Below are 115343 nucleotides of genomic sequence, written 5' to 3'. Positions count from 1 at the left end.
TAGCCGGGAAAGCCCATCTGCTCGATGATGCCGAGTTCAAACCGCAGCCGCTCTTCGTATTCCTCGACCGGCACGGCATGGGGGATGATGGCAAGGCGCGCGCGCAGCCCGTCCCATGCCTGACGGCGCAGCTCCTCGACCTCGTCATCGGCAAAGCGCGGCAGGATCGGCTTGTGCTTTTTCACCGCAAAGGCGCAGCGGCGGGCGATCTCGACGGTATTGGCGATCGCCTCGGGCAGATCGGCGAACAGCGCTGCCATCTCGGCCGGCGACTTGAAGTAATGCTGCGGTGTCAGCCGGCGGCGCGGCGCGGTCTGATCGACATAGGCACGTTCGGAAATGCAGATCAGCGCGTCATGCGCGGCATAAAGATCGGTGGTCGGGAAATAGACGTCATTGGTCGCGACCAGTGGCAGGTCCAGCGCATAGGCCAGATCGATCAGCCCGCCCTCGGCTGCCTGTTCTTCGGGCAAAGGCCGGCCTTCGGCATCGTGATGGCGCTGCAATTCGACGTAAAGCCGGTTCGGAAAGGCCGCGGCCAGATGCTCGGCCAGCGCGCGGGCCTCGGGCAGACGGCCCTGCGCGATCATCAGCCCCAACGGCCCCAGCGGCCCGCCGGTCAGGCAAATCAGCCCCTCGGCATGCGATGCCAGCTCGTCGGGGGTGACATGGGGCAGCGCGCCGCCCTCGCGCAGATAGAGGCAGGTCGACAGCGCCATCAGATTGAGCCAGCCTGCCTCATTCTGCGTCAGCAGGACCACAGGTGCCGTTACGTCGGCCGCCAGCGTCACCTGACAGCCGATGATCGGCTGCACCCCGTATTCCTGTGCCTTGATCGAGAATTCCAGCGCCGCGAACAGCGCGTTCGTATCGGTCAGCGCCACGGCGGGCATGCCATTTTTTGCTGCGAGATCAGCAAGTTTCTTGACGGGGATGGCGCCTTCCAGCAACGAGTGTTCGGAATGCGTGCGCAGATGGATGAATCGGGGGGATGTCTCGGCCATGGCGGTCAATCTAGGCTCCACCTGCCGAACTGTGCAATTGCCCACCAGCGGAAATCCGCTAAGACTGGGTGGAAAATCGACAGGGGCGCGACAGTGACCGATGTTTTCCGGGCCGAGGGTCTGGGCAAAACCTATCCCGGCGTGCGCGCCAATGACGATATCGGCTTTTCGGTCGGACGGGGCGAAATCCACGCTCTGCTGGGCGAAAATGGCGCCGGCAAGTCCACGCTGGTCAAGATGATCTACGGGCTGGTGCGCCCCGACGAGGGGCGGATGGTGCTGAACGGCCAGCCGCATGCCCCCGCCGATCCCCGCGCCGCCCGTGCCGCCGGCGTCGCCATGGTGTTTCAGCACTTCAGCCTGTTCGACGCGTTGACCGTGGCCGAAAACGTCGCGCTGGGGATGGAGAACCCGCCGCCCCGCGCTGATCTCTCGCGCCGCATCAGTGAGGTCTCGACCGCCTATGGCCTGCCCCTGAACCCGGCACGCCGCATTGCCAGCCTGTCGGCCGGCGAGCGTCAGCGGGTCGAGATCATCCGCTGCCTGCTGCAAGACCCGCGCCTGCTGATCATGGACGAGCCGACCAGCGTCCTGACCCCGCAAGAGGCCGAGATCCTGTTTGCGACCCTGCGCCAGCTGGCCGCGCAGGGCACGGCGATCCTTTACATCAGCCACAAGCTCGACGAGATCCGCAGCCATTGCGACCGCGCCACCATCCTGCGCCACGGCAAGGTGGTGGGCACCGTCGACCCCCGCGCCCATTCGGCGCGCGAACTGGCCGCGATGATGGTCGGGGCCGAAATGCGGATCATCGACCGCTCGGGCCGGGTGCCGGGGGCCGAGATCCTGCAAGTTCAGGACCTGTCGAGCAGCGGCGAGATGGCGCTGAAGGATGTGGCCCTGACGCTGCGTGCGGGCGAGATCCTTGGCATCGGCGGCGTCGCCGGCAACGGACAAGAGGAATTGCTGGCCGCGCTGTCGGGCGAGGATCCGACCGCGCCGGGCACCGTCATCATGGATGGCACCGATCTTTCGGCCATGGGTCCCGAGGCGCGGCGCAGGCTGGGCCTGCTGTCGGCCCCCGAGGACCGGCTGGGCCATGCCGCCGTGCCCGAGTTTTCGCTGAGCGAGAACACCTTGCTGACCGCCGGCGCACGCCAGAACCTCGTGCGCCACGGGCTGGTCGATCATAGCGCGGCCCGGCGCTTTGCCGAAGCCGTCATCAATGCCTTTGACGTGCGCACCCCCGGTCCCGGCACCGCGGCAGGCGCGCTTTCGGGTGGCAATCTGCAGAAATTCGTCATCGGCCGCGAGGTCTTGGGCAAGCCGCGCGTTCTGGTCGTGAACCAGCCCACATGGGGCGTCGATGCCGGGGCCGCCGCCGCGATCCGGCAAGCGCTGCTGGATCTGGCCGGCAACGAGGCCGGGGTGATCGTGATTTCGCAGGATCTGGATGAGCTTTTGGAACTTTCCGACCGTTTTTGCGCGCTGAACCAAGGGCGGCTTTCCGCGCCCCGCCCGACCGAAGGCCTGACCATCGAGGAAATCGGCCTGATGCTGGGCGGCGGCCATGGCATGGAGGTCGGCCATGTTCCGGCTTGAACCCCGCGCCAGCGCGCCGCTGGGCTGGCAGATCGCGACGCCGATCCTTGCCGTGCTGGCGACCATGTTCGTCGGCGGGCTGTTGTTCGCGGCCATGGGCTTTGACCCGGTGGCAGCGATCCGCACCATCTTTTGGGATCCGCTGTTCGGGCCCGCCGCCGGCTATTCGCGCCCGCAACTGCTGGTCAAGGCCGGGCCGCTGATCCTGATCGCCTGCGGGCTGGCGCTGGGGTTCCGCGCCGGCATCTGGAACATCGGCGCCGAGGGGCAATATATCATCGGCGCGATCTGCGGTGCCGCCGTGGCGCTGGCCGCCTATCCGGCCGAGGCCTTCTGGATCTTTCCGGCGATGATCCTGGCCGGGGCGCTTGGTGGCTGGGCCTGGGGCATGATCCCGGCGCTGCTCAGGAACTGGTTCGGCGCGTCGGAAATCCTCGTCTCGCTGATGCTGGTCTATGTCGCGCAAAAGATCGCCGCATGGATGGCCTTTGGTCCGATGAAGAACCCCGAAGGCTTCAACTTTCCCGGCTCGCGCAACCTGCAACAATATCCCGCCGCCGCGAACCCGGAACTGATCGCCAATTCCGGCCTGCATTGGGGCGGCATCGCGGCCATCGTCGCGCTGGCCGCAACCTGGTTCATCATGTCGCGCCATGTGCTGGGCTTTCAGGTCCGCACCGCCGGCGCAGCCCCGCGCGCGGCGCGTTTCGCCGGCGTCCGCCCCGAGCGGCTGGTGGCTTTGTGTCTGGGCGTCTCGGGCGCGCTGGCCGGTCTCGCCGGCCTTTTCGAGGTCGCGGGGCCTGCGGGCCAGATCACTGAAAGCTTTGGCTCGGGCTACGGCTTTACCGCGATCATCGTGGCCTTTCTGGGCCGGCTGCACCCCTTGGGCATCCTGCTGGCGGGGCTCTTGATGGCGCTGACCTATATCGGCGGCGAACTAGCGCAGATGATGCTGAATCTGCCCGCTGCCACCGTGCAGGTGTTTCAGGGCATGCTCTTGTTCTTCCTGCTGGGTTTCGACCTTCTGACCCGCTACCGCATTCGGAGGCGCACATGATTTCCGTGTTCATCCTGCTTTTGGGCGCCGCCACCCCGATCCTGTTCGCCGCCTTGGGCGAGCTGGTCGCCGAACGCGCGGGCGTTCTAAACCTCGGCGTCGAGGGCATGATGGTCGGCGGCGCGCTGGCCGGTTTCGCTGCCGCCCATGCCACCGGCAGCCCGGCGCTGGGCTTTGCCGTCGCAGCCTTGGCCGGGGCGGCGCTGTCGATGCTGTTTGCGATGATGACGCAATATCTGCTGTCGAACCAGGTCGCGACCGGGCTGGCGCTGACGCTGTTCGGGCTGGGCCTGACTGCGATGTTCGGCAAGCCCTACGAAGGCGTCAAGGCGCCCGCGATGATGGCCGGCCCGCTGGGGCTGAACTGGATGATCTGGCTGGGACTGGCCATGGTGCCGGTGGTCTGGTGGTTTCTGGTCCGCACCCGCCCCGGACTGATCCTGCGCGCGGTCGGCGAAAACCATGATGCGGCGCATGGCCTTGGCTATCCGGTGCGCGCCATGCGCATCGCCGCACTGGCCTTTGGCGGCGCCATGGCGGGCATGGGCGGGGCCTATATTTCCATCGCGACCGTGCTGCAATGGACCGAGGGCATGACCGCCGGTGCCGGCTGGATCGCATTGGCCATCGTGGTCTTTGCGCAATGGAATCCTTGGGGCGTGCTGGCCGGGGCCTGGCTTTTCGGCGGTGTCACCGTCTTGCAGCTGCGCCTGCAGGCGGCGGGCGTGGCGGTGCCGGTGCAGTTTCTGGCCATGGCGCCCTATCTTGCCACGATCCTTGTGCTGGTGCTGATCTCGGCCCGGCAGAAATTCGGCCGTTCAGGCGGGGGGGCTGCCCCCGGATCTCTGGGCCGGCCCTTCCACGCGCTGCGCTGAGGCAGCCAAACACCAGGAGAGCACTATGAACCGCAGAACCCTTCTTGGCAGCGCCGCAGCGCTGGTCGCCGCCTCGGCCCTGCCGTCCTTTGCCGCCGAGGACAAGCTGAAGGTCGGCTTCATCTATGTCGGCCCGGTGGGCGATGGCGGCTGGAGCTTCCAGCACGATCTGGCCCGCAAGGCCGTGGTCGAAAAATACGGCGACAAGGTCGAGACCACCTTCATCGAATCCGTCCCCGAAGGTGCCGATGCCGAACGCGCGCTGACGCAGCTGGCGCTGGCCGGCAACAAGCTGATCTTCGCGACCAGCTTTGGCTTCATGGACGCCACCATCAACGTCGCCAAGAAATTCCCCGATGTGAAGTTCGAGCACGCCACCGGCTACAAGACCGCCGAGAACGTCTCGACCTATGACGCCCGCTTCTACGAAGGCCGCGCCGTCATGGGCACCATCGCCGGCCGGATGACCAAGTCGAACAAGATCGGCTATATCGGTTCCTTCCCGATCCCCGAGGTCATTCAGGGCATCAACAGCTCGTTCATCCATGCCCGCAAGGTGAACCCGAATGTCGAGATGAAGGTGGTCTGGGCCTATACCTGGTTCGACCCCGCGAAAGAGGCCGACGCCGCCGCCGCCCTGATCGCCGAGGGCGTCGACGTGATCCTGCAACACACCGACTCGACCGCACCGCTGGCCAAGGCGCAAGAGGCCGGCGCCATCGGCTTTGGTCAGGCCAGCGACATGGCGGCCTTCAAACCCACGCCGCGCGTCTCGGCCATCATCGACAACTGGGCGCCCTATTACATCAAGCGCGTCGGCGAGGCGCTGGACGGATCGTGGAAATCGCATTCGGTCTGGCTGGGCATCGGCGATGGCGAGGTCGAGATCGGCGAGATCACCGATGCCGTCCCCGCCGAAGTCAAGGCCGAGGCCGAGGCGCTGAAGGCCAAGATCGCTTCGGGCGAATACCACCCCTTCACCGGCCCGCTGAAGAAACAGGACGGCAGCGACTGGCTGGCCGAGGGCCAGAAGGCCGAGGACAAGGATCTCTCCTCGATGAACTTCTATGTCGAGGGCATCGCGGCGCCGATGCCGAAATAACCCCGCACGACGCAGACCGGGGCCCAGACGGGCCCCGGCACGCCAGCCGGATACGGCCGGCGCCTATTCCAGATGGCTCTCCATGAACCACAGGTCCTTGTCCGCCGCGCGCGAGGCTGCGGTCAGCAGGTCCGCCGTATCGGCATCGCCCGCCTCGCCGGTCACATCGATCGCCGCGCGCAGCTTCTCGCCATAGTCCCGCATCCGCGCGCAAATCGCCTTCAGATGGTCCTCGGCCTTGGTCAGGTCGGTCGGATATTCCTTGAGGCTGCTGGTCTTGGCCACCTTCTCGACCGTGCCGATGGCGGTGCCATCCAGCTGCTGCACCCGTTCGGCCATCTCGTCGACATGCAGCTGCAGATTGGCAAAAACACTGTCGAACAGCTCATGCACAGCGATAAAGTTGCGCCCCTTGACGTTCCAATGCGCCTGTTTGACGGCGGACGACAACGCCAGCGCATCGGCCAGCCGGGCGTTCAGCTCGGCCACGGCGGTCTTGCGGGCATTGTCGGTCAGGCCTTGCAGATTGACGGGCATGGCGGGTCTCCTTTGCGATGGGTCGTGAAAAAACCCGGCATCAGGCGACCGGTTCCAGCGACGGGATGCCACAGCGCAAAAGAAAAGGGGCGATGCCTCCCCCTGGAAAGCATCGCCCCAAAAGCGTTGGAAACGCCTGATCCGATCAGACGGCGCCCTGGATGAATTTCACCGCATCGCCGAAAGTCTGGATGGTTTCGGCGGCGTCATCCGGGATCTCGATGCCGAATTCTTCTTCGAAGGCCATGACCAGCTCGACGGTGTCGAGGGAATCGGCGCCCAGATCGTCGATGAACGAGGCGCTTTCGGTCACCTTGTCCTCGTCAACGCCCAGGTGTTCGACGACGATTTTCTTCACGCGATCAGCGATATCGCTCATGTCTTTTCCTCATGTTCACGGGCATCCGCCCAAAAGATTGCCGACACCAGCCGACAGTCAGCCCAGGGCGGTTCCCCTGCAGCCTTGTTCGCGGGATATAGCACGGAGGTGTGATCTTGCAACCGCATAAACCACGATCAGACCATCGCCATCCCGCCGTTCACATGCAGCGTTGTGCCAGTGACATAGCCCGCCTCGACACTGGACAGATACAGCGCGGCAGCGGCGATTTCCTGGGCACTGCCCATCCGGCCCGCCGGGATCTGGGTCAGGATCCGGCCCTTCTGCTCATCGTTCAGCTTGTCGGTCATCGCCGTCTCGATGAAACCCGGCGCGACGCAGTTGACGGTGATCCCGCGCGAGGCGACCTCATAGGCTAGGCTCTTCGACATGCCCACCAGACCCGCTTTGGCAGCGGCGTAATTGCCCTGCCCCGGATTGCCGGTGGCGCCGACGACCGAGCTGATGTTGACGATCCGGCCCCAGCGCGCCTTCATCATGCCGCGCAGCACCGCCCGGCACAGCCGAAAGCTCGAGGTCAGGTTCACCTCGATCACCTGCGCCCATTCCTCATCGGACATGCGCATGAACAGGTTGTCGCGGGTGATGCCGGCATTGTTGACCAGAATATCGACCGAGCCCATGGCCTCGGCAGCCGCCTTCGGCAGCGCCTCGACGGCAGCGGCATCGCCAAGGTTCGCGGTCACGACATGCGCCCGCGAACCCAGCTTTTCGGCCAGTTCGCGCAGCGGCGCCTCACGCGTGCCCGACAGCACGACGCTGGCGCCCGCCGCATGCAACGCCTCGGCGATGGCGCCGCCGATCCCGCCCGAGGCGCCGGTCACCAGCGCGTTCTTGCCCGTCAGATCGAACATCCCAAACCTCTTCTTTCGTGTCCCAATATCCCGGGGGTCCGGGGGCTGGCCCCCGGTCCCGCCCTCAGCCCTTCAGCGCCGCGATATCCGCCGGCGCGCCGATATTCTTCACCACCGCATCCTTGGCGATGCGCTTGATCATCCCCGACAGCGCCTTGCCGGCACCGATCTCCCAGAACTCGGTCACGCCCGCGCCCGCCAGGAACTCGACCGACTCGCGCCAGCGGACCGAGCCGGTGACCTGCTCGACCAGCAACCGCCGGATCTCGGCCGGGTCGCTCACCGCCGAGGCGCTGACATTGGCGACCAGCTGCACGGCGGGGGCGACGATCTCGACCCCGGCCAGGGCCTCGGCCATCACCGCTGCCGCCGGCTGCATCAGCGCCGAATGGAACGGCGCCGAAACCGGCAGCATCAGCGCACGCTTGGCGCCGCGTTCCTTGGCCAGCGCCGCCGCACGTTCGACCGCAGCCTTCTGCCCCGAGATCACCACCTGCCCCGGATCGTTGTCATTGGCAGCCTGACAGACCTCGCCCTCGGCCGCGTCATGGGCCAGCTGCGCCACGGTGGCGAAATCCAGCCCCAGAATGGCAGCCATGGCGCCCTGCCCGACCGGCACCGCCTCTTGCATCGCCTGCCCGCGCAGGCGCAGCAGCCGCGCGGTATCGGCAAGGCTCAGCGAACCCGCCGCACACAGCGCCGAATACTCACCCAGCGAATGCCCGGCGACAAAGGCCGCATCCTTGATGCCATAGCCCTCGGCCTCCAGCGCCCGCAGCGCGGCAATCGAGGTCGCCATCAGCGCCGGCTGCGCGTTCTGCGTCAGGGTCAGCGTCTCGATATCGCCGTCCCAGACCAGCGCCGAGAGCTTTTCGCCCAAGGCCTCGTCCACCTCGGAAAACACCGCAGCGGCGGCCGGATAGGCTTCGGCCAATGCCCGCCCCATGCCGACGACCTGGGCACCCTGACCCGGAAATACGAAAGCCCGCATCCTGCATGTCCTTCTTGCTTTTCTTTGTACCAGCCTTAGCGGCTCCGCCCCGGCTCGGCTAGCGTGGAATCACGATCTCGGCGCGCAGCCCGCCCAGCCGTTCGCCCTTGACCAGCCGCAATTGCCCGCCATGGGCGCGGGCGATGTCGGTGGCAATCGACAGGCCCAACCCCACGCCCTGCCCCCGGTTCTGGTTGCGCGCCGCGTCCAGCCGGGTAAAGGGCTTCAGCGCCTCTTCGCGGCTTTCGGGCGGGATGCCCGGCCCGTCATCCTCGACCGAGATGCGGAAATAGCTCGGCCCCAGTGCGGCCTCGACCTCGGCGCGCTCGCCATAGCGCACGGCATTGCCGATCAGGTTTTCGACCGCGCGGCGCAGACTGTCCTGCCGGAACGTGGCCTTACCGCCCAGATCGCCCTGCAGCGGGCCCAGCACCACTGCCTGTCCGCCGCGCCGGGCGTCGGCGACGATGCCGCGCACGAAATTCAACGCCAGCACCGTCTCGGGCGGCGCATCCTGCGCCGCATCGCGGGCATGGTCCAGAAAGGCGTCGACCATCCGCCCCATCGCCGCGACATCACCCTCCAGCGCCGCGATCTCATCGGGTTCGGGCGGCAGGTCGGGTGACAGCATCGACAGGCCCAGCCGCAGCCGGGTCAAGGGCGTGCGCAGGTCGTGGCTGACACCCGACAGCATCTGCTTGCGCTGCTCGTTCTGGCGCTCGATCCGGGCGCGCATCTCCAGAAAGGCGGTGCCGGCGCTCCGGATCTCGCTGGCGCCGGCGGGACGATAGGGGATGATCCGGCCCTTGCCATATTCCTCGGCGGCGCGCGCCAGACGCTTGATCGGGCGCAGCTGGTTGCGCAGAAAGATCGTGGCGATGGCGGTCATCAAAAGCGAGGTGCCGATCATCAGCACCAGCAATTGATGCGGGTTCGAGGCGCTGACCCGCTCGCGCGGGAACACCAGCTCATAGGGCCCAAAACGGCCCGCCAGCGTGGCCCGCACCTCGCGCCGCTGGGTCAGATCGACGCCGATCACCTGCGGGATCGCGGCATGCAGCGTGCGGATCACCACCCGGCCGGACAGATCGAAAGTGCCGACCCAATCCTGCCCCGGGGCGCGCGCCGGCATGTGCAGCTCCAGCCCCAAAGGGCCGGCGTCGTCCAGCGCGGCACGGCGGGCGCTTTCCAGATCCGGCGCCGCGTCGATGCGGGTTGCGACCAGCGCGATCTCGCGCGCCATGCCGCCGGTCATCTGCAGCGTCACATCCTCGAAATGCCGCTGCAGGAACACCACCGTCACCACGACCGTGACCACCACCACCGGCAGGAACAGGATCAGCGCCGCCCTGCCGTAAAGACCGCGAGGCATCACCCGCTTCAGCCAGTCGAATTCCATCGCCCCACCCCTTGCGCCCCTTTCGCAAGGGGGCTGTCGCAGGCTAGCTTAGCGCCATGACCCAAGCCCCGGAAGCCCTGCGAGTCCTGACTGCCGCCAACCCCTCGCCCCTGACCGGGCCGGGCACGAATACGTTTCTGGTCGGGCGCCGGCAGATCGCGGTGATCGATCCCGGCCCGGACCTGCCCAAACACCGTCAGGCGATCCTGAATGCCGTAGCGGGGGCCGAAATCAGCCATATCCTGATCACCCATGCGCATCTGGACCATTCCGGCGGGGCGCGGGCGCTGGCGCAGGCGACCGGGGCGCCGATCCTTGGCTTTGGCCCGGCTGAGGCCGGGCGCTCGGCCCTGATGCAGCGGCTGGCAGCGCAAGGCGGCATCGCCGGTGGCGAGGGGCTGGACCGCGATTTCCTGCCCGATCAGCTGCTGGGTGACGGGGCACGGATCGAAAGCGACGAATGGGCGCTGACCGCGCTGCACACGCCCGGCCATTTCGCCGGCCATCTCAGCTTTCGGTTGGGGGATGCGATCCTGTGCGGCGATGTGGTGATGGGCTGGTCATCGACGCTGATCTCGCCGCCCGACGGCGATCTGGCCGATTATTTCCGCAGCCTGACCCGGCTTGAGGCCGAGGATGCGCGCCAGCTTTGGCCCGCGCATGGCGCGCCGATCGATGCCCCGGCGGCGCGTCTGGCCGAGCTGGCGCGGCACCGGCGTGACCGCACCGGCCAGATTCTGGCCGCGCTGCGACAGGCGCCGGATGATGCCGAGGGGCTGGCGCGTCGGATCTATGACGTGCCGGCGCAATTGCAGCGCGCCGCCAGCCGCAACGTCCTGGCGCATCTGCTGGCCCTGGCCGAGATCGGCGCGGTCGAAACCGAGGGGCCAGTCACAGCCGCCTCGTGCTTTCGCGCTCTTTGACCCGGCGGCCGATGCCGGCCGCCGGAGCTGGCGTTTCCGCCCTTACCTGACCTGACCCAGACGCCCGGCGGCGATGGCCGCCATGTTCAGGATGTCGTTCACCGTCGAGCCGGTCGAACAGATCTGGATCGGATGCGGCACGCCGGTCAGGATCGGACCGACCACGGTCGCCCCCGCCATCTCTTGCAGCAGCTTGACCGAGATCGAGGCCGAATGCCGCGCCGGCACCACCAGCACGTTCGCCGGGCCGGTCAGGCGCGAGAACGGGTATTTCGCTGCCTGCGCCGGGTTCAGCGCCACGTCGACGGTCATCTCGCCCTCATATTCGAAATCGACCTTGCGGGCGTCGAGGACATCGGTGGCATGGGCCATCTTGACCGCGCGTTCGCTGACCGGATAGCCGAAGTTCGAGAAGGACAGGAAGGCCACGCGCGGATCAAGCCCAAGCCCGCGCGCCACATGCGCGCCCCGGGTGGCAATATCGGCCAGATCCTCGGCCTCGGGCCATTCATGCACCAGCGTATCGCCGATCAGGATAACGCGCCCATTGTGCAGCACGGTGGTGATGCCGACCGCGCCGGCAGCGGGGGTCACGTCAAAGACATTTCCGATCTGTGCCAGAACATGGGCGTTCTTGCGCGTCGCCCCCGTCACCAGCCCGTCGCCATGGCCATGCGCCAGCATCAACGAGGCAAAGACATGCCGGTCGCGGTTCGCCAGTTTGTAGGCATCCTCGCGATCAACACCCTTGCGTTGCAGGCGGGCGTAAAGCGTCTCGTGATATTGTTCCAGATGGCGCGAATTCGAGGCGTTCACCACCATCAGTTCCCGCGCGGCATCGGCCAGACCGGCAGCCTCCAGCTTGTCCTTCACATCGGCTTCGCGGCCAATGACGATGGACTGGCCCATGCCGCCCCGCTGCCAGGCCACGGCGGCACGCAGCACGCGCGGATCGTCGCCTTCGGCAAAGATCATCCGGGCTTGCGCCTGACGGGCGCGGGCATGGATGCCTTGCAGGATGGCTGCGGTCGGATCCATGCGCGCCTTGAGCGACTGCGTGTAGCCGTCCATGTCGATGATGGGCCGGCGGGCGACGCCCGTGTCCATGCCCGCCTGCGCCACCGCCGGCGGCACGACATGGATCAGGCGCGGGTCGAACGGCGTCGGGATGATATAGTCGCGGCCGAATTGCAGCTTGCGACCGTAAGCCACCGCCACCTCGTCCGGCACGTCCTCGCGCGCGAGTTCGGCCAGCGCGCGGGCGCAGGCGATCTTCATCTCGTCATTGATGGCGCGGGCATGGATGTCCAGCGCGCCCCGGAACAGATAGGGAAAGCCAAGGACGTTGTTGACCTGGTTCGGATAGTCGCTGCGCCCGGTCGCGACGATGGCGTCGGGACGCACGGCATGCGCCTCTTCGGGGGTGATTTCCGGGTCGGGGTTGGCCATGGCAAAGATGACCGGATTGTCGGCCATCGCCTGCACCATCTCTGGCGTCACCGCGCCCTTGGCCGAAACGCCCAGGAAAACGTCGGCGCCGCGCATCGCATCCTCCAGCGTGCGGGCGTCGGTATTGGCGGCATGGGCCGATTTCCACTGGTTCATGCCCTCGGTGCGGCCCTGGTAGATCACGCCCTTGGTGTCGCACATGATGCAATTGTCATGCCGCGCGCCCATGGATTTCAGCAGTTCCAGACAGGCGATCCCGGCCGCGCCGGCACCGTTCAGCACGATGCGCACGTCCTCGATCTTCTTGCCGCTGATTTCCAGCGCGTTGATGAGCCCGGCCGCGCAGATCACGGCGGTGCCGTGCTGGTCATCGTGGAACACCGGAATGTCCATCAGCTCTTTCAGGCGCTGCTCGATGATGAAGCATTCCGGCGCCTTGATGTCCTCAAGGTTGATGCCGCCAAAGGTCGGCCCCATCAGCTTGACGGCGTTGATGATCTCTTCGGGGTCTTCGGTGTCCAGCTCGATGTCGATGGCGTTCACATCGGCAAAGCGCTTGAAGAGCACCGCCTTACCCTCCATCACCGGCTTCGAGGCCAGCGCACCAAGGTTGCCCATCCCGAGGATCGCGGTGCCGTTCGAGATGACGGCGACCATATTGCCCTTGACGGTATAGTCATAGGCGGTTTCGGGCCGGTCGGCGATGGCCTGCACCGGGACCGCCACGCCAGGGGAATAGGCCAGCGACAGATCCCGCTGCGTGGCCATCGGCGTCGAGGCGACAATGTCGTATTTCCCCGGTCGCGGCTCCATATGGTAGGCAAGCGCCTCCTCGGGGGTGATCCGGGACCGGCGGGGCGTATTGTCGTCGCTCATTATGTTCCTCCTGGCTTTCAGCCTCATTAGCGGAGGCTGACGCCGGGAAGAAGTGCAGAAAATGCACGCTATGCCTGCAGCTAGTGCAGCAATGCCGCCGCAACGACCTCGCCATGCAATCCGAGCGCGATTGCCGCGCCGATGACCGCAACCGCGCCGGCGACGACATCATGGCGCGGATCCCAGGCGCGTTGCCGCCGCGCCATCCAGACCGACACCGGATAGCAGAAAACCTGCGCCAGCGCCTGTCCCACCAAAAGGCCGGTCAGCCCGCCCCACCATGCGCCGATCAGCACCAGCGCCAGATAGATCATCGCCCGGCTGCATTGCATGACAAAGAACCCGCGCGAGTCGCCCCCGGCCAGCGCCGCCGTCTCATAGCTGAGCGGGATCACCAGCAGCATCTGGATGCAGGCGATGGCGACCAGAATGCCGCCGGCGCGGTGATAGCGCGGGTCGTAAAGGTGATCGACCATCCACGGCCCGATCAGCGCCAGCGTGATGCCCACAAACAGCAATAGCCCGGTAAAGCCGGCGCGGGTGCGGGCCATGGTGCGGAAATTCCCGGCACTCTCGCCCGGGGGATGTTCGCGATACATCGGGATGAACAGCCGCCCGGCGATCGCGGTGCCCAGCATGCCCGGCACCGTGGCCAGAAACTGGCCGATGTTGTAGATGCCCAGATGGTCCAGCGTCAGCACCCGGCCCAGAATGATCCGGTCGCCCTGAAACAGCAGGAAGCCGCAGATCGTGCTGAAAAAGATCCATTTGCCGAATTTGACGATTTCCTCGCGCGCGGCCTTTTCCATGCGGAAACGGTCGATATGGCCGGGCAGCAGGTAATGGAACATCAACAGCTGGGCAAAGGCGCCCAGCACCTGCCCCCAGACCAGCGCCCAGACGTTGCGCAGGATCAGCGCCGCCGCCACCGTCAGCAGGATGCCGATCAGCTGGTTGCACAGCTCGATCATGGTCAGGCGGCCGATCTGCAGATGCCGGCCGGCGCTGTCGATCCGGGTCGGGAAGAACCCGCCGACCAGCATCGAGCTGGCCGCCGCCGGGAACACCCAGGCAAACGCCGGGGCGTTGTAGAACAGCGCCAGCGGATAGGCGAGCAGACAAGCCGTGCCAAAGATGAAGAAGCCGCGGATGACCTTGATCGTCCAGGCCGTGTCCAGAAAAGCCGGATCGTCTCCGCGCTTGCTTTGCATGATCGACGGGCCCAGCCCCATGTCGCTGAACATGCTGAGCCCGATCATGAAGCTGGACACCAGCGCCATCAGCCCGAAATCGTCCGGGCTGAGAATGCGCGTCAGCACCAGATTCGACGCCAGACGCATCAGCTGTCCGCCGCCGAAATTCGCCATCGTCCAGACGCCGCTGCCCAAGGCGCGCGACGCAAAACTCTTGCCCGGTGGTTTCGGCTCGGCCCCGGCGGGATCCACAGCTGTATCCTGCATCAGCCCAGACCCGCAGTCGGCGCCGGCACGACGCCCGGCGAGGCGACGCCCGGCAGGCCGCCGATCAGCCACAGCATGGCGATGGCGCCAGCGATCAGCAGCACGACAACATAGGTCAGGCTCAGCCGTTTCAGGCGGATGTCGCGCGCATTGGGGCGATAGGGCAAGGAGATCACCGGCCGCGTGCCGGTCGCGCGGGCAAATTGCTCGGTCCGGCGCAGCACCGGGTGCAGCATCTCAAGGATAAAGGCCAGGCCAAAGCTTAGCCCGATGCTGGCAAACAGGCCCAGCGCCGCGCGTTTCTTGCGGTTCGAGGCGGCGGGATATTCCGGCGCCAGCGCCCGTTCCAGAATCACGAAACGCTCGGTCTGGTCGTTGTCCATCAGCTTTTGCTGCGTCTCGACCTGCGCAAGCTGGCGCGAGATCTCGGCATAGCGGTCCTGCAGCCGGCGTTGCTGGCGCACCATATTGTCGAGATCGCGCGACACCTGCGGCGCCTTGGCGCGCGCCCGCTCGATCTCTTTGCGGCGGTCCTGCATCTGCGCCTTTTGCTGGCGGAACTGTTCAAGCTGGCTGTCGTAAAGTTCGCCCTGACGCTCGACCACATCCGAAACACTCTCGCCGCCCGAGTTCAGCCGCTTGAGCTGATCTTCGAGCCGCTTGATCTCGGGATGGTCGGGGGCCAGCGTGCGCCGCGCCTGCGCCAGCTCGATCTCGGCGGTGCGGATCTGCTGGACCAGCGTGGCCGAGGGACGGGCATCGGCGGCGGTGCTGCCCGCCTCCAGCGCCAGCCGACCGCGTTGCAGGCCCATGATCTCGCGGTCCAGCGCCGCCTCCGAGGCGTTCAGCTGCGCCAGCTCGGTCTGCAGATATTCCTGCGACGAGGGCAGCGCATCCTCATTGGCCGAGCTGAATTCGGCGATCTGACGGTCCTGCCGTGACAGCTGGTCGCTCAGCCGGTCCTCTTCGTCGGTCAGATATTGACGCGCCTCGGCGATCCGGGCCTCGCGGTTCTCGCGGTCGCGGTTGACGACGCTGTTGGTGAAATAGTTGGCCAGGGCTGCGGCCGTGTCGGGGGTCTCGGCCTGCGAGGTGATGACGATGGCCGCCAGCGACATGCCGGATTCGGTCGCGACGCCGGGGGCCTGGATGCTGTCGATCCGGGTCGATTTGCGCACGGCGGCGATCTTGTCGGTCTCGCTCAGCCCGGGGGTGTCCGTGAACAAGCCCAGTTCGGTGATGACCTCGCGGATGTTGCCGCGCGCCATCAGACGCTGTTCGATCAGCTGCACCCGGCGCGAAGCCGGCAGCGCCGAATCGCTGCCCGCCTCGGTCACCGCCGGGGTATCGACCTGAATCACCGCGCTGGATTCATAGACCCGCGGCGACGAAACGATGAAGTAAAACGAAATCAGCGTGCCCAGGATCATGACCGTCAGCACCAGCGGCAAACGCCGCCACAGCATCGAAATCAAGTCCTGCAATGTCTGTAATGGACCCAAAACCCTTAAATCCCGTCTCGCCCGTCAATCATCGGACTTGTTCAGAATGATACCCATGACCGGCGGCATGCCGACCAGCAACCGTTCGGCCTGCACCATGTCGGCAGCAGTGCCGCGCCGCCCGTCGGCCACCAGCAGCAGCGCATCGGCCAGCGGCAGGGCGGCCAGCGCCTCGTCCTCGCCCAAGAGTGGCGCCATGTCCATCAGCACCAGCGCATGGGTCGCGCTGTTGCGCGCCAGCCGAGCCATGCCGGCGGCCAACGCCTCGTCCTGCAGAATCTCGGCCGCCTCGTCCTCGGCCTGCGCCGGGGCGATCACCCGCAGGTTCGGCACCTCTTCGATCACCGGGGCAAGCTCGTCGAGCGCGCGGCCTGCGGCCAGTGCCGCCGAAATCGGGTCGCAACCGGGGATTCCCAGCTGGCCGGCAATGCTCGGCCGCGCCAGATCCATGTCGGCCAGCACCACATGCGTATGCGGCTGGCGCGCCAAGGCCAGCGCCAGATTGACCGAGACGAAGCTGCCGCCCGCCCCCAGCGTCAGCGGCACCACGGCCAGCGTCTTCCAGTCCCGGTTGCGCATCTCGCGCAGGACACGGGTCCGCAGCAGCGCGAACCGCTTTGCCACAACCCTTGCGTGTTCCGCATCCTCGGCGGCGCGCGCCGCCTCGCGCCGGATGAATGGGCTGGACAGCACCTGGCGTGCATCCTGCGGCGCAATCGTGCCTGCCGGCTTCCTGTCGGGTTCCTGTCCTGTGTCGGCCTGCAAACCTGTGGCCCCTCTGCCTCTGGTGGTACATCACCAGCCAAGTCGCCGCAGCGGGGCGATGACTTTGCCAGCGGGGCCATGGTAACGTCCCGGCCATGAACACGACAACCGAAAATAGCCCTGATCGCGAGAATGCTTGGCAAAATGCCGTGACCCTGTCACCGGCAGACGTCACCGCCATCGTCATCGGCCGCAATGAGGGTGAAAGGCTGATCCGCTGCCTGCGCTCGTTGCTGCCGCAGGTGGGACAGGTGATCTATGTCGATTCTGGTTCAACCGATGGTAGTGCCATTCGTGCAACAGAACTGGGCGCGCAGGTGGTGCAGTTGGACATGTCGGGCCCCTTTACCGCCGCCCGCGCCCGCAACGCCGGGCTCGCCCGCCTGACCGAGGCCGAGTTCGTGCAATTCGTCGATGGCGATTGCGAGGTCGAGCCGGGCTGGATCGCCACCGCGCTAACGGCGCTGGCGGGGGATTCGCAGCTGGCGGTGGTGGCGGGGCGACGGCGGGAACGGCATCCCGAGGCTTCGATCTATAACCGGCTGTGCGATGCGGAATGGAACACGCCGGTCGGCCCGGCCCGCGCCGTCGGCGGCGACCTGCTGGCACGGCGCGCGGCGCTCGAGTCGGTCGGCGGCTATGATCCCGGCCTGATCGCCGGCGAAGAGCCTGAGATGTGCCTGCGGCTGGCCCGCGCCGGCTGGAGCATTCGCCGGCTGGACGCACCGATGACGCTGCATGACGCGGCCATGACCCGGCTTGGGCAATGGTCGCGCCGCACCCGCCGCGCGGGCCATGCCTTTGCCGAGGTCTCGTGGCGCCATCGCACCGGCCCCGAAGGCTTTTGGCAGCGCGAAACCCGGCGGGCGCTGATCTGGGCGGTGGCCTTGCCGCTGGCGATCCTGTTGGGCCTGCTGGTCACGCCCTGGACCGGGGCGCTGCTGCTGGCCTATCCGCTGCAGGTGGCGCGCATGGCGCTGCGCGATCCCGATCCCAAGGACCGCTGGCCCCGCGCCTTTTACACCATGCTGGGAAAATTCCCCGAAGCGCGCGGCGTGCTGGAGTTCCACCTGCGCCGCCTGCTGGGCCGCCGTTCGGAGCTGATCGAATACAAATGACCCCCTGCACGATCATCATTCCGGCCCATGACGAGGCCGGCTATATCCATGCCTGTCTGGACAGCTTGCTGGCGCAGGACTTTGCCGGCCCGGCCGAGGTGATCGTGGTCGCCAATGGCTGCAGCGACGACACCGCCGCGCAAGCCCGCAGCCGCGCGGACGAATTCGCGGCGCGCGGCTGGCAGCTGCGGGTCGAGGAACTGGCGCAGGGCGGCAAGATCGGCGCGCTGAACCACGGCGACGCCTGCGCGCGGCCGGGCATCCGGATGTATATGGACGCCGATCTGCGGTTGGCGCCGCGCCTGATCGGCAAGATGGTGGCCGCGCTTGACAGCGACAGGCCGCTTTATGCCGGCGGTCGGCTGGTGGTGGCACCGGCGCGCAGCCGCATCTCGCGGCTCTACGCCCGGTTCTGGCAGAAACTGCCCTTCGTCGCCGGCAATGTCACCGGCGCCGGGCAATGGGGCGTCAACGCCGCCGGTCGGGCGCGCTGGGGCCAGTTCCCGCAGATCATCTCGGACGACACATTCGCCCGGCTGCAATTCGACGAATCCGAGCGGATTCTAGTCGATGAGCCCTTCGAATGGCCCATCGTCGAGGGATTCGGCCCGCTGGTCCGGGTGCGGCGGCGTCAGGATCGCGGCGTGGCCGAGATCGCCGAGCGCTTTCCCCAGCTCTTGGCCCGCCAAGGCCATGTCCGGCCGGACAAGGCCGAACTGCTACGCCTTGCCGCCGCCGATCCGCTGGGCTTTGCCACCTATGTCGCGGTATCGCTGGCGGTGCGGATGGGGCGCAATTCGCAGGACTGGGCGCGCGGCCGCTAAACGGCGCAACTTAGGGTCGCGGCGGCAGTTTTCCCGCCCGGAAATCGGTCACCACCTGCTGTGCCAGCTCTTGCAGGGCCTTGGCCTGATCCGCCGGCACTGCCGGGTAAGGTCCCCATTCCCCGTCCAGCTGTCGCGGCAGCCCCACCGGGCTTTCTCCGGTCAGCATCGCGTAATGGATCATCGCCACATAGTAGAAACCGGCATCGGTCGGATGCACATTGTCGCGAAAGAAATCGCGGATGGTGCTGGCGCCGGGCACCCGGTCCTGCGCGATGGCGTCATAAAGGCTGACCATGCCCAGCCCGGCCGGAATCAACTGCATCGGCTTGGCCTCCGCCGGCAGGCCGGCATTCACATGATCGACGATTCCCTGCCACAGCGGCAGATCGGTCAGGATGCGATCGCGCCACGCCTGCGCGCTGCCGGTCCCGGCATCGTCGATGTCGTCCCAGGTCTGGTAAAGATAGCTCTGCAGGTCAGGGCTGGTCTTGCGCGCCAGCTCGACCCAGTCCAGCGCATAGGTGCCGCTGTCGTGATATTCGATGGTCGAGGCGATCGGCACGCGTTCGGTCAACACCAGCGCATCCAGCCGGTGCTCGGGCAGCCAGCGCCGCCCGTCCTGCCCCTGCGCTTCGGCGCTGTGCTCCCATTGCCATTGCAGGGGGGCGCCGTTGATGACCTGATATTCGACCGGCGCGTGCAACAGATCCTGCATCATCGTCGGCAGGGTCGGGCTGACCAGGCTGTGCCCCATATAGAACACAGACAACCCATCGGCGAGTAGGCTCAGCATGGACATCGAATCCTCGCGGATGTGAAAAGCTGAGGCCAGCCTAGGTTTATGGTTAATCACATGCCAGCAGAAACAACTTCAGATTGCCATAAATGCGACTTCTCACCCGAATGATTGTGCCCAACATAACATCGGGTCACAAACAGGTTATCTCGCCCCCTCGCACCGGCCATGAAGCTCGGAGCAAGCCATTGAAAAAAAAAGAACCTGTCCTTTTGGTCAGGCCTGCATTTCGTTCTAGTTTTATTAAAACTGGGGGCTATACTCGCAGTCGTACCGATTACAGTAGGTTTTCTCAAATGCAGCGCACCCCGGACATTTTTTCCGCCGAATTGAACCCAGTAGTTTCGCTGCTCCAGCCTGCCGAAACCAGCACTAGCCCCGTGGGCGTGAGCTCGGCCTATGCGCGCTTTGTCAAGCGCCCGCTGGACATTCTGATTGTTCTGCTCGCTTCGCCCATCGTGCTGACGCTCGTCGGGTTCGTTGCTTTGCTGATCGCCATTCAGGGCGGCAAGCCCTTTTATTCGCAGCTTCGGGTCGGCCGCTCGGGCCGCAGCTTCCGTCTGTGGAAACTGCGCACCATGGTCGTCGATGCGGACCAGCGCCTGGCAAACTACCTCGAGAGCGACCCGGCCGCCAAAGCCGAATGGGAGCTGACGCAAAAGCTGAAACAGGATCCGCGTATCACGCCGGTCGGCCGCTTCCTGCGCAAATCCTCGCTGGATGAGCTGCCGCAGCTGCTGAACGTCCTGCGCGGCGACATGAGCATCGTCGGCCCGCGTCCGATGATGCTGGACCAAACTCTGCTTTATCCGGGCGCCGACTACTACCACCTGCGCCCCGGCGTCACCGGCCTGTGGCAGATCTCGGACCGCAACGACAGCACCTTTGCGGCGCGCGCCAGCTTTGACGCGGAATATGCGGCCCACCTCAGCTTCAAGGGAGACGTCAGCATCATCGCCAAGACCGTCGGCGTCGTGCTGCGCTGCACCGGCTACTGATCACTTCATCCGATAGCGGGGCTGTCACAGGCCCCGCTTTTGCATGTCAGGCCGCTGCCCGGCAGTGCGTCTTGGCCCAAGCCAGCATCAGCACCGCGCCTGCCCCGCTGAGGGCATAAATTCCCAAACACGACAGCAGGGACAGTTCCAGCAGGAACAACCCCGCAGCCCCGCAGGTCATGGCCAGTGCGACACCCATGGCGAGCAAACCGATCAGCGCAGCCTCCTTAACACATCCTCTGGTTGCTGTTTTACTATACGCTCGAACAGTAAAGGAATCGTCAACGATTTCTTCACGACCGGATCGTTAGGAATCATCCTGCCAATTCCGCATAGCGGGCAGGCGCAAATCGGCCAAATGGGTAGCTGGATACCTGCACCCACCCGGCCACCATACCAAAGAAAGGCTTTCGCGGTGCGAATCGGCTATCTCGTCAACACCTACCCCCGGCCGTCGCACAGCTTCATCCGACGCGAGATCGCGGCACTGGAGCAGAGGGGTTACCAGATCCATCGCTTTGCCATGCGCGGCGATGCCGCCGCCCTGACCGACCCTGCCGACCAACGCGAACATGCCCAGACCGAGCGTATCCTTGAGGCCGGCGGCGCCCGCCTGCTGGCCGACCTGCCGCGCAAGGGGCTTGGCGCAGCCATGGCCACGGCGCGGCGCCGGGCGCGGGCCGGCGAATCCAGCCTTGCGCTGCAGATGATCTATCTGGCCGAGGGCGCAAGGATCGCCGCGCGGTCGCAGGCCTTGGGGCTAAGCCATATCCACGCGCATTTCGGCACCAATTCTACCCGGGTCGCGGCCTATTCCCGGCTTTTGGGCGGTCCCCGCTTCAGCTTTACGGTGCATGGCCCCGAGGAATTCGACAAGCCGCAGCCGCTGGATCTGGCTGGCAAGCTGGCGCTGTCGGAATTCTGCGTCACGGTCAGTAGCTTTGGCCGTTCGCAGATGTATCGCTGGGCCGAAACGGCGGATCTGGCCAAGGTCAAGGTGGTGCATTGCGGGCTGGACCTCAGCCGCTGGACCGATCCGCAGCCCCTGCCCGCCGGCCCGCCGCATCTGGTCGCAGTCGGCCGCTTTGCCGAGCAAAAGGGCTTTGGCCTGCTGATCCGCGCCTTTGCCCAAGCCTGGCGCCAGAATCCGGCGCTGCGCCTGTCCCTTGTCGGCGATGGCGAGCTGCGCCCGGCGATCGAGGCGGTGATCGCCGCCGAGGGCATGGCCGAGGCGGTCAAGCTGCTGGGCTGGCAGGACGAATCCGGCGTGCGCGCGGCGATGGACGCGGCGCATGTGCTGGTCACCCCCAGCTTTGCCGAGGGCCTGCCGGTGGTCATCATGGAGGCCATGGCCCGCGCGCGCCCGGTCATCGCCACCTATATCGCCGGCATTCCCGAATTGCTGCGTCAGGATCAGGAAGGCTGGCTGGTTCCCGCCGGCGATGCCGATGCGCTGACCGGCGCAATGCTGGCTGCGGCGGCAACCCCGGCCGAGCGGCTGCAGGCGATGGGCACCGCCGCCCGCGCCCGCGTCCTGCGCCGGCATGACATCGCCGAATCGGCGCGGCTGCTGGACGAACTGATCCGCAGCTCGCAAGGCTGAGCCGGTCAGGACAGCCGGTCAACAGATCGGCTTCGCCCGCAAGATCACCCCGATATCGAAAAAAGGCTGCCGCGATCATCCGCGGCAGCCTTTGTTTTCAACGCCCGCCGCGCAATTGGGCGCGCAGGGCGCGGCGACGCGCCATGGCATCATCCGCAGCGGCCGGCGGCTCGGCCGCAACCGGGGCGACCGGCGCCGCCGGGGAAGGCTCGGCTGCGCGGGGCGGCGTCACCACGCCGCCGGGAACGGCGGCCCGGTTTGCAGCCACACCCGCCGCACCCGCCAAACCAGCGATATGCTTGACGAAATCGGCCATGACCGGGAAGCGGAAGATATCCGTCACCCCCAGCCGAGGCACGGCCAGCCTGTCGCGCATGGTGCGATGCAGCTGGATCGCCAGCAACGAATGCCCGCCCAGAGCAAAGAAATTGTCGCGCGGCCCGATCTGCGCCACGCCCAGCACCTCGGCCCAAAGCGCATGCACCGCCGCCGCCAGATCCTCGGTCACGGTGACGCTGGCCGGGACCGGCCCCGCTCCCGCCGCCACAGGCGCCGCGCCCACCGGCGCAGCAGCCCCCGCGCCGGGAACCGGCAATTGCTTGCGGTCGATCTTGCGGTTCGGCGTCAGCGGCATCTTGTCCAGCCGGATGATTCGCCCCGGCACCATATGCGTCGGCAGATGCGCAACCAGCGCCTCGCGCAGCGCCTGTTCCGACAGGCTGCTGTCGCCGGTGACATAGGCCACCAGCCGCTTGTCGCCCGGCACATCCTCACGCACCAAGGCCACCGCCTCGCGCACGCCGGGTTGCGCGCCCAAGGCGGCCTCGATCTCGCCCAGTTCGATGCGGAAACCGCGCAGCTTGACCTGATGATCGGCGCGGCCGATGTAATCCAACCCGCCGTCATCGCGCCAGCGCACCAGATCGCCGGTGCGATACATCTGTGCCCCCCAAGGCGCGGCGCGATCGGCCGGCACGAAGGGATCGGGACGGAAGGCTGCCTCGGTCAGATCCTCGCGCTGCCAATAGCCGCGCGTGACGCCATGACCGCCGATCCACAGCTCTCCCTGCGCCCCCGGCGCGACCGGCGCGCCTTCGGGGTCCAGAATATACAGCTGGGTGTTGGCGATCGGCCGACCCAAGGTGACCTCGGCCGCCGTTGTGACATCGGCAGTGGTGGACCAGATCGTGGTCTCGGTCGGGCCATACATGTTCAGCACCCGCGCCGACGTCAGCTGGCGCAGTTCGGCCAGCAGCGCCGGCGGCAGCGCCTCGCCGCCCAGCATCACGCATTTCAGCCCGGCCAGCGCCTCGGCCACCTGCGGGTCCGACACCAGAATCCGGCCCATGCTGGGCGTGCATTGCAGATGCGTCACCTTCCATCGCCGGATCTGCGCGGCAATCGAGAAATCGCCATCGGCGGGCACATCGGAATGCGGGTTCACCTCGGCGCGCAGCCGCGCCAGCAGCGGAAAACCGGCCACCACCTGTTCGGGGGCGATGCCGTAATCGATCAGGCAGGCGACCTCGCCCACGCCGATGGTCTTGAGATGCTCGACCCGCGCAATGGCATCGTCGAGCGAGCCGAACAGGCCCGAATCCTCAAAATAGCGCAGGAAGGCGAACTCCAGGATGCCGTCCAGTTCCTCTTCGGACAGCGAGCCAAGGTCGATGGCCATGGGGTTGGTCATGCCCTCGGGCTTGCGGAAGGCCGGGAAGTCCCAGGCATATTGCTTGACCAGCGCCGCCGCGCTGCGCAGGTAGTTCTTCATCGGCTCGCGGGCGATCTCGCGCGCGGTTTCGCGATCCTCGGCCAGACAGGTGTGCAGCATCAGCGTCACGGTGAAATTCGCCGGGTCATGCCCGACCGAACGCAGCGCGGCGTGATATTCCTTGATCCGGCTGGCCACCACATCGATGCTTTGGCCCAGAAGGTGGGTCAGCACGTTCATGCCCAGCCGCCCGGCCTCGGCCCATGTCTCGGGATTGCCGGCGACGGTCATCCACAGCGGCAGTTCCTTTTGCACGGGACGCGGCTGCGTCACGACACCAAAGGGCGAACCATCCTTGCGCGGGAAATCGACCGCCTCGCCGCGCCACAGCCGGCGCAGCTGATCAATGCCCTGAATCATCGCCGATTTGTTGTTCGGCGGCGCGTTTTCCGGGCGCAGCACGAAATCATCCGGCTGCCAGCCCGAGGCAATGGCGATCCCGGCGCGACCGCCGGTCAGGTTGTCGATCACCGCCCATTCCTCGGCCACGCGGGCCGGGTGATGCAGCGGCAGCACGCAGCTGCCTGCGCGCACGGCGATGTTTTTCGTGACCGCAGCCACCGCCGCGCCCGAAACCGAGGGGTTCGGATAGGGGCCGCCAAAGGCATGGAAATGCCGCTCGGGCGTCCAGAGCGCGACGAACCCATTCTGATCGGCAAAGCGCGCGCCATCCAGCAACAGCTGATATTTGCGCGGCCCCGGCCCGTCATCGTTGCCCCAGTAGAACAGGCTGAAATCCATCCCGCCCTGCACGTCCCGCACCGCCGGCTTGACCGCCGGCGCGCTGGACACCGCCAGCCGCGATTCCTCGCCCGCGATCACCAGCCGCAGCCCGCGCGCCAGCGACCAGAAGATTTCGAGCACCGAAATATCAAAAGACAGGCTGGTCACCGCCAGCCACGCGTCGCCCTCGGCATGCGGAATCACCGCATCCATACCGGCAAAGAAGTTCGCGACGTTGCGATGTTCGACCATCACCCCTTTGGGCCGGCCGGTCGAGCCCGAGGTATAGATCAGATAGGCCAGATTCTGCGGCCCCACCCCGGTCACCGGCGCGGCCACCACGCCATGCGGCAGATCGGCCGGGATCGTCACCACCTGCGCCTGATGCGCCGGCAGCCGGTCGGCGATCCCGTCCTGAACCAGCACGACCCGGGCGCCGCTGTCCTGAATGTAAAGCTCGATCCGGTCCGAGGGATAATCCGGGTCCAGAGGCACATAGGCGCCGCCCGCCTTCCAGATCGCCAGCGCACCGATCACCAGCTCGGGCGAGCGTTTGGCAAACAGCCCCACCGGCTGATCCGGGCCGACGCCCATCGCCACCAGCCGCGCAGCCAAGGCATTGGCGGCACGGTCAAGCTGGCCGCGCGTCAGGCTGCGATCCTCGAACGCCAAGGCGATCTGATCGGGATTGGCTGCTGCGGTTTCCGCGATCAGCTCATGGATACAGGCCAGCCGCAGGTCCAGCGCGGTATCGTTGCGCGCCACCAGCAGATCGCGCAGCTCATCGGGATCGAGCAGCGAGATATCGCGCACCGGGGTCGAGCCCGGCAGCACCAGCCCGGCATCCAGCGCCCGCGCCATGCGCTGCGCCTGAATCGCCGTGATCCGCGCCGGATCATGCAGCAGCGCCGCGCCCTGATCGGTCAGCGCAATGGTCAGCGCCGCGCCCGCAACCGGCGCCAGATCGCGCAGGTTGATCGCCAGATCTGGCAAGGCCGCGTCCCGCAGCTCGGGCGCGCGATGCAGCAGATCGGCCATGAACCAGCCGCGCTTGGCCACCTCCTGCCGCGTCTCGGCGATCTGTGTGGCCAGCGCGCGCAGCGTCATCGCCGGCTCGATCGTCAGTGCCAGCGGCTGCCAGCCGTTGACCAGCGCATCGCGCGGCAGATCGGCCGGCACCAGCGCCAGATCAAAGGCGGGCTGCGCCGCCAGCCGGGCCAGCAAGGCCGCCGCCAGCGCCAGCCGCTCGGCCGAGGCGCCCGGCATCAGTTCGATCCGCTGAACCTGCCCCGAGCTTTCGCCCGAGATCACCGCCGGGCTCATCCGGCCCAGTCGCTTGCGCCACCAGCCGTCATGGCGCGCCGCCGCGTCGGCAAGCGCAGTGAACGCCGCCCGGTCCGGGTCCGAAAGCAGCGGCAGCACCGTGCCAAGACCCGGCAGCTCGCCCCGGCACACCAGCCGAATGGCCGCGCCACCCGCCGCGATGGTGGCGATATCGCCATGATGGGCCAGAACGGTGCCCGGCGTCGCATCGCTGGGCTCGGTCCCGGCCGAACCGGTCACGGCCAGAAACCGGCCATCGGCCAGCCGCACCTTGGCCTCGGTCAGCGGGTTCCAGTAGCCGCCATGATCAAGCCCGCGCACCAAGGCGCAGATCCGCCCGGCAGGCTGGGAAAAGTCGATCACCCCCGCCGCCTCGGGGCGCTTGTCCTTGCCGACATAGCTGCGCTGCGACAGGTCCTGCGGCTGGCGCTGCAGCCCCGCCCCCTCAAGCTGGGCGACCACATCGGCAAAGCTTTCGGCGGCGCGGGCAAAGCAGCGGGCGTTCAGCGTCAGCGCGGTATCGTCCGGGCGCAGGTCGAACAGGGTCTGGGACAGGATGTCGCCTTCGTCCACGCCCCCCTCGATCATGTGCCAGGTGACGCCATGCTGCATCTCGCCGCCGATGATCGCCCAGACCGGAGCATTCAGCCCGGCCAGACGCGGCAAGGGGCCGTCGTGGAAATTGATCGCGCCGCGCTGGCCGCGGGCCAGCATCTGCGGCGACAGGATCGACAGGTTCGCCACGCTGAACAGCCAATCGGCCGAGGGCGCATCGGCGGGGATCGGTGCATCCTGATCCTCGACCCGCAGGCCCGCCGACTGCGCCCATGACTGCAGTTCGGGGTTGCGGGTGACGATGGCGGCGATGCGGTGCCCGCGCGCAAGCAGCGTTTCCGCCGCATGACGCAGGAGCAGTTCATTCCCAACCAGAATCGCAGAAAATTGCGTCATGGCTTGCCCTTTTCAATATGAACAGGGGTCGGCTGGCGGCGCAAGGCGTGGCGCGTCAACTGGCCCAAATGACCTTCAGGAACACCCGTTTCGCGGCGCTGGACCAGACAACGCAGGCGCCACAGCACCTCGCCACCCAGCGCGGCCACGGTCGCGGCCAGCGCACCTGCGCGGCCGTGATGTTTTTCGAAATAGCGGCGGCGGGATTCATACCAATATTGCGGCACCCGCTTCCAGGTCTTCATCCCGGTGCTGACCGAGCCGATATGCAGGACCAGACTTTCGGTGACGTAATGCGTCTGAAAGCCGGCATCGGCCGCGCGACGGCACAGATCCGTCTCTTCGAAATAGAGAAAGAAACCTTCGTCGAACAGGCCGATGCGATCCAGCACATCGCTGCGGATCATCATCGAGGCGCCTGCCGTCCAGTCCACCGGACCCGACACCGTCGGCGACGGCATGGCCACGACCTTGTTGCGAAACAGCCGGGTCACCGGGCCGCTGCGGCTGCCGGATTCGAATTCCGAAGCCGCCGAGGGAAAGCGAAAGGCCGAGCGATGCGGCACGCCATCGGTGCCGCGCAGGCGCGAGCCGATGATCCCCGCTTCGGGATGCGCGCGCATATAGTCCACCAGCACCCGGAGCGAACCTGGCTGCGGAATCGCGTCCGAATTCAGCAGATAGACCAGATCCGGCCGCCGGCCATCGGGCAGTCCCTGACGGATGCCGTGGTTGTTGCCCGCGCCAAAGCCGCCGTTCCAGCCCGATTGCACCACCGCCACGCGGTCGGCGGACCAACCCCGCGCCTGCGCCGCATCCTGCATCCGCTCGAACGAGCCATCGCCGGAATCATTGTCCACGATGGTCACGCCACCATCGAGGCCCTCAAGCTCGCGCAATGCGGCCTCGACCGCATCTAGCGACATTTCGGCCGTGCGCCAGTTCAGCACGACCACCTGAACCGTCGGGTTCACGATAGCACTCATCAACTCTACTCCGCAGCCTTGGCGCGCGCCGGGGCATCGCCATCGGCCTCGCGCAGCAGATCCCGCAGCACGCTGGCCATGCGGCGGACATTGGGTTCCAGCACCATGGAATCATGGTCGCCGGGCACTTCGATCACTTGCAGCCGGGGCATGAAGGGCGTCCAGCCATTATCCTCCAGCAGGTATTCGCGCCCGGTGGTCACATGGCGACCGCCCGACACTTTCCAGCGCCGGTCCAGCGGCGGCCGGAACATGGCCACCGGCCCGTCCCAAGGCGTAACCTGCATGCCGGGTAGCCAGCTGATGAAGGCCGCCTCGATCGCCAGATCGTGGAACGCCCCCTCGCTGGCCGGGGCGCCGGCCTCAAGGGCCTGCGCCTTTTTGCGGCGCCCGACCTCATAGGCCAGACGGTCGCGCAGCCATTTGCGGAAAAAGCCAAAGCCTCCTTCGCGCATTTCGCCCAGACGGATCAGCAGCCGGTCCTGGCGGTTCAGCGGCTCGCGCAGCGGCAGCGGCGTGTCCAGCATGACCAGCATCGCCACCTCTTGCCCCGCCTCGCGCAGCTGGCGCGCCATTTCATAGGCGGTCAGCCCACCACCCGAAAACCCGCCCAAGAGGTAGGGGCCCTGCGGCTGCACCTCGCGCAGCTCGGCGATATAGTCGCGCGCGGCTTCGGCGAAACTGCCATGCGGCTGATCATCGCCCAGCAGTCCCCGCGCCTGCAGACCATAGAACTTGCGATCCGCCCCCAGACGCTGCGCCAATTGCCGCAGGTTCATGACGTTGCCGAACATCCCCGCGACCATGAAAAAGGGCGTGCCATCGCCGCGCCCGCCCATATCGACCAGAAAGCGGCGCTTGACGTGGTCCGAGACTGGCAGTTGGCGGATATTGTCGGCCACCACCTCGCGCGGGCCGGTGCGCTCTTCGACCAAAGCCGCAAGCTGGGCAATGGTCGGCGCCTCGAACAGGGTCGAGATCGGCAGATCGACGTCGAAACGCTTGCGCAGCTGGCCAAACATCCTGACCGCGATCAGCGAATGCCCGCCCAGATCAAAGAAGCTGTCGGCCGCGCCGACCTGCGCGATGCCCAGAAGCTCGGACCAGATCGCGGCCAGCTCCAACTGGGTGCCCGGGGTGGGCGCGACGAAATCGCTGTCCAGATCGGGCCGCTCGAACCCGCCCTCGGCGGGGGCGGCATCCTGCACGACGCCAGCCTCGGCGATCAGCGCGTTCAGGTCCAGCGACGAGACATAGACCTGCGCAAGTCCGGTCGAGATCGCGCGGCTCAGCATCGCGGGCCCGACTGCGGCCGGGATGCCCTGACTGATGTTCTGGTGCAGGCGCCGCTCGGCCGGTGACATGCTGCGCGCGGCAGGGGCTGCGCGACGCGGCGCGGCCGAGGACAGCGCCGCCGCCAGCTTGCGCAGGGCAAAGCCCTTGATTTCGGCACAGATGGCACCATCCGGCCCGGCCAGCGTGATATCGAACTGCGCCAGACCCAGCGCATCGCTGTTTTCGCCGGCATTGCGGATATGGCTGGTCACCTCGGCCGGCAGCTGCCGGTAAAGCCGGATCGCGCCATAGCCCATCGGCACCCATAGCGTGTCCGGCGTCCAGCCCTTGATCAGCGCCATGGCCCAGCCGGTGGCAATGTCCATCAGCGCGGGATGCACCATCCATTGCCCGGTTTCGGCGGCAAAGGCCGGGTCCAGCGCCAGCTGCGCCACACCCTCGTTGCCCGAGATCCTGAACCGGCGCAGCACTTTCCAGCGCGGGCCAAAGGCCATCTGGCGCTCTTGCGCCGAATCCAGCGCGGCGCCCTGCCCGTCCTGATCCCAGGGGCCGGCGACGGTCAGCGGGGCCGGTGCCGCCTCTTCCAGCGGCTGGATCAGCGCGCTGACATTCGGATCGCCCTGCGGGTCGTCCAGAATCGAGACGCGCAGGGCATCCCCGTCGGGCTCGACCCGGGTGGTGACCAGCGCCGTATCCTCGACCAGAACCGGACGGCGGAACTCCAGATCGCGGATCACGATGGGCAGCGCCAGCCCGGATTCCAGCGCCGCCTCGGAAATCAGCTCGATCCAGCCGGTGCCGGGCATCAGCGCCTGACCGGCAACGGTCTTGTGGCCGCAGATAATCCAGTCCTGCATGCGCAGGGCGGTGCGGAATTCGCGCCCGGCGGGCATCGGCATGGCCTGATCCAGCAGCGGCCGGTCCACCGGCGCGCCTGCCGCGACCGCGGTATCCAGCCCCAGTGCGCGCGCAGCCATCCCGGTATCGGCCCAGACGCCCCAGTTCACCGCCACGACCCGGCCCAGAGCCGGCGGCGCCGAACGCGCCACGGCGTTCAGATATTCGTTGGCGGCGACATAATCGGCCTGCCCAGCCGGCGCGATCACCGACGAGGTCGAGGCAAACAGCACCGTCATGCGCGGCGGTTGCCCGGCCAATGCCTCGGTCAGGGCGCGGGTGCCCAGAAGCTTGGGCGCCAGAACGTCCCAGCTGTCGTCATCGCTCTTGGCCGCGATCAGCGCATCGCGCACCAGACCCGCCGCATGCAGCACCACATCCAGACCGCCAAAGCGGGCCCGCACCTCTGCCACGGCGCGGGTCATTTCCTCGGGGCTGGTCACATCGGCGCGGACGGCCAGCACCTCTGCTCCCAGCGCCTGCAACCGCCGCAGCGCCGCCTGAATCCGGCCGTCATCGACCGCGCCGCGCGTGGTCAGCGCCAGCTTCACCCCTCGGGGCGCCAGCTCCATCGCGATGGCCTGACCAATGCCGCCAAACCCGCCGGTGATCAGACAGACCGCGCCCGCCGGGATCCCCGCCATGCCGTCATCGGCCAGTGCCACCCGCTCCAGCGATTGCTCGAAACGGCGATTGTCGCGCCATGCGGCGATAGCGGCACCCGGCGGCGCCAGCGCCTCTTCGACCAGCATGGCGGCGGTGGCGTCCAGCCCGCGCTTCCCCGTCAGCCGGATATCGACCAGCCGGGCGGTGACATTGGGCATCTCATGCGGGATGACCCGGATCGGGCCGGCAGCCGTGGCCTTTTCCGGCATCGGCGCCGGCTCGTCGGCCACGCGCAGCGCGTCATTGCAGACGGCGATCAGGTCCAGCTTGGCATCCGGCAATTCGGCACTGATGGCCTGCGCCAGATGCAAAAGCCCGAAATAGCCGCGTTCCAGCTGGCTGTTGAGCAGGCTCGAGCCGGCGCGGAAGCCGGTATCGCCGGTCAGCGACCACAGATGCAGGATGCGCTGCGGCGCGCGCGCCTGCCCCGCCAGCGCCGCCAGCAGCATTTCATATCCCTCGCGGTCGGACTCGACCGGCAAGGCAAAGCGGCCCTCACCGCGATCGGCGAATGTATCAGCAATCGCCACGGTCGCGACGCGCTGGCCAAGATCGCGCAGCCGCTGCGCCACACGCTCGCCGATCCCAAGATCGTCCAGAAACAGCAGCCAGTCCTGCGCCAGCGGCGCCACCGGACCCTGCGGCCCGATCTCGATCCCCGGCGAGGCCAGTTTCCACGCCGGACGCCAACCCCAGTCGACGGTTTCCTCGATCCGGGCCAGTTCGGCCTCGGCCTCGGTCGCAGCACTGGTCGAGCGTTCGATGAAATAGCGTTTGCGCTGAAAGCGATAGCCGGGCAGCGACAGGCGCAGACGCCGTGCGCCGCCCCAGATCTGATCCCAGTCGATCACGCCACCACAGGCCCAGACCCGCGCCAGTGCCGCCATGAAATAGCTGTCATCCGAGGTCGCGTGGTCGCGGTGGCGCAGGGTCGAGATCACCTGCCCGGCATTCACCGCCGGATGCGCCTTGGCCATGGCCTGCATGGCGCGCCCCGGCCCGACCTCAAGGAAGATGCGATCAGGGTTCGCCGCGAGCCACGAGATGCCATCGGCAAAGCGCACGGTGCCGCGCAGATGCTGCACCCAGTAATCGGGGCTGACCGCCTCGGCATCGCTCAGCGGCTGGCCGCTGCGGTTCGAGATGATCGGGATTTGCGGCGGATTCAGCCGGATGCCGGCCAGATAGGCGCGGAATTCGGCCAGGATGCCCTCCAGCATCCGCGAATGCGCGGCGATCGAGATGGCGATGCGTTGGCATTCGATCTCGCGCGCGGCCATCAGTGCGGCGAATTCGTCCAGCTTCGCATCGGGGCCCGAAACCACCGACATGGCCGGCCCGTTCACGGCGGCCAGATCCAGTTCCAGCGCCGCCAGCTCATCGGCGAACTCTGCCGGCTCCAGCGGCACCGACAGCATGCCGCCCGCCGGCACCCGGTCGAACAACAGCCCGCGCAGGCGAACCAGACCGATGCAATCCTCAAAGGACATCACCCCGGCGATGCAGGCGGCGGTATTCTCGCCCATCGAATGGCCGATCAGCGCCGTGGGCGTTACGCCCCAGCTGATCCACAGCTGCGCCAGCGCATATTCGGTGATCATCAACAGCGGCAGCTGCAACGAAGGCTGCAGCAGGCGCCGGTCCGCCTCGGCCTCGGCGCCCGGTTCGGGCAGCCACAGCGCGCGCAGGTCGGTGCCATACGCCTGCGCCATATGGTCCAGCCCACGGTCCATCCAGTCACGGAACACCGGCTCGGTCTCATAAAGGTCGCGGGCCATGCCGGCATATTGCGCGCCGCCACCCGGCAGCATGAACACCGGCTCGGCCCCCTCGGCCACCAACTGATGATCAAAGACCAGACGGGTATCGCCACTTTCCAGCAGGCTCGCCGCCTCAGAGGCATCGCGCGCCACCAGCACGCGGCGGCGATCGAACTGGCGCCGGCCTTGCGTCAGGGTAAAGGACAGATCGGCCATATCCGCATCGGGATGCGCCCGCAGCCATTCGGCCAAGGCGTCGGCATTGGCGTCCAGTGCCGCCTTGCTGCGCCCCGAAACCGCGATGATCTGGAAGGGCCAGTCGGCAGCCTCGCCCGCCTGCGGCGCGGGCGGCTGTTCCAGCACGACATGGGCATTGGTGCCGCCGACGCCCAGGGAGTTCACCCCGGCCCGCCGCAGCCCGGTCAGCGGCCAGTCCGACAGCCGGTCATTGACCTGAAACGGGCCGCCGGCAAAGTCGATGGCGGGGTTCGGCGCCTCATAGCCAAGGCTGGGCGGAATACGGCCGTGATGCACGGCCAGCGCCGTCTTGATCAGGCCGGCGCTGCCCGCCGCGGTATCGAGATGGCCGATATTGGTCTTGACCGAACCGATGCGGCACGGCCCCTGCCGGCTGCCGTCCGCGACCCGCTCATAGGCCTGATTCAGCGCCGCAACCTCGATCGGATCGCCCAGCGCGGTGCCGGTGCCATGGCATTCGACATAGCCGATCCCGTCCGAGGCCACGCCCGACATCACCAGCGCCTCGGCAATGGCCTGCGCCTGCCCTTCGACGCTGGGGGCAAGATAGCCGGCCTTGGCGGCACCGTCATTGTTGATGGCCGAGCCCTTGATGACCGCCCAGATATGGTCGCCATCGGCAATCGCATCCTTCAGCCGGCGCAGCACGACCACGGCGGCGCCACTGCCAAAGACCGTGCCCTGCGCCCGGTGATCAAACGCATGGCAATGCCCGTCCGGGGACAGGATTTCATTTTCCTTGTAGAGATAGCCCAGCCCATGCGGCATCTCGATGGTGACGCCACCGGCCAGCGCCATGTCGGATTCGCCCGAGACCAGCGACTGGCAAGCCATGTGGATCGCCACCAGCGAGGTCGAGCAGGCGGTCTGGATGTTGATCGACGGCCCGGTGAGGTCAAAGACATGGCTGACGCGGGTGGACAGGAAGTCCTTGTCATTGCCGGTATGGCGCAGCAGGAAATGCCCGACGCCATCGACCAGATCGCGGTTCGAGCACACGTTCCAGTAGAAATAGCTGCCCATGCCGCAGCCGGCCCAGACGCCGATATTGCCGGCAAACCGCTCGGGCACATGGGCGGCATCCTCCAGCGCGTGCCAGCAGGTTTCCAGAAACTTGCGGTGCTGCGGGTCCATGATCGCCGCCTCTTTCGGCGACAGGCCAAAGAACTCGGCATCGAATTCGTCGAATTGGGCCAGGATCGCGGCAGAGGGGACGTAATTCGGATCGGCAAGCCGGGCACGGCTTTCCCCGCGCGCGATCAGATCGGCCTGCGGCAGACGCTGGATCGACTCCACGCCCCGGCACAGGTTGTCCCAGTATTGCGCCACATCGCCCGCACCGGGCAATTGCGCCGCCATCCCGACGATTGCAATATCACTGTCCGAAACCAGGCTTGGATCCAAGGCCATGGCGATTCCTCTTCAACTCACAAAAGCCAGAATAGGCGAAATACATTAACAACTGTTGCGCGTATCAGGCATACCGCCTCGGCGGGTTTGAACCAACCTATAAAACTGTTCGAATGCCTGCCTTTTTAGGCAGACTGCCCACCGCGACAGGCCCTGCATCGGGCTGGGGCGCATGTTTGAGCAACCGCCTGGCATTGCCCAACAGCGTCCCGGCCGCGAGCCATGTCATCGGCGTCTGCGTTGCGTTCGGCAGCAGGTCCAGACAGTTCATCGCCACCATCAGCGACAGGCAGCCCATCACCAGCAGCTCATATTTCCGACCGCTGCCCTTCCCGCCCGGAATGGCGCGCATCATCGTCCAGATCGGCGTCAGCAGCAGCAGGAAGATTGCCATATAGCCAAGGATCCCCTTGGCGCCGATCCAGATCACCCAGACCCCGTCCGGGATGGCGCTGAGCTTACCGTCCACCGGGTCGTAGAACAGCGAGCGACCCCAGCCGCCCCAACCCAGCACCGGCCGTTCCAGCGCGCGCTCCAGCAGCTTTTCCTCGTTGACCAGACGGAACTCCAGCGAACGCCCGCGCTCGGGCGAAACTGCCATGGCGGTGTTGACGATGGCCTGCATCGGCGACATGGGCGAAGCCCGCAGCATCGGATAGGCCAGCGAAACCGAACCCACCAGCGCCGCCACCAGCACCATCACCCTTGGCCGCGCCAGCAGGATCAGCGGCGCCGCCATCATCGCCTGAATCAGCGACCCGGCGGTCTTGCACAGCACCAGAATGCAGCCGAGGTAACAGGCGATCAGCACGTTGCGCCGGGTCGGATTGCCCCGCGCCAGCACGATGGCCGACAAAAACGCCCACATGGTGATCAATGCCACCCACAGCGGATGTTCAAGGAACACGATGGGGCGAAAGCCGCCATAGCGCACCGTCTGGCTGAAATCATGCTGGAAATAGCCATAGACGATGATGTTCGACTGCGGGCTGAAGCGCATCTCGAACAGCATGAGCAGGCTGTAGCACAGGATGCCGGTGACAAGGCCGCGCATCAGCAACTCGGCCCCGCGCAGGTCCGACAGCCAGCGAAAGCCCAGCAGGAACGGCAGGATCTGCATATAGACCAGCATGGTATCGGCCAGACCATTGGCAATCGTCAGGCCGGGCCGGACGTTGATTCCGTCATACAGCGTGTCGGGATTGGTCAGCGCCGTCAGCATCGGCTGGACCATGACCAGCACCAGCAGGACCGTGACCAGCGTGCCGTATTCGGGCGGGCGCGGCACCTCGTCGGGGATGTCGCGGCGCAGGAACAGGATCAACGCCGCCGAGAGCGCCGGGATCATCGGCTTGCCGATCCCCGGCACCAGCGGCAGGTCGATGTCGATCAGCGGCGGCAGGATCAGGTAACCCAGCAGGATGGTGCAGACCAGCGCCGCCTGCTTGTCCATGCGTGCAAAGATCACCGCCGTGACCGCCGGCCAAAGCAGCAGCATCATGAACGCAAAGGCGGGCAACAGCCATTCCCCTGACTACGACTGGTTTCGTGACGGTTCGCGCGAAAGCGGATTGCATTCCGGCCACGCGCGACCCATCCTGCCCACAACCTAGGCCGGATAGATTTGCATCATGCAGTTCAGCTTTCCCGACGGCAATGCCGTTCGGATCAATTGTCCAGATTCTGACTCACTTCTGCGGCAAGTTCGCCGCAACCTGAACGAGAATTCAGGCTTTACTCTGGCGACGATCAACGTCGATCATTTGCAGCGTCTGGCCGAAGAACCGGCCTTTCGCCGGGCCTATGCGGCGCAGGATCTGGTCTGCGCCGATGGCAACCCCATCGTCTGGCTGTCGCGGCTGGCCGGCAAGCCGGTCCGGCTGGCACCCGGCTCGGATCTGGTGCTGCCGCTGGCGGCCGAGGCCGCAGCCCAAGACCTGCCCATCGGGCTGATCGGCAGCAGCGAGACCTCGCTGGCGCTGGCCGCCCGCGCGATGGAACAACGCGTGCCGGGGCTGCGCGTCACCTTGACCCATGCGCCGGGCTTTCCCTTTGACCCGATGGGCGACGAAGGCGCCGAGATCATCGAGCGCATCCGCCAATCCGGCGCTCGGCTGTGTTTTCTGGCGCTTGGCGCGCCCCGGCAAGAGATCTTTGCCATCCGCGCCCGCGATGCCTTGGGCAATGTCGGCTTTGCCTCGATTGGCGCCGGGCTCGACTTTCTGTCGGGCCATCAGCGCCGCGCGCCGAAACTGGTGCGGCAGGTCAAGATGGAATGGCTGTGGCGGATGCTGTCGAACCCGCGCCGGCTGGCCGGACGCTATGCCCGTGGCTTCACGATCCTGCCCGGACATGCTGCGGCCGCCCTGCGGCAGCGCGGCCGGAATCGCGCGGGCTGAGCACGGCAGCCAGATGGTCCATGCGGGCGTCGAATTCGATGCCGAAATCATGGCGCCGCGCATAGTCCAGCCCGGCCTCGGCCCGCGCCATCACCTCGGTGCGGTCACGGTCCAGCTCGGCGATGCGCCCGGCCATGGCCTCGACATTGCCCATCGGCAGGCACCATGCCGCCCCGCTGTCCTGTGCCAGAGCCGCCAGCATGTGATTGGCAAAGCCGACCACCGGCAGGCCGCAGCCCATGGCCTCGACATAGGTGCAGGAGGGGTCCGACTGCATGTGACAGCTGACGAACACATCCGCCTCGCGGCGCGAGACCGGCACAAGGCCAGTTTCAAAGGGCACCGGCGCGTGCAGCTGCACCAGCCCGGCCAACCCCTCGCGCGCGATACCTTCGCGGATCTCGGGCTCCAGCGCGCCAGTGCCATAGATCGTCAGGCTGAACGGCATGCCGCGATCGCGCAGCGCCCGCGCCAGCGGGATCAGCAGATGCCCGCCCTTCATCCGCTCCAGCCGGCCCGAATGGATCAACCGCAGCGGCTGGCCCTGATCGTGGCGCTGACGACGGGCGGCCATCTCGGCGGGGGTGGCCAGCATCCCGGTGCTCATCCGGTTGTCGAGATAGCGCAGCGGCCGCGCGTTCAGCCGCGCATAGGCGCCTTCGGCCGGGAAACCGTTCAGCTGGATGCCATCGGCCAGCCGCAGCTCGCGTCGGCGCGCGCGCTCGGCGCGGATGTTCCACAGCATCGACCACAGCCGGCGCGGCAGGTTGCGATCGCGGTCCAGCCCGGCGATCCGCAGCCGCGTCTCCAGCGTATATTCGATGCCATAGACGACGCGCAGCCCCCGCGCCCGCGCGGCAGCCCCCAGCGCCAGTTGATCGACCATATCGGCCGAGGCCAGGATGACACCGGGCGCATCGCCCAGAGCGCTTTCCAGCGGTGCGTCCTGCGCCAGCAGCGTCACCGCAAAGGGCAGAGTCGCCGGATCGACCGGCGCGGCAAAGGGCAAGGCGCCCTTGCCCAGATCGCGCATGACCGCGCGCACCGGCCCGTCCCAGCGCTGCGCATGCAGCGTCATGCCCGAGACGAATTTCTCGTCCATCAGCAGCCGGCCATCCGGCATCCGCGCTGCCGGAACCGCTGCGAACAGCGTCAATTCACCCCGACCCAAAACCATCTCACCCTATCCCTGACTGCAAAACTGCCAGCACAGGCACATTCATACAGAATGTGGGCAGGTGCGCACGATCACAATTGCAATATTCTTCCGGGGATTGTTTTTCTGGTGACACATGCGCCCTGCGCGGGCTGCTCACCAACGCGGCCGACAGGAACGCCACGCAGAACGGATGCCGGGGCGAATCCACTGGACCCACCCCGGGGATCTGTTCTTAGCCGTGAACCAGCTTCTTGCCGTTGCGCTGATGGCGCTCGACCATCTGCCGCGCCTTGGCGCCGGGGATCAGCGGTCGCACCGGCTGGGCGCTTTCGGCGCGCAGTTCCGGGAACAGGGCAAAGATCTCTTCGGCGGCTTCCGGGCCAATGGCCTTCAGCGCCTCGGGGCCGGTGAACAGCGATTCGGTTTCCGCACCGTTCGAGACGACGATCTCGTGCCGGTCGAACAGGATGTGGAAATATTCCACCGCATCCACCGTCAGCTCCTCAATCCCGTCCAGCGCCAGCAGTTGCCGCGCCGCCACCAGCACCTCGTCCGAGCCGAACATGCGCTGCGCGATGGCCGAACGGACAAGGATACGGTGCTGCGGCGAGACCAGAAGATCGTTGGCCGGCATGCCATCACCCAGCGCCCCGGCGGCAATGCGGATCGGGCGCAGCTTGGGCGAAACCGCCAGATCGATCCGATCCAGCGCCCGGCCGCCGATCCAGCGCACCGGCTGCAGGCCATGGTCGCGGGTCCGCACCAGATCACCGACGCGCAGATCCTCGACCGCCACCTCGCCCGAGACCGTCAGGATGCGGGTGCCGCGGCAGAAGCAGGGAATGCCCATCTGATGCAGGCGATGAGGCGTCAGCGTGTCGGGATCGACCCCCGGCAGCCACAGCTCTTCGCCATTCGGGAAGCTGATGACGGCGAAATGGTTGCCGAACTGATCGACATCTTCGCGCACGCCGACATCGGACATCGAGATCGGATTACCATCTGCATCATGCAGACCGCTGACATCCAGAACATCCGCCTGCGCCGGGCCGCCCCAGCCATCGACGCTGTCGCCGAAGGAAAAGCCGATCAGCGTGTCTTTGCCGAAGCCATCCTCCAGCACCACGGTATCGGCCTGCGAATCCAGCGAGGCAGTGCCGTCCAGACGGAAGAAGTCGCCGTTCATCGAGATGACGTCGTCGCCCTTGCCGCCGATCAGCGTATCGGCGCCCCAGCCACCTTCCAGCGTGTCATTGCCATCGCTGCCGATGATCGAGTCATTGCCGTCCGAGGAAAAGATCTTGATGCCATCAGCGCCCGAAGCGTCGATGGTGTCATTGCCCGAGCCGGTCAGGAAGTTCTGGAAATTGCTGAAATCCAGATGACCCTGCACGCCGCCCTGCGCATCGACGGTGCCGCTGCCACCGGCATTGATCACCATCTTGACGCCATCGCCGTTCCAGGTCGATTGCCAGGCGTTCAGCGTGTTGTGGCCGGTGCCGCCGTCATAGACATCATTGCCGACCGGGCTGTCGCTGTTGCCGTTGCCCCAGCGGATGCCGTCATCGCCGCCCTCGCCAAAGACGGTGTCGTTGCCCGAGCCGGTCTCGATCACGTCATTGCCGCCGCCGCCATGCACCAGATCGTCGCCGTCGCCGGTGCTGATGTAATCGGTCATGTTGCTGCCGACCACGGTGTCATCGCCGGCGCCGGTATAGACGCGGATGCCGATGCCGTGATTGTCCCAGTCCAGATGCGCATGGGTCGCGCCGCTGGCGTCAACGCTGTCATTGCCGCCGCCGGTCTGGATGCGCTCGAAGCCGGTGAACGAGACATGGTCGCCCTGGGCATTGGTCGCCGTGCCGGATTCGCTGTCGGTCAGCGTGACGTTCAGCCCGTCATGCGGGCCGGCCGACTGGTTCAGGCTCAGCGTGTCGCCACCATTGTGCGAATAGGGGTCCGAGTTGAAATTCTCGTCGCCATAGCCGCCGTTCAGATTGCTGGAGGTGCCGCCGCCGGCGCTTTCGTTCCAGAACACGCGATCGGCGCCGGTGCCCGCGTCGATGCTGTCATTGCCGCCGCCGCCGTTGATCGTATCGTCGCCCGCACCGCCCAGAATGGTGTCGTCGGCGCTGGTGCCGGACAGGCTGTCGTTGCCATCGGTTCCGTCAATAACGCTCATCTAAATCGCTCTCCAAATATACAGTTTTACCAAAAGCGCGCGAACAACAGCCTTCAGGACAAGGCGATTCGGAACCGCGGCCTTGATGCCGATTTAAACGACATGACAGGGTAAGGATGAGCTGTCCTTTTGGACAGTTTCCTCGGCCGGTCAGACAATTTCGGCCTCGGGCTGGGCCAGCACCATCCAATGCGAACGCAGCGGGCAAAGATGCACCGTCTCTCCCGGCGCGGGCAGGGCTGCGGTGGGTGCGTTGAACCGGTCCATGACGATCGACTGCCCGGCTGCGCGCGCGCGCAGCCGCTGGACCGAGCCAAGGAACTCGACCCCGGTCACCTCGGCGGGAATGCCGGTCTCGGCCAGCACCAGCCCCTCGGGGCGGGCGGCCAGCACCAGCGGGCCCGGGCCGACCGGGCGACCCAGCTCGATTTCGGTGCCGCCGACGCGCAGCCGGCCCGTGGCCGCATCCAGCACCTCGGCCGGAAAGCGGTTGAGCGTGCCGACGAAATTGGCGACGAAATCGGTCGTGGGGTGGTTGTAGATCTCGCGCGGGGTGCCGGTCTGATCGGCGACGCCGCGGTGCATGACCACGATGCGGTCGGAAATCGACAGTGCCTCTTCCTGATCATGGGTGACGAAAATGGTGGTGATGCCCAGTTGCTGCTGAATCTCGCGGATCTGGTTGCGCAGGCTGACGCGGATCTTGGCGTCCAGCGCCGACAAGGGCTCGTCCAGCAGCAGCACGCGCGGACGCGGCGCCAGGGCACGGGCCAAGGCCACACGCTGCTGCTGGCCGCCCGACAACTGCCACGGATAGCGCCCGCCCATCTGCGGCAGGCCGATCAGATCCAGCATCTCGGCCACGCGCGGGCCGCGCTCGGCGCGGGGCACGCCCGCGACCTTCAGACCAAAGCCCACGTTGTCGGCCACGGTCAGGTTGGGAAACAGCGCATAGGCCTGAAACACCATGCCGATCTGGCGCTGGTTCGGGCGCAGCCCGGTCACGTCCTGACCGTCGATCAGGATGCGTCCTGCGCTGGGGGTCTCGAACCCGGCCACCATGCGCAGCACGGTGGTCTTGCCGCAGCCCGACGGGCCGAGAAAGGAAATGAACTCGCCCTTTTCGACGCGCATGTCAAAGTCATGCACGACCTTGGTGTCGCCAAAGGATTTCTGCAGATGGTCAAGGGTCAGGAAGCTCATGTCGCGGTCTTTCGCACACCCGCAAGGCGGGAAATCAGTTGCATCACGCCCATGCAGCCCCAGGTGACGGCAAAGGCGATCACGGCCAGAGCGGCGGGCTCATAGGCGCGGTTGGCGCCCAGAAGCTGCATATAGGGGCCGAAGGCCGGCCGGTTCAGCAGCGCGGCCATGGTGAATTCGCCGATGACGATGGCGAAGGACAGGAACGCGCCCGACATCACCGCGCCCAGCACATTGGGCAGGATCAGCCGGCCTATGATCCGCACCCAGCCCGCGCCCAGCGATTGCGCCGCCTCGGTCAGCGAGCGCACGTCCATGGTCGAAAGCCCGGTATCGACGGCGCGATACATATAGGGCAGCGCCAGCGTGGCATAGCCGCACAGCAGCAGAATATTGGTGCCGCCGGCGGTGCCGGTCAGCGGCAGGATCGAGCTGGTGTTGTAAAGCCGGATATAGCCAAAGACCACGACGATGGCCGGGATCACCAGTGGCAGCAGGGTGACGAATTCGATCACCGGGCGCAGGCGCGGCAGGCGCAGCCGCACCCAGTAGGCCGTCGGCACCACCAGCACGACGCCCAGCACGATGGTCAACAGCGCCATCATCACCGAATAGCCGAAGGTGGCGCGAAAGGCCGGATCGGCCAGAACCGAGCGATAGGCGTCCAGCGAATATGCCCCCCGCCGCATCCGCAGCGAGAATTCGATGGTGCCGATCAGCGGCAGCAGGAAATAGAGCGCGCCGATGACCAGCGCCGCCCATGACCACAGGCGTTTCATCGCATCCACCTCTCGGCGCGGGTGCGCATGATGACATAGGCCAGATTGGCAAGCCCCGTGACCAGGATCATGCCAAAGGCCATGGCATAGCCCAGATGCGGATCCTGCAGCACGTCACCGCGGATCTGCGCAAACAGCATGATCGGCACGATCGACAGCGACGATCCGGTCAGCGCATAGGCCGTGGCCACCGCGCCGAAGCTGTTGGCAAAGAGCAGTGCGAAAGTGCCCAGAAGCGAGGGGAACAGGATCGGCAGCGCCACCATGCGCCAATATTGCGACGTGCTGGCGCCCAGCACCTCGGCCGCCTCGCGCCATTCCCGCTTCAACCCCTCCAGCGCGGGGGTGATGATCAGGATCATCAGCGGGATCTGGAAGAACAGATAGGTCAGCGTCAGGCCCCAGAAGGACAGCAGGTTGAAGCCCATGGCATAGATGTTGATGCCGAACCATTGCTTGAGCAGCATGGTCACCAGCCCGACGCGGCCCAGCGTCGCGATAAAGGCAAAGGCCAGCGGCACGCCGGCAAAATTCGAGGCCACGCCCGAAAACGTCATCAGCGGCGCCTTGATCCAGCCCGGCAAGCCGCCCATCACCACCGCCGCCGCCATGGCGAACCCGATCAGGCAACCCAGGATCGCCGAGGCGAGCGAGACCTTGATCGAGATGGCAAAGCTGTCGACGATGCGCGGCGCGGTCAGCCCCTGCAGATTGGCCAGCGTAAAGCCGCCCTCGCTGTTCTGGAACGCGCCGATGACGATGTTCATCGTCGGCAGGATCAGAAACAGCGCCGCAAAGGCAAAAAAGGGCATGACGCCCAACCAGTTCCAGCCTGTCTTCATCATGTCTCCCTGCCGGATCGCCCCGCCCCCGGCAAAGGGGGCGGGACGCCCCTGGCTTATTCCTTGACGGCGGCGCCGACGACCTTGTCCCAGCCCTCGGTCACGACCTTCTTGTTGGCCTCCTGCTGGGCCAGGGTCGGGAAGATCGCCTTTTCATAAGAGGCGGCCGGCGGCAGCGCGTCCAGCAGTTCTTGCGGAACCTTGCCGCTCTTGACCAGATCGTTGAAGCGGATCGGGTGGCAATAGCCCTTGAGCCAGCCCAGCTGACCCTCGTCCGAATACAGGTATTCCATCCACAGTTTGGCGGCGTTCGGATGCGGCGCATGCGCCGAGATCGCCTGCACATAGACGCCCGCGACGACGCCGTCCTCGGGGATGATCACCTCGACCGGCGGGTTGCCCTTCAGCCCGTCGCGCCAGCTCAGCAGGTTGTAGTCCCAGGCGGTGACGATCGGGGTCGCGCCCTGCGCGATGGTCGCCGACTTGCCGATGACCGGGACGAAGTTGCCGGCCTTGTTCACGGCGGCCATCAGCTCCATGCCCTTCTGGCCCGAGGCCTCGCCCGGCTCGCCGCCATTGGCAATGCCGGCCGCCATGACCGAGATGATCGCCTGCGCCGAGGCGCGCGGATCGCCGGCCAGCGCGAATGCGCTGCTGTATTCGGGCTTGCTGAGGTCTTTCCAGGTCTTGGGCGCCTGCTCGATCAGGTCCGAGTTCACGCCAAAGGCCATGACGCCGTAATAGTCGCCATACCAATAGCCCTCGGCATCCTTGGCGTCCTCGGGGATCGTGTCCCAGGTCGCGACCTTGTAGGGCTGGATCAGCCCCTCGGCCTTGGCCTGCGGGCCAAAGGACAGGCCGACGTCGATCACGTCGGGCGCCTGCGGGCCCTTGTTGTCCTTGTTGGCGCGGATCGCCTCGAGTTCGTCGGCCGAGCCGGCATCGGGGTTCAGTTCGTTGACCTTGATCTCGGGGTATTTCGCCTTGAACCCATCGATCACCGCACCATAGCCGCACCAGTCATGCGGCAGCGCGATGGTGGTCAGCATGCCCTCGGCCTTGGCGGCCTGCTCCAGCGCGGCCATGTCCTGCGCCGAGGCGACCGAGGCGCTCAGCAGGCCGATGGCGGCAAGCCCGGCGGCGGTTGATTGGATGGTCATTGTCAAACTCCGTTGCGTATTGGCCGCGATGGGCGGCATGACCTGCCCCCTAGCGATGCCCAATGACAGTGTTGCGACAGGAACGCGAGCAAAGCAAAGGATTTTCCCGGATTGCCGCAGGGTCACGGCACCAGCGTCACCGCCACCCGCATCGGGTGCCCGCCCAGGATGTATTCGGCCTCGATCCGCTGCCCCGGAAGGGCGCGGCCAAGGCTGCTGAGCGACCCCAGCGACACCACCGAGCCCTCGCCCAGATCATAGCCGCCCCATTGGACCAGCCACAGCAGCGCGTCCAGCGGATGGCCCATGATCTGATCGCCCCGCCCCCGCGCCACGGGTGTGCCATTGACCTTCAGCACCACCTGCATCTGCGCCAGATCGGCCACCGGATCGGCCAGTTCCGAGATCGGCACCGGCTTGCCCAGAACCCCGCGCCACGGCAGGCCGCCATAGGCCGCCAGCAGCGGCGCCGTCGGCACCTGCCCCTGCGGCCATGCAAGATCGGGCAGCTCGATAAAGGGGCGCACGTCGCGCAGCGCCCGGACCACATCCTCGCGGGTGCGGGCCTGCATGATCGCGGGGCTGGCCACGGTCACCACCAGATCGGCCTCGTAAAGCGGGTTGCGGCTGCCGGCGAGGCTCAGCCGGCTGCCATCGGGGCGCAGCATCGGTGCAAACAGCGCGCCGGCGATCGGCTCGGCGATGCCATAGCGGCGCTGCGCCTCGGTCGAGGTCATGCCGATCTTGACCCCCACCGGCGGGCCCAGCTGCGCCTGCAGCACACCGCGAAAGCTGTCATAGGCGCAGCGCGCGTCCTGCATGTTCCAGACCAGCGGATCGACCAGCCGCTGTCCCGCGATCCAGCCCCGCGCCGCGTTCTGCATCAACGACACGTCCGGGCAGGCCGCCAGCGCCGGCTGCGCCAGCAGGGCAAGACTGGCACATGCGATCGACACCCTCATCCGCCGCTCCTGCAAAAGTTTCAGCCGCAGACGTTGCCGCAAGCCGCAGCCGCTGTCACGGCGGAATTTTTGCCTATGCGCCAAGACGGTTTGCATCCCCCGCCCCATCCCCTAGAAGGGCTTACCCGACAGAACAGGGCAGGACATGAGCGACCAACCGACCCCGATGATGGCGCAATATCTGGCGATCCGCGAGGCCAATCCCGGCGCTTTGCTGTTCTATCGCATGGGCGATTTCTACGAGATGTTCTTCGATGATGCCATGGCGGCCTCGGCGGCGCTCGACATCGCGCTGACCAAGCGCGGCACCCATCTGGGCGAGCCGATCCCGATGTGCGGCGTGCCGGTCCATGCCGCCGAAAGCTACCTGCTGACCCTGATCCGCAAGGGCTTTCGCGTCGCCATCGCCGAGCAGATGGAGGACCCGGCCGAGGCCCGCAAGCGCGGGGCAAAATCGGTGGTCGCCCGCGACGTGGTGCGGCTGGTCACGCCGGGCACCCTGACCGAGGAATCGCTGCTTGAGGCGCGGCGGCACAATTTTCTGGCCAGTTTCGCCAGCGTGCGCGACGATTCCGCGCTGGCCTGGGTCGATATCTCGACCGGCGAATTCCGCGTCATGCCCTGCCCTCCGGTCCGACTGGCACCCGAACTGGCCCGCCACGCCCCGCGCGAGCTGTTGGCCGCCGAAGGTAGCCGGCTGGACGAGACCGCCCGCGAGGCCGGCGCGGCCCTGACCGAACTGCCCGCCGGCAGTTTCGACAGCGGCGGCGCCACCCGCCGGCTGTGCGCGATGTTCGGGGTCGAGACGCTGGAGGGGTTTGGCGGCTTTTCCCGCGCCGAGCTGTCGGCCATGGGCGCCATCGCCGATTATCTCGAACTGACGCAAAAGGGGCGAATGCCGCTGATCCGCCGGCCGCTGCGCGAATCCCCCGGCGGCGCCATGCAGATCGACGCCGCCACCCGGCGCAATCTGGAACTGACGCAAGCGCTGTCGGGCGGGCGCGAAGGCTCGCTGCTGGCGGCGATCGACCGCACGGTGACAGCGGGCGGCGCACGGCTGATGGAGCGGCGCATCAGCGCACCCTCGCGCGATCTGGACCAGATCCATGCCCGGCAGGCGGCGGTGGCGCATCTGGCCGGCGATCCGCGCCTGACCGCCGATCTGCGCGAGTCGCTGAGCCGCGCCCCCGACATGGACCGCGCGCTGTCGCGGCTGGCGCTGGACCGGGGCGGACCGCGCGATCTGGCCGCGATCCGGGCCGGGCTGACGCAAGGGACGGCCATTGCCGCGCTCTTGGGCGATGACGAGATCGCCGTGCTGGCCGAGGCCGCCCGCGACCTGACCGGCCATGATGATCTGATCGACCTGCTGGACGAGGCGCTGGTGGCCGAGCCGCCGCTTTTGACCCGCGACGGCGGCTTTACCGCGCCGGGCTTTGATCCCGAACTGGACGAGACCCGTGCTCTGCGCGACGAGGGCCGTGGCGTCATCGCCCGGATGCAGGCCGACTATATCGCAGAATCCGGCGTCACCAGCCTGAAGATCAAGCACAACAACGTGCTGGGCTATTTCATCGAGACCACCTCGACCCATGCTGAACGCATGCTGGCGCCGCCGCTGAACGAACGTTTCATCCACCGCCAGACCACCGCCAACCAGATCCGCTTTACCACGGTCGCGCTGTCGGAGCTGGAGACCCGCATCCTGAACGCCCGCGACCGCGCGCTGGAAATCGAGCGGGGGATCTTTGCCCGGCTGCGGCAGGCGGTGCTGGACGCCTCGGGCGCCATCGGTCAGGCGGCCCGGGCGCTGGCCGAGATCGACCTGACTGCCGGCTTTGCCGATCTGGCCTCGGGCGAGGGCTGGGTGCAGCCGCAGGTCGATGCCAGCCGCGCCTTTGTCATCGAGGGCGGCCGCCACCCGGTTGTCGAGCGCGCGCTGAAGCGCAAGGGCGAGGCCTTTGTCGCCAATGATTGCGCGCTGACCGAAGGGCCGACCCCGGCGATCTGGCTGCTGACCGGTCCGAACATGGCCGGCAAATCGACCTTTCTGCGCCAGAACGCGCTGATCGCCATTCTGGCGCAGGCCGGCGCCTTTGTCCCCGCCCGCCGCGCCCATATCGGTCTGGTCAGCCAGCTTTTCAGCCGCGTTGGCGCCGCCGACGATCTGGCACGCGGCCGCTCGACCTTCATGGTCGAGATGGTCGAGACCGCCGCGATCCTGAACCAGGCCGATGACCATGCGCTGGTGATCCTTGACGAGATCGGGCGCGGCACCGCGACCTGGGACGGGCTCAGCATCGCCTGGGCGGTGATGGAGCATCTGCATGCCACCAACCGCTGCCGCGCGCTTTTCGCCACGCATTATCACGAGATGACCACGCTGTCGGCCAAGCTGCCGGGGGTCGAGAACGCCACCGTCGCCGTGCGCGAATGGGAGGGCGAGGTGATCTTCCTGCACGAGGTCCGCAAGGGTGCTGCCGACCGCAGCTATGGCGTGCAGGTGGCGCGTCTGGCCGGGCTGCCGCCCGCCGTCGTGGAACGCGCGCGCGAGATCCTGCACCAGCTGGAAAGCGGTGCCCGCGATGGCGCCCGGCCGGCGGCGCTGCTGGATGACTTGCCGCTGTTTCGCGCCGCACCGCCACCCCCTGCCCCCGTGGCCGCGCCCAAGACCTCGCCGCTTGAGACGCGGCTGCGCGACATCGACCCCGACCAGATGACAGCGCGGCAGGCCCTGGATCTGGTCTATGAGCTGCGCGGGTTGCTGGCCTCAGGCTGAGGCGTCAAGCCCGGCCTGCCGCGAACGCGCCGCACGGCGCTGACGCCGGCGCAGGTCGCGGTCGATCAGCCGCAGGATGGTGTCGACGCCGCGCTGGCCGATGCGGATGCCCAGCATGCCCTGTCGCACCGTGGGCAGGCTGCCCGGTTCCTCGACGCCCGGCAGGTCGCAGAACACCGTCTCGTAATTGCAGCGCGCGACATGGGCGGCGGCCAGAAAATCGCCCCAGCGGTAAAGCTGGGTCTGGCTGTTGCCGATCTCGATCACCAGCGTGTCGGGACGGGCGTAGATCATATTGGCCAGCCCCGCGCCATGGGGCGCCAGAACGATGTCGGCGGCCTGCATGGCGGCGATCTGCTCCAGCGGTTGCAGATGTTCAAACAGCACCGTCTCGAAACCGCGCTCGCGCAGCGTCTCGTGCAGCGGCCCGGCGCCGGCCAGCTCGCGCTGCCGCGCCGCGCCATCCTGCGCCCGGCCCATCCAGACCAGGCGGGGCATGCCCGACAGCAGGGCACGCGGCAGGACGCGCAGCGCGCGGTCGCGCAACAGCCGCTGCGAGCTGTCAAAGGACGCCAGCAGCACCGCCCGCCGCGTCACCATATCGCCGCGCAGATTGGCCCAATCGGGCGCCATCGCCGCCTCGGCGGCCTTGTCGATGCGGCTGTCCTGCACCTGATAAAGATAGTGCCGATGATTGAACACCGACCGCACCGCCGCATAGCGGCGCGGCGCGCTTTCAAAGCTGAGCCGTGGCGCAAGCTCGGGGTAAAGCGCGCGCACAAAGGCCGGCATGAAGTCGCGCAGCTCGGGCTTGCGCATGTGCAGATGGATCGGCTGCTGGCCCGGAGCATCGGCGAAATGCGCCAGCGCCCCCAGCGTCTCCATGGTGAAATGGAAATAGTTGAAGCCGTTGCGCAGCTCCAGCGCGATGGGCAGATGATCGCTTTCGGCGTGCCAGACCGGCGGCTGGAACGGGCCGCCAAAGCGGCCTTGGCGCAGGGCGATGGCCAATCGTTCCTGCACGCGCGGCGCACTGTTTTGCACGTCGTAGCGCGTGCGCAACCGGTCGCCGGCGGCGCCGTTCAGCACGAAGCGCCCGTCGATCGCGGCCACCCCGTCGGCATATTCGACCCGCTCCAGCACCACCGGGCAGGCGTTGATCTCCATCACTGTGCCCAAAAGCCGGCGCTGCTGGGTGTCGATCTGGGTCTGCTGCATCTCCAGCACCTCGTCGCGGTCGCTGGCGGCATGCAGCCCGATCCGGGCCGAGGGCGCCGGGCGGATCACCCAGCCCGGACGCGGCGGCAGATAGGACAGGCCGCGATGGATCGAAGGCATGTAAAAGGCGTCGAGCGGCTCGCGGCGCAGATCCAGCGACATGGTGTGGGCGCTTCCTTCCTGAGGTGCGGGATGCGCGCGAAAGGGCCCGGACTAGATCTTGACCTTGACGAAACTGTCCCGCAGCGCGGCCGACCATGCCGCGGACATTGCCATGAAAGCCGGATCGCCGTCCAGTATCCGGCGCCGGCTGCTGATGCAGAGCGCGTCGCGTTCGATCACCGCCAGATCCAGCGGCATACCGACCGACAGGTTCGAGCGCAGCGTCGAATCCATCGACAACAGCACCGCCTTTTGCGCGTCGGCCAGCGAGGTTTCCGGCGTCACCACCCGGTCAAGGATCGGCTTGCCGTATTTATGCTCGCCGATCTGCAGGAAGGGCGTGTCATCGGTGGCCATGATGAAATTGCCCTGCGGATAGATCAGGAACAGCCGCATCTCGCCGCCCTTGCGCTGGCCGGCGACGATAAAGCTGGCGCTGGCCTGCTGGTTCAGGTCGCGGGTCTGCTCGGCGATCTCGCGCCGGGTGCGGTTCAGCGTGTCGCCGATGATGGTGGCGACCTGCAACATGCTCGTCGCCTTCATGATCGAGCTGGTCTCGTCCGCTTCGGGATCGTCCACCGCCTCTTGCAGGCGGCCCAGCGCGGTCTGCGTCACCGACAGGCTGCCGGCGGTCAGGATGACGATCACCCGCTCGCCCGGCTGCTCGAAGAAATACATCTTGCGATAGGTCGAGATGTTGTCCAGCCCGGCATTGGTGCGGGTGTCGGACAAAAGCACCAGCCCAGCGTTCAGTTTCAAACCGACACAATAGGTCATCGTCAGCACTCACGGAGAATCGCAGCGACCATAGGACCCGGCTTGACCCTTGGCAACCAAGCACGACAGCCTATTGCTGACGCTGGCCCTGCGACTGGCTGGCCTGTTCGGCCTGCTGCTGGCCCTGCGACTGCGACTGACCCTGCGGCACCTCCTCGACATGGACGCGCACGGCCAGCGCCTCGACGCCCTGACCAAAGGCCATGCCGCGCACCGGTGCCGCGTCCTGCGCATCCAGCCCCGAGCCAAGGCGCACATAGCGGTCATCGGGACAACAGGCATTGGCGGCATCGAACCCGACCCAGCCCAGCGGGCCGACATGGATCTCGGTCCAGGCATGGGCGGCCTCATGCGGCTTGCCGTCGTCGCTGGAATGCAGATAGCCCGAGACATAGCGCGCCGGCAGGCCGCGTTCGCGGGCGCAGGCGATCAGCGCATGGGCATGGTCCTGACAGACCCCCTGCCCCAGCGCCAGCGCCTCGGCGGCCGAAGTCGCGGCCTCGGTCACGCCGGGGACATATTCGATCGCCTCGTTCACCGCCGCCGCCAGCTTGTGCGCCAGATCCAGCGCATCGTCGCCCTGCACCGCAGCCGCCAGTTCGCGCAGCGCCGCATCGGCGCGCGTCGCCGGGGTCGGGCGCAGATAGACCATGGGATTGACCGTCTCGCGGTGGCCGCGCAGCACACCGGCCGTGTCGCGGGTCTCGATCACGCCGGTAATGGTGACGGTGACCTCATCGACCGGGCCGCGCACGGTCCAGGATTCGATCCAGTCGCCGGCGCCGTCGCGAAATGCCGTGCCGCGCTGGCCACCGGTCACGCTGATGCGCCATTCGCCGACCCGCTGCCCCTCATAGACCGAAGGCGTCAGCCGCAGGCTTTGCACCAGCGCCGCGACCGGCGTGTCATAGCTGTAGCTGGTTTCATGGGTGATTTTCAGCTTCATGATCGCCCCCTCACATCCGGCCGCTGAAATAGTCTTCGTTGACGGCGTTCGAGACGGCCGAGATTTCGCCGATGAACCAGGTCAGGAATTCATGCAGACCTTCGTCGAAGATCGCCTCGATGTCACGCGCCATCAGCGATTCCAGCACCTGCCGCGCCTTGACCGAGGCGGTGGCCGGCGCGCTGTCGCCATAGCGCCGCACCAGCCCGTCAAGGTTCCAGACCGCCTCGTAAAGCGAAGTCAGCAGCGACCGCGGGCTTTCGCCGTTCAGGATCAGGAAATCGGCGACCTTGGCGGCGGTGATGTCGCCGCCATAGGCCCAATGGAACGCCCGATGCGCAGAAAGCGCGCGCAGGATCACCTGCCATTGGTAATTGTCGAGCCCCGAGCCGACAAATTCGACCCGTGGCAGCAGCACGAAATATTTCACGTCGAGCAGCCGCGAGGTGGCATCGGCCCGTTCCAGCGAATAGCCCAGATTGATGAAATGCCAGCCGTCGTTGCGCAGCTGCGTGGCATTGATCGCCCCGCGCACGGTCGAGCTGTGGCGCGTGGTGAAATCGGTCAGCATCGCCATATCCAGCTTGGCGCGCGAGGCCGTGCGCAATTGGCGCAATTCCTGATAGGCGGTATTGAGCGCGTCCCAGACCTGACTGGTCAGCGCGGTGCGCACGATGCGCCCGCCCTCGCGGGCCTTTTCGATACAGGAGGCGACCGAGGACGGGTTGTCGCAATCGAAAAACAGCCAGCTTTCGATATTCTCTTGCGTGATCGCGTCGCCATAGCGTTCGGCAAAGGGCCCCTGCGCCCCCGAGGCGCGCAAGAGCGATTCCCATTCGTTGCGATAGCCCTCTTCGGTATTGGGCAACAGCGTGATGCGGGCGCCAACGTCTAGCAGACGGGCGGCGGTTTCGGCGCGTTCCAGATGGCGGCCCATCCAGAACAGGTTGGCGGCGGTGCGGCTGAGCATGACTGGCGACCTCCCCTTATTCCGACAGAACCCAGGTATCCTTGACCCCGCCGCCCTGCGACGAGTTCACCACCAGCGAGCCGTCGCGCAGCGCCACCCGCGTCAGCCCGCCCTGCACCAGCTCGACCCGATCACCGCACAGGCAAAATGGCCGCAGATCGACATGGCGCGGCGCGATGCCTTCGTCCACGAAGGTCGGGCTGGTCGACAGCGCCAGCGTCGGCTGGGCGATGTAATTGCCGGGATTGGCCTCGATCAGCTTGCGGAAATGCTCGATTTCCTCGGTGCTGGCCTTGGGCCCGATCAGCATGCCATAGCCGCCCGAGCCATGCACCTCCTTGACCACCAGATCCTTGAGATTGGCCATGACGTATTTGTAATCCTCGTCTTTCCACAGCGTCCAGGTCTGGACGTTCTGCAGGATCGGCTCTTCGCCGAGGTAAAAGCGGATCATTTCGGGCACGAAAGTATAGACCGCCTTGTCATCGGCCACGCCCGCGCCCGGCGCCGAGGCGATGCTGACGCCGCCCGAGCGATAGACGTCCATCAGGCCCGGCACGCCCAGCATCGAATCCTTGCGGAAACACAAGGGGTCAAGGAAGGGATCGTCGATCCGGCGATAGATCACGTCCACCCGCTTTGGCCCCTGCGTGGTGCGCATATAGACAAAGCCGCCATCCACGAACAGGTCGCTGCCCTCGACCAGCTCGACGCCCATCAGGTTCGCAAGGAAGCTGTGCTCGTAATAGGCGCTGTTGAAATGGCCCGGCGTCAGGATCACCACTGTCGGCGTGCCTTCGCATTTCGCCGGCGCGACCGAGGCCAGCGTGCGGCGCAAAAGCTCGGGATATTGGTCGACGGGCTCGATGCGGTTGTTGCGAAACAGCGCCGGGAACATGCGCATCATGATTTCGCGGTTTTCCAGCATGTAGCTGACACCCGAGGGCGTGCGGCAGTTATCCTCGAGCACAAAGAATTCGTCGCGGCCGGTGCGCACGATGTCGATGCCGACGATATGGGAAAAAACCCCGCGCGGCGGCACGAAACCGACGACCGCCTTTTCATAGGCCTCGTTCTGATAGACCAGCCGGGCGGGAATACGGCCGGCGCGGATGATCTCGCCCCGTGAATAGACATCGCGCAGGAAAGCGTTCAACGCGCGGGCGCGCTGCTTGATGCCGCGTTCCAGCTTGCGCCATTCGCTTTGCAGGAAAACCCGCGGCATCATATCGAACGGGATCAGCCGGTCCGGGTCGCCGCCTTCGCCGTAAACGGCAAAGGTAATTCCGATGCGGCGGAACAGCGCCTCGGCCTCGGCCTGTTTCATCTGTCTGATCTCGGAGGGCATCGTCGCCACCCAATCCGAAAGCATGGCATAGGGCGCCCGCACCGCCGCGCCGTCCATCATTTCATTGTAATACATCTTGACCCCGGCTTCCCTCACCTCTGCCCATGATCTTCGCAATCGGGCGGGCACTGTCCACAGGGCCAACAGAAATAGCTGAAAGCAAGTTCCGATTTGACGCAAAATCAGGCAATGGCTGCCTTGTCGCCCATCAATTCCGGGCGGTGCGGAACCGGCGGGGCCGGGTTGGACAGGCAAGCGGCAGCCTGCCCGCGCGCCAGGGCATCGGGGCGATCCCGATATCGTCCACGCGCGCCCGGCGGCCGGTCACCCCGCGCAGGGTCAGCACGTCGCGGGAAAGCATCCGCGATGTCGGGGCAGCCGGTCCGGGCCGCGACCCGCGCGTCTCAGACGATGACCAGATCGTCGGCCAGCGCCCGGATATTGGTCAGCCCGTCGATGGTCAGGCTATGCGCGCCAAAGGTTAGTACGACATCGCCATCGACGACACGCGCCGCCGACAGCACCTGCGCGATGCTGCGCGTGCCGCCGCCCCAGACGGCATCGTCGATGCGGATGGCGTCGATATTGTCCTGAAAATCGGTGATCACGTCCTTGCCGTGGTTGAACAGGAACACATCCGCCCCCGCCCCGCCGATCAGCGTGTCATTGCCCAGTCCACCGGCCAGAGAGTCATTGCCGGCATTGCCCTCCAGCCGGTCCGCGCCGGCCAGCCCGATAAGCTGGTTGGCCATGGCATTTCCGACCAGCCGGTTCGACAGCGCATTCCCGGTGCCGTTCTGTGCCGTCGTGCCGATCAGGAACAGGTTTTCCAGATTGGCGCCCAGCACCATATGCCCGGCGGTCAGAAAGACACTGTCGCGCCCGGCGCCAGCCGTCTCAATGATGACGTCAAGACTATTGGTGATATAGCTGTCATTGCCCATCCCGCCGATCAGCGTGTCGCGCCCGGCCCCGCCGGCCAGCGTGTCGTCGCCGGCGATGCCGGTGATGCGATCGTCGCCCGCCCCGCCCCAGATGCGGTTATTGGCGGCATTGCCGCTCAGCACATCGTTGCCCGATCCGGCGCGCAGGTTCTCGATCACGGTGCCCTGCATGATCGAAATATTCCCGATCAACCCATAGGCATCCGAAATCCCGCCCGAGGCCAGCGTGATCCGCTGCGCCTGGCTGTCACCGCTGAGGTCCAGCGTGTCGTTGCCACCGCTGTCAAAGACCGTAAAGGCGATATTGCCACCCGCCCCGGTTTCCAGCAGTCGGGAAATCATCTCGTAATTGCCACCGGCATTGCTGTGCTCGCCATAGACCGTATCGCCCACGCGCAGGCTGGCCGCGCCATAAAGCGCCCGCATGGCCGCAATATCGGCCATCATCGGCGACATGACATAGGCATGGCTGGCGTTGACGTAGCTATTTTCGCTTTGGCTGAAATAGGACATGATCGACGCCTGCCAGCTGTCGTTTAGGTAATGATTATCGACGCCATAGGTGGCATTGCCGTCGTAATTGCCGGCATGGCCCAGCCCCAGCGCATGACCCAGTTCATGCACGAAGGTCTGATAGGAATAGCTGTCGAAATTGCCGCCATAATAGGCAATCCAAGCCGTCGAGACATTCACATAGGACTTGGTGATTTCCTCGCCAAAGGTGATCGACTGCGAATAGGCACCCGAGTCACTGTCGTCGATCACGATATGGACTTTGTCATTGGGGCCGGGATCGGTGTTGAACCGGATGCCGGTCACATCGGTCCATGCCAGCAGCGCCGCCTTGGCCAGCTTTTGTCCAGCGGCGGTCAGCCCCGACAGATCCACGTTCAGCGTGCCACCGGGGGCCACGTCAAAAGAGCGGCGACTGTAGCCGTGGCTGTTCCAATAGCCATCGGTCAGCTGCGCCGCGATCTGCGGCACGGTAAAGGCCGTCATCTTGCTGACCGCCAGCGTATAGCCGCCCGGGTTCACATTGGCATAGGAGGTGCTTTCCAGATAGTAAGCGCCCTTTTCGGTCACGTGCAGCCCCACTTGCGAATTCAGCCCCTCGCCGCTGTCATCATTGCTGGCGAGCAGGTTCCCCGCGGCATCATAGATGCCGAGCCAGGTGTCGGCCACCGGCGAAGCGCCACTGCCCTTCAACGAGATCAGATAGTCGCCGGGCTCAAGCTCGACCCTGACCCAGTCGATGTCATGCGACCCCGACAACTCGCCCGAAAAGCTTTCGCCCACGGCCAGCGTGTATTCGGTCGACGTGTCTGGCGCGGCATCGTCGCGCTCGGTCAGCGCGGGATCCGATTGCAGCGTCTGCGAGCGGAGCTGCGAAAATGCGGCATCTGCGACCATGGTTTGCACACCTTTTACCAAAGACAATCGTCAAATCTATTGAAACCCGGGGCCGGCCCGGTCGAGCAGGGCTGCGGCAAAGTCCTGTAACTGGCGACCGGGCAAAACGCGGCGGTCGATCACCGCCAATGTCCCCGGTTCACCTTGTCGCCACTGGCCGTCATCCTCAAGATCAAGGCGCGCCACCAGCGCCGATGGATCGGGCGCCTCGGCCCAAAGCACCAGACGCAGCGGCGCATCCTCAGCCAGACTGTGCCCTCGCCGCAACAGCTCGGCCCGCAGCGCAGCGCAAAGCGGCTCGGCCACGGCACCGCCACGGCATTCCAGCCGGACCGGGTGCGAGGTCGCGGCGCCCGCTTCGCCCGCAGCAAGGGCCGACAGCAGGCCGGCGACAGTCAGGATCATGCGCATGGCATCGCCTCATCCACAGGCTGCATCAAGCAGGATTGCACCATTCCCGCGACCCCCGGCAAGCTGTTCAAACAGACAGGTCCGCGCGGGACCGAAGTAAATTTATGAAAAGGCGAATGATTTGCGCTCTCCCCGGATCGCGTAAAAGCGGGCACGCTTACGGAAACGTAACGGTTCCGCGCTAGGAACGACCTCAAGGGATCCAAGGACCGGGAAAACAAGATGCAACTGACCCTGCTGGCCAAAGATGACGGCGTGACCATCCGGGTCGATGAAAGGCGACTGGATGCCGCCGTCGCCACCGCGTTCAAGGATCGCGTGCGCAATCTGGTCGCCCATGCCGGCACCCGGGTGACGCTGGACCTCAGCGCGGTGGATTTCATGGACAGCTCGGGTCTGGGCGCGATCATCGCGATCTACAAGGCCATGCCCAAGGGGCGCAGCCTTGAACTGACCGGGCTGTCCAGCAATGTCGCGCGGGTGTTCCGGCTGACCCGGATGGACACGGTGCTGACCATCCGCCCGCAACCGCCGACGGATGGCGCGCAACTGGGTGAGGCCTCGCCATGACCCTGCCGCCTGAATCCCGGCCACCAGACCCCCGCCCCCCCGACGCGCTGTCTGCCGAAACCCTGCCCCATCAGCCCTTGCCGGTCGAGCAGTTGCGCCGCCGGCTGCGTCTGGCGCCGCACAATCGCCAGCCGATGCTGCATCGGATCTTTCGCGCCGATCCTTCGACAGTGCGCGATGCGCTGCTGTATCTGCGCGAGCGGTTTGACGGCAGCGCCGGCACCGAGGTGCTGTCGCGGCTGGAACTGGCCCTGGCCGAGGTGCTGAACAACATCTGCGAACATGGTGGCACGCCACAGCCAGACCCGTTGCACCGCCCGCATTCGCCCTTGGTACATCTTTTCGTGGTGCGTCATGTCGGCGGCATCGCCTGCGCGGTGACGGATGACGGCCGCCCCCTGCCCGTCGAATGCCTCGACCCGCGCAACCTGCCCCATATCACCGACGAGGCCGAAGGGATCGACCACGACATCCTGCTGCTGCCCGAAGGCGGGTTCGGCTGGTATCTGATTCAGGATCTGACCGCCTCGCTGAGCTATTTCCGCGAAGGCCGGCGCAATTTCCTGGTCTTCATCGTCCCCGTTGACAAGGCCGAGGCGATGCCCGGAAATCTGCCGTTCTAGCTGCCCCGGCCGCCCTGCCCGGTGATCCCGCGCCAGAACCGGCCGCGCGGCCCGGCTTCAGTTCAGCGCGAATTGCAGGGGATAGCGGCCATCCTCGAACTCGCCGAACATCTCATCGACCTCGGGATGTTCCAGCGGCTCGCCCGAACTGTCGGGCACCAGATTCTGCTCCGAGACATAGGCCACGTAATAGGTCGCCTCGGTCTCGGCATAAAGGTGATAGAACGGCTGGTTGCGCGACGGGCGCGCCTCTTCGGGAATGGATTCATACCATTCCTCGGTATTGGCGAATTCCGGATCCACGTCGAAAACCACGCCCCGGAACGGATGTTCGCGGTGCCGGACGAGCTGGCCCAGACAGTATTTTGCGGTTTTGGCGGGAATCCGCATCGTTTGCTTCCTGTTTCGCCGCGCTCTTATCGCGGCGCGGCTTCGCTGTCCACCTTTCGGGCAAATCCTCTGCGCCGGCGGCCAGATCCTGCCGCCGTTTCGCGCAGCCCGGCCCGATCCGGCTATTGCGCCGGCAGCCCTTCGCCCTGTTCCAGCCGCACAGTCGACAGCGCCATCTTGGCCGAGCCCTGATTCACCTGCGCGCTATAGGCCAGATAGATCAGCACCTGATTTGCCTCGTCATAGATCCGCCGCACCCGCAGCGTCTTGAAAATCAGCGAACGCGAGGCGCTGAACACATCCTCGCCCTTTGGCCCGCGCTTGATGTCGCCGATGGCGATGGCCCCGGTGCGCGTGCATTGGATGGCCGAATTCGACGGATCCTCGAACCAGTTGCCCTGCTGCAGCCTATCCAGCATCGAGCGGTCGAAATAGGCCAGATGACAGGTCACGCCCTGCACCTTGGGATCGGCGATCGCCTCGACCAGAATATCGTTGCCGACCCAGTCGACGCCGACCTTGCCCACGACATCCGCCGCCGCCGGACCGGCCAGCAGCATCAGCGTCAGAATTGTCCGTTTCATCGCATTCTCCAGTTGCTGATCCCCGCGCACCGCAAGGATGCGTCGGACCGGCGGCCGCGGCAAGCGCCGCTCAGACCGGCACGGGTGCGTGCTCAATCTCTTGGCGCCCGGTGTCGGTGACCACGGCCATACCCGCCTCGTCAAAGACGACCACGCTCAGCGGCCCGCCATAGGCAGCGCCGGTGTCCAGCGCCAGACGATTGCCGAAATGCGTCACCCGTTCGACGACGGTATGGCCATGCACCACCAGCACGCCGTGATCGGTGGCATCGTCCAGAAACCCCTGCCGGATCCACAGCAGGTCATGTTCGGTCTGCTCCTCCAGCGGCACGCCCGGCCGGATGCCGGCATGCACGATCAGCGCCTGCGGAATGCGCTGCCACAGCGGCAGGCCGTCGATCCAGCGCAGATGCGCCTCGGGCACCTTGGCCAGAACCTCGCCATGCAGCTCGGCATGGCTGCGCTCGCCGCGCTCGATCCCATACGAGGCCAGCGTCGGCGCCGCGCCCAGATTGACATGGTCCAGCCAGTGCTTGCCCGAGGCCAGCCCCGGATCGCGCCATTCCGGCTGATAGGCAAAGCGGGTCAGAAAGCGGTCGTGGTTGCCCTTGAGCACCGTCCACGGCTGCCCTTCGGCCTGCCCCCGCATCAGATAATCCACCACGCCGCGCGAATCGGGGCCACGGTCGATCAGGTCGCCGACATGGATCAGCTGGCCATCGCCGCCATGGGCCGCGTCATCGCGGGCCACCCGCTCATGCGCCGCCTTCAACAGTTCCAACTGGCCGTGAATGTCACCGATCACATAGCTGCGCATGCTTGCTCCAATAAGAAAGACCCCCGAGAGGTTATCTCGGGGGCCGGGCAATGGAAACCGTCAGACCTCGAAGTTGATCGGCCGGACCTGCAGGAATTTTCCGGTCGCCTGCAGGGCATCGATCACCTCGGGCTTCAGTTCCTCGTCCAGATACAGGATGGCGATGGCGTCATCGCCGCTCTTGGTGCGACCCAGGGTAAAGTTGGCGATGTTCACCCCCAGATCCCCCAGCGTCGAGCCAAGGGCGCCGATCACGCCGGGCACGTCCTTGTTGCGGGTATACAGCATATGCGCGCCGATCTCGGCATCGACGTTGATGCCCCGGATCTGGATGAAACGCGGCTTGCCATCGCTGAAGACCGTGCCGGCGATCGAACGCTCGCGCTCGTCGGTGACCATGGTCACCTTGATATAGCCGTCAAAGACACCGGTCTTGGCCTGGGTCGTGGTCTGGATCTGCATGCCGCGCTCGGCCGCCATGACCGGGGCCGAGACCATGTTGACCTCGGGGTTCGCGGCCTTCATCACGCCCGCGATCACGGCAGCGTTCAACGCCTTCAGGTTCATCTCGGCGACGGTGCCGTCATAAAGCACGTTGATCGCCTTGATCGGCTCGTCGGTCATCTGGCCGATGAAGGTGCCCAGATGCCCGGCCAGCTTCAGCCACGGCCCCATGGTCGCGGCCTCTTCGGCGGTGACCGAGGGCATGTTCAGCGCGTTCTGCACCGCGCCGGTCAGCAGGTAATCCGACATCTGCTCGGCAACCTGCAGCGCGACATTCTCCTGCGCCTCGGTGGTCGAAGCGCCCAGATGCGGCGTCACCACGACGTTCGGCAGACCGAACAGCGGGCTTTCGGTCGCGGGCTCTACCGCAAACACGTCCAAAGCAGCACCGGCGACATGGCCCGATTTCAGCAACTCGGCCAGCGCCTCCTCGTCAATCAGGCCACCGCGCGCGGCGTTGACGATGCGCACGCCCTTCTTGGTCTTCAGCAGGTTTTCGCGCGACAGGATGTTCTTGGTCTTCTCGGTCAGCGGCACATGCAGGGTGATGAAGTCGGCCTTGGCCAGCAGCTCGTCCAGCTCGACCTTTTTCACGCCCAGTTCCTTGGCCCGCTCTTCCGACAGGAAGGGGTCATAGGCCAGCACCTTCATCTTCAGCCCCAGCGCACGGTCGATCACGATCGAGCCGATATTGCCCGCACCGATGATGCCCAGCGTCTTGTTGAAGACCTCGACGCCCATGAAACGGTTCTTTTCCCACTTGCCCTCATGGGTCGAGACGCTCGCCTCGGGCAGTTGACGCGCCACGGCAAACATCAGCGCAATCGCGTGCTCGGCGGTGGTGACCGAGTTGCCGAAGGGCGTGTTCATCACGATCACGCCCTTTTTCGAGGCGGCCGGGATCTCGACGTTGTCGACGCCGATACCAGCGCGGCCGATCACCTTCAGATTGGTTGCCGCTTCCAGCAGCTTGGCGGTCACCTTGGTCGCCGAGCGGATCGCCAGACCGTCATACTGACCGATCACCTCGGCCAGCTTTTCCTTGTCCTTGCCGAGATCCGGCAGGTAATCCACCTCGACGCCGCGATCGCGGAAGATCTGGACGGCGGTTTCCGAAAGCTTGTCCGAAACAAGAACCTTGGGCATCTTCTTCATCCTTTTGGACATGAGGCATCCGGGGGCAGCACGACCCTCACGCAATGCTTCTTTCGTGTTTAAATATCCCGGGGGGTGCGGGGGCAGAGCCCCCGCCCTTTTTCAGACCGTCTCGGCCTGCGCCGCGAGCTCGGTCTCGAACGCATGTTCGATCCACGGCATCAGCGCCGCCACATCCGAGGTCTCGACCGTCGAGCCGCACCAGATGCGCAGACCGGCCGGCGCATCGCGATAGGCCCCGGCGTCCAGCGCCACGCCCTCTTTCTCCAGCCGCTTGGCGACGGCCTTGGCGAATGCGGCACCGTCCTTGATGCGCGGATCGGTGAACTTCAGGCAAACCGAGGTGGTCGAGGCCGTGGCCGGATCTTCGGCCAGGTTCGCGATCCAATCCTTATCGGCGATGAAATCGGCGATGGCCTTGGCATTGGCCTCGGTCCGGGCGATCAGCGCCTTGCGGCCACCCAAAGCCTGCGCCCATTTCAGCGCAACCAGATAATCCTCGACACACAGCATCGAGGGCGTGTTGATCGTCTCGCCCTTGAAGATGCCCTCGATCAGCTTGCCGCCCTTGGTCATGCGAAAGATCTTCGGCATCGGCCAAGCGGGGGTATAGCTTTCCAGCCGCTCGACGGCGCGGGGCGACAGGATCAGGATGCCATGCGCACCCTCGCCGCCCAGCACCTTCTGCCAGCTGAAGGTCACCACATCCAGCTTGTCAAAGGGCAGCTCCATCGCGAATGCGGCCGAGGTCGCGTCGCAGATGGTCAGCCCGGCGCGGTCGGCCGGAATGGCATCGCCATTGGGAACCCGCACGCCCGAGGTGGTGCCGTTCCAGGTGAACACCACGTCATTGTCGAAATCGACTTCGGCGAAATCCACGATCTGACCATAAGGCGCCTTGCGGGTCACGGCGTCGATCTTCAGCTGCTTCACCACATCGGTGACCCAGCCTTCGCCAAAGCTTTCCCAGGCCAGCATCTCGACCTTGCGCGGGCCAAGCAGCGACCACAGCGCCATTTCGACGGCGCCGGTATCCGAGGCAGGAACGATACCGATGCGGTAATCGGCCGGAACGTCCAGAACCGCGCGGGTCAGGTCGATGGCTTCGGCAAGTTTCGCCTTGCCCACGGCGGCACGATGCGAGCGGCCCAGCGGCGCGTCAGCAAGCATGTCCAGCGAAAATTGGGGGATCTTGGCACAGGGGCCAGAAGAGAAGCGCGGATTGACCGGGCGCGCAGCCGGAGCAGTCATGCTCATTTTGTGTAGCCTTCCAGCTAGATAGCGCCGCGTTGGGGCGGCGTGTCCCGGGAATGCATCTACGACGCGTCACAGATTCCCGCAAGAGAAATTTTCAAGGCATGTTTGCGACATTCTGGCAGCACCATTCCGCGCAATTGATCCCGGCCTGCGCTTTAGCTAGTGCTGCCGCGACCAAAGCCGCCCGGAGGCCCCATGTTCACCGTCACGATCCTTGCCGCCCCCGCGCGCGCCGACCTCAGCCAGTCCCGCCTCGAAACCCTGCGCCAGCGCTGGAATGCTGGCCACATCATCTGGCTGAACCCCGGCATTGCCGCCGAATTTCCGCTGGATGCGGTGCCGGGCGATTTCTGGGACGTCTGGCAGGACTTGCAGGATCAGGGCCTCGACCTCGCGATCCAGCCGACGCTGGGCCGGCGCAAGGCGGTGCTGCTGGCCGATATGGATTCGACCATGATCCAGCAGGAATGCATCGACGAGCTGGCCGATTTCGCCGGCGTCGGCGCCCGCGTCTCGGCGATCACCGCCCGCGCCATGAACGGCGAGCTGAATTTCCACGAGGCGCTGGTCGCCCGCGTCGGCCTGCTGGCGGGCCTGTCGGAATCGGTGGTGGGCGAAGTGCTGGACAGCCGCATCACGCTGGCCCCCGGCGGCAAGACGCTGGTGGCGACCATGCGCGCCCAAGGCGCCTATACGGCGCTGGTCTCGGGCGGGTTTACCGTCTTTACCGGTCCGGTGGCTGCCGCTTTGGGCTTTGACGAGCATCGCGCCAACACGCTTCTGGCCGATGACGGCGTGCTGACCGGCCATGTCGCCCTGCCGGTGCTTGGTCGCGAGGCCAAGATCGAGGCGCTGCAGGAAATCACCCTCGACCGCAGCCTGACGCCCGGCGACGCAATCGCGGTGGGCGATGGCGCCAATGACCTTGGCATGCTGCAACTGGCCGGCACCGGGGTGGCGCTGCATGCCAAACCCGCCGTCGCGGCGCAGGTCGATCTGCGAATCAACCACGGCGACCTGACCGCGCTGCTGTATCTGCAAGGCTACGGCGCCGACGAATTCGTCGAATAACCCTGTGACGCGGCCCGCGGCCTGCGTTCACGAACTTGCGAAGATGACCGTTCAATGACAGAAGCATCTGCATGAAGCTGCGCATGAAAGCCCTTTCCGTGCATCTCTTGACCGCCACCGGCGCGGTCCTGTCGATGCTTGCCCTGCTCGCCGCTGCCAATGCGCAATGGTCGAACATGTTCCTTTGGCTGGTCATCGCGCTGATCGTCGATGGCGTCGACGGGCCTTTGGCGCGCCGCTATCAGGTCAAGCTCAACTGGCCGACATATGATGGCGTGTTGATGGACCTGATCATCGATTACCTGACCTATGTGTTCATCCCGGCCTATGCGCTCTTCATGTCGGGGCTGCTGCCGGGCTGGACCGGCTGGATCGCGATCATTGCCATCACCTATGGCAGCGTAATCTATTTCGCCGACACGCGCATGAAAACCAAGGACAATTCCTTTGCGGGCTTTCCGGCCTGCTGGAACATGGTCGTGCTGGTGCTCTTCGCGCTCAAGCCGAATTTCTGGATCATCCTGCTGATCGTCGTGGCGCTGGCCGCGACCATGTTCAGCAATGTGAAATTCATCCATCCTGTCCGGACCGAGCGCTGGCGCTGGATCTCGCTGCCTGTTTGCGCCGCCTGGGTTGCCTTCGCGGTCTGGGCGGTGATGGACGATTTCCACGCCGACAGCGTGGCGCGCTGGGGTCTGCTGCTGACCTCGCTCTGGCTGATGTTCGCGGGCCTTGCCCAGCAACTGACCGAAAGGCGCGGCTAAGACACGGCCTTGCGCCGGCCCGCCGCGCCCCGCAATCTGCCCCGACCCTGCCTGCGGAGAGCCCGATGCCCCAGACCTTTCTCAAGGCCGCGCTGGTTGCGCTGATCGCGGGCCCGGCGCTGGCCGCACCCGACAACATCACGCTGGGCATGGCGCTGGAACCGCCGGTGCTGGACCCGACCAGCTCAGCCGCCGCCGCCGTCGATGAGGTGGTCTATGGCAATATCTTCGAAGGGCTGACCCGGATCGCACCCGATGGCCGCGTGCAACCCGGCCTCGCCAGCAGCTGGGACAGCAGCGACGCGCAGACCCATGTGTTTCACCTGCGCCCCGGCGTCACCTTCCAGGACGGCAGCGCCTTCGATGCGCAGGACGTGATCTTTTCGCTGGACCGCGCCCGCGCGGCCGACAGCACCAATGCACAAAAGGGCCTGTTCGAAGGCATTACCTCGGTCGAGGCCATCGACCCGCTGACCGTGCGCATCACGCTGAAGGCTCCCGACAGCGGCCTGCCTTTCAAGCTGGCATGGGGCGATGCAGTCATGGTCGATCAGGCCAATATTCCGCAGATCGCCACCCATCCGATTGGCACCGGCCCCTATACCTTGGGCGAATGGCGGCAGGGCGATCATATCCGTCTGGACGCCTGGGACGGCTATTGGGGCGCGAAACCGGCCCTACACAGCGCCACCTTTCGCTTCATCCCCGACCCCAGCGCCGCCTTTGCCGCGATGATGGCCGGCGACGTCGATGCCTTTCCGATCTATCCCGCGCCCGAAACCCTGCCCCAGTTGCAGGCCGATCCCCGCTTCAAGGTGCTGATCGGCACCACCGAGGGCGAGACGATTCTGGCCATGAACCACAAGAACCCGGCGCTGGCCGACAAGCGTGTACGCGAGGCGATTGCCCATGCCATCGACCGTCACGAGCTGATCGACGGCGCCATGTTCGGCTATGGTACCCCCATCGGCACGCATTTCGCGCCGCACAATCCCGATTACGTCGATCTGACCGCGCTCTCGGCCCATGATCCCGAGCGCGCCAAGGCACTTCTGGCCGAGGCCGGCGCGACGGACCTGACCCTGCGGCTGGCCCTGCCGCCACCCTCTTATGCCCGCCGCGGCGGCGAGATCATCGCAGCCGAGCTGCGCGCCGTCGGCATCCAGACCCGGATTACGAATATGGAATGGGCGCAATGGCTTGAGCAGGTTTTCAAGAATTCGGATTACGACCTGACCGTCATCAGCCATGTCGAACCGATGGACATCGGCATCTATGCCCGCAAGCCCTATTACTTCAATTACGACAACCCGGCCTTTGACGATACCATGGCCCGGCAGGATGCCACCACCGATCCGGCAGGTCGCTCGGCCCTGCTGAAACAGGCGCAACAGATTCTGGCCGGCGACTACGCCAATGCCTTCCTGTTCCAGCTGCCGAAAACCGGCGTCGCCAAGGCCCCGATCCAGGGCCTGTGGGAGAACGCGCCGATGCCGGCCAATATCCTGTCCGATCTGCGCTGGAGCGACTAGCTCTTCACCATTTCACAAATACCCATGCAAGGCTGCAACAAGCACCTGCGGTTCAGTTCTTCAGCACGATGCAGCGGCCACCGAAACTGCGCAGCCGGGTGCAGAACGCAAAAGCCTCGCCGCGCGAGCTGTAGCCGATCTGCGCAGTAAAGACCTTGCGCGGCCCGCCCGCGACCTTGCGCCGCACATAGCTGACCCGCTTGCCGCCCAGAATCGGCCGCAGCACCGTATTCAGCCGTGAGACCTGACTGTTCACCCCCGATTGCGTCGCATGGGTGGCAACGATCACGCCCCATGGCCAGGCATGTTCGGGTGTCTGGAACTCGCGCAGCTTGCGCCGCCCCGCCAGATCGACGCAGGCAGCCAGAAACGGGCGCTCCTTGTCCAGCCGCAGGTCCGGGGCGCGCACCGATTTGTCGCGCCAGTTCGATGCCGTCATCCCGGTGATGGCCTGCACGTAATCCTGCGTTTCCCAAGGCAGGCTGCCGCCCTCGGCCAGGTAGCGGGCGGCGCGGTTCTCGCCGCCGTTATAGGCCACGGCGGCCATGCCGACATTGCCGAACCCGTCCGAGAGCTTGCGCAGATAGCGCGCCGAGGCGGCAATCGCCTTGGCCGGGTTGAACGGATCGTCAAGGCCGACCAGATCGGCGGTTCCGGGCATGAATTGCGCAATGCCCATGGCCCCGACCGGGCTGACGGCATTGGCCTCGAACAGGCTTTCCTTCCACAGCAGGCGGGCAAAGAAATGCGGGTCCAGCCCGTTGCGGTCGGCCGAGCGTTCGATGGCCTGACAGACGTCGGGCACGTAATTCGCCAGCGAGATGCAGCTGACGCCGTCATCGGTGCAGCGGCTGCGTGTCGTGGGGCGCGGCGCCGGCTTGCCCTGCACCGCGTCCAGCGCCTCATAGGCCGGCACCGGCGCCGGTAGGGGCACCAGCAGGGTCAACAGGGCAAGAATCAGAAAGCGCATGACGGGGCCTCGGGGCGGAAACGGCACGGTTCGCCGTTTGCCGATAGCAAGATCGCCCCGCGATGGGAACCGCCTGACGGCGGCTTTCCGATCAGGAGACCGCCTCGTCATCGTCATCCGCAGGGGCATTGACCAGTTTCCGGCCATTTTGCCCCGCCTTGACCTGCCGCTCTTTGCCGGGCCGCTCCTTGGCGGGCTTGTCCTTGGCAGGCTTGTCCTTGGCAGGCTTGTCCTTGCCGGCCTTGGCACCGGCCGGGCCGGCAGACCCTGGCTTGCCCAGTTTCTCCAGCTTCTTGCCGCGCGCCTTGTCGCGGGTCTTGGCCAGTTCAGCAGCGCCGGCCTGCCGCGCGGCCTTGGCGGCCTTTTTCTCGGCCCGCTCGGCCTCTTTTGCCTGCTTGCGTTCGGCGCGCTCGGCCTGCTTGCGGGCCTTTTCCTCGGCCTTTGCAGCCTGGGCGGCCTGCCGGGCCTGCGCCTTGTCGGCCGGCGCGGCGGCGGCCGGGGCAGTCTCTGCGCCCGGCTGGCGCTGGCGCTTTTCGGCGACGGCACGGCGGACGGCCTGTCCCAGCGCCTTTTGCGTCGCGGGATCGGCGGCCTCGGCCTTCATCCGGCGCAGCTCGCGCAGCAGGGCGGCCAAGGGCGCGTCCTCAAGCTGACGCAGGGCTTCGGGCCGGGTCTGGGCCTTGACCGCGTCAAGGCCGGGTGCTGCTGCCGCGCCAGAGGTCTGCTCGACCATCGTCAACTCCTGTAGGTGCTGGTTTTGCGGCAGAGATTGCCACGCCGTCCGCACCGACGCCATATGAAACCGCCCCGGACCACAAGGGACCGGGGCGGGATCATGGCATAGTCAGCGGCAGGTTATTGCGCCGAGGCGACCGCGTCGGGCGCAACCGAGGTCATGTAGCCATCGGGCGTTTCGACCAGCGGGCCTTCCAGCGCGATGCTTTCGCTTTGCGTACGGACGCGGACCGGGGTGCCCATCGGGATCTGGTCGAACAGATCCATGATGTCCTGGTTGAACAGCCGGATGCAGCCGGCCGAGGTCGCCTTGCCGATCGAGGACGGGTCCATGGTGCCATGGATGCGATACATCGTGTCGCGGCTGCCTTGGTAAAGATACAGCGCGCGCGACCCCAGTGGGTTGTTGATGCCACCGCCCAGACCGTTTTTCAGCGGGCCGTAAAGCTCGGGCTGGGTGCGCACCATATTGGCGGTGGGCGTCCAGCTGGGCCATGCCTGCTTGCGCCGGATGGTGGCATTACCTTGGAAAGTCTTGCCGGCCTTGCCGACGGCGACGCCGAAGCGTTCGGCCTGACCGCCCTCTTTCACCAGATAGAGAAAGCGCGCATAGGGATCGACGACGATGGTGCCGGGCGCTTCCGTGCCATTATAGGCCACGGTCTGGCGGGTGTTGCGATCGGTCAGATAGGCTTTGCGGACCGCCTGAATCTCGATCGGTTCGCCGTTCGGCCCGCTATCGGTCCGCGCGCCATAGGGGCCGGAGCCGACCGAGGACACCGCAGGCGTTTGCGGAGGGGTCTGGGCACAAGCGGCAAGGCCCAGGCCAACCGCCAGCATCAGCGAAACAAGTCGCATGGGTTCATCCTTCAGTAACGCGGCCAGCGCGAGGCATGGCCGTGGCAACAGTTCTTTCGGGAGATCGCGGCGGGTGCCGAGCAGAGGCGGCCACGATTCGGATGCCTACAACAGTCCTGCGCAAGGCCAAAGGGTCAAGGACAACCCTTTGTGAACGGGGGATTCCGTCCCGCACTGTTGCGGATTGATCGGCCGCGGACGACCTGTGCGGGAAAGCCTGCGCCGCCGGGAACCGCCAGCCGGATCAGAAGGTTGTCCTGCCCCCGTCGCGCCGCCCGCACCTGCCTGCGGCGACCGGATCGCCAAGGCCGGGGCCGACCGGCAGGGCACCGATTCCCGGCCCGGAATACGGAACGAGGCCGGGATGGCAGTCCCGGCCTCGTCCTCATTGCGATCCGCCCGGCGGGTGTCAGGCGCGCGCCGGCTGCAGCGCGGCACGGGCCTGCGCGGCCCCGCCCTTGAGGTAGCGCGCATAGCCCAGATCGCCGGCTTCGATCTCGGGGGTGCGGCCGGTAATCAGATCGGCCAGCAGCCGGCCCGAGCCCGCCGACATGGTCCAGCCCAGCGTGCCATGGCCGGTGTTCAGGAACAGGTTCGGGATCGGCGTCGCGCCGACGATGGGCGTGCCATCGGGGGTCATCGGCCGCAGCCCGGTCCAGAACAGCGCCTGTTCGGGATCGCCGCCGCCGGGGAACATCTCGCTGACCGATTTTGTCAGGGTGGCGCGACGGCGCGGGTTCAGGCTCAGGTCATAGCCGGCGATCTCGGCCAGCCCGCCGACGCGGATGCGGTCGCCCAGCCGGGTGATCGCCACCTTGTAGGTTTCATCCATCACCGTCGAGACCGGAGCCCGGCTTTCGTCCTGAATGTCGATGGTCAGCGAATAGCCCTTGAGCGGATAGATCGGCAGGTTCAGCCCCAGATGGCGCACCATCTGCGGCGAATAGGGGCCCATGGCCAGAACATAGCGGTCGGCGGTCAGCCGGCCCTGATCGGTCACCACGCCCGAGATGCGGCCGCCCTCGGCCTCGATCGCCTTGACGGAGACGCCCCAGCGGAAGGTCACGCCCAGCGCCTCGGCCATCTCGGACAGGCGGTTGGTGAATTTGAAGCAATCGCCGGTTTCGTCGCCGGGCAGGCGCAGACCGCCGACGATACGCTCGGCTGCGCTGGCCAGCCCGGGCTCGGCGGCAACGCAGCCGGCGCGGTCCAGAACCTCGAAGGGCACGCCATCGGCCTTGAGCACTTCGATATCCTTGCCGGCGCCGTCCAGCTGTTCCTGCTTGCGGAACACCTGCAACGTGCCTTGGGTGCGCTGGTCATACTGGATGCCGGTTTCGGCGCGCAGTTCCGCCAGACAGTCGCGGCTGTATTCGGCGATGCGCACCATGCGGCTTTTGTTCACGACATAGGCGTCATGGGTGCAATTGCGCAGCATCTGCAGCATCCAGCCGATGCGCTGCGCGTCCAGCCGGGGTTGCAGGACCAAAGGCGCATGCGTCTGGAACATCCATTTCAGCGCCTTCATCGGAATGCCCGGCGCCGCCCAGGGCGAGGAATAGCCGGGCGAGATCTCGCCGGCATTGGCAAAGCTGGTCTCCAACGCCGGACCGTCCTGGCGGTCGATCACCGTGACCTCGTGGCCGGCCTTGGCCAGATACCATGCGGTCGTGACGCCGATGACACCGGCTCCCAGAACAACAATCTTCATGTCCGCGCCCTTTTCGGAGGAGATCCTGCGAAGCATAGCGCCAGAACCGGAAATGAAATCCCGATTAGCGGCGCTTTGTCGCAGGATATCGCAATTCTCTTCGATCATTGCGCTGGAATGACGAATTTCCTTCGACTGTTTTCACGATGCCCGAAAGATATGCCGGCGCGCGCCACGGAATCGTGCAGGCGCCGGGTGCCGGGCAACAGCGGTTGCCCCTGCCCTGCCGCCTGCCTAAGCTGGCCGCGCCACGCACAGGTGACCATTCCCATGCCCGAACATGCCCGCAAAAGCGCCTTCGCTCCTTTGCGCCACGCCGATTTCCGCCTGCTCTGGAGCGCGACGCTGATCTCGAATTTCGGCGGTCTGGTGCAATCGGTCGGCGCGGCATGGATGATGACGCAGCTGACGGATTCGGCGACGCTGATCGCGCTGGTGCAGGCCTCGAACACGCTGCCGATCATGCTGTTTGCGCTGGCCTCGGGGGCGCTGGCCGACAATTTCGACCGCCGCAAGCTGCTTTTGGGGGCGCAGGCTTTCATGGCGGCGATGTCGCTGGCGCTGGCTTTGCTGACCTGGCAGGGCTGGATGACGCCGCTGCTGCTGCTGTCGCTGACCTTTCTGATCGGGGTTGGGCAGGCGATCTACAACCCGCCATGGCAGGCCAGCATGGGCGATCTGGTGCCGCGCGCCGATCTGCCGGCGGCGGTGTCGCTGAACTCGGTCGGCTTCAACCTGATGCGCAGCGTCGGACCGGCGGCGGGCGGTGTGATCACGGCGGTCTTTGGCGCCGCCGCAGCCTTTGCGGTCAACGCCGCCAGCTATGCGCCGCTTCTGGGCGCGCTGCTGCGCTGGCACCCCCGCACGCCCGAGCGGCTGACCACGCGCGAGCCCTTTGTCGCCGCCGTTGGTGCCGGGCTGCGCTATGTGGCGCTGTCGCCGAACCTCTTGCGGGTGCTGGCGCGCGGCGCGCTGTTCGGCTTCTCGGCCATCGCGATTCTGGCGCTGCTGCCCTTGGTGGCGAAAAGCCACCCCGAGGGCGGCTCGCTGCTGTTCGGCCTGCTTCTGGGCTGCTACGGGCTGGGGGCGATTTCGGGCGCGCTGGTCAATCCGCGCATGCGCGAGCGGCTGAACAATGAAAACATCGTGCAGCTGGCCTTTGCCGGTTTCGCCGGCGCGGCGCTGATTCTGGCCTTTACCAAGCCGGTCTGGCTGCATGCGCTGGCCATGCTGCCTGCCGGTGCCAGCTGGGTGCTGGCGCTGTCGCTGTTCAATGTCTCGGTGCAGCTTTCGACGCCGCGCTGGGTGGTGGCGCGGGCGCTGGCGCTTTACCAGACCGCGACCTTTGGCGGCATGGCGATCGGCAGCTGGGTCTGGGGCGGCATCGCCTCGCAGCACGGCATCGACACGGCGCTGGCCTGCGCGGCGGTGCCGCTGCTGCTTGGCGCGATTTTGGGCCATTGGTTCCGGGTGCCCGAGTTCGGCACGCTGGATCTGGACCCGGTGAACCGCTTCCGCGAACCCGAGCTGAAGCTGGACCTGCGCGGGCGCTCGGGCCCGATTCAGGTGCTGATCGACTATCACATCGCACAAGAGGACGTGCCCGAATTCCTGCGCCTGATGGCCCAGCGCCGCGACATCCGCCGCCGCGACGGCGCGCGCAACTGGGCGCTGCTGCGCGATCTGGAACACCCCGAGATGTGGAGCGAAAGCTATCACATCGCCACATGGGACGAATATGTCCGCCACAACCTGCGCCGGACCAAGGCCGATTTCTCCAGCTATGAGGCGCTGCACCGGCTGCATCGCAACGAGACCCCGCCGGTCGTGCATCGCATGATTGAACGCCACACGGTCGATGCCAGCGACGACCTGCCGCTGATCGGCAAGCTGGAACTGCCGTGAAGGACAGCCGGCCGGCGCTTTACCCCGACGGGGGCGGCGTCTAGCCTGTGGCCATGCGTCGCCTGATCATCACCCGCGCCCTGTCGCTTGGCCTCAGCCTTGCTGTGGCCACGCTGGTGATTTTCGCGGTGGTGGACATGGTACCGGGCGATCCGGCCAGCTACATGCTGGGCACCGGCGCGCAGCCCGACACGCTGGCGGCGCTGCGCCAGCAGATGGGTCTGGATCTGCCATGGCCGGTGCGCTACCTGCGCAGGCTCGGCGGCATCCTGACCGGAGACATGGGCACCAGCCTTGCCTACAAGACGCCGGTGGCCGGCATGATCATGGAACGGCTGCAGGTCTCGTTGCCGCTGGCGCTGATGGCGCTGATGCTGGCGGTGGCGCTGGCCTTTCCGATCGGCATGGCCGCCGCCGCACGGCGCGGCACGGCGGCCGACACCGCGCTGATGGGGGCGGCGCAGATCGGCATCGCGCTGCCGAATTTCTGGTTCGCCATGCTGCTTGTGATGGTCTTTGCCGTGAACCTGCGCTGGCTGCCGGCAGGCGGGTTCCCCGGTTGGGGCCATCCGCTGGCGGCGCTGAAATCGCTGATCCTGCCCGCCGTCGCGCTGGCTTTGCCGCAGGCCGCCGTGCTGGCGCGCACCCTGCGCTCGGCCCTGATCGAGACGCTGGGGCAGGACTATATCCGCAGCGCCCGCGCCAAGGGGCTGAGCCGGGCGCAGGCGCTGCGCCGCCACGCGCTGCGCAATGCGCTGATCCCGGTGCTGACCATTCTGGGGATGCAGTTTTCCTTTCTGCTGGCCGGGGCCATCATCATCGAAAACGTGTTCTACCTGCCCGGCCTTGGCCGGCTGATCTTTCAGGCCATCGGCCAGCGCGATCTGGTCTTGGTGCAGGGCGCGGTGCTGGTGCTGGTGGCCGCGACCATCCTGATCGCCTTTGCCGTCGATCTGGCCTATGCTCTGATCGACCCGAGGCTGCGCGGATGAGGCTGTCGCTGACCCTTGGCGCCGTGCTGGCCGGTCTTGCGCTGCTGGCGGCCGGGTTCAGCTATGTCTGGACGCCGGGCGATGTGACGCAGATCGCCGTCGCGCAAAAGCTGCAACCGCCCTCGGCCGCGCATTGGCTGGGCACCGATCAGCTGGGCCGCGACATGCTGGCCATGGTCATGGTCGGCGCACGCCTGTCCATCGCAGTGGCGCTGGTGGCGGTGGGCATCGGCATGGGGGTCGGCGTGCCGCTGGGCCTGTGGGCCGCCGCCCGCTCTGGCAGCTGGCTGGACGAGGCGATCATGCGCGGCAACGATCTGGTCTTTGCCTTCCCCAGCCTCGTCATCGCCATCCTGATTACCGCCGCACTTGGCCCCTCGGCGCTGAATGCGATCATCGCCATCGGCATCTTCAACATCCCGGTCTTTGCCCGCGTCACGCGCGGCGCGGCACTGCCGATCTGGACGCTGGACTATATCCGCGCGGCGCGACTGGCCGGCAAGGGGCCAGCACGGATCAGCCTGCAGCACGTCCTGCCCAATATCGCCAACCTGCTGATCGTGCAGGCGACGATCCAGTTCAGCCTTGGCATCCTGGCCGAGGCAGGCCTGTCCTATGTCGGGCTTGGCGCGCAGCCGCCGACGCCCAGCTGGGGCCGGATGCTGGCCGAGGCGCAGACAATGATCTCGCTGGCACCGCATGTCGCGCTGGTGCCGGGGCTGGCGATCCTCATGACCGTGCTGGGACTGAACCTGCTGGGCGACGGGCTGCGCGACGCGCTCGATCCCCGGCTGCGGAGGCGCGCGTGACCGGGGCGACCGTGTCCGGAACGGGCGTGATCCAGACGCGTGAGTTGGGCGTCACCCTTGGCCGGCAGATTCTGGTGCATGGCGTGACGCTGGAACTGGCGCCGGGGCGCATCACCGCGCTGGTCGGCGAAAGCGGCTCGGGCAAGTCGCTGACGGCGCTGGCGGTGGCGGGGCTGCTGCCCCCGGGCATGGCCGCCTCGGGCGAGGTGCTGCTGCAGGGCGAGAACCTGCTGACCCTGCCCGAGCGCGCCCTGTGCCAGATCCGGGGCCAGCGCATCGGCATGATCTTTCAAGAGCCGATGACAGCGCTGAACCCGCTGATGAGCATCGGCGAGCAGGTGGCCGAAGTGCTGCGCCAGCATCGGGGGCTGGAGCGCAAGGCCGCGCTGGCCGAGGCGCGGGCGCGGCTGGACCGGGTCGGCCTGCCCGCGCCACGCTTTCCGCTGGGACTTTATCCGCATCAGCTTTCGGGCGGGCAGCGCCAGCGCGTCGCCATCGCCATGGCCATCGCGCTGCGCCCCGACCTGCTGATCGCCGATGAGCCGACGACGGCGCTGGATGTCACCACGCAGGCCCGGATTCTGGACCTTCTGCGCGATCTCGTCCGCGACGAGGGCATGGCGCTGCTGATGATTACCCATGATCTGGCGGTGGTGCAGGGGCTCGCCGACGAGGTGGCGGTGATGAAGCGCGGCAGCATCGTTGAACAGGGGCCGGTCGCGCAGGTCTTTGCCCGCCCCACCCAGACCTATACCCGCAAGCTGATCGACGCTGCCCGCCATGTGCCCCGGCTGGTGCTGACCGGCCCCACCGCGCCGCTGCTGACCGTGCGGGGCGTGATCCGCGACTATCCCCGGCCACGCGGCAGCGATGCGACGCTACCGCCGCGCCTGCGCGCCGTCGATGGCGTCGACCTGACCATCCACGAGCGCGAATCCGTCGGGCTGGTCGGCGAATCCGGCTGCGGCAAGTCCACGCTGGCCCGTGCCATTCTGGGGCTGGACAGGGTTCAGGGCGGCAGCATCCAGCTGGACGGGCAGCAGGTCGGCACCACCCTGCCCCCCGCCCTGCGCGCCCGGATGGGGGCGGTGTTTCCGGACCCGTTCGGCAGTTTTGATCCGCGTTGGACAGTGGAGCGGCTGGTGGCCGAGCCCTTTCACCTGACCGGGCGCCCCGCCGACTGGCGTGGCCGCGTCGCCGAGGCGCTTTATGACGTGGGCATCACCGGCGATGCCATGTCGCGCCATATCCACGAATTCTCGGGCGGGCAGCGCCAGCGCATCGCTTTGGCGCGGGCGCTGATCATCCGGCCCAGCCTGATCGTTCTGGATGAGGCGGTCAGCGCGCTGGACCTGCGGGTGCGGGCACAGATCCTGGACCTGCTGGCGCGGCTGCGGCTGCGCCACGGGCTGGCCTATCTGTTCGTCAGCCATGATCTGGGCGTGGTGCGCCAGATCACCGACCGGGTGCTGGTGATGCAGGCCGGCCGAATCGTCGAAGAGGGCGTGACCGCCGCCGTGCTGGAAAACCCCGCCCATGTCTATACCCGGACGCTGCTGGCGGCGACGCCGCGTCTGAGCATACGCGAGAATGCTCACATTTAGGTCAGACCACTTGCGGATTTGTTCTTTTGCCCCTAAATCCCTGCCGCTTCACGCAAGGACGAGGTCCGAGGAATGAAAGACATGGCCATGAACGCGGCCATCGACATGGCTGACGAAACCGCATGGATCGGTGGGCAGGTCCCGGCTGCGGCAGATGGCGCGCGCGGCGTTCCGGCCGTGGTCGAATCGCCCCTGCCGCTGTCGCGCGACCGGATCGCGGGCGCCGGACGGCCGTCTGAAGGCGGTAACTGACCACGCCCATGCCCTGTCTGAAGGCGACAAATCCGCAGGATCGTCGCGCAGCCGGCGCCGGGCGTCATGAAATTGCAACAGACTATCAATAGGCTAGCGGCGGCCCCAATTCCGGGTCGCCGAAAAAACAACAGGCCTCGCTTGCGCAAGGCCTGTTGCTCCTCCCCTGTCATGGCGGCCAAGCCTCCCCGAATGGCCGCCCAGGTATTCCATCGTCGCTCAGGCGGTGATCAACTCTGCCTGCCGCACGATCACTTGTGCCTGACGGATTGACGCAATGTCAACTAGTCTACCTTTGTATACGGTGGCGCCGGCCCCGGTTTTCGCGGCTTCTTCCATCGCGGCAAGGATTTCGCGCGCCTCGGTCACGGCCTTTTCGCTGGGCGAAAAGACTTCGTTGGCCAGCGCCACCTGTTTGGGGTGAATGGCCCATTTCCCGACCATGCCCAATGTGGCCGAACGCAGCGCCTGCGCGCGGAAGCCCTCGTCATCACTGAAATCGCCAAAGGGGCCGTCGACCGGCAGCACGCCATGGGTGCGGCAGGCCGCAACGATGGCAGCCTGCGCCCAATGCCACGGGTCGGACCAGTATTTCGCGCCCTGATGCGCCATGTAATAGTTTTCCTGCGTTCCGCCGATGCCGGTGGTGGCCATGCCCATGCTGGCGGCGAAATCGGCGGCACCAAGGCTCATCGCCTGCAGGCGCGGCGATGAGGCGGCGATCTCCTCGACATGGGCGATGCCGGCGGCGGATTCGATGATCACCTCAAGGCTGATGCGTTTCTTGCGGCCCTTGGCGGTCTCGATCGCGGTCACCAGCGCGTCCACGGCATAGACATCCGAGGCATTGCCGACCTTGGGGATCATGATCTGGTCCAGCCGGTCGCTGGCCTGTTCCAGCAGATCGACCACATCGCGATACCAATAGGGCGTGTCCAGACCGTTGATGCGCACCGACAGGGTCTTGCCGCCCCAATCCACATCGCCGATGGCCTGAATGATGTTCTTGCGCGCCTGCTCCTTGTCGTCGGGCGCCACCGAATCCTCCAGATCAAGGTTGATGACATCGGCGGCCGAGCCGGCCATCTTCTCGAACAGGGCCGGGCGCGAGCCGGGGCCGAACAATTGGCAGCGATTCAGGCGGGCCGGCGCGGCGGGTTGCGTGCGGAAGGACATGAGCAGCCTTTCGGTAAGGATGTTTCAACATGAGCTGCCAAAGTGATAGATAGTTGCTGCGCTTGCAGCAAGCGCATTCTGCATATGCAGCGCAGGCTTGCGCTTGACGCCCCCGCGCTTTGGGCGCAGGACGCGGCCACGAAGCGATTGCGACAGGAGAAGCACGATGAGCCGCACCGTCTATCTGAATGGCGAATACCTTCCCGAGGCCGAGGCCAAGGTCTCGATCTTCGACCGCGGTTTTGTCATGGCCGACGGCGTCTATGAGGTCACCAGCGTTCTGGGCGGCAAGCTCTTGGACTTTCCCGGCCACCTGAAGCGGCTGGCGCGCTCGCTGTCGGAATTGCAGATGGGCAATCCGCTGTCGGATGACGAATGGCTGGCCATCCACCGCAAGCTGGTCGAACTGAACGCCATCGACGAGGGCATCATCTATCTGCAGGTGACGCGCGGCAATGCCGGCGACCGCGACTTTGCCTTCCCGGCCGAGGATACGCCGCCGACCGTTGTGCTGTTCACCCAGTCCAAACCCGGCCTTGCCGCCAATCCGCAGGCCAAGACCGGGCTGCGCGTGATCTCGGTCCCCGATCTGCGCTGGTCGCGCCGCGACATCAAGACGGTGCAGCTGCTTTACCCCTCGCTTGCCAAGATGGAGGCCAAGCATCGCGGCGTCGATGACGCATGGCTGGTCGAGGACGGTTTCGTGACCGAGGGCACCTCGAACAACACCTATATCGTCAAGGATGGCAAGATCATCACCCGGCAGCTGTCGCAGGACATCCTGCACGGCATCACCCGCGCCTCGCTTCTGCGCTATGCCGCCGAGGCGCAGATGCAGATCGAGGAACGCCCCTTTACCATCGAAGAGGCGCAGGCCGCCGACGAGGCCTTCTTTACCTCGGCCTCGGCCTTCGTGCTGCCGGTGGTCGAGATCGACGGCGCCAAGGTCGGCAACGGCAGTGCCGGGCCGGTCGCCACGCGCCTGCGCGAGCTTTATCTGGAAGAATCGCTGAAATCGGCGATCTGAGCATGAAAAAGGCGCGCCCCCCGGCGCGCCTTTGATCCGTCGGGCCGCCGGTCAGGCCGTGGCGCGCTCGATATTGATGGGGCCGACGCCGCTGACTTCGGTGTCGCGCAGCACCGCCAGCACCTTGCCGTTCAGCACCACCTGCACATCGTCGCCGTCCTGCACCAGATCGGGCTTGTCGGCGCCGGTGTAATCCTTGGGCACCGACAGGGTGATGGTGTCCGCGCTGCCATAGGTGACATCCACCGCGCCCGAGACCGCGTCCGAGATCACGATATGGTCGCTGCCCTTGCCGCCGTCCACGATGTCATGGCCGCCGGCATAGATGGTGTCATTGCCATCGCCGCCCAGCAGCGTGTCCTGCGCATCCGGGGTGGAATCATCAGCCGACAGGATCAGGTCGTCATCCTTGCCGCCGTCGATATAGACGGTGGCGCCATTGTCGGTGATGCTGTCGTCGCCGGCGCCGCCGGTGATCGAATGTTCGCCGGGATTGACGGTGATCGTATCATTGCCCTCGCCGCCGTCGATGGTGTCATTGCCCTGATCGGCGCCCAGATCCAGCCCGCCATAGACGTCATCGCCATAGCCCAGATAGATCTCGTCATCGCCGGGATCGGCGGCGACGGTATCATTGCCATAGCCGGTCCAGACCAGATCGTCGCCCGCGCCCGCATCGACCGAATCATCGCCACCATAGGATTGGATGGCATCGTCGCCATCGGTGCCGATGATCGTGTCGGCGTCATCGGTGCCCTCGGTGACATCGCGGCCGCCATAGGGATCGTCGGGCGGCGCGTCGGGTGCGTGATCGTCGTCATTGCTGGCGACGAGCGAGCCTATCCCGGCAAGCCCAAGCACCCCCAGCAACAGGAAAATGGTCTGGTTCATCGACACCCTCCAAGGTCTTCGCGCGGCAGGATAGACCGGCCCACCCCCGACCGGCAACCGTCGAAACGGGGGCCGGCGGGTGGCCACGCAAACCCTTGCCGGTGCCGCCCCACGGGACGGGCGGCGCGACGGGCCTAGCCCGCGGCGGGCATCCGGGCCTCGACCATGCCGGCATACCAGCTGGCCCCGGCGGGGATCGCGTCATCGTCGAAATTATATTCCGGCGAATGCACCATGGCGGTGTCGCCATTGCCAACAAAGATATAGGCGCCGGGCCGGGCGTTCAGCATATAGCTGAAATCCTCGCCCGCCATCAGCGGCTGCATATCGGTGGTGACATCGCCCGCGATCTGGCGCGCCACCTCGGCGGCATGTTCGGTCGCCTCGGGGTGGTTCATCGTCACCGGATAGCCGCGCTCGTAATGCACATCGGCATGGCCACCAAAGGCCAAGGCAGTGTTGACGGCGACGCGGCTGATCGCGGCCTCGATCAGGTCGCGCACCTCGGGGGCCAGCGTCCGGGCGGTGCCGCGCAGCACCACCACCTGCGGGATGACGTTATGGGCGGTCGAATCCGTCTCGACCACGCAGACCGAGACGACGCCGCTTTTCAGCGGATCGACATTGCGCGCCACCACCGATTGCAGCGCCACGATCACCTGCGCCGCGATCAGCGTGGTATCGACGCAGTCATGCGGCTTGGCGGCATGGCCACCCTTGCCGGTAATGGTGATGTCGAACTGGTCGGTGGCCGCCATCATCGCACCGGCCTTGATGGCGAAGCTGCCGACCGGATAGCCCGGCATATTGTGCATGCCGTAGAATTCCTGAATGCCCCAGCGTTCGACCAGCCCGTCCTCGACCATCGCCTTGCCGCCGCCGCCGCCCTCTTCGGCGGGCTGGAAGATGACGATGGCGGTGCCGTCGAAATTGCGCGTCTCGGCCAGATATTTCGCCGCCCCCAGCAGCATGGCGGTGTGGCCGTCATGGCCGCAGGCATGCATGACACCCGGCACCTTCGAGGCATAGTCCAGCCCGGTGATCTCGCGGATCGGCAGGGCGTCCATGTCGGCGCGCAGACCGATCACCCGGCCCCGGCTGTCGCTGCGGCCGCGAATGACACCGACCACGCCCGTGCGCCCGATACCCTCGACTACCTCATCGACGCCGAATTCGCGCAAAAGCTGCGCCACCCGGCCGGCGGTGCGGTGCACGGCATAATCCAGCTCGGGATTTTCATGGAAATCCCGGCGCCAGGCGGTGATCTCGGGCAGCAATTCGGCAAAGCGGTTCTTGACGGGCATGGGACTTCTCCTTCGCGGCAAAGCTTGGCCCTTTTGCCCGCGCCCCGCAAGGGTCCGGCCCGTCGCAGCCCTTCCCGCCGTCGCGGCTCAGGCGGGCCCGTCCAGCACCTGATGGCCCGGCGCGACCTCGCGCCAGCGCACCGGGGCCGGGGCATGGCCCGGCGGATGGATCACGCCAACCGGGGCGCCGGAATCGTCCGGCGGGCGCCACCCCCGAGCCAGCGGCGGCACGGCGGCCAGCAGGCGCCGGGTCTGTGAATGCGCCGGCGCCGCAAAGAGCTGCGCCCGGCTACCGGTCTCGACGATGCGGCCCTGATGCATGACGGCGACGCGATGGCTGATGCGTTCGACCAACGCCATGTCATGGCTGATAAACAAAAGCGCAATGCCCAGATCGCGCTGCAATCCGGCCAGCAGATCCAGCACCTGCGCCCGGACCGTGGCATCCAGCGCCGAAACCGGCTCATCCGCCACGATCAGCCGCGGCTCCAGCGCCAGCGCACGGGCGATGGCTACGCGCTGGCGCTGACCTCCCGACAGTTCATGCGGCAGCCGGTCCATCAGCGCGCGCGACAGGCCGACGCGGTCGAAGAGCGCCGCCACCCGGTCCCGACGCTGGGCCGCGGTGCCGATGCCATAATTCGCCAGCGGCTCGGCTACTTGCCGCGCCAAGGACATGCGCGGGTCGAGACTGGATTGCGGGTCCTGAAAGATCATCTGCATGTCGCGCCGTGCCTCGCGCAGCGCGCCTGCGTCCAGCGCCATGATCTCGCGCCCGTCCAGCCGGATCGAGCCGGCGCAAGGCTCGATCAGCCGCAGGATCGAACGGGCGGCGGTGGTCTTGCCACAGCCGGATTCGCCGACCAGCGCCAGCGTCTCGCCCCGCGCCAGATCCAGCGACAGATCCTCGACGGCATGGACCTGCGGCCCCGTGCTGCGACGAAACAGCCCCCGCCGCAGGGCAAAGCGCGTGACCAGCCCGCGCACCTGCAAAAGCGGCGGCCCCGTCGGACCCGGCGCCGGCCCGTCCGCCTGCGCGCCCAGCCGGGGCATGGCCGCCAGCAGCGCCCGGGTATAGGCATGGCGCGGCGCGGCAAGGATGCGGGCGGCGGGCCCCTCTTCGACCGGCAGCCCCCGGCGCAGGACCAGAATGCGGTCGGCCATCTGCGCCACCACCGCCATGTCATGGCTGATGAACAGCACCGCCATACCGGTTTCCTGCTTCAGCCGGTCGATCAGCGTCAGGATCCCGGCCTGCGTGGTCACGTCCAGCGCCGAGGTCGGCTCGTCGCAGATCAAAAGCTGCGGGCGGCAGGCCATGGCCATGGCGATCACCACGCGCTGGCACATTCCGCCCGACAGCTCATGCGGATATTGCCGCAACTGGCGCTCGGGCTCGGGCAGGCGCATCTGCTGCAGCAGTTCCAGCGCCTGCGCCTGCGCGGCGGCGCGCGACAGGCCGCGATGCGCGATCAGCCCCTCGCATAGCTGGCGGCCAATGCTCAGCACCGGGTTCAGCGCCGCCACCGGCTCTTGAAAGACCATGCCGATGCGATTGCCCCGGATCCGGCGCATCGCCTCCGGATCGGCCCGCGCCAGATCGCGCCCGTCAAAGACCAGCGACCCGCCCCGAATCCGGCCACCGCCGAATTCGACCAGCCGCATCAAGGCCAGCGCGCTGACCGATTTGCCGGCGCCGGATTCGCCGGTCACGCACAGGCATTCGCCGGGCGCGATGTCAAAGCCGACGCCGCGCAGGCCCTGCACCTCGCCCGCGCGGGTCTGGAACGTGACCCGCAGATCGCGGACCGAGACGAGATTTCCGTCGGACATGCGGCCTCGCGCGGCATGGGCGGGTTTGGCGCCAAAGCTAGCCCGCCCCGGCGCTGATGCAAGAACTTGATTTTCTCGTCGGTTCCGTCCGACAGTCCGCAGACCCACAGGGCACAGGAGCAGACGATGCGCATCAAGGTCTTGCTGATGGGGGCCGCCTGCGGGGCGGCCATGACGGGAATGGCCCGGGCCGAGCGGGGCGTGGACGGGCAGGTCAATGTCATCATGTGGCAGGCGCCCTCGACGATGAACCCCTATCTGTCGACCGGCAGCAAGGACATCATCGCCGCCAGCGCCGTGCTGGAGCCGCTGGCGGTCTTTGTGCCCGATGGCGCGCTGGCGCCCCGGCTGGCAGCCGAGATCCCCTCGGTCGCGAATGGCGGCATCGCTACCGATCTGCGCAGCGTGACATGGAAGCTGCGCCCGGGGCTGATCTGGTCCGATGGCAGCCCGGTCACGGCGGCGGATGTGGCCTTTACCGCCGCCTATTGCATGGATCCCGCCGGCGGCTGCGCGCAGCTGGCGAAGTTCGACGGCATCGACAAGGTCGAGGCGCTGGACCCGCTGACGCTGCGCATCAGCTTTGCCACGCCCCGGCCCGATCCGTTCTCGGCCTTTGTCGGCGCGCAGACGCCGGTGCTGCAACAGGCGCAGTTCCGGGGCTGCACCGGCGCGGCGGCGCCGGGCTGCACGCAGCAGAATTTCCAGCCCATCGGCACCGGCCCGTTCCGGGTGACCGGGTTTCGCACCAATGACGCGGTGCTGCTTGAGGCCAATCCCGCCTATCGCGATCCCGATAAGCCCGCCTTTGCCACGCTGGTCCTGAAGGGCGGCGGCGATGCGGCGGCGGCGGCGCGTGCGGTGCTGGAAACCGGCGAATATGACTATGCGTGGAACACGCAGCTGGCCCCCGATGTTATCGCCGGCATGGAGGCCAAGGGGCTGGGCCGGGTCGAGGCCGCCTTTGGCAGTCTGGTCGAGCTGATCCACGTCAACCTGTCCGATCCCTCGCCCGATCTGCCCGAGGCCGAGCGCTCGACCCTGAAACATCCCCATCCGATCCTGTCCGACCCGGCCGTGCGGCGCGCGCTGTCGCTGGCCATCGACCGCTCGCTGCTGACCGATATCGGCTATGGCCCCGCCGGCCAGCCGACCTGCAATCTGGTGCCGGCGCCGGCGGCATGGGCCTCGGACAATACCGCCTGCCTGACGCAGGACATCGCCGGGGCGCGGGCGCTGCTGGATGGCGCCGGCTGGGTGCCGGGCAGCGACGGCATCCGCGAAAAGGACGGCCATCGGCTGCATTTGCTGTTCCAGACCTCGGTGAACGCGGTGCGTCAGGATTTTCAGGCGCTGATCAAGCAATGGTGGCAAGAGATCGGCGTCGAGACCGAGCTGAAAAGCGTCGATCCTTCGGTGTTCTTCGGCGGTGATGCCGGCTCGCCCGACACGTTCCAGAAATTCCATGCCGATCTGGAGATGTTTGCCAATAATTTCGAAGGCTCGAACCCCGAGCCCTATCTGGCGCGGCAAGGCTGCGACAAGGTGCCGGGCCCGGACAATCAGTGGCAGGGCGAAAACATCAGTCGCTATTGCAACCCGGAATACGACCGGCTGCTGGCCGAGATGTCGCAGACCGTCGATCCCGCCGAACGCGGCGCGATGGGCCGGCGGCTGAACGATATGCTGACGCGCGACAGCGATGCGATCATCCCGCTGGTCTATCGCGGCACCAGCTCGGCCTATGCCAATACCTTGGGCGGGGTGGTGCTGAACGCATGGGACAGCGAGCTGTGGAACGTCGCCGACTGGCATCGCACCCGCTAGCCGGGGTGGCGCCATGCTGAACCTTGCCCTGCGCCGGCTGGCGATGGCGGTGCCGACGCTGCTGTGCATCTCGCTGGTGATCTTTCTGTTGCTTGAGGCGGCGCCGGGCGATCCCTTGGGCGAGATGCCCCTGACCGTGCCGCCCGAGGTCAAGGAGCGGATGCGCGCCGCGCTGGGGGTCGGTGAGCCATGGCCGCTGCGCTATCTGTTGTTTCTGAAGCAATTCTTCTGGGTCGAGCCGCTGCACTGGCTGGACCGGCTGCTGGGCACCGACTTTGGCGCCGGCCAGCAGCGGCTGATCAGCTATCAAAGCCGCGCGCCGGTCTTTGACGTGATCGCCGAGCGGCTGCCGCAGACGCTGGCCGTGGTCGGGCTGTCCTATCTGCTGGGGGTTCTGGTCGCCCTGCCCGTCGCCATCCTGTCGGCCCGGCACCCGCAGGGCTGGTTTGACCGCATCGCCGGCAGCCTTGCCATGCTGGGCTATTCGCTGCCGACATTTCTGACCGGGCTGGTGCTGATCTGGGTGCTGGCGATCTGGCTGAAATGGCTGCCCTCGGTCTATGACACCACGCTGCGGGTGACGGATTGGGCATCGCTGCTGCGTCAGCTGCGGCAGATGGCGATGCCGGTCGCGGTGCTGACGCTTTACAATGCGGCGCAGATCAGCCGCTATCTGCGCGCGGCCATGCTGGACAATCTGCGTCAGGACCATGTGCGCACCGCCCGCGCCAAGGGACTGGGCGAAGGCGCGGTGCTGTGCCGGCATGTGCTGCGCAACAGCCTGAGCTCGATGGTGACGGTGATCGCCCTTGGCCTGCCCACGGTCTTCGGTGGCGCCATCATCACCGAGCAATTGTTCAAGGTGAACGGGCTGGGACAGTTGCTGATCCTTGCGATCAACGCCCATGACCTGCCGATGGTCATGGCGCTGACCTTTGTCTTTGCACTGCTGATCGTGCTTTGCACGCTGCTGGCCGATCTGCTTTACGGAATGCTGGACCCGAGGATCCGCCATGGCTGAACGGGCCAGCCTGTGGCAGCGACTGCGCCCGCAGCGCGGCGCGATGATCGGGCTGTGGGTGCTGGCGCTGCTTGTGGTCTTTGTGCTGCTGGGGCCGTGGCTGTGGCGGATCGCGCCCACACATATCGACATCCGCGCCCGCAATCAGGGCCTGTCCTGGGCGCATCCGCTGGGCACAGATCAGCTGGGCCGGGATATGATGGCGCGGCTGATGGCGGGCGGACGAATTTCGCTGGCCGTGGCGATGGCGGTCATGCCGATCACGCTGGGGCTGGGCGGGCTGGTGGGGTTGCTGGCCGGCTATTTCCGGCGGCTGGACGGCGTGCTGATGCGGCTGACCGAGCTGTTTCTGGCGTTGCCGCTGCTGCCGCTGCTGTTGCTGATGGTGACGCTGTTCCGCGAGCCGCTGGCACGGCATCTGGGGCCGCCGGGCGGCAGTTTCGTGCTGATCGTGCTGGCGATCGGGCTGACCTCGTGGATGGCGGTGGCGCGCATCCTGCGTGGCGAGGTGCTGGCGCTGAAGGAGCGCGGCTTTATCGAGGCGGCGCGCGCCATCGGCACCCGCCCCGGCGCGATGCTGTGGCGCCATGTCCTGCCCAATGTCGCCTCGCCCGTGGTGGTCGCAGCAACTCTGGGCATGGCGACCGCGATCACCACCGAAAGCGCGCTGAGCTTTCTGGGCCTGGGCTTTCCGCCGGATTATCCGACGCTTGGCCGGTTGCTGCATGATGCCATGGACCAGATGCAGCAATATCCGCTGCGGGCGCTGTTACCGGGGCTGATGATCGCCGTCACGGTGCTGGCGGTGAATGCAGTCGGCGAGGGTTTGCGCGAGGCGCTGGACCCGCGGAGCGGTTCGCGCTGACGGCTAGCGCGGCTGGGTATTTGGAAAATGGTGAAACTGCAGGCGCTGCGCCAGCAGGGCAAGCTGGTCGCGGGGCAGGATCAGCAGCATCGGCCCCGTGATCGTCAGATCGACCGGGCCGGTGGTGCGGTTCGAGGTGCCGGTGCGCAGGTCGGGGGCAAAGTGAAGCCCCTCGATCGGCCATTCGAGCCCGGTCGAGCGGCCGCTGGCTGCGCCCATCGGATAGAGCGAAAGACGTGTGCCTGCGGGCAGGTCCAGCGCGATCCGGGGCGGGCAGAGCGTGATGGCGTCATCCCCGGCCAGCAGGATGGTGGGCGGGCCGAGGCGGCGGGCGAGCGTGGTCAGCGCGGCAAGGAAATGGTCCTGACGTGCACCAGAAAAGCCGATGGCCAGAACCAGCGGCGCCCGGATCCGGGTTAGGCATTTTTCGAAATCGGTGCTGTCCTGTTCGGCGATGTGATGCAGGTTTTCCGTCGGGATCGCCTGCCGCGCCCGATCCGAGATCGAATCGAAATCGCCCCAGACCGCCTGCGGCATCAGGCCGAAGCCCAGCGCCGCATCGGCCCCGCCATCGGCGGCGGCGAGGGTCGGGGCCAGCGGCAATGCCGCATCGAGATCGGCGCGGCTGACCGGGCCACCGCCGATCAGCGTGACCGGCTGGCGGCTGGTCAGCATCATTCGCCCTTGCCGATGCCGCGGAACACGCGGCGGAAGGGCATGATCCAGAGGATGCCGAGACCGATATAGACCGCCAGCTCGATCAGGATCGGCTGGCGGCCCCAGGCGCGGTCCATCCAGTTCACCAGCGAGACCGCCACCATAATATAGAGCGGCAGGCCGATGAGCAGGATGACCAGCGACCAGCGCTTGCGGGCTTTCAGATCCATCAGTCGGCGAAGGGATCGGTGACGAGGATGGTGTCGTCACGCTCGGGCGAGGTCGAGAGCAGCGCCACCGGGCACTGGATCAGTTCCTCGATGCGGCGGACGTATTTGATCGCCTCGGCCGGCAGGTCGGCCCAGCTGCGCGCGCCTTGGGTCGATGCTTGCCAGCCCGGCATTTCCTCATAGACCGGGGTCACCTTGGCCTGAAGCGCGGCGGCGGTGGGCAGGTGGTCATAGAAGGTGCCGTCGATTTCGTAGCCGGTGCAGATCTTCAGCGTCTCGAACCCGTCCAGCACGTCCAGCTTGGTCAGCGCGATGCCGTCCACGCCCGAGATGGCGCAGGTCTGGCGCACCAGCACCGCATCGAACCAGCCGCAGCGGCGCTTGCGCCCGGTGACGGTGCCGAATTCATGGCCCCGCTCGCCCAGTCGCTGGCCGTCGGCGTCGTCGAGTTCGGTCGGGAACGGGCCCGAGCCGACGCGGGTGGTATAGGCCTTGACGATGCCCAGCACGAAGCCGATCGCCGAGGGGCCCATGCCGGTGCCCGAGGCCGCCATGCCCGACATGGTGGTCGAGGAGGTGACATAGGGATAGGTGCCGAAATCGATGTCCAACAGCGAGCCCTGCGCGCCCTCGAACAGGATGCGTTTGCCGGCCTTGCGGTAATCGTTCATCACCTTCCAGACGGGCTGGGCGTATTGCAGCAGCTTCGGCGCGATCTCCAGCAGTTTGGCGCGCAGCTCGGCCCGGTCGATGGGCGTGGCGCCCAGACCCTGACGCAGCGCGTCGTGATGCGCGAGCAGGCGGTCAAGGCGCGAATCGAGCGTCTCCTGATCACCCAGATCGGCGACGCGGATGGTGCGGCGGCCGACCTTGTCTTCATAAGCGGGCCCGATGCCGCGACCGGTGGTGCCGATCTTGCTGGCACCCGCCGCCTCTTCGCGCAGCTTGTCCAGATCCTGATGCAGCGGCAGGATCAGCGGTGTGTTCTCTGCGATCATCAGGTTCTCGGGGCTGATTTCCACGCCCTGCGCCGACAGCTTGTCGATTTCCGCAAACAGCGCCCAGGGGTCCAGCACGACGCCATTGCCGATGACCGCCATCTTGCCCTTGCGCACGATGCCCGAGGGCAGCAGCGACAGCTTGAACACCTGATTGCCGATGACCAGCGTGTGGCCGGCGTTGTGACCGCCCTGAAACCGCGCGATCACATCGGCGCGTTCGCTGAGCCAGTCGACGATCTTGCCCTTGCCTTCGTCGCCCCATTGCGCGCCGACGACCACCACATTGGCCATATTGGTTCCCTTCCGCGGTCATGAATGCCGCAGTTGGTATAATGGCCGAAGCCGCGCGGGGAAAGCGCATTCCGTCCTGATCGTTTTTCGGGCTGATTGCTTGAAACTTCACCACCCTCTGAAAGAGGTCACCCCCGCTGATGCCTTTCCTTGCAGTTCGCCGGCCGATCTGCCGATGCTTCGGGCAAAGAGGCCCCCGATGCTGCACCAGACCATTCCCAGCCAGCTTCCGCGCGCCGCAGGTCGGATCCGCGCCGGATTCGGTCTGCGCGACGGCGCTACGCGGCTGGCGAGGCTGCATCAGGCGGGCAGCGGCAAGGCCATGCTGCCGCCGGGCGCGGGCTGCGAGCTGGTGCTTCTGAACACCTCGGGCGGGCTGACCGGCGGCGACCGGATGGAGATTCTGGTCGCTCAGGATGAAGGCACGCGGCTGCTGGTCACGACCCAGACCGCCGAACGCGCCTATCGCAGCGTTACCGGGCGCGCGCATGTCAGCGCCCGCTACGAGGTCGCGCCGGGTGCGCATCTGGACCTGCTGCCGCAGGAAACGATCCTGTTCGACCGCGCGGCACTCGCGCGCGAGCAAGAGATCACGCTGAGCGGCGATGCCACCTGCCTGTGGTGCGAGAGCCTGATTCTGGGCCGTGCCGCCATGGGCGAGGTGGTCACGCAGCTGGACCTGACCGACCGGCGGCGGATCAGCCGCGACGGGCGTCCGGTCTTTGTCGAAAACCTGCGCCTGACCGACGCGGTGCTGGCGCAGGGCGGGCCGGCGCTGCTGGCGGGCGCACGCGCCTTTGCGACGCTGGTGCTGCTGGCGCCCGACGCCGGCGACAGGCTGGCGCGCGCCCGCGCAGCGCTGGGATCCGACGGCGCCGCCAGCGCCTTTGACGGCAAGCTGGTCGCACGGCTGATGGCGGGCGACGGCTGGCCCTTGCGGCAAGCGCTGATGCGGCTGATCCGCGCCATCCGGCCCGGCCCCCTGCCCCGCGTCTGGCAGATCTGAGGAGAGAAAGATGAACCTGTCCCCCCGCGAAAAGGAAAAGCTGCTGGTCTCGGTCGCCGCCATGGTGGCGCGGGGCCGGCTGGCGCGCGGCGTCAAGCTGAACCACCCCGAGGCCATCGCGCTGATCACCGATTTCGTGGTCGAGGGCGCCCGCGACGGCCGCACGGTCGCCGATCTGATGGAGGCCGGCGCCCATGTCATCAGCCGCGATCAATGCATGTCCGGCATCCCCGAGATGATCCATTCCGTGCAGGTCGAGGCCACCTTCCCCGACGGCACCAAGCTCGTCACCGTCCACGATCCCATCCGCTGAGAGGCTACCATGAAAAAGCTGATACCCTTGCTGATGTTCCCGACCGCCGCCCTTGCCCATCCCGGCCATGTCGCGGGCAGTCCCTTTGCGGCGGGCTGGGCGCATCCGCTGAGCGGTTCGGACCATGTGCTGGCCATGCTGGCCGTGGGGCTGTGGGCTGCGACCGCGACCGACCGGCGCGGCATCTGGGCGCTGCCGCTGAGCTTCATGGCGGCGATGGTGCTGGGCGGCGTCTTGGGCGCGGCAGGCGTGCAGCTGCCGGCGGTCGAGCCGATGATCCTTGCCTCCTCGGTCATTCTCGGGCTGGCGGTGGCGCTGGCGCTGCGGCCCTCTCTGGGCGTGGCGCTGCCGGTGGTGGCAGCATTCGGCGTGATGCATGGCCATGCGCATGGCGCCGAAGGGCCGGCAACGGGTCTGGCCGCATATGCGGCAGGGTTCTTGCTGGCCACGGGCGCGCTGCATCTCGCGGGCATCGGCCTTGGCCGTCTGGGCCTGACGCGGATCCTGGGCGGGCTGACGGCGGCGGCAGGTGTCGCGCTGGCGGTGATGCCGTGATCCCGGGCGAGATCTTTCCGGCCGAGGGCGACATCACGCTGAACGCCGACCGCGAGGCGATCACCCTGATGGTCGCCAATACCGGCGACCGTCCGGTGCAGGTCGGCAGCCATTACCATTTCGCCGAGACCAATCCCGGTCTCGATTTCGACCGCGCCGCCGCGCGCGGCTTGCGGCTGGACATCGCTGCCGGCACCGCCGTGCGCTTTGAGCCGGGCCAAAGGCGCGAGGTCCGGCTGATCCCGCTGGCCGGGGATCGAAAAGTCTTTGGCTTCAACGCGCAAGTCATGGGATCACTGGATTGACCGGCAGCCGCCGGCAGCAATCGGAGCAAGAATCATGTGCAATGCCTGTGTGATCGAAAGCGTCAAGGAAACGATGATGAGCCGGCGCAAGCTGTTCATGGGGGCCGCCGCCACCGGCGCCGCCGCCATTGCAGCCAGCGCCATCAGCGCCCGCCCCGCCATGGCCGAAGCCAGCGGCAAGGTGATCGACCTGACCTATGTCTTTGACGAGGCCTTCCCCACCTTCGACGGCGTCCCGGGCATTGCCTATGAAGAGGCGGTGAACTTTGACAAGGCCGGCTATCAGCTGTGGAAGATCACGTTTTACGAACACTCCGGCACGCATATCGACGCGCCGCTGCATTTCTCGAAAGACGGCACCTCGGTCGCAGAGCTGGCGCCCGAGACGCTGGTTTGCCCGCTTTGCGTGATCGACATCACCGCCAAGGCGCGTGACGACGCCAATGCGGCGCTTGAGGCCGAAGATGTCGAGGCGTGGATCAAGCAGAATGGCGACATCCCCAAGGGGGCATGCGTTGCGATGAACTCCGGCTGGGGCGCCAAGGTGGGCTCGCCCGAGTTCCGCAACACGCCGGATGGCAAGTTCGCCTTCCCTGGCTTTGGCAAATCGGCCACCGATCTGCTGGCCCAGATGGAGGTCGCGGCCATCGCCAGCGACACGTTGTCGCTGGACCCCGGCAATTCCGCCGATTTCGCGGTGCATAAATCGTGGCTGCCCAGCGGCCATTACGGCATCGAGAACCTTGCCAATGTCGATCAGCTGCCCGCCAAAGGCGCCACGATCTTTGTCGGCGCGCCGAAACATGCGCGCGGCACCGGCGGCCCGGCGCGTATTCTGGCGCTGGTCTGATGGCGACGGTTCCGCTTTTGTCAGATGAGGATGCCCCGGCGGAAAGCCGGGCCATCTTTGACGAGATCCGCGCCGCGCGAAAGACGGATTTCGTCAACAACTTCTGGCGCGCGCTGGCGCATGATCCGGCACTGCTGCGCGCGACATGGGACCGGCTGAGTCAGGTCATGGCCCCCGGCGCGCTGGATCCGCTGGTCAAGGAGCTGATCTATGTCGCGGTGTCGACCGTGAATGGCTGTTCCTATTGCGTGCATTCACATACTGCGGCGGCCCGCGCCAGGGGCATGAGCCCCGAACAACATGCCGAATTGCTGGCCGTGATCGGCATGGCCAGCCAGACCAATGCGCTTGCGACCGCCTTGCAGGTGCCCACCGACCCCCGCTTCAAGGAGGACTGAATGGCCCTGACCATTTCCCGCCCCGAATATGCCCAGATGTATGGTCCCACCACCGGGGACCGCGTCCGGCTGGGCGATACCGAGATCATCATCGAGGTCGAGCGCGACCTGACCATCTATGGCGAAGAGGTGAAATTCGGTGGCGGGAAGGTCATCCGCGACGGCATGGGCCAAAGCCAGGTCACGCGCGCCGGGGGCGCCATGGACACGGTGATCACCAATGCGCTGATCCTCGACCATTCCGGCATCTACAAGGCCGATATCGGGCTGCGCGACGGGCGCATCGCCGGGATCGGCAAGGCCGGCAACCCCGACACCCAACCGGGTGTCACGCTGATCATCGGGCCGGGGACCGAGATCATCGCCGGCGAAGGCCGCATCGTCACGGCGGGCGGCATGGACGCGCATATCCATTTCATCTGTCCCCAGCAGGTCGAGGATGCGATTTCCTCCGGCATCACCACCATGCTGGGCGGCGGCACCGGCCCCGCGCATGGCACGCTGGCAACCACCTGCACCCCCGGGCCATGGCATATTGGGCGCATGATCGCGGCGATGGATTCGGTGCCGGTGAACATGCTGATCTCGGCCAAGGGCAACGCCTCGCGTCCCGAGGCGCTGGAGGAAATGGTCCGCGCCGGGGCCTCTGTCCTGAAGCTGCACGAGGATTGGGGCACCACCCCCGCCGCCATCGACTGCTGCCTGTCGGTCGCCGATGCGATGGATGTTCAGGTGACGATCCACACCGATACGCTGAACGAATCCGGCTTTGTCGAGAATACGTTGGCCGCGATCAAGGGCCGCACCATCCACGCCTTTCATACCGAGGGCGCGGGCGGCGGCCACGCCCCCGACATCATCAAGCTGGTGGGGGCAAGCAATGTCATCCCCAGTTCCACCAACCCGACGCGGCCCTTTACCGGCAATACGCTGGAAGAGCATCTGGACATGCTGATGGTCTGCCATCACCTCGACAACCGCGTCCCCGAAGATGTGGCCTTTGCCGAATCGCGCATCCGGCGCGAAACCATCGCGGCCGAGGACATCCTGCATGACATGGGCGCGTTTTCGGTGATTTCCTCGGACAGTCAGGCCATGGGCCGTGTCGGCGAGGTGGTGACGCGCACATGGCAGACCGCGCACAAGATGAAGGTGCAGCGCGGGCGGCTGGCGGATGAAACCGGCCAGAACGACAACATCCGCGCCCGCCGCTACGTCGCGAAATACACGATCAACCCCGCCATCGCCCATGGCATCGCGCATGAGATCGGCTCGATCGAGCCGGGCAAGCGCGCCGATCTGGTGATCTGGGATCCGGCAATGTTCGGCGCCAAGCCCGAGATGGTGCTGGTCGGCGGTATGATTTCTTGGGCGCAGATGGGCGATCCGAACGGCTCGATCCCCGTGCAGCCGATGTATATGCGCCCGATGTGGGGCGCGATGGGCCGCGCGATGCAGGCGAGTTCCGTGACCTTCGTAAGCCAAGCCGGGCTGGAGGCGGGCGTGGGTGAGGCGATGCTGAAAGCGGCGGTTCCGATCAAGGGCACGCGCGGTATCGGCAAGGCCGACATGCGGCTGAACGCGACCACGCCTCATATCGAGGTGGACCCGGAAACCTATGAAGTGCGCGCGGATGGTGAGCTGCTGACCTGCGAACCCGCCACCGAACTGCCGCTCGCCCAGCGGTATTTCCTGTTCTGATGCCGCAACGCAGCATTGCAGTTTCGGAAGTAGTTATGACAGCAAAGATGACTTATATTGCCAGCCATGGGAGGAAACCGTTCGCCAAAACCGAAAGGGTTTCCAATGGCTATCCAAACCAACGCCTATTCGCCCTGGCTGCCGGCGGCCTACGACGCCTTCTTTGCCAAACTGGGCCAAGGGCTGAACAGCTACATCGAAACGCGCTCGCGCCGGGCCGAGATTGCCGCGCTCGAGGCGAAATCGGACGAAGAGCTGGCCAAGATGGGCATCAGCCGCGACCGCATCGTGCATTACGTCTTTCGCGACATGGTCTGGGTCTGATCCGGCACCAAGGCACTTTCGCAGGGGGTCGGCCATGAGCGATCCCCTGCTCTTGCACAGCGCGCCTTTGCGCGCGACTGCCATCCTGCGCGCCACGCCCGCGACCGACGCCGTGGTGCTGGACTATGAGGGCCGCTTCCTGCGCCGCAAACGACTGGTGGCGCGCTCGGGCCTGTCCTTTCTGGTCGATCTACCTGAAACCGTCAGCCTTGATCCCGGCGATGCCTTCGTGCTGCAAGACGGCCGGCGCATCGGCGTCGAGGCGGCGCTGGAACCCTGCCTGCGGGTCGAGGGCACGCTGCCGCGCCTTGCATGGCATATCGGCAACCGCCACACCCCCTGTCAGATCGCGGCCGATCACCTGCTGATCCGCGCCGACCATGTGCTGGAAGGCATGTTGCGCGGTCTGGGCGCCAAGGTGACGCAAACCATGGCCGCCTTTGCCCCCGAGGGCGGCGCCTATGGCCATGGCCGCACGCTGGGTCATGACCATGGCCCCGGTATTCACGCGCATTGACCGGCCATGCATGATCGCCTGACCCTGATCCAATGGTTGTCGCCGGCCTTTCCGACCGGCAGTTTTGCCTATTCGCATGGGCTGGAACAGGCGATGGTCGATGGCGCCCGCAACGGCACGGCGGTCGCGGCATGGATCGCGGCGGTGCTGGAACATGGCGGCGGCTGGAGCGATGCGGTGCTGCTGGCGCTGACCCTGCGCGGTGCGGACGCCTCCGAGATGGCGGATCTGGCACGGGCGCTGGCCGGCTCGGCCGAACGCCTGACCGAGACGCTGGATCAGGGCCGCGCCTTTGCCGCCACGGTCTCGGCCCTGGGCAATCCGGTGCCGGCCCTGCCGCTGCCGGTGGCGGTGGGCATGGCCGCGCGGCGGCTGGATCTGCCCGCGCCCGAGATCATCGCCCATTACCTGCATGGCTTTGCCGGCAATCTGGTTTCGGCCGCGACGCGCTTTCTGCCGCTGGGTCAGGCCGAGGCGCAGGGCCTGCTGGCGGGCCTGCACGGCGGCATCGCCGAGACCGCCGAACGTGCCGCCGAAGCCGGCGTCGAGGATCTGGCCGTCTCTTGCCTTGGCGCGGATCTGGCGGCGATGCGGCACGAAACCCTGGATGTGAGGATCTTTCGAACATGATGAACGGCCCCCTGCGCGTCGGCATCGGCGGTCCCGTCGGCGCCGGCAAGACCACGCTGACCGAGCAACTGGCCCGCGCGCTGGCGCCGCGCCTGTCGATGGCGGTGATCACCAATGACATCTATACCCGCGAGGACGCCGAGGCGCTGATGCGCGCCCAGGTCCTGCCCGTGGAACGCATCCGCGGCGTCGAGACCGGCGGCTGCCCGCATACCGCAATCCGCGAGGATGCCAGCATCAATCTGGCCGCCGTGGCCGATCTGCGCGCCGCGATCCCGGATCTGGAGCTGATCCTGATCGAATCGGGCGGCGACAATCTGGCGGCGACTTTTTCGCCCGAGCTGGCCGATCTGACCATCTATGTCATCGACACCGCCGCCGGGCAGGACATCCCGCGCAAACGCGGCCCAGGGCTGGCGCGCTCGGACCTCCTGGTGGTGAACAAGACCGATCTGGCCCCGTATGTCGGCGTCGATCTGGCGCTGCTGGAAAGCGATGCCCGCGCGGCGCGCGGCGCGCTGCCCTTTGTCATGGCCGAGCTGCGACACGGCAAGGGCGTCGCGGCGGTCGTGGATTTTCTGGTGCGCGAGGGCGGGCTGGCGCTGGCCGCACCCGCCTGACGCGGCCCTTCGGGCGGGCGTGAGTGCCCGCCGACTTTTCGATTGCACCAGCGTGTCGGCCTGCCCGTGACCGGGCCGCGATACCCGGATCAGGCGGCCTCGCGCAATTGCCCCGGCTGGAACGGCTGGATCACGACGGTATCGCCATCGAAGATACAGAAACTTTGCGTCGGCACTTCCTGCCAGTCGCTTTCGTCGCTTTCCAGCGGCTCGGACACCACGGCGCGGCCGCCGCGAGTATCAGACCAGCGGTGATACAGCGTCGGCGCCATATCGTCGCTGGCATAGCGCAGGGCATAAAGCCGCTGCCCATCCGAAAATGCCGCCGTCAGCCGGACAAAGGGCGTGGTGCCGCGTTCGCGCGCCAGCGCCTCGAACTTGGCGGTGGCGCGGGCCATGGCGCCGGCGGGGTCGGTCTCCAGCCCCTCGCCCAGAGCCATCAGGAACAGCGCCTCGCTGTCGGTCGCGCCTTTGCGATGGGCATAGAATTCGTCGGGGATCAGCGCATCGGCATGACGGCGATAGCTGTCATAACCGCCGAACTGGCCATTGTGCATGAAACTCCAGCGGCCGACGACAAAGGGATGGCAATTGTTGCGGCTGGTCGCGGTGCCGGTCGAGGCGCGGACATGGGCCAGAAACAGATGCGATTTCAGCGTCGCCGTCAGGCTCTTGAGATTGCTGTCCGACCAGGCCGGCATGATGTCGCGATAAAGCCCCGGCTCGTCGCGATCACCATACCACGCCAGCCCAAAGCCATCGGCATTGACCGGCGTCATGCAGCGCGTGGCGCCATGGCTTTGCCGCACGAGCGAATGGCCCGGACGGCAGATGACATCCTCAAGATAGATCGGCATGCCGACATAGGCTGCCCAACGGCACATTGCGCTGTCCCTTTCCCTGCGTTTTCCTACGGCTAGCACGGAAAGCTTAAAAAATCACCCCAAAGTCTCAGGCCGGGGTCTCTTCCACGATCACGAGGTCGCGCTCTGCTGCATTTTTGGCATGTTCCAGCGCCGCCTGATACTCGGCCGAGCGGTAGCAGGCCACGGCATCCTCAAGGCTGGGGAAACGCGCCACGACATTGCGGGCGCGATCATTGCCTTCCAGCTGCACATAGCGCGCGCCGCGCGCCAGAAACACGCCGCCATGCGCCGCGATGGCCGGCCCCGCCAGCTTGGCATATTTGCCATAGGCCTCGGGGTCGGTCACGTTGACATGGGCAATCCAGAGCGCGGTCATGCTTTCTCTCCGATCAGGGTCTCGACGGCGGCAATGGCGCTGTCGGCAGCATCAAGGCTGGGCGCCCCGCCCTGCGCGCGGTCGGGACGGCCACCGCCGCCTTTGCCGCCAAGGGCTGCCGTCGCGGCCTGCACCAGCTCCACCGCGCTAACCCGCGCGGTCAGATCCGCCGTGACACCGGCGGCGACAGTCGCCTTGCCATCGGCCTCGGCCAGCACGACCACGGCGCCCGAGCCAAGTTTCGCCTTCATCTCATCGACCAGCGGCCCCAGCTCCTTGCCCGAAACGCCATCGACCTTGCGCGCGATCAGCTTGATGCCATTGATTTCCTTGGACGCATCATCCGCGCCGCCACCCATGGCCAACTGGCGTTTCAGCTGCGCGACCTCATTGGCCAGCGCCTTGCGTTCCTCGGCCAGCGCACGGACCTTGTTGACCACATCGCCCGATTGCGCCTTCAGGATGCCCGCGATTTCCGACAATTCGGCATCAGTGCGGCGCAGAGCCTGCATCGCGGCCTGACCGGTCAGCGCCTCGATCCGGCGGATGCCGGCGGCCGAGGCCGTCTCGGCGGTCAGGGCGAACATGCCGATATCGCCGGTGCGACCGACATGGGTGCCGCCACACAGTTCCAGCGAATAGGTCTCGCCCTCATTGCCCTTGCCCGAGCCGGGCAGCGTCCCCATCGAAACGACGCGAACCTCATCGCCGTATTTCTCGCCAAACAGCGCCTGTGCGCCAAGGGCGCGGGCGTCGTCGGGCGTCATGATGCGGGTATCAACTGCGGTATTCTGACGAATGAAATCATTCACCTCGGCCTCGACCTGCGCGATTTCCTCGGCCGACAGCGCCTTGCCGTGGCTGAAGTCGAAACGCAGACGGTCGGGCGCGTTCAGGCTGCCCCGCTGGGCGACGTGATCGCCAAGCGCGCGGCGCAGCGCCTCATGCAGCAGGTGCGTGGCCGAGTGGTTGGCGCGGATGGCACTGCGGCGGTCGTGATCAACCGACAGCTGCGCGCCCTGCCCCCGGCTGATCGTGCCCAAAGTGACCTCGGCCACATGGATGAAGACGCCATTGGCCTTTTTCGTGTCAGTCACGCGGGCAGCACCGGTTTCCGTCTTGATCAGGCCGGTATCGCCGACCTGACCACCGGATTCACCATAGAACGGCGTCTGGTTGACCACGATCTGAACCTGCTGGCCCTCGGCCGCCTGTTCAACGGCAGCACCGTCCTGCACCAGCGTCAGGATCTGGCCTTCGCTGATTTCGGTGTCATAGCCCAGAAATTCGGTCGCGCCATGCTGTTCGGCGATATCGAACCAGATCGCGGCATCCTTGGTCTCGCCCGAACCGGCCCAGGCCGCGCGCGCCTTGGCCTTTTGTTCGGCCATGGCGCTGTCAAAGCCCGCCGTATCGACCGCCCGGCCCTTTTCGCGCAACGCATCCTGCGTCAGGTCCAGCGGGAAGCCATAGGTGTCGTAAAGCTTGAACGCCGCCTCGCCGGGCAGGTTGGCGCCTTCGGGCAGGTGCGACAGCTCGTCGTCCAGAAGGCGCAGACCGCGATCCAGCGTCTGCTTGAAGCGGGTTTCCTCCAGCTTCAGCGTTTCCTCGATCAGCGCCTGCGCGCGGCCGAGTTCCGGATAGGCCGCGCCCATCTGGCGCACCAACGCCGGGACCAGCTTGAACATGACCGGGTCTTTTGCGCCCAACATGTGGGCGTGGCGCATGGCGCGGCGCATGATCCGGCGCAGCACATAGCCGCGACCCTCGTTCGACGGCATCACGCCATCGGCAATCAGGAAACTGGTCGAGCGCAGGTGGTCGGCGATGACGCGGTGATGCACCTTGCCCGGGCCATCGGGATCGGCGCTGGTCGCATGGGCCGAGGCCTCGATCAGCGACCGCATCAGGTCGGTGTCGTAGTTGTCATGCTTGCCCTGCAGCAGCGCGCCAATCCGTTCCAGCCCCATGCCGGTGTCGATCGACTGCATGTCGAGGGCGCGCATCGAGCCATCCTCGAACTGCTCGTTCTGCATGAAAACGAGGTTCCAGATCTCGATAAAGCGATCACCGTCTTCGTCGGCCGAGCCGGGCGGGCCACCCCAGATGTGATCGCCGTGATCGAAGAAAATCTCGGTGCAGGGACCACAGGGCCCGGTGGGGCCCATCTGCCAGAAGTTGTCGCTGGTGGGGATGCGGATGATGCGGTCATCCGTCAGGCCTGCGACCTTTTTCCAGATATTCGCGGCCTCGTCATCGGTGTGGTAAACCGTGACCAGCAGCTTGTCTTTCGGAATACCGAAATCCTTGGTCAGCAATTCCCAGGCGAACGGGATCGCCTCATTCTTGAAGTAATCGCCAAAGCTGAAATTGCCCAGCATCTCAAAGAAGGTGTGATGCCGCGCAGTATAGCCGACATTGTCCAGGTCGTTGTGCTTGCCCCCCGCCCGCACGCATTTCTGCGCGGTGGTGGCGCGGTTGTAATCGCGCGTCTCGACCCCGGTGAACAGGTTCTTGAACTGCACCATGCCCGAGTTGGTGAACATCAGGGTGGGGTCGTTTCTGGGCACCAGCGGGCTGGAGTCGACCACGCGATGGCCATTGCGTTCAAAGAAGTTCAGGAAAGTCGAGCGGATATCGTTCAAGCTGGGCATGTCGGGCCTTCATCGCAAAGCGGTCCTACCGGCCAGGCCGGTTTGCCGCCCGGTCTAGCCCCGGCGACGGCGGCTGTCCAGCAATCCCGGCAGGCTTGGCCCGGCCAGGCCTTCTTTCGTGAAGAAATATCCTGGGGAGTCCGGCCGCAAGGCCGGGCGGGGCAAAGCCCCCAATGAAAAAGGCGCGGGACCATGGCCCCGCGCCGGAATATCACGCCCATGCGCGACCGAGATCACGCCTTGCGCGATCAATCCTCGGTCAGCGCATCGTCGCCGTCATCCGTGGCACCGAAATCCAGACCGTGGCTGGCCCGGATCTTGTCCTCGATGGCATAGGCCACCTCGGGATTGTCGCGCAAATACTGCTTGGCGTTCTCGCGGCCCTGGCCGATGCGCTCATCGCCGTAGGAATACCAGCTGCCCGACTTGTCGACGACGCCGGCCTTGATGCCAAGATCTATCAACTCGCCGACCTTGGAAATGCCCTCGCCATACATGATGTCGAACTCGACCTGCCGGAAGGGCGGCGCGACCTTGTTCTTGACCACCTTGACCCGGGTCGAGTTGCCGACCACCTCGTCGCGGTCCTTGATCGAGCCGGTGCGCCGAATGTCCAGACGCACCGAGGCATAGAACTTCAGCGCATTGCCGCCGGTCGTGGTTTCCGGGCTGCCGAACATCACGCCGATCTTCATGCGGATCTGGTTGATAAAAATCACCATGCAATTGCTGCGCCCGATACTGGCGGTCAGCTTGCGCATGGCCTGGCTCATCAGACGGGCCTGACTGCCCATCTGCATATCGCCCATGTCGCCCTCAATCTCGGATTTCGGCGTCAGCGCCGCGACCGAGTCGACCACGACCAGACTGACCGCGCCCGAACGCACCAGCGTATCGACAATCTCCAGCGCCTGCTCGCCGGTGTCGGGCTGGCTGATCAGCAGCTCGTCCAGATTGACGCCCAGCTTCTTGGCATATTGCGGGTCCAGCGCATGTTCCGCGTCGACAAAGGCGCAGACCCCGCCCTTTTTCTGCTCTTCGGCCACGACATGCAGCGTCAGCGTGGTCTTGCCCGAGCTTTCGGGCCCAAAGATCTCGATAATGCGCCCCTTGGGCAGGCCGCCGATGCCCAGCGCGATATCCAGCCCCAGCGAGCCGGTCGAGGTCGCCTCGATCTCGGCCACCGGGCTGTCCTTGCCCAGCTTCATGATCGAGCCCTTGCCGAACTGGCGTTCGATCTGGGCCAGCGCGCTGTCGAGGGCCTTCTGCTTGTCAGCCGATTTCTTGTCGTTCATGTCGAAAAGTGTCGCCCCTGCCATGCCGTCCTCATGCTTATTTCACACCCCGACTGCCGGGGCAACTCTGCCCACCCGCCGAATGTTCACGGGTTGTTCCAATCTGGTTGCAATCGAAGCAAATTGCAAGAACCCCTTCCATCGACGATGCGCGGCCCGCGACCGACGCCTGCCCAGCTTGACAGGCTATGGTTAAGAATAGGTTTACAGCGTCCGAGCCGGGGTTTATCCCCTCAACGAATGGTACTTTAAATGGGAACGCCTTTAAATTGTTGATTTTTTGGGATAAAAGACTGGTTTTCCTTGCAACCCCGAAGGCCGGATCGACTGCGGTCGAGGCAGCTCTGGAACCCCTGGCCAATGTCGCCGTGCAACGTCCCGCACCGCTGAAGCATACCGACCTGCAGGGCTATCGCGCCCATATCGCGCCATGGCTGCATGCGGCGACCGGCGATCACTTCACCACCGTCGCCCTGATGCGCGAGCCGCTGGGCTGGCTGCGCAGCTGGTATCGCTTTCGCCTGCGCGACGATATCGACGACCCCGACCATGCCATGACCGGCGTCAGCTTTTCGAATTTCGCCCGCAGCTATGCCGATCCCCAAGGCAAGGATTTCCGGGTCATCGGCCGCCAGTCCGATTTCCTGACCCATGGCGCGGATCAAATCGACCGCATCTTCCGCTATGAGGAAATCGAGGATTTCACCCATTTCCTCGAGGACCGTCTGGATTGCGCGATCAGCCTGCCGCGCGTGAACGTGCCGCCGGCGGTCGATGTCTCGCTGGATGACCAGCAAGAGGCCGCGCTGCGCCAGATCATGGCGCCCGATATCGCGCTTTACGAAACGCTCGGTCCCGGCAAGGGCTGAGCCGGCCACGGGGCGGGCCACCCGCCCCACCGTCGTGCGAAAACCATAGATCAGCACGCGGCAGCAATGCCGCCAAGTCCATCCGATGATGCAGGGATTTGCCTGATTGCAGCGTCCGGGCCAAGCCGGAAGGCTACTGGTGCGGTCGAGAAGACTCGAACTTCCACTCCGGTTAAGGAACAGCGACCTCAACGCTGCGCGTCTACCAATTCCGCCACGACCGCACGTCTGTAGGCTCGGGCCTTCTAGACGGTTGCCGGGCGGATGAAAAGAGTGATTTTCATCCGCCCGACGCCTTTTTCACTCGGCCGCGACAGCGCCCTGCGGGATGTAGTTCAGAACCGGGGCCAGCCAGCGTTCGGCCTCGCTCAGCGTCATTCCCTTGCGCGCGGCATAGTCCAGAACCTGATCGTGCTCGACCTTGGCGACCCCGAAATAGTAGGCCTCGGGATGACCGATATAGAGCCCCGAGACCGTGGCGCCCGGCCACATCGCCATCGACTCGGTCAGCTCGACTCCGGTGGCGGCAGTGGCGTCCAGCAGGCGGAAAAGCGTGGTCTTTTCGGTATGGTCCGGTTGCGCCGGATAGCCGGGCGCGGGACGGATGCCGGAGTAGGGCTCGGCGATCAGTTCCTCGGGGGCAAAGGTTTCGGTCGAATAACCCCAGTATTGCTTGCGCACACGCTCATGCATCATCTCGGCCAGGGCTTCGGCAAAGCGGTCGGCCAGGGCCTGCACCAGAATGGCCGAGAAATCGTCGTGCGCGGCCTTGTAGCGGTCGGCGATGCCCTGTTCCTCGGCCCCGGTCGTCACCACGAAACCGCCGACATAATCGCGATGCCCCTCGGGCGCGACGAAATCGGCCAGCGCCACATTCGGGCGGCCATCCCGCTTTGCAACCTGCTGGCGCAGTGTATGCAGCGTCGCCAGTTCATGCTCGCGATCCTCGGCCGTGAAAAGGCGGATGTCGTCGCCAACCCGGTTCGCGGGCCAGAAGCCGATCACGGCGCGCGGCTTGAACCATTGCTCATCAATGATGCGCTTCAGCATGGCCTGCGCATCCGCAAACAGTTGGCGCGCCACCTCCCCCTGTTTTTCATCCTCAAGGATGCGCGGATAGACACCCTTCAACTCCCAAGTCTGGAAGAAAGGCGTCCAGTCGATATAGCGCGCGATCTCGGCCAGATCGAAGTCGTCGATCACGCGGGCGCCCAGGAATTCCGGCACCTTCGCCTCGAAGCCCGTCCAGCCGATCTTCACGGCATTGTCGCGCGCGCTGGCCAAGGGCAGGCGCTTCTTGTCGGCCTCGGCCCGGGCGTGCTTGTTGGCCACGTCCAGATATTCGGCGCGCACATTGTCGACGTAGGCCGTCTTTTGCCCCGACAGCAGGTTCCCCACCACGCCCACGGCGCGGCTGGCATCGGTGACATAGACTGCCTGCCCCTTGGCATATTTCGGATGGATCTTGACGGCGGTATGCACGCGGCTGGTCGTCGCCCCGCCGATCAGCAGGGGAATGTCGAAACCTTCCCGCTCCATTTCAGAGGCGACATGGACCATTTCGTCCAGCGACGGCGTGATCAGGCCCGACAGGCCGATGATATCGACCTTCTCGGCCTTGGCTACCTCAAGGATCTTGGTCGCGGGCACCATCACGCCCAGATCGATGATCTCATAATTGTTGCAGGCCAGAACGACGCCGACGATGTTCTTGCCGATGTCATGCACGTCGCCCTTGACGGTCGCCATCAAGACCTTGCCCGCGCTGGATCCACCGCCGGCCTTCTCGGCCTCCATATAGGGCAGCAGATGCGCCACGGCCTGCTTCATCACGCGGGCCGATTTCACCACCTGCGGCAGGAACATCTTGCCCGAGCCGAACAGGTCGCCCACCACATTCATCCCGTCCATCAGCGGGCCTTCGATGACATGCAGCGGACGGGCAGCGGCAAGCCGCGCCTCTTCGGTGTCTTCCTCGATATATTCGGTGATGCCATTGACCAGCGCATGCGACAGCCGCTGGTTCACCGGCCAGGTGCGCCAGGTCAGATCCTTTTCGCGGCCCTTGGCGCCACCCTCGCCCCGGAACCGCTCGGCGATCTCCAGCATGTTCTCGGTTGCGGTGCCGCCATTGGCGGGCTTGCGGTTCAGCACCACATCCTCGCAGGCCTCGCGCAGCGCGGGCTCGATCTGGTCATAGACCGCCAGCTGACCGGCATTGACGATGCCCATGTCCATGCCCGCCTGAATGGCATGATACAGGAACACGGCATGCATCGCCTCCCGCACCGGTTCATTGCCGCGGAAGCTGAAGCTCAGGTTCGACACCCCGCCCGAGACATGCACATGCGGCAGCGTCTGCACGATGCGGCGCGTGGCGTTGATGAAATCAAGGCCGTAATTGTCGTGTTCCTCGATGCCGGTCGCCACGGCAAAGATGTTCGGGTCAAAGATGATATCCTCGGGCGGGAAACCGACGCGGTTGACCAGAATGTCATAGGCGCGCGCGCAGATCTCGACCTTGCGGTTTTCGGTATCGGCCTGCCCGGTCTCGTCAAAGGCCATGACGACGACGGCGGCACCATAGCGGCGGCACAGATCGGCGTGATGGATAAAGGCCTCCTCGCCCTCTTTCAGAGAGATCGAGTTCACAACCGCCTTGCCCTGCACGCATTTCAGCCCGGCCTCGATCACCTCCCATTTCGAGCTGTCGATCATCACCGGCACGCGGGCAATATCGGGTTCCGCCGCGATCAGGTTCAGGTAATCGATCATCGCCTGTTTGCTGTCGATCAGCCCCTCATCCATATTCACATCGATGATCTGGGCGCCGTTCTCAACCTGATCGCGGGCGATATCCAGCGCGGTCGCGTAATCGCCATGGGTGATCAGCTTGCGGAACTTGGCAGAGCCGGTGACGTTCGTGCGCTCGCCCACGTTGATGAAGGGGATGTCGTCGGTCTTGACGAAGGGCTCCAGCCCCGACAGGCGCAGGCGCGGCTCGATCTCGGGGATCTCGCGCGGGGCGATGCCTTCGACGGCGCGCGCAATGGCCGCGATATGCTCGGGCGTCGAGCCGCAGCAGCCGCCGACCACATTGACCAGCCCCTCGCGCGCGAACTCGGCGACCTGCGCCGCCATATCCTCGGGCGATTCGTCATATTGGCCCATCTCGTTGGGCAGGCCGGCATTGGGATAGGCGCAGATCAGCGTATCGGCGACGCTCGACAGCTCGGCCAGATGCGGACGCATCGCTTCGGCCCCAAGGGCGCAGTTCAGGCCGATGGTGACCGGCTGGGCATGGCTCACCGAATGCCAGAAGGCGGTAGGCGTCTGCCCCGAGAGCGTGCGCCCCGAAAGGTCGGTGATCGTGCCCGAGATCATCACCGGCAGCCGCAGCCCGGTTTCGGCAAACACCTCCTCGCAGGCAAAGATCGCGGCCTTGGCGTTCAGCGTGTCAAAGATCGTCTCGATCAGGATCAGATCCGCGCCGCCATCAATCAGCCCACGGATCTGCTCGGCATAAGCCAGGCGCAGATCGTCGAAGGTCACGGCGCGATAGCCCGGATTGTTAACATCCGGGCTGATCGAGGCCGTGCGGTTCGTCGGCCCAAGCGCCCCCGCGACCCAGCGCGGCCGCCCGTCCTCGGCGGTGGCGCGGTCCAGCGCCCGGCGCACCAGTTGCGCGCCCTGCCGGTTCAATTCATAGACCGCCGCCTCCATGCCGTAATCGGCCTGCGCAATGGTCGTGGAACTGAAGGTGTTGGTCTCGACGATATCGGCGCCGGCCTTTGCATAGCGGTAGTGGATATTCTCGATCGCCTCGGGCTGGGTCAGAATCAGCAGGTCATTGTTGCCCTGCTGCGGATGGCTGGTCGCAAAAGCCAGCGGCACGCCCGAGCCCTGCCCCAGAAAATCCGGCTCGGTCAGCCCCAGCCCCTGAATCTGCGTGCCCATCGCCCCATCCAGGATCAGGATCCGCTCGCGCGCAGCGGCATTCAGGGCTTCGAAGACGGGCGATTTCGGCAGGGTCATGACAGCATCCGGGCTTTGGTGAAACGCCTATATAAGGGCAATTCTTCAATTAGTGAAATTCAACATCCGCAGAATGATCTTGCAGCGGATTCATCTTTCGCCATTTCCCAAATACCCCCGGGGGTGTGGGGGCAGCGCCCCCACCGCGCTGCGCCCCCATCGCAACGCCGCCCCTTGCGAGCCCTGCCGCACGGGAATACTTCCCCTTTCATGACCGAATGGATCACCGCCCCCGACCTGACCGACTATGCCAAGGCCACGGCCTTCATGGAGGCGCGCGCCGCCGCCATCGCCGCAGGCACTGCGGACGAGCTGATCTGGCTGGTCGAGCACCCGCCGCTTTACACCGCAGGCACCTCGGCCAAGGCGCAGGATCTGCTTTCGGCCCGCTTCCCCGTTCACGAAACCGGGCGCGGCGGCCAATATACCTATCACGGCCCCGGCCAGCGCGTGATCTATGTCATGCTGGACCTGAACCGCCGCGGCCGCGACGTGCGCGCCTTCGTCCAGTCGCTGGAAAACTGGGTCATCGACGCGCTGGCCGAGTTCAACCTGAAGGGCGAAATCCGCGAAGGCCGCGTCGGCGTCTGGATCGCGCGCCCCGACAAGGCACCGCTGTCCGACGGATCGATGCGCGAGGACAAGATCGCCGCCATCGGCGTCAAGCTGCGCAAATGGGTCAGCTTCCACGGCATCTCGATCAATGTCGAACCCGATCTGACGCATTACGCCGGCATCGTGCCCTGCGGCATTCAGGGCCATGGCGTTACCAGCCTTGTCGACATGGGGCTGCCGGTCGGCATGACCGATCTGGATCTGGCCCTGCGCCAGACCTTTCCGGGGCGTTTCCCGCCGCTTGCGGGCTGAATACGCCCCTCGCCAGAACTGGCGATTATGCGCAAAAACCATAAACTGTCTTCGTCCCTATGCGACCTTTTGCCGGTATCACGGCGGGCGTGGGCCATGCTACGCCTTGGCGCCGGAAGGCGGGGAAGGTCCCGCCCGTCAATGGAAAATGCCCCAAAGGAAAAGCCATGAAGATCAGCATTATCTTCTCGCTCGCCACTGTTGCGCTTGCCTCGCAGGCCATGGCGCAGGACGCCGCCAACGGCGAAAAGGAATTCAAGAAATGCAAGGCCTGCCACACCATCGAGGCGCCGGACGGCACGGCGGTGGTCAAGGGCGGCAAGACCGGGCCCAACCTCTATGGCGTGATCGGCCGCAAGGCCGGCAGCGAAGAGGGCTTCAAATATTCCGACGCCTTGCTCAAGCTGGGCGAAGCCGGCGAGGTCTGGACCCAAGAGGATCTGGCCAGCTACATCACCGACCCGAACAAATATGTCGATGAGAAGGTCGGCGACGCGTCGCTGAAAACCAAGATGACCTTCAAGCTGGCCAAGAACCAGGCCGATGTCGCGGCCTTCCTGGCGCAGCACTCGGCCGAGGGCGGCGCGGCCCCGGCGGCCGACGCCCCCGCCGCTGCCCCGGCCTCGAACTAGACGCATCCTGTCGCGAACCGGCAACGGGGCGCATGGAGGGCGCCCCCACGCCCTTGGTGTGATTGCCGGTCGCGAGTTTGTGTTCTACTACTTGATCCGAGTCAGCCGGCCCCAGGGCCGGTCAGCCGCATGTTTAGGGAGTTCAGCATGGCAGACGCAGCCGCCCACGGCCACGGCGACCATCATGACACCCGCGGGTTCTTTACCCGCTGGTTCATGTCAACCAACCACAAGGATATCGGGATCCTCTACCTGTTTACCGCAGGTGTCGTCGGCCTGATCTCGGTGATGTTCACCGTCTACATGCGGATGGAGCTGCAGCATCCGGGCGTGCAATACATGTGCCTCGAAGGCGCGCGCTTCATCGCTGACGCCAGCCGGGAATGCACCCCGAACGGGCATCTGTGGAACGTGATGATCACTTATCACGGCGTGCTGATGATGTTCTTTGTCGTCATCCCGGCGCTGTTCGGCGGTTTCGGCAACTATTTCATGCCGCTGCACATCGGTGCACCGGACATGGCCTTCCCGCGGCTGAACAACCTCAGCTACTGGATGTATGTCTGCGGCGTGGCCTTGGGCATCGCCTCGCTTCTGGCGCCGGGCGGCTCGGACCAGCCGGGTTCGGGCGTGGGCTGGGTGCTCTATCCGCCGCTCTCGACCTCCGAAAGCGGCTATTCGATGGATCTGGCGATCTTTGCCGTCCACGTCTCGGGGGCAAGCTCGATCCTTGGCGCCATCAACATCATCACCACCTTCCTGAACATGCGCGCGCCGGGCATGACGCTGTTCAAGGTGCCGCTGTTTGCATGGTCGGTCTTCATCACCGCATGGCTGATCCTGCTGTCGCTGCCGGTTCTGGCGGGCGCCATCACCATGCTGCTGATGGATCGCAACTTCGGCACGCATTTCTTTGACCCGGCCGGCGGCGGCGACCCGGTGCTCTATCAGCACATCCTGTGGTTCTTTGGCCACCCCGAGGTCTATATCATCATCCTGCCGGGCTTTGGCATCATCAGCCATGTCATCTCGACCTTCGCCAAGAAGCCGATCTTCGGCTATCTGCCGATGGTTCTGGCCATGGCGGCCATCGGCGTGCTGGGCTTTGTCGTCTGGGCGCACCACATGTATACGGCGGGCCTGTCGCTGACCCAGCAGGCCTATTTCATGCTGGCGACCATGACCATCGCCGTGCCCACGGGCATCAAGGTGTTCTCGTGGATCGCGACCATGTGGGGCGGCTCGATCGAGTTCAAGACGCCGATGCTCTGGGCCTTTGGCTTCCTGTTCCTGTTCACCGTCGGCGGCGTCACCGGCGTGGTGCTGAGCCAAGCGCCGCTGGACCGGGTCTATCATGACACCTATTACGTCGTGGCCCACTTCCACTATGTGATGTCGCTGGGCGCGGTCTATGCGATCTTTGCCGGCGTCTATTTCTGGATCGGCAAGATGTCGGGCCGGCAATACCCGGAATGGGCCGGCAAGCTGCACTTCTTCATGATGTTCATCGGCTCGAACCTGATCTTCTTCCCGCAGCACTTCCTGGGTCGTCAGGGCATGCCGCGCCGCTACATCGACTATCCGGTGGAATTCGCCTACTGGAACAACATCAGCTCGATCGGCGCCTATATCTCGTTCGCCTCGTTCCTGTTCTTCCTCGGCATCGTGTTTTACACGCTGTTTGCCGGCAAGCGCGTGAACGTGCCGAACTACTGGAACGAGCACGCCGACACGCTGGAATGGACCCTGCCCTCGCCGCCGCCCGAACACACGTTCGAGACGCTGCCCAAGCGCGAGGACTGGGACCACAGCCACGCCCATTGATCGCGATGCCCTATCGCTGGCATGACACGGCCCCGGAGCAATCCGGGGCCGTTTTCCGTCTGGAGATCTGGCCGCACCGCTCGTTGCCGGCGCGCGGCTTTGTCTGGGTGATCGGCCTGACCGCGACCGGGCTTGCGCTGCCGCTGCTGGCGCTCTTGGGAACGACCGAGCTTTGGGGGTTGCTGCCCTTTGCGCTGCTGGCGATCTGGGCGCTTTGGGTGGCGATACGGCGCAGCTATGCCGCCCCGCGCGAAGAGCTGGTCATGGACGCCCGTTCTCTGCACCTGCGCCGCAGCGATCCCGGCCGCCCCGACCGGGTCTGGCAGGCCAATCCCTATTGGCTGCGCCTTGCCCTGCACGCCGATGGCCCGGTCGAGGACTACCTGACCCTGACCGATGGCCAGCGCGAGATCGAACTGGGCGCCTTCCTCGCGCCCGAGGAACGCGTCGCGCTGCATGACGAACTGGCCGAAAGGCTGCGGCGACTGCGATAAGGGATGGTGCCGGTTGCAGGAATCGAACCCGCGACCTTCTGATTACAAATCAGCCAGAAAGCAACGTTTATCAACGCACAAGGCGGTTTTTGTCCCACGGACATATCATGAACGAATCATGAGAGTGGGAAACGCCATCCACGGAGGAACGACAGCATGAGCGACTGGCAACCGATAAGCACCGCGCCGAAGAACCCTGCGGGGGAATTTTACGGTCCCCCCGTGCTAATTTGGGATAAAGCAACCGCGCTTCCTTGGCCTGCACAATGGGCGCAGGGTGGACCAGACAATACGGGATGTTGGCGCATCCTGAATGAATACGCGACAGACCCCAAGGAAGTAGAGATCTGGCCGGAAGACGCCTTGAAGTGGCAGCCAATTCAGCCCCCGGAGGACGCGCGATGAGTGACGAGGACCGCTATTGGTCGGTGCGCCTGATCGTCTACGCTTTCGAGAGCGAGGACGAGGCGCGCGAATACCAGCACAAGCTGGTGGATGCCTTCTGCGCCATGCCGGAGAGCGCGGACCTTGCATCCACCGCCGGATATTTCGAGGGCAGCAGTTTCGACGAAATCGCCCGCCTCCGCGTCAACGTTGAACGCCTCACGGCCTCACTGGCGGCAGAGGTCGAGGAAAGCGAGAGGCTGCGGGCCGCCCTAACCGACGAGCGCCGGCACGGGGATGAACTGGCGGCGGTGCTGGAGGATCGCGATGGTGGCGCGCATGACGGGGACTGCCGCGTCTACCAAACTTACCGAGAAGTAATGTTCTGCGACTGCGGGCACGTCGATACTGTGGCTGCCCTCTCCCAGCACCGCGCCCGCCATCGGGGCTGACGTGTCATCAGATCGCTGATCTGCGAACATGAGCGGCGGGACGTGTTAAGCTGCCGGCGATTATTTCTCGCCTATCCGCATTTTTCGCTTGCGTAGTTCGCGAAGCGAACTTAGTGTCATCTCACAGGCAGACGGCATGGGCCGCGCCTCTCAAGGAGACAGACAGATGCAAAACATCAACTTTTTCCCCAAAAATCCGGAGTTTAGCGACGCTGGCCGCAAGATTATCATCGCCATTCCTGGCGGGAAATACGGCATTGCAGCCCCGTGGTCCCCTGCCTACGCGCCGGGGGATGTCGGCGGCCAGATCAAGTTCGAGGCGCCTGTTTATATGGTGATAGATGAGTTCGACAGCCGGGAAGCGGCTCAGGAGCGGTGGCGCCAGCTCGCGGGGTTGTAACGCATAAAGGCCGGAGATTACTTCACGGACCATGAGGAAGCCACAGCCCAGCGGAAGCTCAAAAATACTGTCGGGCTGTTGCTTCAAGATTAGGATACAATCCGATATGCCAACCGATGCTTTCGCTTCGTGCTTGATCCGCGCTCTCGGGCTGACTGCCAACGACCTGGCCGAAATCGGCGGCTGGAGCGGCCTGAGGATGGCGCAGCACATTATGAGTGGCACCCGGCCTTGCCCGGCTGATGCCCTGCGCGCCATTCAGGACGTGCATGACGACATAGAATCCATAACCGACGAGCTCGTGCAGCGCCTCGAAAGTGGTGAGGCTGCTATTCGCATCCCGCGCACTATAGAGGCGCTGCGTGCTGAGTGGCCGCACTGGCCAGGGCGTGGCAAAGCGGCAGGAGGGTTTCTCGGGCCATTTCAGATTGCAGCCCATACCGCCGCTGCGATATTGGACGAAGAGGGCGTTGAGGTTGATCTGATTTGGTCGGACTGATGGCTGGTGTTTGGGGCGGCGGTTAATTCAGACACCCTGCCCGCATCTTATCCAGCACCAGCAGCCCGGCGCGCTGGCTCTGCGGCCCGCCGTCCTCGACCAGCGCGGCGGCCAGCGCCTGCCGGCTCGTGCGCGTCCCGTCGCAGATCGCCGCGTCAGAGGCCTGCGTGTTTGCGCAGGCGTTCACGCACATCAGCATCAGACAGCTTGCCAGGATCTTCCACCGCATCGATCTTCCCCCGCGTTTCGCGATATGCCTTGTCCTGCCGCGCCTGAGCGTCGGCCTTGCCTGCCGACCGGCCCCGGAGCCATGCCCCGAGGATGGCCGCGAGGGCGACGCCGAGGGCGGCGAGCCATGCTTGGATGCGGGAGATCATTCGCGCTCTGGCTTTGTGGCCGCCTTCACAGCCCACATAGCCGCTTCTTCGACTGCGGTTTGGGCCAATGCTTTGAGGCGTCCAGCCTCATTACCGCGCTCACTGTCGCGATCGCTGGAGATGCTGTCGATCAGGTCGATCAGGTCGGCAGCCTTGCGCTTGATGTCGTTCACCAGGCCAGACGCGCTGGGGTTGAAGCTGATGCCGACGCGGAATTCACCTTTAGTTTGCATGGTATTTCTCCTTGGTTGATGAAAATTAGCGCGCCCGCTTGAGCAGCCGGACCAGCACATAGGCTCCAGCCATCAGCACCAGCGCGGCCAGCGCATAGGAAACCGGCCCCGAGCCTTGCAGCGTCCCGGTCAGGCCCGCCAGCAGACCGCCGGCGGCGGTCAGCCCTTCGGGCGTTGCCAGCTTGGTCAACGGCGACGGCGCGGCCGCGTCGACTGTCCGAGATGCGACGAAGCTGCCCTTTGCCCACAGGCCGGCCTCGGCCGCCCGGCGGTTGACCAGCCCCTGCATGGTCTTGCCGTCGTTCTTTACCCATTTCGCCAATTGGCCCGGCACAGCGTCATAATCGCCCGCGTTTAGCCGCTTGAGCAGGGTCGATTTCGAGAAATTGCCCTGACCCACGTTGAACACGAAGCTGGTGAGCGCACCGCGCTGGCCGTCCGACAGCGGCACCTTGACCAGCCGCATGACGATAGCTTCCGCCTCGCCAAGGTCGTATTCCAGCGCCGCCTCGGCCTGATCCTGGGTGATCTTCTGGCCCTTGTAGACCTTCATGAACGCGTCCGAGGTGTGGCCGTAGCCGATGGTCCACGGGTTGCCGTCCTTACTGCCGGGATCGGGATATGCTTCAAGGCGCAGCCCCTCCCAGCGCTTGACGTGCTCCAGCGTCTCTTTTGCGATGGCCATCATTTCCTCCAGTATTTCCACAGATCCAGCGCCTGCCTCGGATCCTCTGACGCGATCAGCAGCCAGCGCATCACGCCCTCGGCCGTCAGCGTCACGATTGCGGCCGCCACGGGCTGCGGCACGCCGATGACCTCGGCCACATAGTCGGTTCCTATCCACGCCGCGCCGACGGCGACCGCGATAGTGGTGATTACCTTGGCCGGGCCGAGGCTGGCGCTGGTCTTGACCTTGACGATCAGCGCCACGCCGACCGCGATCCAGAAATCCATGCTGCGAAAGGGGCTCGGATCACTCATGCTGCGGCCCTCACGACTGGCTCATGTCAAGGACGCGGAACACGCCGGCCCCGCCACCGGCGATGTCGAACTGCTTAAAGATCGGCCCCGGGCGCCCGCCCAAGGGCAGCATCTCGGATCCGCGCGCCACATTGACCGACAGGAGCGGCGTGTTGCTGTCCCATCCCGAGAAGATCAGGACCTGCTGCTCGCCCGCCGCGCTCATCTGGAACCGCGCCCGGAACTGGTTCGTGGCGCCCCATGTTAGCGAGGCGGTCGCCAGAGCCGCCCCCACTACCGCCGCGCCGCCGGCACTGAACGTCATGTGGTAGAGCACTGCGGTATTGGCGCCGGAGCGGAACAGAGCCAGCCCGCGCCGGCCATTGTCGGTGATGTAGCTTGACCCGCCGAAGATGCGCTCGGCCAGCAGCATGACGCCGGATCCGGGCGGCAGCGACGCCTCAAAAACCATGTCGAGCGATCGCCCCATGCCATAGCCGCCGATCAGCGGCGACGCGCCGTATTGGTCGCTGTCGTAAACCACCAGTCCCGCACCGCTGGCCGGAATCGCTTGGGCGAAATTGGCGAAGGTGGCCCGCTCGCAGAAGCTGAAATAGCCGAGGAATACGGCCGAAGTGTTGTTGTCCGCCGGTGCGAGGAACGAGATGCGGGACAGGCCGGGATAGAGCGTGCCGACAAAAGCCGGCGTTTCCGCCGCCCGCCGCCCAGCCGCACCCTGAGCCTGTCCCGCTGTGGGGCTTGGGATGTTCGATGCGACACGGGTCAGATAGCTGTAATTCGTCAGCCGGGGAGCGTCGGCCAAGGCGCGGGGGCTGTAGAAGCCATCTCCGTCCACGCTGTTCCAGAAGATCCGCCGCGCGTCATGCACCGACCACACCCACATATCGATCAGGCGCTGGCTCACCGCATAGGTGCCGGCCTGCACGTTCATCGAGGCGCCGACCGCATTGTTGATCGGGGATGCACCCTCTGCCGCCGTCAGGTCATAGGTCAGGCGGTGGGTGTTGGCGTGGCGCGACCAACTGGCGACGTTAGCCACTGCGTCGTCTCCCAACCAGAGCGTGTTCGGGTTGAGCCGGGCTGCGATATAGCCCGCTTTGACGCTATGCCAGCTGTCGCCGCCATGGGTGCCGTCTGGCTGCGCCATGCGCCAGCGGGAGTTGCCGCCAATGGCGTCCATCACCTCGGTCATGGCGTCGTGAACCTCGATCGCATCAACACCGAACTCGCCGGCCAGCCGACGCAGCACCTCGGTGACGGTCGTGGCGTTGCCAGCCTGCCGGCCGAAGTTCAGAGCCGCCACCGGATCCGGGGTCAGGATAACCGGGACGATCCCCCAATAATCGCACTGGCTCAGGATGTATCTGAACTGGGTGTAATAGCCCTCGACCGTGAAGCTGGGATGCACCACGTCGTTGACCCCGAATCCGATAAGCAGCAGGTTCGGCGTGCCATAAGCCGGGTTGTCGATGATCGCGCGCCGCAGGTTGTTGCGCGCCCAGCCGTCGATGACCGTCTTGCCGCCATATCCTGCGTTCCAGATCGTGATCCCGCTGTTCGCGTGCATCGCCCGCAGGGTAGTTTGCAGCACCGCCGGCCATGCGTTCGGCGGCTCATGCGCCGTCGACCCGACTGCCGTCCCGTCACCATTGGTCGGGTTCGGGGTCCAGCCGGTCGAGCCATTGCCGTCGATCAGGCTGTCGCCGAACGCGGCGGCTGTGACCGCGCCGCCGGCCTTCATGCGCGCTACCCAGCGGTCCATGCCGCCGCGCCAGTCCATATCCAGCGCCAGCAAGCCGTCCGGGCCGGTGGGGTCCACCTGATACCGCATCCGACGCACCATGCGAATGTCGCCCTCGGCCAGATCGCCACGCGCCACCGCCTGCGCCATCCGCGCGCGAGTCGTGAAGATCGGGCCAGCCTCATAGAACCTCACCCCGTCGAGCCGCGAGAAGTGGGTATCCGTGGCGGCGGCCGGCGCCACCTTCCACGCCCCGTTGGTCCGCACGCTCACGGTCGTGCCCGCGATCAACGCATTCGTGCTGTCCCGCAGCGCCTGCATGTCGGCATAGCTGAGGACCATCCCAGATACAGATTCGGCGATATCCTCTGCCCGGTCTGCCGCAGCATTGGCGCGATCCGCCGCCTGCTGAATGCCGCCGATGGTCGCCATCGCCTGATCGTAGCCAGCGATCATCGCAGTGACGCGCTGGGTCAGATACCGGCTGTCGGACTGCACGACGATGGTCCTGTTGATGTAGCTCATGCTGCAATCTCCTGAACAATGACGGGCCCTTGCCAGACGACATTGAGGTCGGGCAGCGGCGCGGTAATGGTGATCTGGTATGCAGCGTCGATGCGCCTGCAGGACCGCATGTCCTGCCCGACTTGCGCGGGGATGGTGGCGGTCAGGTATCCGTCGCCGTCCAGCGCCAGCGGCACCCGGTATTCGACCACCTTCTTGCGCAGGATCAGCAGCTCGGCGGAATAGGCAGCCCCATCGACGGTCTGGGTGAAATCGACCGGGGTTTCAGCCTCCAGGTAGCGCCATGACTGACGCGTCTCCTGGGTGGGCCAGAGGGTCAGCGGGGGAACGGAAACAACATCCTGCATCAGCGGAACTCCGACCAGCGGACGGGCGCGGCCGTCGAGGTGATCCTGTAATAATGACCGGGGGGAACATCGAACGTGACCGGCCACCCGTCCCAATCACCGACGCTGCAAATCGTCGCCATGGTCGTGGATGATGCTCCGCACAGGATATCGCCAGAGACGTTCACCCCCATCTGGATGATGACCTGAATCGTGCGGCCGGTGGCATTCTGGTAGTTGATGTTCCGCGCCCGGTCGGCAGTGACGACCGACCAGACGCGATCATCGGCGCCCTTGGCGGCCTTGAGCGATTTCGGCGAGAGGACGGCCGGCGTCTCGGATGTTCCTGCAGCCCAGATCGCATCAGTCGCGGTGTCACTGGACTGCATGAGCCAAGCCCACGCGCCCCACTCCCCGCCGGCCAAAACCCGGACGTGCTGCCTACGACTTCCAACAGCTGAGAGCGTCATCAAGGCCGCATTGGCTGAGACGCGCCAAAACTGGATCAGGCCGCCGGCGTCCGGCACCAGCCCCGTCGGGAATGTGCCGTAGCTATCGCCGTTGTAGCGATAGACACCGGATGCGATTTCGATGTTGTCGATATTGCTGAGCAAGGTGGCATTGCCGGTGACGCCAAGGCCAAAGTCGGCCAGAGGGGCAAGGATATTCGCCTGCACCCTCTCAATCGCCTTCTGGACCGTCTTTTCCGGGACCGCCTCTGTCGGGCGGAACGAGACGCCAGCGGCGCCAACATTATCGGTCGAGACAAGCTGCACCGGGTCGATGGGGTAGCCTGCCAGAACGGCGCCTGCGGCAGTCGTGATGCGCACGCGAATATCGCCATCTCCGAGGGTGTAGATCGGCGGGAACACCCCCGCGCCGTCAGCAGCAAGCGGCGTTGGGTGCGGCGTGGTGCAGGCGGGATCGGAATAGACGATCTTCGCCGTGTTCGTGCCGGATCGGTAGAAATAGGCCAGCGCGCCGGGCGCAGCGATGCCGTTCACGTCCACCGCTCGGTTTTGGTTCAGGTTCAGGATGGTTGCCATTGGCGCTCCAATGCAAAAAGCCCCGCCGAAGCGGGGCCACGTTCTCGTTTGTTCTGGATGGAAGAATCGCTCCGGGGCCGCTTAGGGTGTTGAACGGCTTGCAATAAGGACCCCGCTTCTGGGGTGATCGGCGTCCAAAAGGGACCCCACCGACCGGGGGTTGGGTCCATTGTGCCTTCGATGATTATCGGA

General features: G+C 65.9%; 101 protein-coding genes and 1 tRNA gene (1 of these 102 running past the window's edge). 44 read left to right on the top strand and 58 right to left on the bottom strand.

Annotated elements, in window-relative coordinates; genetic code table 11:
* On the bottom strand, positions 1-1004 hold the beginning of the coding sequence (gene dnaE, locus GL279_RS06385; RefSeq protein WP_155063784.1) for a DNA polymerase III subunit alpha. It extends 2467 nt beyond the left edge of the window; 1004 of the gene's 3471 nt are visible here — the first part of the coding sequence; the start codon lies at positions 1002-1004; the stop codon falls past the left edge of the window.
* A gap of 93 nt (positions 1005-1097) precedes the next feature.
* On the opposite strand from dnaE, the gene GL279_RS06380 reads away from it, so the two are divergent.
* From GL279_RS06380 to GL279_RS06365, 4 genes are read left to right on the top strand one after another with little or no spacing between them, the layout of a single operon-like run.
* Complete coding sequence (locus GL279_RS06380) at positions 1098-2606, top strand: ABC transporter ATP-binding protein (RefSeq protein WP_343039726.1); 1509 nt, start codon at positions 1098-1100, stop codon at positions 2604-2606.
* Positions 2593-3663 carry an ABC transporter permease gene (locus GL279_RS06375; protein ID WP_155063783.1) on the top strand — a complete coding sequence of 357 codons (1071 nt, stop codon included), beginning with the start codon at positions 2593-2595 and terminating at the stop codon, positions 3661-3663. Before GL279_RS06380 ends, GL279_RS06375 begins: the two co-directional genes overlap by 14 nt.
* On the top strand, positions 3660-4538 hold the full coding sequence (locus tag GL279_RS06370) for an ABC transporter permease (RefSeq protein ID WP_155063782.1): 879 nt from the start codon (positions 3660-3662) through the stop codon (positions 4536-4538). Before GL279_RS06375 ends, GL279_RS06370 begins: the two co-directional genes overlap by 4 nt.
* A 25-nt stretch (positions 4539-4563) precedes the next feature.
* Entirely contained in the window at positions 4564-5640 is a 1077-nt protein-coding gene (locus tag GL279_RS06365) for a BMP family ABC transporter substrate-binding protein (RefSeq protein ID WP_155063781.1), read from the top strand.
* Positions 5641-5703: 63 nt separating this feature from the next.
* Here the strand turns inward: GL279_RS06365 and dps are convergent, their stop codons facing one another.
* The 5 genes from dps to GL279_RS06340 all read right to left on the bottom strand — a co-directional run bounded on the left by dps (position 5704) and on the right by GL279_RS06340 (position 9821).
* Positions 5704-6177: a DNA starvation/stationary phase protection protein Dps gene (gene dps, locus GL279_RS06360; protein ID WP_155063780.1), complete on the bottom strand. Its 474-nt coding sequence runs from the start codon at positions 6175-6177 to the stop codon at positions 5704-5706.
* A gap of 145 nt (positions 6178-6322) precedes the next feature.
* On the bottom strand, positions 6323-6556 hold the full coding sequence (locus tag GL279_RS06355) for an acyl carrier protein (protein ID WP_028720942.1): 234 nt from the start codon (positions 6554-6556) through the stop codon (positions 6323-6325).
* A 137-nt stretch (positions 6557-6693) separates the two neighbouring features.
* Positions 6694-7431 carry a 3-oxoacyl-ACP reductase FabG gene (gene fabG / locus GL279_RS06350; protein WP_155063779.1) on the bottom strand — a complete coding sequence of 246 codons (738 nt, stop codon included), beginning with the start codon at positions 7429-7431 and terminating at the stop codon, positions 6694-6696.
* A 64-nt stretch (positions 7432-7495) separates the two neighbouring features.
* Positions 7496-8422 (bottom strand): ACP S-malonyltransferase, encoded by a 927-nt coding sequence (fabD, locus tag GL279_RS06345; protein ID WP_155063778.1) that lies wholly within the window; start codon positions 8420-8422, stop codon positions 7496-7498.
* 58 nt (positions 8423-8480) lie between these two features.
* Positions 8481-9821 carry an ATP-binding protein gene (locus tag GL279_RS06340; protein WP_155063777.1) on the bottom strand — a complete coding sequence of 447 codons (1341 nt, stop codon included), beginning with the start codon at positions 9819-9821 and terminating at the stop codon, positions 8481-8483.
* A 56-nt stretch (positions 9822-9877) separates the two neighbouring features.
* On the opposite strand from GL279_RS06340, the gene GL279_RS06335 reads away from it, so the two are divergent.
* Positions 9878-10744, top strand: a complete 867-nt coding sequence (locus tag GL279_RS06335; protein ID WP_155063776.1) for an MBL fold metallo-hydrolase — start codon at positions 9878-9880, stop codon at positions 10742-10744.
* Between the two features lie 42 nt (positions 10745-10786).
* Here GL279_RS06335 and GL279_RS06330 read toward each other — a convergent pair whose 3' ends face one another.
* The 4 genes from GL279_RS06330 to GL279_RS06315 form a co-directional block, all read right to left on the bottom strand.
* Positions 10787-13069: an NADP-dependent malic enzyme gene (locus tag GL279_RS06330; RefSeq protein ID WP_155063775.1), complete on the bottom strand. Its 2283-nt coding sequence runs from the start codon at positions 13067-13069 to the stop codon at positions 10787-10789.
* An 80-nt stretch (positions 13070-13149) separates the two neighbouring features.
* On the bottom strand, positions 13150-14529 hold the full coding sequence (locus tag GL279_RS06325; protein WP_155063774.1) for an oligosaccharide flippase family protein: 1380 nt from the start codon (positions 14527-14529) through the stop codon (positions 13150-13152).
* Entirely contained in the window at positions 14529-16013 is a 1485-nt protein-coding gene (locus GL279_RS06320) for a GumC family protein (protein ID WP_155063773.1), read from the bottom strand. Before GL279_RS06320 ends, GL279_RS06325 begins: the two co-directional genes overlap by 1 nt.
* A 42-nt stretch (positions 16014-16055) precedes the next feature.
* Positions 16056-16724, bottom strand: coding sequence for a chromosome partitioning protein (locus GL279_RS06315; protein WP_343039725.1), 669 nt, complete (start codon positions 16722-16724; stop codon positions 16056-16058).
* Between the two features lie 167 nt (positions 16725-16891).
* Here GL279_RS06315 and GL279_RS06310 point away from each other — a divergent pair, with 167 nt between their 5' ends.
* On the top strand, positions 16892-17914 hold the full coding sequence (locus GL279_RS06310) for a glycosyltransferase family 2 protein (protein WP_155063772.1): 1023 nt from the start codon (positions 16892-16894) through the stop codon (positions 17912-17914).
* Positions 17911-18738 (top strand): glycosyltransferase family 2 protein, encoded by an 828-nt coding sequence (locus tag GL279_RS06305; RefSeq protein WP_155063771.1) that lies wholly within the window; start codon positions 17911-17913, stop codon positions 18736-18738. Before GL279_RS06310 ends, GL279_RS06305 begins: the two co-directional genes overlap by 4 nt.
* Before the next feature lie 10 nt (positions 18739-18748).
* Here the strand turns inward: GL279_RS06305 and GL279_RS06300 are convergent, their stop codons facing one another.
* On the bottom strand, positions 18749-19540 hold the full coding sequence (locus GL279_RS06300; RefSeq protein WP_246175197.1) for a hypothetical protein: 792 nt from the start codon (positions 19538-19540) through the stop codon (positions 18749-18751).
* 293 nt (positions 19541-19833) lie between these two features.
* Here GL279_RS06300 and GL279_RS06295 point away from each other — a divergent pair, with 293 nt between their 5' ends.
* Both GL279_RS06295 and GL279_RS06290 read left to right on the top strand, forming a co-directional pair.
* On the top strand, positions 19834-20535 hold the full coding sequence (locus tag GL279_RS06295; protein ID WP_155063770.1) for a sugar transferase: 702 nt from the start codon (positions 19834-19836) through the stop codon (positions 20533-20535).
* Between the two features lie 415 nt (positions 20536-20950).
* Positions 20951-22138 (top strand): glycosyltransferase family 4 protein, encoded by a 1188-nt coding sequence (locus GL279_RS06290; protein WP_343039724.1) that lies wholly within the window; start codon positions 20951-20953, stop codon positions 22136-22138.
* A 97-nt stretch (positions 22139-22235) separates the two neighbouring features.
* Here GL279_RS06290 and GL279_RS06285 read toward each other — a convergent pair whose 3' ends face one another.
* From GL279_RS06285 to GL279_RS06270, 4 genes are all read right to left on the bottom strand, one after another.
* Positions 22236-26906, bottom strand: coding sequence for a MupA/Atu3671 family FMN-dependent luciferase-like monooxygenase (locus GL279_RS06285; protein WP_155063768.1), 4671 nt, complete (start codon positions 26904-26906; stop codon positions 22236-22238).
* Positions 26903-27892: a glycosyltransferase family 2 protein gene (locus tag GL279_RS06280; protein WP_155063767.1), complete on the bottom strand. Its 990-nt coding sequence runs from the start codon at positions 27890-27892 to the stop codon at positions 26903-26905. The genes GL279_RS06285 and GL279_RS06280 overlap by 4 nt, the downstream gene beginning before the upstream one ends.
* Before the next feature lie 5 nt (positions 27893-27897).
* Entirely contained in the window at positions 27898-34179 is a 6282-nt protein-coding gene (locus GL279_RS06275; RefSeq protein ID WP_155063766.1) for a type I polyketide synthase, read from the bottom strand.
* A 97-nt stretch (positions 34180-34276) separates the two neighbouring features.
* A complete protein-coding gene (locus GL279_RS06270) occupies positions 34277-35698 on the bottom strand; it encodes a hypothetical protein (protein ID WP_155063765.1) in 1422 nt (473 codons plus the stop codon).
* Between the two features lie 112 nt (positions 35699-35810).
* Between GL279_RS06270 and GL279_RS06265 the strand changes: the two genes are divergently transcribed.
* Positions 35811-36578: a WecB/TagA/CpsF family glycosyltransferase gene (locus tag GL279_RS06265; protein WP_155063764.1), complete on the top strand. Its 768-nt coding sequence runs from the start codon at positions 35811-35813 to the stop codon at positions 36576-36578.
* On the opposite strand, the gene GL279_RS06260 is transcribed toward GL279_RS06265, so the two are convergent.
* The 7 genes from GL279_RS06260 to GL279_RS06230 all read right to left on the bottom strand — a co-directional run bounded on the left by GL279_RS06260 (position 36514) and on the right by GL279_RS06230 (position 44865).
* Positions 36514-37755: a glycosyltransferase gene (locus GL279_RS06260; RefSeq protein WP_155063763.1), complete on the bottom strand. Its 1242-nt coding sequence runs from the start codon at positions 37753-37755 to the stop codon at positions 36514-36516. The genes GL279_RS06265 and GL279_RS06260 overlap by 65 nt on opposite strands.
* A gap of 214 nt (positions 37756-37969) precedes the next feature.
* The gene (locus tag GL279_RS06255) at positions 37970-39919 is read right to left on the bottom strand and encodes a Hint domain-containing protein (RefSeq protein ID WP_155063762.1); all 1950 of its coding nucleotides are present in this window, start codon (positions 39917-39919) and stop codon (positions 37970-37972) included.
* A 150-nt stretch (positions 39920-40069) separates the two neighbouring features.
* A complete protein-coding gene (locus GL279_RS06250) occupies positions 40070-41122 on the bottom strand; it encodes an ABC transporter ATP-binding protein (RefSeq protein ID WP_155063761.1) in 1053 nt (350 codons plus the stop codon).
* Complete coding sequence (locus GL279_RS06245) at positions 41119-41901, bottom strand: ABC transporter permease (RefSeq protein ID WP_155063760.1); 783 nt, start codon at positions 41899-41901, stop codon at positions 41119-41121. Before GL279_RS06245 ends, GL279_RS06250 begins: the two co-directional genes overlap by 4 nt.
* On the bottom strand, positions 41898-42746 hold the full coding sequence (locus GL279_RS06240; protein ID WP_155063759.1) for an ABC transporter permease: 849 nt from the start codon (positions 42744-42746) through the stop codon (positions 41898-41900). The genes GL279_RS06245 and GL279_RS06240 overlap by 4 nt, the downstream gene beginning before the upstream one ends.
* A 53-nt stretch (positions 42747-42799) precedes the next feature.
* Complete coding sequence (locus GL279_RS06235) at positions 42800-43903, bottom strand: ABC transporter substrate-binding protein (protein ID WP_155063758.1); 1104 nt, start codon at positions 43901-43903, stop codon at positions 42800-42802.
* A 122-nt stretch (positions 43904-44025) separates the two neighbouring features.
* On the bottom strand, positions 44026-44865 hold the full coding sequence (locus tag GL279_RS06230; RefSeq protein ID WP_155063757.1) for a hydratase: 840 nt from the start codon (positions 44863-44865) through the stop codon (positions 44026-44028).
* A gap of 145 nt (positions 44866-45010) precedes the next feature.
* Here GL279_RS06230 and mutS point away from each other — a divergent pair, with 145 nt between their 5' ends.
* Entirely contained in the window at positions 45011-47644 is a 2634-nt protein-coding gene (mutS, locus tag GL279_RS06225) for a DNA mismatch repair protein MutS (protein WP_155063756.1), read from the top strand.
* Here the strand turns inward: mutS and GL279_RS06220 are convergent.
* The 7 genes from GL279_RS06220 to GL279_RS06190 all read right to left on the bottom strand — a co-directional run bounded on the left by GL279_RS06220 (position 47636) and on the right by GL279_RS06190 (position 55830).
* A complete protein-coding gene (locus GL279_RS06220; RefSeq protein WP_155063755.1) occupies positions 47636-49024 on the bottom strand; it encodes a glycosyltransferase 61 family protein in 1389 nt (462 codons plus the stop codon). The two genes, mutS and GL279_RS06220, sit on opposite strands and share 9 nt — an antisense overlap.
* A gap of 51 nt (positions 49025-49075) precedes the next feature.
* Positions 49076-49801, bottom strand: a complete 726-nt coding sequence (locus GL279_RS06215; protein WP_155063754.1) for an Ntn hydrolase family protein — start codon at positions 49799-49801, stop codon at positions 49076-49078.
* A 70-nt stretch (positions 49802-49871) separates the two neighbouring features.
* Positions 49872-50747 carry a transglutaminase family protein gene (locus tag GL279_RS06210; RefSeq protein ID WP_155063753.1) on the bottom strand — a complete coding sequence of 292 codons (876 nt, stop codon included), beginning with the start codon at positions 50745-50747 and terminating at the stop codon, positions 49872-49874.
* A 10-nt stretch (positions 50748-50757) separates the two neighbouring features.
* The gene (locus GL279_RS06205) at positions 50758-51717 is read right to left on the bottom strand and encodes an alpha-E domain-containing protein (RefSeq protein ID WP_155063752.1); all 960 of its coding nucleotides are present in this window, start codon (positions 51715-51717) and stop codon (positions 50758-50760) included.
* A gap of 16 nt (positions 51718-51733) precedes the next feature.
* On the bottom strand, positions 51734-53140 hold the full coding sequence (locus tag GL279_RS06200) for a circularly permuted type 2 ATP-grasp protein (RefSeq protein WP_155063751.1): 1407 nt from the start codon (positions 53138-53140) through the stop codon (positions 51734-51736).
* A 329-nt stretch (positions 53141-53469) separates the two neighbouring features.
* Entirely contained in the window at positions 53470-55419 is a 1950-nt protein-coding gene (locus GL279_RS06195) for a M10 family metallopeptidase (protein ID WP_155063750.1), read from the bottom strand.
* Positions 55420-55455: 36 nt separating this feature from the next.
* Positions 55456-55830 carry a hypothetical protein gene (locus GL279_RS06190; RefSeq protein ID WP_155063749.1) on the bottom strand — a complete coding sequence of 125 codons (375 nt, stop codon included), beginning with the start codon at positions 55828-55830 and terminating at the stop codon, positions 55456-55458.
* 222 nt (positions 55831-56052) lie between these two features.
* Between GL279_RS06190 and GL279_RS06185 the strand changes: the two genes are divergently transcribed.
* A complete protein-coding gene (locus GL279_RS06185) occupies positions 56053-56400 on the top strand; it encodes an STAS domain-containing protein (RefSeq protein ID WP_155063748.1) in 348 nt (115 codons plus the stop codon).
* Positions 56397-57023, top strand: a complete 627-nt coding sequence (locus GL279_RS06180) for an ATP-binding protein (RefSeq protein ID WP_155063747.1) — start codon at positions 56397-56399, stop codon at positions 57021-57023. The genes GL279_RS06185 and GL279_RS06180 overlap by 4 nt, the downstream gene beginning before the upstream one ends.
* Before the next feature lie 57 nt (positions 57024-57080).
* Here GL279_RS06180 and hspQ read toward each other — a convergent pair whose 3' ends face one another.
* The 5 genes from hspQ to GL279_RS06155 all read right to left on the bottom strand — a co-directional run bounded on the left by hspQ (position 57081) and on the right by GL279_RS06155 (position 61730).
* Positions 57081-57413, bottom strand: coding sequence for a heat shock protein HspQ (gene hspQ, locus GL279_RS06175; protein WP_155063746.1), 333 nt, complete (start codon positions 57411-57413; stop codon positions 57081-57083).
* A 122-nt stretch (positions 57414-57535) separates the two neighbouring features.
* The gene (locus tag GL279_RS06170; RefSeq protein WP_155063745.1) at positions 57536-57997 is read right to left on the bottom strand and encodes a CreA family protein; all 462 of its coding nucleotides are present in this window, start codon (positions 57995-57997) and stop codon (positions 57536-57538) included.
* A 70-nt stretch (positions 57998-58067) separates the two neighbouring features.
* Complete coding sequence (locus GL279_RS06165; protein WP_155063744.1) at positions 58068-58814, bottom strand: metallophosphoesterase family protein; 747 nt, start codon at positions 58812-58814, stop codon at positions 58068-58070.
* Between the two features lie 60 nt (positions 58815-58874).
* The gene (gene serA, locus GL279_RS06160; protein ID WP_155063743.1) at positions 58875-60464 is read right to left on the bottom strand and encodes a phosphoglycerate dehydrogenase; all 1590 of its coding nucleotides are present in this window, start codon (positions 60462-60464) and stop codon (positions 58875-58877) included.
* Positions 60465-60575: 111 nt separating this feature from the next.
* Positions 60576-61730, bottom strand: a complete 1155-nt coding sequence (locus GL279_RS06155; RefSeq protein WP_155063742.1) for a phosphoserine transaminase — start codon at positions 61728-61730, stop codon at positions 60576-60578.
* Between the two features lie 195 nt (positions 61731-61925).
* Between GL279_RS06155 and serB the strand changes: the two genes are divergently transcribed.
* From serB to GL279_RS06140, 3 genes are all read left to right on the top strand, one after another.
* A complete protein-coding gene (gene serB, locus GL279_RS06150; RefSeq protein WP_155063741.1) occupies positions 61926-62801 on the top strand; it encodes a phosphoserine phosphatase SerB in 876 nt (291 codons plus the stop codon).
* A gap of 71 nt (positions 62802-62872) precedes the next feature.
* A complete protein-coding gene (locus GL279_RS06145; RefSeq protein ID WP_155063740.1) occupies positions 62873-63565 on the top strand; it encodes a CDP-alcohol phosphatidyltransferase family protein in 693 nt (230 codons plus the stop codon).
* A 65-nt stretch (positions 63566-63630) separates the two neighbouring features.
* Complete coding sequence (locus tag GL279_RS06140) at positions 63631-65097, top strand: ABC transporter substrate-binding protein (protein WP_155063739.1); 1467 nt, start codon at positions 63631-63633, stop codon at positions 65095-65097.
* A gap of 52 nt (positions 65098-65149) precedes the next feature.
* Here GL279_RS06140 and GL279_RS06135 read toward each other — a convergent pair whose 3' ends face one another.
* The 4 genes from GL279_RS06135 to GL279_RS06120 form a co-directional block, all read right to left on the bottom strand.
* Entirely contained in the window at positions 65150-66067 is a 918-nt protein-coding gene (locus GL279_RS06135; RefSeq protein WP_155063738.1) for a lytic transglycosylase domain-containing protein, read from the bottom strand.
* Between the two features lie 91 nt (positions 66068-66158).
* Complete coding sequence (locus tag GL279_RS06130; protein ID WP_155063737.1) at positions 66159-66800, bottom strand: hypothetical protein; 642 nt, start codon at positions 66798-66800, stop codon at positions 66159-66161.
* Between the two features lie 122 nt (positions 66801-66922).
* Complete coding sequence (locus GL279_RS06125) at positions 66923-67660, bottom strand: L,D-transpeptidase (RefSeq protein ID WP_211371265.1); 738 nt, start codon at positions 67658-67660, stop codon at positions 66923-66925.
* Between the two features lie 409 nt (positions 67661-68069).
* On the bottom strand, positions 68070-69371 hold the full coding sequence (locus tag GL279_RS06120) for a D-amino acid dehydrogenase (protein WP_155063736.1): 1302 nt from the start codon (positions 69369-69371) through the stop codon (positions 68070-68072).
* 270 nt (positions 69372-69641) lie between these two features.
* Between GL279_RS06120 and GL279_RS06115 the strand changes: the two genes are divergently transcribed.
* The 5 genes from GL279_RS06115 (at position 69642) to GL279_RS06095 (ending at position 74933) form a co-directional block, all read left to right on the top strand.
* Positions 69642-71276, top strand: a complete 1635-nt coding sequence (locus GL279_RS06115) for an MFS transporter (protein ID WP_155063735.1) — start codon at positions 69642-69644, stop codon at positions 71274-71276.
* A gap of 53 nt (positions 71277-71329) precedes the next feature.
* Positions 71330-72268 carry an ABC transporter permease gene (locus GL279_RS06110; protein WP_155063734.1) on the top strand — a complete coding sequence of 313 codons (939 nt, stop codon included), beginning with the start codon at positions 71330-71332 and terminating at the stop codon, positions 72266-72268.
* On the top strand, positions 72265-73077 hold the full coding sequence (locus GL279_RS06105; RefSeq protein WP_155063733.1) for an ABC transporter permease: 813 nt from the start codon (positions 72265-72267) through the stop codon (positions 73075-73077). Before GL279_RS06110 ends, GL279_RS06105 begins: the two co-directional genes overlap by 4 nt.
* A gap of 26 nt (positions 73078-73103) precedes the next feature.
* Positions 73104-74681: a dipeptide ABC transporter ATP-binding protein gene (locus tag GL279_RS06100; RefSeq protein ID WP_343039723.1), complete on the top strand. Its 1578-nt coding sequence runs from the start codon at positions 73104-73106 to the stop codon at positions 74679-74681.
* Between the two features lie 72 nt (positions 74682-74753).
* Positions 74754-74933: a hypothetical protein gene (locus GL279_RS06095; RefSeq protein ID WP_155063732.1), complete on the top strand. Its 180-nt coding sequence runs from the start codon at positions 74754-74756 to the stop codon at positions 74931-74933.
* 219 nt (positions 74934-75152) lie between these two features.
* Here the strand turns inward: GL279_RS06095 and GL279_RS06090 are convergent, their stop codons facing one another.
* Positions 75153-76109 carry an L-malyl-CoA/beta-methylmalyl-CoA lyase gene (locus GL279_RS06090; RefSeq protein ID WP_155063731.1) on the bottom strand — a complete coding sequence of 319 codons (957 nt, stop codon included), beginning with the start codon at positions 76107-76109 and terminating at the stop codon, positions 75153-75155.
* 166 nt (positions 76110-76275) lie between these two features.
* Here GL279_RS06090 and GL279_RS06085 point away from each other — a divergent pair, with 166 nt between their 5' ends.
* Positions 76276-77136: a D-amino-acid transaminase gene (locus GL279_RS06085; protein ID WP_155063730.1), complete on the top strand. Its 861-nt coding sequence runs from the start codon at positions 76276-76278 to the stop codon at positions 77134-77136.
* 51 nt (positions 77137-77187) lie between these two features.
* On the opposite strand, the gene GL279_RS06080 is transcribed toward GL279_RS06085, so the two are convergent.
* The 3 genes from GL279_RS06080 to GL279_RS06070 form a co-directional block, all read right to left on the bottom strand.
* Positions 77188-78027 (bottom strand): calcium-binding protein, encoded by an 840-nt coding sequence (locus GL279_RS06080; RefSeq protein WP_155063729.1) that lies wholly within the window; start codon positions 78025-78027, stop codon positions 77188-77190.
* Positions 78028-78161: 134 nt separating this feature from the next.
* Entirely contained in the window at positions 78162-79331 is a 1170-nt protein-coding gene (locus GL279_RS06075; protein ID WP_155063728.1) for a M20 aminoacylase family protein, read from the bottom strand.
* Positions 79332-79418: 87 nt separating this feature from the next.
* Positions 79419-81164 (bottom strand): ABC transporter ATP-binding protein, encoded by a 1746-nt coding sequence (locus GL279_RS06070; protein ID WP_155063727.1) that lies wholly within the window; start codon positions 81162-81164, stop codon positions 79419-79421.
* 126 nt (positions 81165-81290) lie between these two features.
* On the opposite strand from GL279_RS06070, the gene GL279_RS06065 reads away from it, so the two are divergent.
* Genes GL279_RS06065 through GL279_RS06055 form a run of 3 tightly spaced genes read left to right on the top strand, consistent with a single transcriptional unit; the run spans position 81291 to position 84877 of the window.
* Positions 81291-82991: a peptide ABC transporter substrate-binding protein gene (locus tag GL279_RS06065; protein WP_155063726.1), complete on the top strand. Its 1701-nt coding sequence runs from the start codon at positions 81291-81293 to the stop codon at positions 82989-82991.
* Positions 82992-83004: 13 nt separating this feature from the next.
* Positions 83005-84012 carry an ABC transporter permease gene (locus GL279_RS06060; RefSeq protein ID WP_155063725.1) on the top strand — a complete coding sequence of 336 codons (1008 nt, stop codon included), beginning with the start codon at positions 83005-83007 and terminating at the stop codon, positions 84010-84012.
* The gene (locus GL279_RS06055) at positions 84005-84877 is read left to right on the top strand and encodes an ABC transporter permease (protein ID WP_155063724.1); all 873 of its coding nucleotides are present in this window, start codon (positions 84005-84007) and stop codon (positions 84875-84877) included. The genes GL279_RS06060 and GL279_RS06055 overlap by 8 nt, the downstream gene beginning before the upstream one ends.
* A 3-nt stretch (positions 84878-84880) precedes the next feature.
* Here the strand turns inward: GL279_RS06055 and GL279_RS06050 are convergent, their stop codons facing one another.
* From GL279_RS06050 to GL279_RS06040, 3 genes are read right to left on the bottom strand one after another with little or no spacing between them, the layout of a single operon-like run.
* Positions 84881-85552 carry a thiamine diphosphokinase gene (locus tag GL279_RS06050; RefSeq protein ID WP_343039722.1) on the bottom strand — a complete coding sequence of 224 codons (672 nt, stop codon included), beginning with the start codon at positions 85550-85552 and terminating at the stop codon, positions 84881-84883.
* Positions 85552-85764, bottom strand: a complete 213-nt coding sequence (locus GL279_RS06045; RefSeq protein WP_155063722.1) for a DUF2842 domain-containing protein — start codon at positions 85762-85764, stop codon at positions 85552-85554. The genes GL279_RS06050 and GL279_RS06045 overlap by 1 nt, the downstream gene beginning before the upstream one ends.
* On the bottom strand, positions 85764-87056 hold the full coding sequence (locus tag GL279_RS06040; protein WP_155063721.1) for an adenylosuccinate synthase: 1293 nt from the start codon (positions 87054-87056) through the stop codon (positions 85764-85766). The genes GL279_RS06045 and GL279_RS06040 overlap by 1 nt, the downstream gene beginning before the upstream one ends.
* A gap of 199 nt (positions 87057-87255) precedes the next feature.
* Between GL279_RS06040 and GL279_RS06035 the strand changes: the two genes are divergently transcribed.
* The 11 genes from GL279_RS06035 to ureG all read left to right on the top strand — a co-directional run bounded on the left by GL279_RS06035 (position 87256) and on the right by ureG (position 94275).
* Positions 87256-88062: an urease accessory protein UreD gene (locus GL279_RS06035; protein ID WP_155063720.1), complete on the top strand. Its 807-nt coding sequence runs from the start codon at positions 87256-87258 to the stop codon at positions 88060-88062.
* A 10-nt stretch (positions 88063-88072) separates the two neighbouring features.
* Complete coding sequence (locus GL279_RS06030) at positions 88073-88375, top strand: urease subunit gamma (protein ID WP_155063719.1); 303 nt, start codon at positions 88073-88075, stop codon at positions 88373-88375.
* A gap of 9 nt (positions 88376-88384) precedes the next feature.
* Entirely contained in the window at positions 88385-88930 is a 546-nt protein-coding gene (locus tag GL279_RS06025; protein WP_155063718.1) for a HupE/UreJ family protein, read from the top strand.
* Positions 88927-89235 (top strand): urease subunit beta, encoded by a 309-nt coding sequence (locus tag GL279_RS06020; protein ID WP_343039721.1) that lies wholly within the window; start codon positions 88927-88929, stop codon positions 89233-89235. The genes GL279_RS06025 and GL279_RS06020 overlap by 4 nt, the downstream gene beginning before the upstream one ends.
* Before the next feature lie 34 nt (positions 89236-89269).
* Positions 89270-90085, top strand: coding sequence for a cyclase family protein (locus GL279_RS06015; RefSeq protein WP_155063717.1), 816 nt, complete (start codon positions 89270-89272; stop codon positions 90083-90085).
* Entirely contained in the window at positions 90085-90483 is a 399-nt protein-coding gene (locus tag GL279_RS06010) for a carboxymuconolactone decarboxylase family protein (protein WP_155063716.1), read from the top strand. Before GL279_RS06015 ends, GL279_RS06010 begins: the two co-directional genes overlap by 1 nt.
* Positions 90484-92184 (top strand): urease subunit alpha, encoded by a 1701-nt coding sequence (ureC, locus tag GL279_RS06005; protein ID WP_155063715.1) that lies wholly within the window; start codon positions 90484-90486, stop codon positions 92182-92184.
* Between the two features lie 105 nt (positions 92185-92289).
* On the top strand, positions 92290-92508 hold the full coding sequence (locus GL279_RS06000; RefSeq protein WP_155063714.1) for a hypothetical protein: 219 nt from the start codon (positions 92290-92292) through the stop codon (positions 92506-92508).
* 34 nt (positions 92509-92542) lie between these two features.
* Positions 92543-93025 (top strand): urease accessory protein UreE, encoded by a 483-nt coding sequence (locus GL279_RS05995; protein WP_155063713.1) that lies wholly within the window; start codon positions 92543-92545, stop codon positions 93023-93025.
* A gap of 6 nt (positions 93026-93031) precedes the next feature.
* Positions 93032-93655 (top strand): urease accessory protein UreF, encoded by a 624-nt coding sequence (locus GL279_RS05990; protein ID WP_155063712.1) that lies wholly within the window; start codon positions 93032-93034, stop codon positions 93653-93655.
* Positions 93652-94275, top strand: a complete 624-nt coding sequence (gene ureG / locus GL279_RS05985; protein WP_155063711.1) for an urease accessory protein UreG — start codon at positions 93652-93654, stop codon at positions 94273-94275. The genes GL279_RS05990 and ureG overlap by 4 nt, the downstream gene beginning before the upstream one ends.
* Before the next feature lie 89 nt (positions 94276-94364).
* On the opposite strand, the gene GL279_RS05980 is transcribed toward ureG, so the two are convergent.
* The 4 genes from GL279_RS05980 to recA all read right to left on the bottom strand — a co-directional run bounded on the left by GL279_RS05980 (position 94365) and on the right by recA (position 99490).
* Positions 94365-95159, bottom strand: a complete 795-nt coding sequence (locus GL279_RS05980) for a class II glutamine amidotransferase (protein WP_155063710.1) — start codon at positions 95157-95159, stop codon at positions 94365-94367.
* Between the two features lie 67 nt (positions 95160-95226).
* Positions 95227-95517, bottom strand: coding sequence for a DUF1330 domain-containing protein (locus GL279_RS05975; RefSeq protein ID WP_155063709.1), 291 nt, complete (start codon positions 95515-95517; stop codon positions 95227-95229).
* The gene (alaS, locus tag GL279_RS05970) at positions 95514-98171 is read right to left on the bottom strand and encodes an alanine--tRNA ligase (protein ID WP_155063708.1); all 2658 of its coding nucleotides are present in this window, start codon (positions 98169-98171) and stop codon (positions 95514-95516) included. Before alaS ends, GL279_RS05975 begins: the two co-directional genes overlap by 4 nt.
* Positions 98172-98419: 248 nt before the next feature.
* The gene (gene recA, locus GL279_RS05965; protein ID WP_155063707.1) at positions 98420-99490 is read right to left on the bottom strand and encodes a recombinase RecA; all 1071 of its coding nucleotides are present in this window, start codon (positions 99488-99490) and stop codon (positions 98420-98422) included.
* Between the two features lie 344 nt (positions 99491-99834).
* On the opposite strand from recA, the gene GL279_RS05960 reads away from it, so the two are divergent.
* The gene (locus tag GL279_RS05960; RefSeq protein WP_343039720.1) at positions 99835-100335 is read left to right on the top strand and encodes a hypothetical protein; all 501 of its coding nucleotides are present in this window, start codon (positions 99835-99837) and stop codon (positions 100333-100335) included.
* A 137-nt stretch (positions 100336-100472) separates the two neighbouring features.
* Here GL279_RS05960 and GL279_RS05955 read toward each other — a convergent pair.
* Both GL279_RS05955 and metH read right to left on the bottom strand, forming a co-directional pair.
* Positions 100473-100559, bottom strand: a tRNA-Leu gene (locus tag GL279_RS05955).
* Positions 100560-100635: 76 nt separating this feature from the next.
* Positions 100636-104370: a methionine synthase gene (gene metH, locus GL279_RS05950; protein ID WP_155063705.1), complete on the bottom strand. Its 3735-nt coding sequence runs from the start codon at positions 104368-104370 to the stop codon at positions 100636-100638.
* Between the two features lie 210 nt (positions 104371-104580).
* On the opposite strand from metH, the gene lipB reads away from it, so the two are divergent.
* From lipB to GL279_RS05915, 7 genes are all read left to right on the top strand, one after another.
* Positions 104581-105237 carry a lipoyl(octanoyl) transferase LipB gene (lipB, locus tag GL279_RS05945; protein ID WP_155063704.1) on the top strand — a complete coding sequence of 219 codons (657 nt, stop codon included), beginning with the start codon at positions 104581-104583 and terminating at the stop codon, positions 105235-105237.
* 167 nt (positions 105238-105404) lie between these two features.
* Positions 105405-105869, top strand: a complete 465-nt coding sequence (locus GL279_RS05940; RefSeq protein ID WP_155063703.1) for a c-type cytochrome — start codon at positions 105405-105407, stop codon at positions 105867-105869.
* A 147-nt stretch (positions 105870-106016) separates the two neighbouring features.
* On the top strand, positions 106017-107693 hold the full coding sequence (locus tag GL279_RS05935) for a cytochrome c oxidase subunit I (RefSeq protein WP_155063702.1): 1677 nt from the start codon (positions 106017-106019) through the stop codon (positions 107691-107693).
* Between the two features lie 5 nt (positions 107694-107698).
* Positions 107699-108187, top strand: a complete 489-nt coding sequence (locus GL279_RS05930; protein ID WP_155063701.1) for a DUF2244 domain-containing protein — start codon at positions 107699-107701, stop codon at positions 108185-108187.
* 401 nt (positions 108188-108588) lie between these two features.
* Positions 108589-109023, top strand: coding sequence for a hypothetical protein (locus tag GL279_RS05925; protein WP_155063700.1), 435 nt, complete (start codon positions 108589-108591; stop codon positions 109021-109023).
* Between the two features lie 166 nt (positions 109024-109189).
* Positions 109190-109423, top strand: coding sequence for a hypothetical protein (locus tag GL279_RS05920; protein WP_155063699.1), 234 nt, complete (start codon positions 109190-109192; stop codon positions 109421-109423).
* Positions 109424-109529: 106 nt separating this feature from the next.
* Positions 109530-109922 (top strand): hypothetical protein, encoded by a 393-nt coding sequence (locus GL279_RS05915; RefSeq protein ID WP_155063698.1) that lies wholly within the window; start codon positions 109530-109532, stop codon positions 109920-109922.
* Between the two features lie 22 nt (positions 109923-109944).
* Here the strand turns inward: GL279_RS05915 and GL279_RS05910 are convergent, their stop codons facing one another.
* The 7 genes from GL279_RS05910 to GL279_RS05880 form a co-directional block, all read right to left on the bottom strand.
* Positions 109945-110151 (bottom strand): hypothetical protein, encoded by a 207-nt coding sequence (locus tag GL279_RS05910; protein WP_155063697.1) that lies wholly within the window; start codon positions 110149-110151, stop codon positions 109945-109947.
* A gap of 144 nt (positions 110152-110295) precedes the next feature.
* Positions 110296-110532, bottom strand: a complete 237-nt coding sequence (locus GL279_RS05905; protein WP_155063696.1) for an Acb2/Tad1 domain-containing protein — start codon at positions 110530-110532, stop codon at positions 110296-110298.
* Between the two features lie 25 nt (positions 110533-110557).
* Positions 110558-111217 (bottom strand): lysozyme, encoded by a 660-nt coding sequence (locus tag GL279_RS05900; RefSeq protein WP_211371264.1) that lies wholly within the window; start codon positions 111215-111217, stop codon positions 110558-110560.
* Positions 111217-111513 carry a hypothetical protein gene (locus tag GL279_RS05895; RefSeq protein ID WP_155063694.1) on the bottom strand — a complete coding sequence of 99 codons (297 nt, stop codon included), beginning with the start codon at positions 111511-111513 and terminating at the stop codon, positions 111217-111219. The genes GL279_RS05900 and GL279_RS05895 overlap by 1 nt, the downstream gene beginning before the upstream one ends.
* A 10-nt stretch (positions 111514-111523) precedes the next feature.
* Positions 111524-113779 (bottom strand): SGNH/GDSL hydrolase family protein, encoded by a 2256-nt coding sequence (locus tag GL279_RS05890; RefSeq protein ID WP_155063693.1) that lies wholly within the window; start codon positions 113777-113779, stop codon positions 111524-111526.
* Positions 113776-114126 carry a hypothetical protein gene (locus GL279_RS05885; RefSeq protein ID WP_155063692.1) on the bottom strand — a complete coding sequence of 117 codons (351 nt, stop codon included), beginning with the start codon at positions 114124-114126 and terminating at the stop codon, positions 113776-113778. Before GL279_RS05885 ends, GL279_RS05890 begins: the two co-directional genes overlap by 4 nt.
* Positions 114126-115151: a hypothetical protein gene (locus GL279_RS05880; protein WP_155063691.1), complete on the bottom strand. Its 1026-nt coding sequence runs from the start codon at positions 115149-115151 to the stop codon at positions 114126-114128. The genes GL279_RS05885 and GL279_RS05880 overlap by 1 nt, the downstream gene beginning before the upstream one ends.
* Positions 115152-115343: the final 192 nt, after the last annotated feature.

The sequence above is a fragment of the Paracoccus limosus genome, from assembly GCF_009711185.1.
GTDB classification, from domain to species: Bacteria; Pseudomonadota; Alphaproteobacteria; order Rhodobacterales; family Rhodobacteraceae; genus Paracoccus; species Paracoccus limosus.
The sequence above is the reverse complement of the archived record's forward strand: the minus strand, read 5'-3'. Positions and strand labels throughout refer to the sequence as shown.

What these genes read in the sequence shown, in the direction of transcription:
- GL279_RS06245 (WP_155063760.1), bottom strand. Translation starts at nt 41,901, where the DNA reads ATGAAACGCCTGTGGTCATGGGCGGCGCTGGTCATCGGCGCGCTCTAT.
- GL279_RS06040 (WP_155063721.1), bottom strand. Translation starts at nt 87,056, where the DNA reads ATGGCCAATGTGGTGGTCGTCGGCGCGCAATGGGGCGACGAAGGCAAG.
- GL279_RS06010 (WP_155063716.1), top strand. Translation starts at nt 90,085, where the DNA reads ATGGCGACGGTTCCGCTTTTGTCAGATGAGGATGCCCCGGCGGAAAGC.
- GL279_RS05920 (WP_155063699.1), top strand. Translation starts at nt 109,190, where the DNA reads ATGCAAAACATCAACTTTTTCCCCAAAAATCCGGAGTTTAGCGACGCT.
- GL279_RS06035 (WP_155063720.1), top strand. Translation starts at nt 87,256, where the DNA reads ATGCTGCACCAGACCATTCCCAGCCAGCTTCCGCGCGCCGCAGGTCGG.
- GL279_RS05990 (WP_155063712.1), top strand. Translation starts at nt 93,032, where the DNA reads ATGCATGATCGCCTGACCCTGATCCAATGGTTGTCGCCGGCCTTTCCG.
- GL279_RS06120 (WP_155063736.1), bottom strand. Translation starts at nt 69,371, where the DNA reads ATGAAGATTGTTGTTCTGGGAGCCGGTGTCATCGGCGTCACGACCGCA.
- fabD (WP_155063778.1), bottom strand. Translation starts at nt 8,422, where the DNA reads ATGCGGGCTTTCGTATTTCCGGGTCAGGGTGCCCAGGTCGTCGGCATG.
- GL279_RS06355 (WP_028720942.1), bottom strand. Translation starts at nt 6,556, where the DNA reads ATGAGCGATATCGCTGATCGCGTGAAGAAAATCGTCGTCGAACACCTG.
- GL279_RS06145 (WP_155063740.1), top strand. Translation starts at nt 62,873, where the DNA reads ATGAAGCTGCGCATGAAAGCCCTTTCCGTGCATCTCTTGACCGCCACC.
- GL279_RS06190 (WP_155063749.1), bottom strand. Translation starts at nt 55,830, where the DNA reads ATGCGCATGATCCTGACTGTCGCCGGCCTGCTGTCGGCCCTTGCTGCG.
- GL279_RS06095 (WP_155063732.1), top strand. Translation starts at nt 74,754, where the DNA reads ATGAAAGACATGGCCATGAACGCGGCCATCGACATGGCTGACGAAACC.
- GL279_RS06085 (WP_155063730.1), top strand. Translation starts at nt 76,276, where the DNA reads ATGAGCCGCACCGTCTATCTGAATGGCGAATACCTTCCCGAGGCCGAG.
- GL279_RS06135 (WP_155063738.1), bottom strand. Translation starts at nt 66,067, where the DNA reads ATGCGCTTTCTGATTCTTGCCCTGTTGACCCTGCTGGTGCCCCTACCG.
- GL279_RS05925 (WP_155063700.1), top strand. Translation starts at nt 108,589, where the DNA reads ATGAGTGACGAGGACCGCTATTGGTCGGTGCGCCTGATCGTCTACGCT.
- GL279_RS06220 (WP_155063755.1), bottom strand. Translation starts at nt 49,024, where the DNA reads ATGTCGCTGGATCTGCGCCGCGAGCCGCTCGACGCCTTTTACATGCCT.
- GL279_RS06300 (WP_246175197.1), bottom strand. Translation starts at nt 19,540, where the DNA reads ATGTCCATGCTGAGCCTACTCGCCGATGGGTTGTCTGTGTTCTATATG.
- GL279_RS06280 (WP_155063767.1), bottom strand. Translation starts at nt 27,892, where the DNA reads ATGAGTGCTATCGTGAACCCGACGGTTCAGGTGGTCGTGCTGAACTGG.
- GL279_RS06045 (WP_155063722.1), bottom strand. Translation starts at nt 85,764, where the DNA reads ATGGATCTGAAAGCCCGCAAGCGCTGGTCGCTGGTCATCCTGCTCATC.
- GL279_RS06195 (WP_155063750.1), bottom strand. Translation starts at nt 55,419, where the DNA reads ATGGTCGCAGATGCCGCATTTTCGCAGCTCCGCTCGCAGACGCTGCAA.
- GL279_RS06125 (WP_211371265.1), bottom strand. Translation starts at nt 67,660, where the DNA reads ATGCGACTTGTTTCGCTGATGCTGGCGGTTGGCCTGGGCCTTGCCGCT.
- GL279_RS06025 (WP_155063718.1), top strand. Translation starts at nt 88,385, where the DNA reads ATGAAAAAGCTGATACCCTTGCTGATGTTCCCGACCGCCGCCCTTGCC.
- GL279_RS06090 (WP_155063731.1), bottom strand. Translation starts at nt 76,109, where the DNA reads ATGTCCTTCCGCACGCAACCCGCCGCGCCGGCCCGCCTGAATCGCTGC.
- ureC (WP_155063715.1), top strand. Translation starts at nt 90,484, where the DNA reads ATGGCCCTGACCATTTCCCGCCCCGAATATGCCCAGATGTATGGTCCC.
- GL279_RS05905 (WP_155063696.1), bottom strand. Translation starts at nt 110,532, where the DNA reads ATGCAAACTAAAGGTGAATTCCGCGTCGGCATCAGCTTCAACCCCAGC.
- GL279_RS05900 (WP_211371264.1), bottom strand. Translation starts at nt 111,217, where the DNA reads ATGGCCATCGCAAAAGAGACGCTGGAGCACGTCAAGCGCTGGGAGGGG.
- mutS (WP_155063756.1), top strand. Translation starts at nt 45,011, where the DNA reads ATGAGCGACCAACCGACCCCGATGATGGCGCAATATCTGGCGATCCGC.
- GL279_RS06115 (WP_155063735.1), top strand. Translation starts at nt 69,642, where the DNA reads ATGCCCGAACATGCCCGCAAAAGCGCCTTCGCTCCTTTGCGCCACGCC.
- GL279_RS06065 (WP_155063726.1), top strand. Translation starts at nt 81,291, where the DNA reads ATGCGCATCAAGGTCTTGCTGATGGGGGCCGCCTGCGGGGCGGCCATG.
- GL279_RS05880 (WP_155063691.1), bottom strand. Translation starts at nt 115,151, where the DNA reads ATGGCAACCATCCTGAACCTGAACCAAAACCGAGCGGTGGACGTGAAC.
- GL279_RS05890 (WP_155063693.1), bottom strand. Translation starts at nt 113,779, where the DNA reads ATGAGCTACATCAACAGGACCATCGTCGTGCAGTCCGACAGCCGGTAT.
- serA (WP_155063743.1), bottom strand. Translation starts at nt 60,464, where the DNA reads ATGCCCAAGGTTCTTGTTTCGGACAAGCTTTCGGAAACCGCCGTCCAG.
- GL279_RS06200 (WP_155063751.1), bottom strand. Translation starts at nt 53,140, where the DNA reads ATGTATTACAATGAAATGATGGACGGCGCGGCGGTGCGGGCGCCCTAT.
- GL279_RS06370 (WP_155063782.1), top strand. Translation starts at nt 3,660, where the DNA reads ATGATTTCCGTGTTCATCCTGCTTTTGGGCGCCGCCACCCCGATCCTG.
- GL279_RS06230 (WP_155063757.1), bottom strand. Translation starts at nt 44,865, where the DNA reads ATGAGGGTGTCGATCGCATGTGCCAGTCTTGCCCTGCTGGCGCAGCCG.
- ureG (WP_155063711.1), top strand. Translation starts at nt 93,652, where the DNA reads ATGATGAACGGCCCCCTGCGCGTCGGCATCGGCGGTCCCGTCGGCGCC.
- GL279_RS05940 (WP_155063703.1), top strand. Translation starts at nt 105,405, where the DNA reads ATGAAGATCAGCATTATCTTCTCGCTCGCCACTGTTGCGCTTGCCTCG.
- GL279_RS06030 (WP_155063719.1), top strand. Translation starts at nt 88,073, where the DNA reads ATGAACCTGTCCCCCCGCGAAAAGGAAAAGCTGCTGGTCTCGGTCGCC.
- GL279_RS06000 (WP_155063714.1), top strand. Translation starts at nt 92,290, where the DNA reads ATGGCTATCCAAACCAACGCCTATTCGCCCTGGCTGCCGGCGGCCTAC.
- GL279_RS06330 (WP_155063775.1), bottom strand. Translation starts at nt 13,069, where the DNA reads ATGAGCGACGACAATACGCCCCGCCGGTCCCGGATCACCCCCGAGGAG.
- alaS (WP_155063708.1), bottom strand. Translation starts at nt 98,171, where the DNA reads ATGCCCAGCTTGAACGATATCCGCTCGACTTTCCTGAACTTCTTTGAA.
- GL279_RS06050 (WP_343039722.1), bottom strand. Translation starts at nt 85,552, where the DNA reads ATGCTGACCAGCCGCCAGCCGGTCACGCTGATCGGCGGTGGCCCGGTC.
- hspQ (WP_155063746.1), bottom strand. Translation starts at nt 57,413, where the DNA reads ATGCGGATTCCCGCCAAAACCGCAAAATACTGTCTGGGCCAGCTCGTC.
- GL279_RS06110 (WP_155063734.1), top strand. Translation starts at nt 71,330, where the DNA reads ATGCGTCGCCTGATCATCACCCGCGCCCTGTCGCTTGGCCTCAGCCTT.
- GL279_RS06205 (WP_155063752.1), bottom strand. Translation starts at nt 51,717, where the DNA reads ATGCTCAGCCGCACCGCCGCCAACCTGTTCTGGATGGGCCGCCATCTG.
- GL279_RS06260 (WP_155063763.1), bottom strand. Translation starts at nt 37,755, where the DNA reads ATGGTTTTGGGTCGGGGTGAATTGACGCTGTTCGCAGCGGTTCCGGCA.
- GL279_RS06055 (WP_155063724.1), top strand. Translation starts at nt 84,005, where the DNA reads ATGGCTGAACGGGCCAGCCTGTGGCAGCGACTGCGCCCGCAGCGCGGC.
- GL279_RS06295 (WP_155063770.1), top strand. Translation starts at nt 19,834, where the DNA reads ATGCAGCGCACCCCGGACATTTTTTCCGCCGAATTGAACCCAGTAGTT.
- GL279_RS05980 (WP_155063710.1), bottom strand. Translation starts at nt 95,159, where the DNA reads ATGTGCCGTTGGGCAGCCTATGTCGGCATGCCGATCTATCTTGAGGAT.
- GL279_RS06275 (WP_155063766.1), bottom strand. Translation starts at nt 34,179, where the DNA reads ATGGCCTTGGATCCAAGCCTGGTTTCGGACAGTGATATTGCAATCGTC.
- GL279_RS05935 (WP_155063702.1), top strand. Translation starts at nt 106,017, where the DNA reads ATGGCAGACGCAGCCGCCCACGGCCACGGCGACCATCATGACACCCGC.
- GL279_RS05885 (WP_155063692.1), bottom strand. Translation starts at nt 114,126, where the DNA reads ATGCAGGATGTTGTTTCCGTTCCCCCGCTGACCCTCTGGCCCACCCAG.
- GL279_RS06365 (WP_155063781.1), top strand. Translation starts at nt 4,564, where the DNA reads ATGAACCGCAGAACCCTTCTTGGCAGCGCCGCAGCGCTGGTCGCCGCC.
- GL279_RS06070 (WP_155063727.1), bottom strand. Translation starts at nt 81,164, where the DNA reads ATGTCCGACGGAAATCTCGTCTCGGTCCGCGATCTGCGGGTCACGTTC.
- GL279_RS06305 (WP_155063771.1), top strand. Translation starts at nt 17,911, where the DNA reads ATGACCCCCTGCACGATCATCATTCCGGCCCATGACGAGGCCGGCTAT.
- GL279_RS06105 (WP_155063733.1), top strand. Translation starts at nt 72,265, where the DNA reads ATGAGGCTGTCGCTGACCCTTGGCGCCGTGCTGGCCGGTCTTGCGCTG.
- GL279_RS06130 (WP_155063737.1), bottom strand. Translation starts at nt 66,800, where the DNA reads ATGGTCGAGCAGACCTCTGGCGCGGCAGCAGCACCCGGCCTTGACGCG.
- GL279_RS06140 (WP_155063739.1), top strand. Translation starts at nt 63,631, where the DNA reads ATGCCCCAGACCTTTCTCAAGGCCGCGCTGGTTGCGCTGATCGCGGGC.
- GL279_RS05910 (WP_155063697.1), bottom strand. Translation starts at nt 110,151, where the DNA reads ATGCGGTGGAAGATCCTGGCAAGCTGTCTGATGCTGATGTGCGTGAAC.
- GL279_RS05975 (WP_155063709.1), bottom strand. Translation starts at nt 95,517, where the DNA reads ATGACCGCGCTCTGGATTGCCCATGTCAACGTGACCGACCCCGAGGCC.
- GL279_RS06080 (WP_155063729.1), bottom strand. Translation starts at nt 78,027, where the DNA reads ATGAACCAGACCATTTTCCTGTTGCTGGGGGTGCTTGGGCTTGCCGGG.
- GL279_RS06235 (WP_155063758.1), bottom strand. Translation starts at nt 43,903, where the DNA reads ATGACCATCCAATCAACCGCCGCCGGGCTTGCCGCCATCGGCCTGCTG.
- GL279_RS06060 (WP_155063725.1), top strand. Translation starts at nt 83,005, where the DNA reads ATGCTGAACCTTGCCCTGCGCCGGCTGGCGATGGCGGTGCCGACGCTG.
- serB (WP_155063741.1), top strand. Translation starts at nt 61,926, where the DNA reads ATGTTCACCGTCACGATCCTTGCCGCCCCCGCGCGCGCCGACCTCAGC.
- recA (WP_155063707.1), bottom strand. Translation starts at nt 99,490, where the DNA reads ATGGCAGGGGCGACACTTTTCGACATGAACGACAAGAAATCGGCTGAC.
- GL279_RS06170 (WP_155063745.1), bottom strand. Translation starts at nt 57,997, where the DNA reads ATGAAACGGACAATTCTGACGCTGATGCTGCTGGCCGGTCCGGCGGCG.
- GL279_RS05915 (WP_155063698.1), top strand. Translation starts at nt 109,530, where the DNA reads ATGCCAACCGATGCTTTCGCTTCGTGCTTGATCCGCGCTCTCGGGCTG.
- GL279_RS06375 (WP_155063783.1), top strand. Translation starts at nt 2,593, where the DNA reads ATGTTCCGGCTTGAACCCCGCGCCAGCGCGCCGCTGGGCTGGCAGATC.
- GL279_RS06155 (WP_155063742.1), bottom strand. Translation starts at nt 61,730, where the DNA reads ATGAGCATGACTGCTCCGGCTGCGCGCCCGGTCAATCCGCGCTTCTCT.
- GL279_RS06210 (WP_155063753.1), bottom strand. Translation starts at nt 50,747, where the DNA reads ATGAAGCTGAAAATCACCCATGAAACCAGCTACAGCTATGACACGCCG.
- dps (WP_155063780.1), bottom strand. Translation starts at nt 6,177, where the DNA reads ATGCCCGTCAATCTGCAAGGCCTGACCGACAATGCCCGCAAGACCGCC.
- fabG (WP_155063779.1), bottom strand. Translation starts at nt 7,431, where the DNA reads ATGTTCGATCTGACGGGCAAGAACGCGCTGGTGACCGGCGCCTCGGGC.
- GL279_RS06340 (WP_155063777.1), bottom strand. Translation starts at nt 9,821, where the DNA reads ATGGAATTCGACTGGCTGAAGCGGGTGATGCCTCGCGGTCTTTACGGC.
- GL279_RS06265 (WP_155063764.1), top strand. Translation starts at nt 35,811, where the DNA reads ATGCAGTTCAGCTTTCCCGACGGCAATGCCGTTCGGATCAATTGTCCA.
- GL279_RS06255 (WP_155063762.1), bottom strand. Translation starts at nt 39,919, where the DNA reads ATGAGCGTTATTGACGGAACCGATGGCAACGACAGCCTGTCCGGCACC.
- GL279_RS06180 (WP_155063747.1), top strand. Translation starts at nt 56,397, where the DNA reads ATGACCCTGCCGCCTGAATCCCGGCCACCAGACCCCCGCCCCCCCGAC.
- GL279_RS06310 (WP_155063772.1), top strand. Translation starts at nt 16,892, where the DNA reads ATGAACACGACAACCGAAAATAGCCCTGATCGCGAGAATGCTTGGCAA.
- lipB (WP_155063704.1), top strand. Translation starts at nt 104,581, where the DNA reads ATGACCGAATGGATCACCGCCCCCGACCTGACCGACTATGCCAAGGCC.
- metH (WP_155063705.1), bottom strand. Translation starts at nt 104,370, where the DNA reads ATGACCCTGCCGAAATCGCCCGTCTTCGAAGCCCTGAATGCCGCTGCG.
- GL279_RS06285 (WP_155063768.1), bottom strand. Translation starts at nt 26,906, where the DNA reads ATGACGCAATTTTCTGCGATTCTGGTTGGGAATGAACTGCTCCTGCGT.
- GL279_RS05995 (WP_155063713.1), top strand. Translation starts at nt 92,543, where the DNA reads ATGAGCGATCCCCTGCTCTTGCACAGCGCGCCTTTGCGCGCGACTGCC.
- GL279_RS06325 (WP_155063774.1), bottom strand. Translation starts at nt 14,529, where the DNA reads ATGCAGGATACAGCTGTGGATCCCGCCGGGGCCGAGCCGAAACCACCG.
- GL279_RS06075 (WP_155063728.1), bottom strand. Translation starts at nt 79,331, where the DNA reads ATGCCCGTCAAGAACCGCTTTGCCGAATTGCTGCCCGAGATCACCGCC.
- GL279_RS06335 (WP_155063776.1), top strand. Translation starts at nt 9,878, where the DNA reads ATGACCCAAGCCCCGGAAGCCCTGCGAGTCCTGACTGCCGCCAACCCC.
- GL279_RS06240 (WP_155063759.1), bottom strand. Translation starts at nt 42,746, where the DNA reads ATGATGAAGACAGGCTGGAACTGGTTGGGCGTCATGCCCTTTTTTGCC.
- GL279_RS06015 (WP_155063717.1), top strand. Translation starts at nt 89,270, where the DNA reads ATGTGCAATGCCTGTGTGATCGAAAGCGTCAAGGAAACGATGATGAGC.
- GL279_RS05930 (WP_155063701.1), top strand. Translation starts at nt 107,699, where the DNA reads ATGCCCTATCGCTGGCATGACACGGCCCCGGAGCAATCCGGGGCCGTT.
- GL279_RS06215 (WP_155063754.1), bottom strand. Translation starts at nt 49,801, where the DNA reads ATGACCTATTGTGTCGGTTTGAAACTGAACGCTGGGCTGGTGCTTTTG.
- GL279_RS06250 (WP_155063761.1), bottom strand. Translation starts at nt 41,122, where the DNA reads ATGAGCTTCCTGACCCTTGACCATCTGCAGAAATCCTTTGGCGACACC.
- GL279_RS05895 (WP_155063694.1), bottom strand. Translation starts at nt 111,513, where the DNA reads ATGAGTGATCCGAGCCCCTTTCGCAGCATGGATTTCTGGATCGCGGTC.
- GL279_RS06185 (WP_155063748.1), top strand. Translation starts at nt 56,053, where the DNA reads ATGCAACTGACCCTGCTGGCCAAAGATGACGGCGTGACCATCCGGGTC.
- GL279_RS06165 (WP_155063744.1), bottom strand. Translation starts at nt 58,814, where the DNA reads ATGCGCAGCTATGTGATCGGTGACATTCACGGCCAGTTGGAACTGTTG.